Here is a 115343-nt window from a genome sequence, read left to right as displayed (position 1 = left end):
CCGTAGAACTTGGTCAGGTCCTCGGCCAGCACGGCTGTGTCGCTGGTCATGCCCTACAGCATCCGCGTTCTGCGGGCCGAGGTTCCAGGGATGTTCCCGGACGCCTTCCCACCGCCGTTCTTTCCGGAATCCGGCAATCACCGCGCCCGGCTCACACGCACAGCAGCAGGACATGCTCGCCGCGCATAGCCCGGCCGGCACCGCCCCTTTTCCGTGTCCATCCGCTGTGAGGTGGCACCGTCCGGGCGCCCCGGACGGTCGACGAGCCGCAGACCGTTGCCCTGGACCAGAAGATCACCGACGACGTCACTGGCGGCCGGGCTTCGGGCCGCCAGCCCCAGCAACCGGCCGGCGGCCTCCGAGGAGGTGATGACCGAGGTCGCGCCGCTACGCCGCAGCAGAGGCACGTTCTCCGCCGCCCGGCCCGCGACCGTGATGGTGGCGTCGCCGACGATCGCGGCGTGGCCGTCGTCGGCTGCCTCCCGCGGCGCTGTCCATGGGACATCCGCCGGCAAGGGCTGCGGCACCGGTCGAGAACCCGCCCTGCGAAACTCGATGCTCAGGTTGATTCGAAGCGGGTCGCGGGCGGCTGCTGGTAGACGTCGGGGATGTCGTCGCGGTCGGCGTCGGTGTTCTCGGCGTCGTGGATGCGCCGGTAGGTGCGGTTGCGCAGCCGGAGGATGACGGTGGCCAGCAGAGCAGCTGCCAGCGAGCCGGTCAGCACGGCGACCTTCACGTGATCGTCGCGGTCGCTGCCGATGCCGAACGCGAGCTCCCCGATCAGCAGCGAGACGGTGAACCCGATGCCCGCGAGCACCGCCAGGCCGAACACGTCGATCCAGGCGAACCCGGTGTTCATCTTCGCCCGGGTGAAACGCGTGACCAGCCATGTCGCCGCGGTGATACCGATCGGCTTGCCCACGATCAGCCCCACCAGGATGCCGATCGCGACGGGGTCCGTCAGTGCGGAGCCGAGGCCGTCCAGCCCGCCGACCGCCACTCCGGCGGACATGAAGGCGAAGACCGGCACCGCGACGCCGGCTGAGATCGGCCGGAACCGGTGCTCGAAATGCTCCGCCAGTCCCGGTCCCGCCTCCGGGCCGCCGGCCTTCTGGCTGCGCAGCACCGGCACGGCGAAGCCCAGCAGGACACCGGCGACGGTGGCGTGCACGCCGGAGGCGTGCATCAGGGTCCATGTGGCGAAAGCCAGCGGGAGCAGCAGCCACCACGACCGGACCCGCTTCTGCACCAGGACCGTGAACACCGCCAGCGGCACCAGGGTGGCCAGCAGGGGAACCACCGACAGGTCCTCGGTGTAGAAGACCGCGATGATGACGATGGCGAGCAGGTCGTCCACGACCGCCAGGGTGAGCAGGAAGGTCCGCATGGCGTGCGGCAGGCACCGGCCGATCACCGCGAGGACCGCCAGGGCGAAAGCGATGTCGGTGGCGGTCGGGATCGCCCACCCTTTGACGGCTCCGCCGGCCGAGCCGACGTTGATCGCCAGGTAGAGCAGGGCGGGCACGATCACCCCACCGACGGCGGCGGCGATCGGGACCGCGGCACGGCGCGGGTCCCGCAGATCGCCGGCGACGAACTCGCGTTTCAGTTCGAGACCGGCGACGAAGAAGAAGATCGCGAGCAGTCCGTCGGCCGCCCACGTGGCCAGCGACAGATCCAGATGAAGCGCATGCGGGCCGACCGTGAACCCGCGCAGCGTCTCATAGCTGTCGCCCCACGGCGAGTTCGCCCAGATCAGGGCGAGAACCGCACCGGCGAGCAACAGGATGCCGCCGATGGTCTCCTTACGGAGGATGTCGCCGATCCGGCGTGCTTCCGGCCACGATCCGCGGCCGAACAGGGTGGGGTTGCGCGGCGGCGTCATGGCTGCTCCAGTTTTCGGGGTCGGGTCGGACGTTGCCGACCAGACTTCCCGGCGCACCTGCGGACAACCCTACCGGCCACGGATCGCCGGCGCCCGACATGGCGCCGAACGTGACCGAGGCAACGACCGACGACACCGCCGGCCGGCGTGATCAAGTACCGCCGCAGTGCATCGATGGAGTACGGTCAGCGACAGGTGTGCCGGGAAGTCTGGTCGGCGGTCATATCCGCACGACCGCAGAAGGATCTCCCGATGAGTCGACCCGCGCTGCGCGCTACCGGCCTCACCAAACGGTACGGGCGGCTGACCGCCCTCGACGATCTGACCCTCGACGTACCCGCCGGTGAGGTCTTCGGGTTCCTCGGCCCGAACGGCGCCGGCAAGTCCACCACCATCCGGCTGCTGCTCGGCCTCGCTCGCCCCACCGCCGGGCAGGCCTGGATCTTCGGCGTGGCCGCCTCCGACGTGGTCCGCGCGCACTCCCAGCTGGCGTACGTACCCGCCGATGTCGCGTTGTGGCCACAGCTGACCGGCGCGGAGATCCTGCACCTGCAGGCACGGACCGGCCCCGGCACCGATGAGGCGTATCGCGACGAACTCGTCGAACGGTTCGCCCTCGATCCGTCGAAACCCGCTCGCACCTATTCGACCGGCAACCGGCAGAAGGTCGCGCTGATCGCCGCGTTCGCCACCCGGGCGCCGCTGCTGGTGCTCGACGAGCCGACCAGCGGACTCGACCCGCTGATGGAACGCGAGTTCCGTACCGCCGTGGGTGCGGCCCGAGACCGTGGGCAGACCGTCTTCCTCAGCTCCCACCAGCTCTCCGAGGTGGAGGCGGTCTGCGACCGGGTCGGCATCCTGCGCGCGGGCCGGCTCGCCGACGTCGCCACCATCCAGGGCCTACGGGGCCTGCACCGCTCCGAGGTGACCGTCTCCTACGCCGGAGCCGAGCCGGTGTTGTCGGCGATCCCCGGCGTCGAGGCCGTCGACGCTCCCGGCGAGGGGCGGCTACGGTTCACCCTGACCGGTCCGCCGGCTCCCGCGTTGCGGGCACTGGCCGGCGCCGACGTCACCGCGATGACCGTCCGGGAGCCGAGCCTCGAGGAGATCTTCCTCGACTACTACGGCACGGAGTCGGCCCGATGAGCGCCGGCGTCATCTCCCCCGCATCCGTTGCCCGGCCACACGCCGCGCACGCACCCGGGCGAGCTGTCACCGTGCTGGCGATCCGGCAGATTCGCCGTGGCGGGCTGATCGTCGTGGTCCTGCTCGCCGGGCTCACCGCGCTGGTCGCGGCCACCTACGGCCGGGTCATGGCCGACCCCGCCGCGGTCGGGAGCATGCAGGCGCTCGCCGGGAACCCCGCCATCCGTACCCTGTTCGGCGAGCCCGCCGGCCTCGACACCGCGGGCGGATTCACCGTGTGGCGGGTCGGCACCTTCCTGGCGGTGCTGCTGGGCACGTGGGCGATCCTGGCGACCACCCGGATCACCCGCGGCGAGGAGGACACCGGCCGGTGGGACATGCTGCTGGCCGGACGCCTCCCGCTGCGGGCGGTCCTGGCTCGGCACCTGGCCGCCGTCGCGATCGTGCCGGTCGCCGCCGGAACGGGGATCGCCGCCGTGCTCGTCGCCTCCGGAACGCCGGCTCGCGGAGCACTGGTGCACGGTGCCGGCACGGCCCTTCTCGGCCTGTTCTTCGTGGCGGTGGCCGCGTGCACCGCACAGATCCTCCCCGCCCGCGCACCCGCGACCGGCCTCGCGGTCGCGGTCCTCGGTTCCGGCCTGCTGGCCCGCATGGTCGGCGACGGGGTCACCGAGCTCGGCCGGCTGCGCTGGCTGTCGCCGTTCGGGCTGCTCGCGCTCAGCGGCCCCTACCTCCAGGACCGTGTCCTTCCCCTGCTGCTCCTGCTCGCCGCCACGCTGGTGGTCACGGCCGCGGCGCTCGCGGCGGCGGGCAGGCGAGAGGTACGCGGTGGGCTCGTCACCTTCGCCTCCGGCCGTGACGCCCGGCTGACGCTCCTCGCCGGCGTGGAGACGTTCGCCGTCCGCCGGGTGCTGCGGCCGTTGACCGGCTGGACCATCGGTGTCGGGGCCTACTACCTGCTCATCGGTTTGACAGCCGTGTCCATCACCGGCTTCCTGGCCGGCAATCCGGCATTGGCGGACGGGGCCGCCGAGGCCGGCTTCGCGGAGGTGGGCAGCGTCGCCGGGCTCACCGCGACCCTGTTCGCCATCCTCGCGATGCCTGCCGGCGGCTTCATCGCGGTACGGATGGGCGCCTTCGTCACCGCCGAGACCGACCGGCTGCTGGTGACGCTCGCGGCCGGCCCGGTCAGCCGGACCCGGTTGATCGGCGCGGAGATCACCGCCACCACCGGCGCCGCCGTCACCCTGGTCACGGCAGCCGGGCTCGCCACCTGGGCCGGGGTCACCGTGACAGGCGGCGACCTCAGCCTGGCCGGCGCGCTCAGCGGCGTGTGGAACATTCTGCCGATCGTGCTGCTCAGCCTCGGCGCCGCCGTCTTCGCCGCCGGCTGGGCGCCCCGCCTGGTATCCCTCATCGGCGGCCTCCCGGCCACCGGCGGCTTCCTCCTGCTGGTCATCGCCGACAGCGTCGCCGCACCCGGCGGGGTACGCGACCTGTCACCGTTCGCACACCTCGCCCCCGTGCCACTCAGCGAACCCGCCTGGACGGCGTCCACGGTGATGCTGGTGGCGGCCGCGGCGCTCACCGTCGTGGGTGTCGCCGGCTATCGACGGCGGGATCTCGGGTCGTGAACGACCGGAAGCCGGCGGCGGTCCTTCTCCTGCGCCGCCGGCGGATCAGTCTCGTCTGCGGCTGTCTCTGCTCCGCACTCGCCGCTTCCATCATGGCCGTTCCACTGCCCTACCACGCCATCGTCGCGGCAGCGGCCCTCGGCATCGTCTTCGCTGTGTGGATCATCCTGCTCTCGCACCGACGCTGACGGTGCCGGGCGCCCGCCACGACCTCACTCAAGAGCAGCTCGCTGAGCTGGTAGGGGTCACCCGCAAGGCCATCGACACGGTCGAGACCGGCAGGTTCGTTCCCTCGACCGTGCTCGCACCGAGACTTGCGCGCGCCCTGCACATCCGGGTCGAGGAACTCTTCTACCTGGCAGAGGAGGAGTGAACACCGCGCAGTGGCTCTTTGCCGATGCCCAGTCAGGCACGGCGTGGCACGATCCGTTCGTGACCGATGGCGCCGTGCGACCCTCGCTTCTCCGCCATGCCGGGAAACCGGCTTCGTGGCGGCGCGCCGTGCGGGCGTTGCTGGCCGCGGCGTGGGTGGTGTGGCTGGTGTCGAGTTGGTGGGCCGCGCCACGAGAGACGGATCTCGCGCGTGCGAGAGCCGATGTGGCGGCCGGGCGTGTGCAGTCGTACCAGCGGGGCGACACCTGGAGCGATGCCACCAGCTTCTCCTGGAATCGTCACGCCTCGTTGCGGTCGTGGGGCACCGATGGGCCGCTTCTGGTCTGGAGGACGACGGATGGACGTCTCCACTACACGGTTACCGACGTCGTCTCCGGCACGGAGCCCGACGAACCGGGGGTCGGTCTCACACCGATGCCACCCCTGGCGAGGGAACTGGACGCCGCCGGCGTCGAGAGAAGCGACCCGATCGGCCCGCTGACGTCGCTGACGGCCGTCAGCACCGTGCTGATCATCGTCTTCCTGGCGATTCTGCGCTTCGGGCCCGTACCGGTGGCCGGTACCCGCTGGTTCTGGTTCTGGCTGGTCGTCGGCGTACCCCTGGGCTTCGGCTTCGTGTACTGGCTCCTGCGTGAGCGCCCATGGACATCGGCCGCCGGCACGATCGCGGACGCGGCCGGCGACGTACGGCGACGCTGGTACGTCGGATTCGCCATCTCCTTCGTCGCCACGCTCGGCGGTTCACTGCTCGCCTACGGCCTGCATCGGCTGCTGGGGGAATGGATGATCCCCTCCACCCTGATCAGCTGACTCCCGGTTGACTCCTGCCCGGCCGCGCTTTCCCATCCCGATGATCAACTTGTGGCCGAACGGGCCTGCCCCGCTCAGCGAAGCTTCTCTACCCTGAAGCGATGGGTCAGGACGTGGTCTCGGTGCATCCGCCACCGCCGACGGTGCGGGTCGCGATCGCTCTTCAGTTCGCATTGGTGGCGACGTTGACATCGATGGCGGCGGTGGCCGTCGCTGAGGCGGTCCACTACGACTCGCTGATCGATCAGGCCGCGCGAGTGGTCGGCGCCAGTCCCGCCGACGTTGCGGTGGAACGTTCCGGCAATGTGTCGGCGGCCCTGTTCACCACGGTCGCGGCATTGCTGTTGGCCACGTGGCTCGGCGTCACCGCCTGGCGGATGCGCCGCCGGAGCAACATCGCCCGGATTCTGGCCCTGGTCGGGCTCGGTGCACCGCTGGCTCTCGGTGTCCTGGCGTGCTTGGCCGGCGGACTGATCGGTGTCGTTCTCGCTGGAGCACTCCTGTCGTCCCCAGCGGGAGTCGAGCCTGAGGAGGCGGATTCCACGGCATGGGGCGGTGAGGCGCTCTTCGAGGAGATCGATCGCCTGTCCGGTACCGGATGGTCTCTCGCCTTCGACGCGGCCGGCTCGATCACTTTGCTTCTGGGATTGCTGCTGACGGTAGCCACCGGCGTCTTGCTGTTGGTCCGCGGTTCAAGCCACTACTTCCGCCCGGAACCGCCGATTGCCGTTCACACTCATCCGGGGTACGCGCCAGGACCGTTCGTCCCCTACCCGTATCCGGCTACGCCGTTCGGGAACGCCTTGCCGCCGCGACCGCACGATCCGGGGAAGCCCGGCTCTTCGTCGTCGCAGTGATCGATACCGCTGGCTCACTCCCCAGGAAACGCTCGCCGTACGATCGCATGGTGAACCTCGACCGGCTGAGTCCGCGAACCCGACGAGTCACGGCACCACGCCGAGTACTCATCAGCCTCGATGGGCTCCTCCGAGATGTCGGTTCGCGTTGCCGGCCGCCGAAAGAGTTCGCTTCCATCGGTCACCTCGCCGTATGGTCCGGCACCTCGCGCCCCTACGTCACGGAGGAGTAGCAGGACACGTTCGTCGTCGACGGTGGGGTGCATGAACTGGAAGGTGGTACCGGAGGCGCCTCCCTCGTGCTCGCCGGACTCCCGCTGCGCGCGTTGCACAACCACGGTGACGAGCCGGTGGTCGTCGTCCTGTTCCGCCGGCCCTGATCCCGAACAGACCTGGCGCGGCCGGTGACGTTTTGCCGGCGCCCGACATCTCGCCGATACGATCAACCGGCAGGCGAAGATCACATGGAGGTTCGTCACCGATGCGGCTCTCCGCGAAGGAAGCCCGGCGCCGGTTCGCCGCCGCGCGGGTCGCCCGCCTGGCCACCGTTTCGGCGGACGGGACACCACACCTGGTGCCGGTCACCTTCGCCGTCGTGGGTGAGCTGATCGTGTTCGCCGTCGACCACAAGCCGAAGAGCACCACCCGGCTGCGGCGGCTCGACAACATCGCCGCACAGCCGCGGGTGTGTCTGCTGGTCGACGTCTACGACGACGACTGGTCGCGGCTCTGGTGGGTCCGCGCCGACGGCACCGCGCGCATCCTGGACACCGACGACGCGGCGGTGGACGCGCTCGTGGCGCGTTACCCGGCTTACGCGGAGCGCCGGCCACGTGGCCCGGTCGTGTCGATCGAGGTGAGTGGCTGGACGGGCTGGGCCGCAGTCGAGTCTTGAGAACGCGGAGACACCACCCCGCCCTACGACGGTCGACGGCGATCCGGGCCTCGTCCGCCTGCCACGTCACGCGTAGCTCCACCCCGCCAACCCGCCGCCCCCCGCGAGGGCGAGGGCGGTGACGAACAGCTTGCTGTCGGTGTACGAGCCCGTCGGCCGGGTACCGCTCCAGTCCAGCCTGTCCAGGCCGGCTCGTCCGCCGCGGTGCATGCCGCTGCTGAGGTAGATCAGCCGTCGCGGTCGCCGGATCAGGGCGGTGAGCAGGTATGGCGCGCCGCTGTAGACCCCGCGTTGTGGATGACCACGTCGGCGGAGCCCAGCCGGTTGACCCGGGCGGCCACGTCACGCGTCTGGCCCACGTCCGCCAGATCTCCGACGACTGCCGCAGCGCCGCGATCGACGAGATCTTTCACCGCGGCCAGCCGCTCGGTGCTGCGCCTGTGCACGATGACCTCGTGCCCTCCGCGGAGAAGAGTTTCCGCGGTGGCCCTGCCCAGCCCGTCGGCCGAACCGGTGATGAAGACGCGAGCCATGGTCCTGTTTCCGGTTCGTGTGCATAGGGGTCTATCGCTGCGATGCGGCAGGTGTGCTTTCGTTGGTGGCGGCCCAGGACGCGAGCAGTGTGAGGGCCTGCGCGGTCGGCGAGCCCGGTTCGGCGGCGTAGATCGTCATCGCGGCGCCGTCCTCGGCCCGCAGGTCCATCGTCTCGTAGGCCAGTTCGAGGTTGCCGACGACCTGGTGATGGAACGTCTTGATGCCGGTGCCGTGGGTGCGGACGTTGTGGGCGCTCCAGCGCCGGCGGAAGTCCTCGCTGCGGGTGGAGAGTTCCCCGACCAGGTCGTGCAGGCCTTTGTCGTGCGGGTCCTTGCCGGCGGCGGTGCGCAGGTTCGCCACGGTCATGTCGGCGGCGAGGTTCCAGTCGGGGAAGAAGCGGTGCGCGGCGCTGTCGAGGAAGGTGAACCGCCCGAAGTTGGGTACGCCGGTGACGTTGGTGTAGACGTCGCTGTACATGGCCCGGCCGAGCAGGTTGGCGGCGAGCAGGTCCTGCCGGTTGTTCCCCACGATCGCCGGAGCGGTGATCGTGTCGAGCGTCCACTGCAGGCTGGGTCGTACCGTCCACTGCTTGGGCCTGCGGGTGGGCCGCACCAGCGCGCTGGTGCCGCTGGCCTCCTGCGCCAGGCGCATGAGATGGGCTCGTTCCGCCTCGTCGAGTCGCAGGGCACGGGCGATCGCCTCGAGCACCCCGGCGGAGACACCGGCCAGCGATCCGCGTTCCAGCTTCGCGTAGTACTCGACGCTCATGCCGGCCAGCGCGGCCACCTCACTGCGGCGCAGCCCGGGCACCCGGCGCTGTCCGCCGGCCGGCAGACCGGCCTGCTCCGGGCTGATCTTCGCCCGGCGGGTGGTGAGGAAGTCGGCGACCTCGGCACGGTTGTTCATGCCTTCGACGGTACGACGCAGACCGCTGACCTGGAATGTACTGCTGGTACACCCCTCGGTGACGACTTCCTCGTACCGCTGGACACGTGTCAGGAACGTCTCAGCTCGCGGCTCTCCCAGAAGAGTCGTTCCACGAGGTCGAGGTCGACACCGGCAACCCCGACCGCGACGTCGCCGACACCTCGCGGTCGCCGTCGTGGTCACCGTTCCCGTCAACCGGCCGGCTCATCGCCGGCGGCCGAGGACACGCCGTCATCCCGTACATCGGCCACCGATGTTCGCGGGCCGGCGACGGTCGTGTCAGCGCACGCCTTTGGTAGCCGCCGTCTCCGGTCGCTCGCCGGAGCCGCAGCGAGCTGTGGTCATGCCGGGTCCGGATGGCGGCCCAGCGGCAGGCGGATGCAGACGGTGGTGCCGGTGGGCTGTTCGGGGCGCAGGGCGATGCTGCCGCCGTGCAACCGCACGATGGTACGGGTCCGGCTGAGCCCGAGGCCGCTGCCCGGAGTGCCGTGGTGACGGACGTTGCTGGCGCGGTAGAAGCGGTCGAAGACACGGTCACGTTCGCCGGGCGGGGTGCCGATACCGGTGTCGGTGATGCACAGTTCAGCCCAGCCGCCGCCGGCTTCCAGGCTGACATGGATGTCGGCGCCGGCGGGGCTGTATTTGAGGGCGTTGGAGAGCACATCGTCGAGGACCTGACGGAGCCGGTCGCCGTCGCCGTGGGCCGGGACCGGGCCGGGCAGGTCGGCGCGCAGTTGCACACCGCCGCCGGCGGCGCCCAGGCGCAGCGCGGCGACGGCGTCGGCGGCGATCGCCGCCAGGTCGACGGGTTCGGCTGCGAGCTGCTGGTGGCCGGATTCGAGGGCGGCGAGGTCGAGCAGGGTGTCGACGATGTGCTGAAGCGCGCCGGTGTTGCGGGCGACGGTGGCCAGCATCTGCTGTTGTTCCTCGTCGAGGGTGACGGCCTCCTCGGTGAGCATGGTGACGTTGGCCAGGATCGACGTCAGCGGGGTGCGCAGTTCGTGGCCGACGAGGTCGAGGAAGTCGTCCTGCGAGCGGGTGAGTTGCCGGGCGAGTTCCTCGGCGCGGCGCAGGGCGACGTACACGCCGATCTGCGCGGCCACGCCGTCGAGGAGGACGGTGAGCAACTCCTGATCGACTTCGGGTGCGCCGGCGTAGCAGGTGAGCACTCCGAGCAGGGTGTCGCCGTCACGGACCGGTACCGCCAGGACGGTACGGATGCCGTGGCGTACACACAGGTCGACGCGTTGCTGCTCGTTCTCGCTGGTCAGGTGGACGTACCGGGTGATGTCGGGGACCCACAGCGGCTGGCCGGACTGCCAGACCCGGCCGGTGACACCGCGGTCACGGACGGGGGTGTGCCCGAAGAAGCCCTCCGGGCCGTCGCCGGTGTCGCTGTGGTGCCCGACCGCCTGCAGCCGGTCGGTGGTCTCGTCGATGAGGAACAGTTCGGCGCTGGGCCAGCCGAGAGCGGTGGTCACGGCGCGCGTGACGGCCGGGGCCGCCTCGGTGATCGACGTGGCGGCCCGTAGGGCCTGCTCGACGTCGCGGCGGCAGGTGTTGAAGCGCTCCGCGCGGCGCAGCGCGGTGACCTCGTGCGCGACGACGACCGCGCCGAGCCGCCGGCCGTCACGGTTCTCGATCGGCTGTGCCGTCGTGGCGAAGGTTCGGCTGCGCTGGCCGGGCAGTTGCGCCACGATGTCCAGATCGGTGAGGTGTTCGCCACGCAAGGCCCGCATCAGCGGGGTCTGGTCCCACTCCAAGGGCCGCATCTGGGCGTCGTACAGGAAGGTCGGGACGACGGCCGGGAGGTCGTCGGGCACCGGACCGGTCTCGGGGCGTCCCTGGATGCGGCGCAGGGCCGGGTTCATCAGGATCACCCGGCCGGTGTCGTCGCAGGCGATCACGCCCACGGTCAGGCTGTTGAGCAGCGCCGTGAGGAAGCTGGCGTGCCGTTCCGCGGTGGCCTCGGCCGCTGCTTGCGCCGACAGGTCGGTCAGGAACACGCACACCAGTGCGCCCGCCGCCCCGTGGACCACCGACAGTGACGCGCGCGTCCTGAGCCGGTGCCCGTCGCGGTGGCGCACGCTGAGTTCACGGACCAGCGGGCGGGCCGGTTCGGCGGCGAAGAGGCGCTGCAGGGCCGGCCGGGTGGTCTCACCGTCGTAGTCGGGCAGGACGGTGTCCTCGATGTGCCGGCAGCAGATCTGCGCGGCGGTGTATCCCAGGAGCCGTTCCGCGGCCCGGTTGAAGCCGCGGATGATCCCGCCGGTGTCCACGGCGACGAAGGCCTCCTGCACGCTGTCCAGCAGCGCGGCGCCGTCGAGCATCGGCGTGGTGGCGGCTGCCCGGCCGTCCCATCCCACGGATGCGGTGAGCAGACCGGCGATGTCCAGCAGCGCGAGCTCGTGCACCTCCTGCCAGCGCCGCGGGCGGGTGTCGAAGACGGTGATCGCGCCGAGCGGGCGGCCGACGCCGTCGTGTACCGGCACGGCCATGAACGCCCGGACGCCGCGGTGAGCGATCGGGTGCTCACGCAGGTGCTCGTCGGCGTCCTGGGACAGATCGGCGGCGTGGAGCGCCTGGTCGGCGCAGACCACGTGGCCGGCGAGGGATTCGGTGAGAGATCCGTCGTCGTGGGAGATCAGAGCGGGTGACAGCCCGTACGCGCCGAGCCGCTGCACCCGGTCCTCGCCGGCCAGGCAGATCGTGGCCATCGGCGCGTCCAGCGAGTGCGCCGCCAGCCGGGCGATGTCGTCCAGGGACAGCCCCATCGCGGGCAGCAGTCGGGAAGCCCGTCGCACCGCTGCCAGCCGGCCGGGGTCTCTCAACATCGTTTCGTTCTGTGCCAGCACGTCCACCCATCCCATCTCACAAAGTGACGCGCCTTATGCCCTTTTTAGGGGTTTTTGATACATGGGAACGCCGCCATGCTCAGTCCGTCATGGCCACCGAGGGCACGATGGCCGTGTGACCGCCGGGCCGATCGAGCAACGCGTGCGCACGCGCGAGGAGTTCCTTGTTGGCGAACGGTTTGCCGAGGTAGTCGTCGGCGCCGGCCCGCCGCGCAGCCTCCTGCTCTGCCGGATACTGCCGCACGGACAGCAGCAGGATCGGCACGTGCCGCGTGTGCGCCGCGGCGCGCAACCGCCGGCAGACGACGAGACCGTCCATGCCCGGTAGAGCCGGATTCATGACCAGCAGATCGGGAGGCGTCTGCAGCGCGCAATCGAGCGCCTCCCGCCCGTCACCGGTGACCCGGACAGCGTGGCCGTCGCGCCGGAAGATCCGCTCGAGGATGTCCTTGATGTCCGGCACGTTCTCGGCGATCAGCACATCGGCCATGGAGCCTCCAGAGATTCGAAAAGCCTTGCGGAGTACGGCAGGAGCAGTGTCCTTTCAGGGCTGCGGCGGCATGCGTGGCAGCCGGATGACGAAGGTCGTTCCGGTGACCTCCGGTTCCGCCAGACCGATGGAGCCGTCGTGGCGTTCGATGATGGTGCGGGTGATGACCAGTCCGAGCCCGGTACCGGGGATACGGCGCTGCACGGCGGTGGAGGCCCGGTAGAAGCGGCGGAACAGGTGGGGCCGGTCCGCGGCCGGGATCCCGATCCCGGTGTCGGCGACGGTCCAGACGATCCCGTCGCGGTCGGTGGCCTCTGCCGTGACCGTGATGGTGCCACCGGCCGGGGTGTACTTGATCGCGTTCGACAGCAGGTTGTCGGCGACCTGTCGCAGCCGTCCCGGATCAGCGCGCATGTCCAGACGAGGCGGGACGTGCACCAGGAGGACCTGTTTCTTGTCGTCGGCGGCCGCCGTGGCCGCGTCGACGGCCTCCCGGATGATCATGCACAGGTCGGTGTCGACCGGCCGCAGGACCAGGTGCCCGGATTCCAGCCGGGCCAGGTCGAGCAGGTCCTCGGCCATCACGCTCAACCGCTGGGCGCTACGGGTGATCGTGCGCAGCTGAGCCCGCTGCTCGTCGGCACTGAACGTCGCCAGATCCTCCTCGAGGACGCTGGAAGCGCCGGTGATCACCGCCAGCGGGTTGCGCAGCTCGTGGGTGACCATGGCGAGGAACTCGTCCTTGGTCCTGGCCAGTTCGACGGTGAGCTCCTCGGCCCGGCGCCGTTCCAGGTACTGCCCGATCCGGGCGGCGATGCCGGTCAGCAGGGCCGTGAGGGTGTCCTCGGGATCCTCGGTACGGTCGCCGTAGACACACAACGCGCCGAGGATGGTCCCGCCGGTGGACACCGGCACCCCCACCGCGACGTGCAGGCCGATGCGGGCGGCGGCGCGACTGCGGAACGAGGTGGTGTCGGCCGCCAGGTCGGTGATCCAGACCGGCTGCCCCCGCTGATACACCCGTCCCGGCAGCCCGACGCCGGATTCGAGTTCATCGACGGCGAACGGCCCGAGGCTGAGCTCCGGCGCCTGGTGGCGGGCGACACAGGAGAGCAGCTGCCGGTGCTCGTCGGCTTCCCACAGTTCGACGACCGGCCAGCCCATCCGCTCCCCCACGGCCTGGACCACGCCGACCGCGGCGGCGGCGCTGCTGCCGGCTTCCAGCAGGCCACGGGACACGGCAGCCTCCACGTCGGTGAACCGGCTGACCCGCTGGGCGGTGGTGACGTCCTGCACGAACGCGTGGAACACCAGGCCGGCCCCCTCGTCGGTGACCGCGAGAGTCATCTCGATCGGGAACTCATGTCCGTCACGATGCACCGCACACAGTTGCAGGCGCTGACCGAGCAGCCGTCCCGATCCCCCGGCGGCGAGCCGGGCCAGCGCATCGCGATGCCGGCGCCGGAACCGCACCGGAATGATCAGCTTCGCCAGATCCTCGCCGCACACCTGCTCGAAGGAGAACCCGAACGTCGCCCGCGCAGCGGGATTCCACGCCCTGACCTGCCCGGCGGTGTCGATCGCCACGTAGGCCTGCGAAAGGACCGCCAGAAGCCGTCGCGGATCACCGAGCACCCGGTCCCCGCAGAAGACGGGGTCATGTGCCACCGGCATCGCCGCACCTCCTTCCTTCTACCGCCGCAGCCGCCATGGCATGACGCCGGTCGAACGAGGCCGTCGGCCCGACCTTCGCCGCTCCGCCGGCGCATGGACGGCGGACACGGCCCCGCGACAGAGGTGCGACTACACCGGAACGGGCCGTCTCGGGCTCCGGCACGGCGGGTCGCGACAGACGACTCGGCTTCAGCATGAACCTCGCCGACGTTCCGGGGATCGATTTCGCCGGTAAGTAGCGCGCACGGCGCCCACGGGCACGCCTCACGCCTCCGACACGGAACCCGGAAGGGTGACGATGAAACGAGTGCCGTCATGATCGCCGGCGGTTCGGCGGTGCTCGGACCACCGTGGACGACGGCCCGGACGGTTTTCCCGACGATCAGTCGATGGCGTCGAGGGGTGCCTGGTTGTCGGACTCCGGCAGTTCGGTGTCGGAGCGGGCCGGGGCCGGGCTGATCCACTGGGCGAGCAGCACGGTGGCGTCGTCCTGCAGGCAGTCGTCCTGACGGTCGAGGATGGCGTGGACCAGCCGGCGGGTGGTCTCCGGCAACGGCAGCTGGTCGGCGATGGCCTTGACCGTGAAGTCGACGAGCCGGTCGATGCCGAACGGCTCACCGTCGCGGTCCCGGGCCTCGATGATGCCGTCGGTGTAGAGCAGCACGTGATCGCCGGGTTCGAGGGCCTCCTCCACCACGACCGGCGACCGGTGGTGACCGAGCGAGACCGGCAGTGCCGTCGGGGTCGGCAGCACCTTGACTGCTTTGCCCTGGCGGATCACCACACCGCTGGGATGCCCGGCGGAGATCACCCGCAGCATCCCGGTGCACTGGTCGAGCTCGGCGAGCACCGCGGTGATCAGACCCCATCTGTCATGTTCCTGCACCGCGCGGTCGATGTGGTGGTACGTGCCGATCAGGTCCAGGCCGGCCCGGCGGGCGTTGCGGTAGGCCGCCAGCGCGAGCGACGCCAGCATGACCGCCCGCATCCCGCCGGACGAGCCGTGCCCGACGGCGTCGAACAGCGCCAGATGCGCGATGTCGCCGTTGACGGCGTAGTCGAAGGCGTCACCGCCGACGTCATAGCACGGCTCCAGCACCCCGCTGATCATCAGATGGCCGGTGGAGAACGTCAGCGGCGGCAACTGGGCACGCAGCATCTCCGCCGCCAACAGCATGGGCTCCCGGCGGCGCAACCGCTCGATCGTGTCGCTGTAGAAGTCGCGCGTGACGACCAACTCGGCCAGCAGCGCCGCGACCGTCGCGCAGTCCTCCACGGTCGACTCCCCGACGGGGCCGGCCAGGACGACCTCCAGGGCACCGAGGCGTTCAGCGCCGTTGATCAGCGGCACCCACACCCGGACACCGTCGGCTTCGGCGTCGCTCACGCAGGCGGTGACCGTGGAGAACGCGCGGCCCGCGAGAGTTCCGTCGATCATGAACCCGTCACGGGCCGGAGCGTCCCCGGCGAGCAGGGGCAGGAGCTCACGCTGCCGGTGATCCACCAGGTAGATGATCATGGCGGTGGCGCCGACGAGCGGGGCGGCCCGCATCGCCATCTGCGGAAGGTCATCCGGCCGGGCGTGATGCGACTGCCGCAACAGCCGGACCAGGGCCTCGATCCCACTCACACCGAACCCTCCTCACCTCGGACGCCACAGGCAGTGTGGCGCACCCGGGCCGGACACGACAGCGCACGGCGGTGTAGATCACCCCAGCCGACCGCATCGTACGCATCACGTCACCGCAGACGGCTCAGGGATCAGCTGCCGCAGCCGATGAGTGGAGGTGTGGGATCAGTTGTTTCTGCTCGGCAACCTGATCATCATGGTCGCGTATGCCGCGATCCTGGTCGCGATCACGGTTCCCCTCGTCCGGGCAGGGCAGGTGCGCAGCAACAAGCTCGCCGCCGCCACCGCACTGATCTTCTTCAGTTGCTCCGTCGGACACGGCCTGCACGCCTGGATGATCTACCAGGACCTCATGCGCGCCACCTCGGGGACGATGCCGATGCGGCACGGCAGCGTACCCTGGCCGTCGGTCGTCTGGGACCTGTTCACCGCCACGGCCGGCATCTACTACTGGACACTGCGCCGCGGCTACAAGGTGCTGCTCGGCAAAGGCGCCATCTACGTCGATCCGTGGGGACAGCGCCGGCTCGCTGAGGCCGACGCCCGCGAACGTGCGGCCCGCACCGCGGCGGAGGAACACCGGGCCACCCTCGCCGCGCTCGTCGACAGTCTCGACGAGGCGATCATCGGCGCCACTCCCGACGGCACCATCACCGCCTGGAACCACGGCGCGGAACGCCTGTTCGGCTGGACCGCCGCTGAAGTCATCGGGAGACCGGCGACGCTGCTGGCCGACCGCGAATCCGCAACGGCCGAACAGAGCGACGTCATCGACCGGATCCATGGCGGCGAGCGCAACATCACCTACGAAGCCCGCCGCCGCCACAAGGACGGCTCCCGCCTGGACATCGCCTTCATGGTGTCCGCGATCGAGGACCACACCGGCGCCGTCATCGGCATCTCCGCGGTCGGACGCGACATCACCGCCGCCAAGGAGGCCGCCGAACGGCAACGCGCGCTGCAGGAACGCACCGACCAGGCGCAGCGCATGGAGAGCCTGGGCAACCTCGCCGGCGGGGTGGCCCACGACTTCAACAACATCCTGGCCATCATCGGCAACTACACCGAGTTCGCCCGTGAGCAGAGCACCGACCCCGCCGTGCGCGCCGACCTGCGCCAGGTGCAGGCAGCCACCGAACGGGCCACCAACCTGACCAGTCAGCTGCTCACGTTCACCCGCGGCGACACCATCCAGCCTCGCGATGTCGACCTCAACACCGCGATCGCCGAGGTCTCGGCGATGCTGGAACGCACCATCGGCGAGCACATCACGCTGATCACCCGGCCCGCCGGTCAGCCGGTGACGGTGCACGCCGACCCCGGCCAGATCCAGCAGGTACTGCTCAATCTGGCCATCAACGCCCGCGACGCCATGCCCGACGGCGGCACCCTCGTCATCGAGGCCGGCGTCCACACCCTCGACAGCGAGGACACCACCACGGCCCCACCGCTGCCGGCCGGCGCCTACGCGCGCCTGCTCGTCAGTGACACCGGTTGCGGTATCCCCGCCGATGTGGCCGCGCACATCTTCGAGCCCTTCTACACCACCAAACCGCGCGGCCAGGGCACCGGACTGGGCCTGGCAACCGTCTACGGCATCATCACCGAAGCCGGCGGCAGCATCACCCTGTACTCGGAACCCGACGTCGGCACCACCTTCCGTATCCACCTGCCGCTGCGTACCTCACCCGCGGACACGAACGCGGCACGGCAGGACGCCCCCGCCCTACCGCCGGACGGCGCCGGCCGCACGGTCCTGGTCGTCGAGGACGAACCCGCCCTCGCCCGGATCGTGGCCCGGATCCTCACCGACGGCGGATACCATGCCCTGGTCGCGAACAACGGCCCCGAGGCCCTCGATCTCGCCGCCGAGCACCACTGCGACCTCGTCCTCACGGACGTGATCATGCCGCAGATGTCCGGTCGCCAGCTCGCCCAGCGACTTCACGAGCAGCGACCGGGACTGCCCGTCGTCTACATGTCCGGCTACAGCAACGGGCTGCTCGGCACCACCCACATCCTCGACGCCGACGTCGCCTTCATCGAGAAACCGTTCACCGCCCAGCAGCTACTTCACAAGATCGCAGATCAACTGGTGGGTACGCCGACGACACCGGTCCGCGACGGGTCGCAGGTATGACACCCGCGGGAATGAGACGATCGGCCCTCGGCTGAACGGCTGCAGGACCTCTCCCGCGAGGACGTTGTCGGCACCAGGCCCCTGCCGCGGCCGGGATCACCGCCGGACGGCAGGCATCGCGGCGCTGACCAGGAAAGCGGGATCTGCCGGTTTCATCCGCTCGTGTGGGTAGCCGGGCGGTTCACCGTTCACCCCGCTGAAGGGTCACGATCGCCGTACACCGGAGGGGTAGACATGAACCTCGAATTCCTGCGCCCGCCACCAAGCACTCCGGGACCGCGGGTGTCGGTCTACCTGGACGCCACCCTGCTCGCCGACGACCCGTCGTCGACCGACATGCTCTGGATCGCCCTGGACGATCCGAGCCTCGTCGCGCTCGACGACCACGTGCGGCGCGAGGCCGGCGTCACCGATCCGCGGAAGGTCCGGGCCGACGCCGCCACCGCCGCCGGCTAGCTCGAACCGGCGCACCGCCGGCCGATCCCCGATCAGGCCGGCTCCGGGCTCGGCCTATCCTGCTCCTGCCATGAGTGACGACAATGTGATCCTCAGCCTCACCGCTGCCGTCGAGGCACGACCGGACGATCCGACGCTGCGCCTGCTCCTCGGCGGGGTCCTGGTCGACGCCGGCCGTGCCGTCGAGGCGCTCGCGCAGGCCGGGCTGGTGCTGGCCCATGACCCCGGCAACGTGGCGGCGCAGGCGCTGATGCAGCGCGCCCTGAACGCGAACGCGCCGGCTGCCGCCGACACCGGCGCGGCGCCGCCCGACGAGCCCCAGCCCTCGTCGCAGGAGAAGGCCGACCCGCTGGCCGCCTACGAGGAGGAACTCTCCCCCGTCGTGCCGCCCCGCTACGCCGTGCCGGAGAAGGCGGCCGGCCCCGTGCCGGCCGGCGGGCCGCTCGAGCCGGCCTCCGGCGAGGACGATCGCCGATTCGATGTCGAGTCGTCCGGCCTGCGGCTCGCCGACGTCGGGGGCATGGCCGACGTCAAGGAGCGGCTGGAACTGGCGTTCCTGGGCCCGATGCGCAACCCCGAGCTGCGCAGACTGTACGGGAAGAGCCTGCGTGGCGGCCTGATGCTCTACGGCCCGCCGGGCTGTGGCAAGACGTTCATCGCCCGGGCGGTCGCCGGTGAACTCGGCGCCCGGTTCATGTCGCTGTCGATCGTCGACGTGCTCGACATGTGGCTGGGCAACTCCGAGCGCAACCTGCACGAGCTGTTCCAGACGGCCCGGCGCAACGCCCCGTGCGTGCTGTTCCTCGACGAGGTCGACGCGCTCGGCCAGAAGCGGTCGCACACCAACTCCAGCTCGATGCGGACGGTCGGCAACCAGCTGCTCGCCGAACTGGACGGCGTCGACAGCGACAACGAGGGTGTGTTCGTGCTCGCCGCGACCAACACGCCCTGGCAGGTCGACCCGGCGCTGCGCCGCCCGGGGCGCCTCGACCGGATGGTGCTGGTGCTCCCGCCGGACGCCGACGCCCGCGAGACGATCATCGACCGCAACCTGCGGGACCGTCCGATAGCCGGCATCGACCTGCCGAAGCTCGTCGCCGAGACCGAGGACTTCTCCGGTGCCGACCTGACCCACCTGTGCGAGTCGGCGGCCGAGTACGCGATGGCCGACTCCATCCGCAGCGGGAAGGTCCGGATGATCGAGCAGCGCGACTTCGCCCGGGCGCTCAAGCAGGTCCGGCCGTCCACCGGTCCCTGGTTCACCACCGCCCGCAACGTCGCCATGTTCGCCAACGAGGGCGGCGCCTACGACGACCTCATCGCGTACCTGAGGAAGCGGAAGTTGCTGCGGTGAGCGCGCCCGACGAGTTCGGCGCACGGATCTCCCACCTGCTCGCCGCGGGACGGCCGGACGACGCGGCGCGGCTGGCCGAGCGGCGGCTGGCCGAAGAGCCCGACGACGTGAACGCGCTCGTGCTCCTGAGCGCCTGCCGGCACGCCGCCGGCCGGCTCCCCGACGCGCTGCAAGCCGCCGAACGCGCCGTGGAACTGGCGCCGGACCATCCCATCGCGCACCGGCAGGCCGCCCTGGCGCTGATGCAGACCGGGCGCGCGAAGGAGGCGGTCCAGGAGGCGACCATCGCCCGGGACCTGCTGCCACTCGACCCGTACAGCGAGATGGCGCTGGTCTACGCCCTGCTGGAGAGCGGCGGCACCGCCAACATCGTGGCGGCCCGGAAAGCCGCCGTCCGGGCCCGGAACCTCGCACCGGACGACCCCATGACGTACGTGGCCGAGGGTGACACCCATCGCCGGATGGCCCGATTCGACGCGGCCCGGCAGTCGTACGAGCAGGCGCTGGCCCTGGCTCCCGACGATCCCGTGGCGCTGTACTCGGTGGCCGAGCTGGACGCGGACCGCGGACGGGCGTTCCGCGCGGCGCCCGCCCTGGCCGCCACCCTCGCCGCCACGCCGGCCGACCCGAACGTCGTCCGGGTCGCGGCCCGCAGCGCTCGCGGGGCCCTCTGGCTGGTCACCGACGTGGCAAGCTTGATCCTGGTGATCGCGTCGGTGACCACCACCCTGCTGCGCGCCGAGGTCGCCGGCCCGGCCGGTGTCGCGGCCGGCCTGGCGATCGCCGCCGGGGGCATCGCGTGCGCCGCAGCGTTTCTCCGGTGGCGGCTCCGGGCGCTGACCGGGCCGACGCGCATGCTGATCCGGCAGAACCTGCACCGCCCCGCCTTCGCCCTGGCGGTGCTACGGCTCGCCGTGACGGCGATCGCCGCGCTGCTGTTCGCCGTCGACCCGGCCCCCGACGTGGCGGGCGGCGTCAAGATCTTCGCCATGCCGGCGACGGCCGTGCCGTTCCTCCTGCTCCTGCTGCGGGCACGCAACTGGTTCGCCATCGAGGCCAACATGCTGCTCCGCCGCGGCTGGTTCGGCGTCGTGGGCGGCCGTGGCGCCGAGCGGGCGCCGAACCCTCCACACGGATGAACGGCTGGCTGAGCTTGTCGTTTCAACCTCCGGCTCCAGCGCGGCGTCGCTGCGGACAAGGTCGGTGCGTCATCAAGGGTGACCACAGTGCGGCAGATCAGTGAGTTGATCTCGTAAGGGTGTAGCTGCTCGGCTCGGTTGCGTGAGTGCAGCTGAAGATTTGACGGCAGCCGTTCAGCCGAAGGCAGTGGTGATTGCCGCGGGTGAGTGGCTGGGAAGGGCCTTGGAGCCGGTCGGCTTCCGATGGATACCGAGCCGGATGCGATTGGAGCGCCGCGTCGGGGCCCTTGTACAGCGGGTTCACCTGCAGGCCGGCGGGTACGGTCATCCGGCTCACCGCCGACCGTCTGCCCAGCCGCGGCGAGCCGAAGCCGCTCTGGCTGTGGTGGCCCAAGGCCGACACCACCGATGCTGATGTCGACCGATGCCGGCAGGCGTTCCTGCGCCGCTTCGACATCGAGCACACCTTCCGGCTGCTGAAACAGACGCTCGGCTGGACGGTTCCGCGGCTGCGCGAGCCGGCCGCCGCCGATCGCTGGACCTGGCCGCGCATACTCAGCTGCGTATCGCCCGGCCCCTCGCGCAGGACCTACGCCGACCCTGGGAACGCCCGATGAGGCCGGAGCGGCTCACCCCGGCCCGGGTGCGGCGGGGGTCTCGGAACCTCCGCGCGACCAGCGCCTTGCCAGCGCGTGCACCTCAACTCAGCCGACCTGGCCCCGGACGCCCGTCCGGCTCCCGCAACCGACAGCCCGCGACCCGCCACGACGTGGGACTCATCCTGGTCACCGGCCAGGCACACCAGCGGCCGACTCATCACCAGAGGTGCACGAAGCCCCGCCGGCCTGGTTGAACGACAAGCTCAGCGGCCAAGCCACACCTCGGGTCCGCGGATGCGCAGGATGCGCCCTCCGGAGCTGTTGAAATTTGCTTGGTCAGGCAGACGGTTACGTTCCAGCCGCCAGACACATAGTTTTCCCGGCACTCCGCCGCATGCGCTGGAGAACTGCTCAAGCCGACAAGGGCCGCCGTTGTCAGCACCAGGCTCATGGCCCATGCTCCGGCTCGTCGTACGCCGATCATTCGCTGTCCTTTGCTCGAAATCGATCGAGCATAATCGATTGAAAGGGCCGCCGGCTGTCCCGCAGACTACGGCCGGCCCGGTGGACCTCGATGCGAAGACCGGCGTCGACCGCGAGCCCTCCCCCGGTCTGGCACCCGCCGCGGTCAGCGGCTCACCTCACCGGCCGGCCCGCGTCACACGGTGAGTGGGCTGGTCCCGGAGGCCGGCTGGACGTCGGCAGGTTCCAGGTCACCCCGTAATCGCACGTACCGGACGGGGTGGCGCCACCGGCCGTGCTCGTAGGCCTCGTCCACCGCGATCTCGGCCACCTGGAGTGGCTCGACCGGTGTGTAGCCGACCGGCTCACGCCGGTCGACCTGCCCGGACCAGGCCGCCGGCAGCGGATTGCGCCACGGATGGCCGACCGCGGCGGACAGCACGCCCGCCAGCTCGCTGCGCTGTGCGGGTGAGAGTGGGGTGGTCCGGCCGACGTACTGCAGGCGGCCGCAGTCGGTGAATCGGCCCAGCAGGAGCACGGCCGGATCGTGCCGGCTGCCGAGCACTCCCCCGATGACGGCTTCCGTGGTGGCGTGCCGCTTCCACTTCCACCAACCCGGCCCGTGCGGACTGTATCGGCTCGCGAGATCCTTGATGATCACGCCTTCGGCCCCGGTGACGTGGAATTCGTCGAACCACGATCGTGCTTCGCCGGGATCTCGGGTGGCCGGGCAGAGGGTGAGACCGGGAGGCTGGTCGACGAGCAGCTCTTCGAGGAGCATGCGCCGCTCCAGCAGCGGCCGGCTCACGATCTCGACGCCGTCGACCTCGAGGAGGTCGAAGACGACATAGGTGGCCGGGCGGGCGCGGACTTCGGCGTCGAGGCGTCGGCCTGCGGTGATACGGCGGTGGAGTGCTGAGAACGATGTCCGGCCGGCCTCGTCGTCCCAGATGATCACCTCCCCGTCGAGGACGACATCGGGCAGCAGCGCGGCGCCGACGTTCCCGATCACGTCCGGGAAGTAGCCGGTGACGATCTTCCGTTGCCTCGACTGCAACTGGATCCGATCGCCATGGGCGAAGCAGAGCAGCCGCCAGCCGTCGAACTTGATCTCGTACTGCGGGGTGCCGCGGGTGCGCGGCGCCAGCAGGTCCCGGACTGTGGCGGCCCGCATCGGCTCGATGGGTGGTGTGAGCAGGATCCGCCCCCGTCCGGATTGATCGTCTGGACGGTATCGGTGCAGGCGGCAGCCCTGCGGCGGAATGGCGAATCCCGTCCCGATCGAGATGCCCGGTCGCTGCTCCCCCCGTGGCGAGGCAGCCCGGCACGGGCCTCGGTGACGGGGCTGTGCCGGCGACCGCTCCCGCCGGTGCGGGAGGGGGCACCGCCCGGCTCGACGCCGGTCTGCGGCTGAGCGTGCCGCCGGACACCGCGGCCGGCACCTACACCGGCACGCTGACCCCGACCGCCGGGCGACGGCCGCTCTCGCCACGGACCGGGAGCGGAAACGGCCGTGCCGGCACACGGCAGGAATCGGGCCCGTCGATTCCGGCGTCCTCGGATTCACTCGGGTCCGTGACATTCTCAACACATCAGCAATTGAGCATGTAAATGAAACATCCGACGGGTGGATCAATGCCGCGGCGGCATATTGCATCTGCGCCATGAATCGGTAAATTGATTGACGGTCATGACTCAGAGCGCTCGTCGGGCGAGCATCGCGTCGGAACGGGAGTGCGTTGTCGAACCCCACTGAAAGCGCCGCGACACGCACGCGACCGGCCCCGCACGCTGCCGATCCTCCCGTGCCGCCGGCGCCGGCCACACAGCCCGGGTCCTGGCGTTTCGGCTCGGTGGAATGGCTGGCGCTTCTGCTTCTCCTTCTCGTCGTGTTCCGCGATCCCCTCGCCGATACCGTCTCCGACCCCCGCCTGCAGACGTGGACCACGGTGTTCGTCTCCGTACTGGTGCAGGCGATGCCGTTCCTGGTCTTCGGTGTCGTGCTGTCCGCCGTGATCGCCGTCTTCGTACCCCGGTCGTTCTGGGCCAGGGCCCTGCCGCGGCATCCCGCCGCGGCCGTGCCCGCCGCCGGCCTGGCCGGAGTGATCCTGCCCGGATGCGAATGCGGCAGCGTGCCGATCGCCGGCTCGCTGATCCGCCGGGGCGTCACACCCGCCGCAGCCCTGGCCTTCCTGCTGGCGGCACCGGCGATCAACCCGATCGTCCTGACCGCGACCGCGGTCGCCTTCCCCGGCAACCCGGAGATGGTGGCCGCGCGGGCCGCCGCCAGCCTGACCGTCGCGATCGCGATGGGCTGGCTGTGGCTGCGCCTGGGCAAGAGCGAATGGATCCGCCTGCCACGCCGGTCCGATCTCGACGACAGCTCACGGGCCCGGGCGTTCTGGGCAGCCTGCCGGCACGACGTCATGCACGCCGGCGGCTTCCTGGTCATCGGAGCGGCGGCCGCCGCGACCATCAACGTGGTCGTGCCCGAGTCATGGCTGCAGGGACTCGCCGCCGATCCGGTCCTGTCCGTGCTGGTCCTGGCCACGCTGGCCGTCCTTCTGTCGATCTGCAGCGAGGCCGACGCGTTCGTCGCCGCGTCCCTGTCGCAGTTCTCGTTGACGTCCCGGCTGGTGTTCCTGGTGGTGGGCCCGATGGTCGATCTCAAGCTGATCTCGATGCAGGCCGGGGTGTTCGGCCGGCGGTTCGCCTCCCGGTTCGCGCCGGTCACCTTCGTGACGGCCGTCGTGGTCGGCACCGGCGTCGGGGTGGTGCTCTGGTGAACCGCCGAGCACAAGCGATCGTGCTGACGTTGCTCGGCGGGGCGATCCTCAAGGCCAGCCTCACCGACGTCTACCTGCGCTACGTCAAGGAGGGCCTGCGGCCGTTCCTCATCGTGGCCGGCGTCATGCTGCTGGCAGCCGCCGTCATGACCCTCTACTACGATCTGCGTACCGGTACGGCCGGCGACGGCGACCCCGGCCACGCCCATCACGAGCCACGCGTCGGATGGCTGCTGATCCTGCCGGCGCTCGGCTTGGTGCTGATCACGCCCCCGGCGCTCGGCGCGTACGCCGCCGGCCAGTCCGGCACCGCCCTCGCCGCCGTCCCCGCCGATTCGGAGTTCGCGCCCCTGCCCCCGGGCGATCCCGTGCCGCTCAGCCTGATGGACTACGCGTCCCGGGCGGTGTTCGACGACGGCCACACCCTTGCCGGTCGCCGGGTTCGGCTCATCGGCTTCGTCACCGCGGGCCCGGACGGGCAGCCGATGCTGGCCCGGATGGTGCTGGCGTGCTGCGCGGCGGACGGCCGCCCGATCAAGGTGGGGCTGACCGGCGACGTCCGGGTCGACGCGCCCGCGGACACCTGGGTCCAGGTGGTCGGGACCTACCACGACCGGGTGGTGAAGGATCCCGTCAACAAAGCCGACGTGCCGTACCTCGCGGTGACGAGTTGGCAGAAGACGACCGCGCCCCGGCAGACGTACGAATGACCGCCACGAGTCAGGCCCGCGGTCTCGCCCTCGTCAGTCTGGCCGTCGCGTTCGCCGCGACCGGCGCCCTGGTGATCGGGGGCGGCCCCGCCGAATCCGAGCCGGCCACGCCGGGCGGACGGGTGACCGCGGCGGCCGCCTGGCCGGCAGCGCGGGTCAGCACGATCGACGACCTGCCGCTGCGGCCCCTGCTCTTCCTCGACACGGCCACGGTGGTGGGCACCGCGCCCAGCGAGGACGATCGATTCCTTCGGCTCCTGCTACGAGCCGCGGCCGGCGAGCCACGGGAGTTGCGCCGAATGGCCACGGCGGGCAGTCCCCGCTTCGAGAACCTGACCGCGGCCGGTGACGATGTCGTCTGGACCGAGTTCGCCGACGGCAGGCCACCGGAGATCTGGGCCGCGAGCATCGGCGCCGGCGGACCCGCCCGGCGTCTCACCGCCGACACCGGCGCCGTGCTGTTCCACGGCAGCGAGTACGACCTGGTGCATCATGACGGCCGGGTGTACTGGACCACCGCGCCGGAGGACGGCGCCGCCTCCACGGAGATCCGGTCGGTGTCGTTGCGCGGCGGTCCCGTCCGGGTCGACCGGCTACCGGGCGAATGGACGATGGCGGCATGGCCGTGGCTCGACGACGGCGCCAGCGGCGGCGCCGGCGCCACCCTGCTCCGGAACATGAGCACCGGCCGTGAGATCACGGTGCCCACCACCGCCGGGGAGTTCGCGGCATGCAGTCCCACCTGGTGCCGCGTCATGGTGACCGGCGATGACGGCCTGTCCCGCATCGACCTGATGCGGCCCGACGGGTCGGACCGCATCGACCTGATGCGGCCCGACGGGTCGGAGCGCCGGCGGATCGCCGGCGGGACCGCTCGCACGGCTGTTCCCGACGTCGCCGTCCTCGACCGTTTCGAGATCCTCGCCGGACCCGGTCCCCGATCCGGCACCGCCGCCCTGCTCGTCCACGACATCCGCACCGGGGAGACCCTCGAACTGGACGCCGCCGCGAACGACACACAGAGCCGCGGTGGCCTGGTGTGGTGGTACTCCACCAGCACGGGGGCGGCCCGGTGGCACGTCGTCGACCTGCGTACCGCCTGAGTAGGCCGCACGCGCCTTCGCTTCGATGCGCCCCGGGACGGTGCCGGCCGCGATGACGATCCGACACGTGCTCGTGAACGTGTCGTTGCCGGCGACGTCCACCGTCGTCGGCCCGCTGTCTGCCCGGTAGGTGATCAGTTGCCGGATCGCCGTGATCTTCCGGGCTGCCCGGCGCGGGCCTGCCCGGATCTACGCGGCCGTGCCGGCGGATCGGCCGGGGCGTCGACCTGGCCGCCGGCGCTGGAGAAGACCACCGGAGCGACGGCGGGACGCGCGGGTTCCGCCGGCGGCCAGGTCGACGCCACCATCGCGGTTCCACTGACCGGCGCCGTCGGGGAGACGTGATCCAGCATCTGCTGAGCCTGGTCGGCATCGATGCCGCGGCCCGGGTCGATGCGCACACCCGCGGCATCGGCCAGATCCTCGACATCGTGGCTGGTCACGACCGCGGGCCCGACCATGCTGAGCCGACGGGCGAACTCCTGCACACTGATCATCTTTCGCTTCCTCCACCTCATGAAACAACATGGCCGACGACGCCGTGCGGCCACCGGTGATCCGCTCATGGCAGGCAGGGTGTATTCATACCCACCGGCAAGGCGGACAGCCGGCCGGCGCAGCGCGACCGCTCAAGATCACAGCGGCAGGCCGCCGGCCCATCCCGCCCCCACAGCGGAGCACTGATCTCGTCGCCACCGCCCTCGCTCACCTCGAGGGCCGCAATCCAGGCCCGGGCGTCATCGGCGGCACAGCCGACCAGGTCACTGCGAGTCTGATGCGCCTGATGGACCGCGGCCGCACAAGCCTACTCGGTGCCCCGGGAACGAGCGCATCCGGTGGCAACGACAGGCGGCCGAGTCGTCGAAGCCGATGACGAAGCGTCCGTAGTAGAAGCCGGATTCCGTGGCGCACCGGACGAGCGGTACCCGCCACGACCGGCGGTGCGGTGCTCAGATCACCAGGCCGCGGCGGTACGCGTACACCACGGCCTGTACCCGGTCGCGCAGGCCGAGTTCGGTGAGGATGCGGGACAGGTACGTCTTGACCGTCTCGTGGCTGATCACCAGCGCCACGGCGATCTCGCTGTGGCACAGGCCCTCCGCGATGAGCCGGAGCACTCACGCGGCGTCAGCGCGCCGCCGTCCGGGGCGCCCCGAGCCGGGCGGATGCGTGCCGCGTATCTGCCCACCAGCTGCCGGGTGACCTCCGGGGCCAGCAGCGCGGCGCCCGTCGCGACCGTACGGATGCCGCCCAGCAGCTCGGTCGGCTCACGGCGCTCGGTGCGGCGCACCACCCACCGGTGGACGGCCACGCCCAGCACCACCGTCACCGCGCCGATCGGAGCCGGAGCCGGAGCCGGAGCCTATCCGACCTTGAGGGCCGAGGTGAGCTGTGCACGGCGGGTGATGCCGAGTTTCGGGTAGATGCGGTACAGGTGTGAGCTGACGGTGCGATGTGACAGGAACAGGCGCTCGGCGATCTCGCGGTTGGTCAGCCCCGTCGCCGCCATGCCGGCGATCTGCATCTCCTGCGGCGACAGCCGTTCCCGTGCCGACGACACCCGTCGCCGGCTCTGCTCGCCCGCCGCGCGCAGTTCGGCGCGGGCCATGTCCGCCCACGGTCCGGCTCCGAGCGTGTCGAACGTGTCGCGTGCCCTCCGCAGCAGGTTCCGGGCGTCCTGGGTCTGACGCCGGCGCCGGAGTTGCCGGGCGAGGTGCAGCTGGAGCCGGGCCCGGTACACCGGCCAGCGGCCCAATTCCCCGCCGAGCGCCTCGATCCCGCCCATGGTCGCGTCGTCGGAGGTCACGACCGCCGCGTACTGGGCGGCCAGCACGAGGATCGGCGCACCGACCCGGTCGGCCAGATCCGGCAGTTCGGCGATCAGGGTACGGGCCTCGTCGAGGCGGCCCGCGGCGAGAGCCGCGTCGAGCAGGTCCGGCACCAGCCACCAGCGCATGTACCGGTGGTAGCTGGGGTCGGCGGGGTCGAACGTCTGCGCCAGAACGGTGTAGGCGTCGTGGGCGTCGTCGCGGAACAGGTACACCAGCCCGCGGGCCTGTGCCAGAGCGACCTGGATGTAGCGCATGCCGTCGGCGAGAGGGCTGGCCGCGACCTGGTCCAACAGCGTCGTCGCCTGGTCCAGGTCGCCGCGCATCGCGGTGATCGTGGCGATGCTGGTCTGCGCGGCGACGGAGTAGAAGGCCTCGCCGGTCTCCTGTGCGAGCGCCCGGGCCTCGGTCAGTTCCGCATGTGCGAGGTCCCACTGGCCGAGCCACAGCCGGCCCCAGTTGCTGCCGCCGAGCAGCCGGGCCAGCACTCCGAGCCGGCCCTGGGCGCGCGCGTCGGCGGCGGCGACATCGATGCAGGCGGAGCTCCGGGCGAAGTCGCCGAGAACGAGCGCCGCGCTGCCCAGGAAGCGCATCGCGTCCGGGCCGGACCCGGCCTGACCGGCTCTCGTGGCCTGCCGTAGCCGCCGCAGCACCTCCCGCCCACGCTCCTCCGGAACCGTGTAGGCCAGGATCGCCAGCGCCTGCGGGTCGTCCGGGTGCGGTGCGGCCACGTCGACGAGTGCGGCCACCTTCTTTCTGGCCTCGGCGGTCTCCGGGCCGGTCGCCTGGAAGAAGCACCGCGACGCGGCACGCCACAGCAGTTGCATGCTCACGTCGGGGTGGCCGGCCTGGTGCGCGGCGGCGGCGATGTCGGTCAGGTCGCGCACGCGTTGCAGCGGGTCGCGGTATCGCGGGTAGCGCACCACTTCCATGACGTTGGTGAGCCGGGCCTGCTCGACCGGTCCGAGCCCGATCAGGTCGCTGCTGGCGAGCAACTGCTCGACCTCGTGCCGGGCGCCCATCTCGCTGGCCAGTTCGGCCGCCCGCAGCAGCAGCGACCGGGCTGTCCCGGAGTCGTCGGTCAGCTCACCCGCCCGGCGCAGGGCCGCGACCGCCGACATCGTCGCTCCCCGGGCCCGGGCCCGCTCGGCATAGCGTTCGAGCTGCCCGGCCAAGGGCTCGTCGGTGCCGATCGTGGCGGCGGCCAGGTGCCACAACCGGCGGTCGGGGAAGCCGGTGAGCTGTCCGGCGAGCGCACGGTGGGCGCCCAGACGATCCGCCACCGATGCCCGTTGGTAGACCGCCGAGCGCATGAGCGGGTGCTTGAACCGCAGGGATGCTCCCGTGACCTCGATGAGGCCGGCGTCGATCGCCTCCTGCGCGTCATCCAGGCCGACAGGCGTGCCGGCGATGTCGGTCGCGGCAGCGAGCAGCCGGCGCAGATCACAGGTCGTGTCGGCGGCCAGCACCGACAGCAGGGCGGTCGTACGCGGGGTGAGGGCCTCGGCGCGGGCAGCAAAGGCAGCCTCCAGCCGGCGGTTCATCGGTAGAGCCTGGTCGACGGGCCCGCCCGGCGGCTGCCCTGTCACGGTCTTCGGCAGTTCGACCAGCGCGAGGGGGTTGCCGGCGGCCTCGGTGAGCAGCCGTCGCCGTACCGCGTGGGACAACTGCGGCGCCCGCGCGTCCAGGAGGGCCGCCGCGTCGGTGCCGGCGAGCCGGCCCAGTTCGATGTCGGGCAGGCCGGAGCGGCGCTGTGGGTCGTCCAGCGCCACGGTGCGGGTGGCGCCGACCACGAGGACCGGTTCGGTGGCCACCCGCCGTGCCAGGAATGCCAGCACGTCGCCGCTGGCGCGGTCGAACCAGTGCAGGTCGTCGAGGATCAGCGCCACCGGCCGGTCGGTGGCGCTCTCGGTGACCAGTTCGAGGACGGCGAGGGCGACGGCGAACACATCCGGTTCGCCGTCCTCCAGCCCGACGGCTGTCCGTAGTGCAGAGCGGTGTGCCGGTGGCAGAACGTCGATGCCGCCGAAGAGCGGGTACAGGAGCTGGTGGACGGCGGCGTAGGGCAGCTGTGACTCGCTCTCCGCCCCGACCGACCGGAGGACCCGCATGCGCTGCCGCGACGCCGATCGCTCCAGGCAGTCGAGCAGCACGGTCTTGCCGATCCCCGGCTCGCCTCGGATGACAAGCGCCCCACCACAGCCCGCGGCCGCATCGGTCAGAAGCCGGTCCAACAACGCGAGTTCCGCGTCCCGTCCGTACAGGGGCAGGTCCTCGGCAGGCACGCGGTCATTCTGCCATCACGCCTCGGTACGCCCGGCTGCCGCGGGCGCGGCGCCGTCAGACCGTCAGCTCGGCCGGTGTTCCCGGCGTCAACCAGTGCAACCGTTCGCCAAGGTCGCCGTGTTCACCGGCGAAGTGGCGTTCCACTGTCTCGCGTCCCTGCGAGAAGTGTTGCCAGCCCTCGTAGTGGACCGGTATGGCGGTCGCCGGCCGGATCCGGCGGCATACCCGCAGGGCCTGCCGGGCGGTCATGGAGTAGTACAGCGGGCCGGTGACGGGGAACCGGACGGCGCCGAGATGCAGCAGCGCGGTGCCGATGTCGAAGCGGCGGGCCACTTCGCGGACGCCGCGGAACAGGACGGTGTCACCGGAGATCCAGAGTGCGCCGCGTTCCTGTCCGGGCCATTGCAGGACGAAACCGATGACCGCTCCGGCGATCGGCCGGCTGAGAGGTGGGCCGTGCCGGGCGGGGGTCGCGGTGACCGTCACGGTGGGCCGGCCGGTGGCACGTAGTTCGGTGGTCGCCCACGGGCGCAGGCCCTCGCCGTGGCCGAGGCGCCGGACGGCGGCGACCGTGGTGATCACCGTGCCGGCGCCGGGGAGCATCGTGCGGCCGGCGACGTCCAGGTTGTCGCCGTGGTGGTCGTGGCTGAGCAGTACCGCGTCGACCGGTGGCAGGTCGGACAGCGATACGGCCGGGCCGGTGGTCTTGCGGGAGGAGGTGCCCCAGCCGAAGGCGTACCGCCGGCCGGGCGGGTCGAAGGTCGGGTCGGTCAGGATCCGCCATCCGCCGATCTCGAGCAGCGCGGTCGGTCCGCCGATGTGGGTGATGCGGATCTGGGTCATGGCATGGCTCCACGATTCTGGAGAGGAAGGGCGAATGGCGCACGACCGGGCAGCGCAGCGGTACGGCGGCGCATCGGTGCAGACCGGGTGCGCCGCCGTACCGCTGCGGTGGGTGTCACCTCGCCGGTGTCCGCGCGTGGCGCAGGGCCCAGTCGAGGACCTCGTCGGCGACGCGCTGCCAGCCCTGGTAGGCGGGCAGCAGGTGCGGGAAGCCGTCGTACACCTTGACCTCGGTCACCGTGCCGGACCTGTAGTGGTCGGCGTTGGAGCGCTGGATCGCCGGAGGCATGATGTGGTCCTCGCTGCCGGAGACGAACAGCAGGGGCGCGCGGTCGTTGTTGCGGTAGTCGACCCAGGTGTCCTGGTGGCCGGGCTGGAAGTTGGCCAGGACGCTGCCCCAGAGGATGCCGCCGTTGGCGGGGATCGCGTACCGCTTCCAGAGCGCCTCGGATTCCTCGGGCGTGAACGTGTTGGTGAACGCGTAGGTCCACTCCTCGAGGGAGAGCGGCACCGTCCTGTGCCGGTTGGCCGGGTTCTTGAGCACCGGGAAGGTGGACTTGACCTGGGAGAGCGGCACCACCCGTACGCCTTCGGTGGGTGCGGAGTTCATCGCGACGCCGACGGCGCCGTAGCCGTGGTCGAGCAGGATCTGGGTGAACGCGCCGCCGGCGGAGTGGCCGACGAGGATCGGCGGGGACGGCAGTGCGGCGATGACGGACTCGAGATGCTCGATGATCTTCGGGACGGTGACGTTCAGGATCGGGGTCGGGTCGGCGTTGAGGGCTTCCACTTCCACCTCGAAGCCGGGGTAGGCGGGGGTGAGGACCCGGTAGCCCTTGTTCTCGTAGTGTGCCTTCCATCCCTCCCAGCTGCGCGGGGTGACCCAGAAGCCGTGGATCAGGACGATGGTGTCGGGGGCGTGGGGCTCGGTGCTCATGTCTGCTCCTGGGGTGTGATCGCGGTCAGGCGTCGAGGAAGGTGAGAAGGTCGGTGGCGAGCCGGGTCTTGTGCGTGTCGGTGATGCCGTGCGGTGCGCCGGGGTAGACGATCAGCTCGGCGCCCTTGATCAGGCCGGCGGAGGCCTTGCCGCCGACCTCGAACGGCACGACCTGGTCGTCGTCGCCGTGGATGACCAGCGTCGGCACGTCGAACGCGGCGAGGTCGTCGCGGAAGTCGGTGGCGGAGAACGCGGCGATGCACTCGTAGGCGTTACGGTGCCCGGCCTGCATGCTCTGCAGCCAGAAGGCGTCCCGGATGCCCTGCGACACGTTGGCGCCGGGCCGGTTGTGGCCGAAGAACGGCCCGTCGGCGAGGTCCCTGTAGAGCTGGGAGCGGTCGGCGAGGGACCCGGCACGGATGCCGTCGAAGACCTCGATCGGTACGCCGCCCGGGTTGTCCGGCGTCCGCAGCATGAGCGGCGGCACCGCGGAGACCAGGACCGCCTGGGCGACACGGGCGGTGCTGTGGCGGCCGATGTAGCGGGCGACCTCCCCGCCTCCGGTGGAGAACCCGACGAGGGTGGCGTCGTGCAGGTCGAGTTCCTCGATGAGGGTGGCGAGGTCGTCGGCGTAGGTGTCCATCTCGTTGCCGTGCCACGTCTGGGTCGAGCGTCCGTGCCCGCGGCGGTCGTGGGCGATGACGCGGTAGCCGTGCTCGGCGAGGAACAGCGCCTGTGCCTCCCAGCTGTCGGAGTTGAGCGGCCAGCCGTGGCTCAGCACGACCGGGCGGCCGGATCCCCAGTCCTTGTAGAAGATCTGCGCGCCGTCGGCGGTGGTCACGTATCCCATGGTTCGTCTCCTTCGGAGGTGGTGGGCGTCGGATGCGGTGGCCGGCGTGCCGGCCACCGTGTCGATCAGCGGACTGACCTGGCCATCCGCTGGATCAGGTCGGCGGTCGGGCCGGGGTTGCTCATCATGGCGACGTGGGAGCTGTCGATCTCGACGGTGCGGGCGCCGGCACGCTGTGCCATGAATCGCTGAGCGGCCGGCGGGATCAGGTTGTCGGCCTTGGCGACCAGATAGCCGGACGGGATCGTCCTCCAGGCGGGCACACCGGACGGCTGTCCGAGGGTGTGCACGTCGGCCGGGCGCTGGGTGGCGGCCATGACCGCGGTCGTCTTACGGGGCAGGTCGGCGGCGAAGATGTCGCGGAAGACGGCGGCCTTGACGTAGGCGTCGTAGCTGGGTTCGCCGTCGATGCCGATGATCGGGCGGACATCCAGCGCGTCGAGGTGCAGCTTGCTGCCGGTGAACTTGTCCTGCAGGCCGCCGACGGTGTCACCCTCGGCCGGTGCGAACGCGGCGATGTAGACGAGGGCTTCGACGTTGGGGTTGCCGGTCGCGGCGTTGGTGATGACGACCCCGCCGTAGGAGTGCCCGACGAGGACGACGGGTCCGGTGATCGTCTGCAGGATGCCGGCGAGGTACGCCGAGTCCGATGCGACGCCCCGCAGCGGGTTGGCCGGCGCCAGCACCGGATAGCCGTCACGCTGCAGCCGGGCGACCACGTCGTTCCAGCCGGACGCGTCGGCGAAGGCGCCGTGCACCAGCACCACCGTCGGTTTCGGCCGGTCCCGTGCGGACGCCGTCGCGGTGGCGGCCGCGCCGAACAATCCGGCGGCGGCGGTGAGGGCCAGCACGAGGACGAGCAGCACCGAGCGGTGCGGCCGGTGGCGTGCGTGCCGGAACGTCGTCCGGGGCGTCGTGTCGGTTTCGGTGCGTACGTCGTCGTTCATGTCCCGTCCCTGGGTTGTGGGTCCGTCGCGGTGGCCGCGACCTGTGCCATGAACCTAGAAGTGACGACGGGCGGACCGCTGCCGTCAGATGACTGCACCTGACACCGCAACCACCGATGACCTACACCGGTGGTCGTCCCGGTGGAGCCACGCCGGCGAGTGGTACTGCAGTAGAGATCCACCGTCGGATGACGGATGTCGCGGCACCCTCGGCGCCGTACGGTGCGCAGACGCAGCAGCGATCAGCGTCGATCGCGGTCCGGGGCTGCTGAGGCGCCGACGGATCTGCGACGGTCGTCGCGAGGCGACATCGTTCATCCGGAATCTGTACGACGGGGAGCTACGGAGCCTTGAGACATGCGTCCGCGGGAATCAGGCGGTCCACACCGCACACCGCTTCGCCGGTGGGGCCGGGCGGCCACGATCAGCTGGTGAGGAACGCCAGCACGGCCGCGTTGCACTCCTCGGCGTGGGTGACCGGCACCGCGTGCGGAGCGTGGGGTACAGCTGTCATCCGGATCCCCGGCGCGGCGCCCGCCAGCCACCGCATCGTCCGGGCGGGATCGGTGACCGCGTCTGCCCCACCGACGATGGCGAGGACCGGCACGTCGACACGGGCCAGCGCCGCTTCGAGATCGGCAGCGCCGGCTGCGGCGATCGAGTCGGTGACCGCCTTGGCCGACGCCTCCGCGGCCAGAGCCACATGGAACCGCCTGGTCGGCTCGTCGACCGCGGCGAGCCCGTCGACGGCGAACATCCGGGTGACCACCTCGTCGAGCATGGCGACCCGATGATGGATCGACGCGGCGACCGACTCGCCGCCGCCAAACATGGCCGTGGCCTCGGCGGCCTCGGGACCGCTCGAGTCCGGCGGTGGGCTGATCAGCACCAATCGGTTGAGCCGTCGCGTGCCGTGCACCGCCACGTAGCGCAGCACGTCGGCGCATCCGGACGAGAAGCCGACCAGAGCCGCGTCATGCAGCCGCCGGCTCTCCATCAGCTGCGCCAGATCCGCGGCGAACGTGTCGACGTCGTAGCCGTCCCACGGATGCGACGAACGACCGAAGCCGCGCCGGTCGTAGGAGACCACGCGGTGCCCGGCGGCCACGAGGGGGCGTACCTGCTGATCCCAGAGGCGCTGCGACAACGGCCAGCCGTGCACGAGCACCACCGGGCGCCCGGAGCCGACGTCCTCGAAGTACAGCTCCACGGCCGCGCCGTTGTCCGTGCCGACCACGAGCCGCGACATGGTTCCTCCCTGCAGCAGTCGTCGCCGACCATGCTGCGCCCCGCCACCGGCCCGGCAATCGGTCAAATGACTGCACCCGTGCCGTTCCACCGCGACCCCGACCGGACCACGAAGGAGGAGGACCGGTGAACCTCGTCGGCCGGGAGCGTGAACTGGACACCCTGTACGCGGTGATCGATCGCCGGCCGGGTACCCCGTCGAACCTGACCCTGCACGGCGACCCCGGCATCGGCAAGACCGTCCTGCTCCAGGCGGGTATCCGCTACGCCCGGGAGCGCGGCATCCGCGTCATCGGCGGCAGCGGCTTCGAGAGTGAGGCCAAACTCGCCTTCGCCGGCCTGCATCAGCTGTTCGGCCCGGTACCGGCGTACCTCGATCGTCTCGAACCCTTTCACCGTTCGGTACTGCGCCGCGCGCTCGGACTCGACGACGGCCTGCCCCCGGACCGCCTGGCCGTGTGCGCGGCGTCGCTTGCCGCCGTCACCGCGATCGCCGCCGACGGTCCGGTGCTCATCGCGGTCGAGGACGCCCACTGGGTCGATGTCCCGACCCGCGAGGTGATGATGTTCCTGCTGCTGCGGCTGTCGGCCATCGACGTCCGTGCGATCTTCGCCCGCCGGCCGCTCATCGCCAGCGAACGAGTCACCCCCGGCGTCGGCATGCTCGAGATCCGCCCGCTGAAACCGTCGGCCGCCGCGGAACTGCTCGACCTGCTCCACCCGGGCCTTCCCGCACCGGCCCGGGAACGCATCCTGCGCGACGCCGCCGGAAACCCCCTCGCCCTCGCCGACCTGCCGCACGCCTTCGGCACCGACGCCGCCGTCGGCCTGGAGATGCTCCCGGCCGCCGCGCCGCTGCGGACCCGCCTCGAGGCGGGTTACGCCGGCCGGGTCACCACGCTACCGGCACCGATCCGTACCGCCCTACTGGTGAGCGCCCTCGACGGTGACCCTCTCGACCACACCATCGATGCCGCCCATCCCTCGATGCTGTCGCTCGACGACATCGCCGCGGTCGAGCGACTCGGCCTGATCACGCGGGACTCGACCCCCACGCGGCTGACGTTCCGCCATCCCCTGGTGCGCTCCGCCATCGTCAACACCGCCGCCCCCGACGAGATCCGTGCCGCGCACCTGCACCTCGCCCGGCACTACCGCGGCAACCCGGAGATGCGCGTCTGGCACCTCGCCGCCGCCACGGTCGAACCCGACGAGGCGATCGCCCAGGAGATCGACCGCGGCGCCGCACTGATCAGCTCGCGCGGCGGCACCGGCTTGGCCGTAGCCGCGATGCAGCGGGCCGCCGCGCTGAGCCCGTCCCCCGGCGACGCCGTACGCCGCCTCCACGACGGGGCGGAGATGGCCAGCGCCTCCGGGCAACTGGACCTGGCCCAGCGACTGCTCGACGAGGCCCGCAGATACACCGACGACCCGAACCGGTCCGCCCGCGCCCTCACGGTGCGCGCCGAAGTCCTGCTACGACGCGACGGCGACCTCGCGGCCGCCGATCAACTGCTCGACCGGGCGGTACGGCAGACCAGTGAGCCAGCCGACCGCGCGCGGGCCACGAAACTACTTCTGATCAGTGCGTTCTACAGCGCCGACGACGAACGCTGGAACCATTGCGCCGCCGTCATGGAACACTGCGACGACGACGAACTGCGTCTGCTGTTCGCCGTGCTCGGCGGCCTCCCCTCCGGCGGCGCGGACATCCGGCGCCGGCTCGCCGAGACCTTCGACGCTCTGCCGCTCGACGCCCCACCGGGCCGTGTCGTCGACCTCTGCCGGGCCGCCATGGCCGTCGACGGGCTCCGGGACCGACGTACCTGGCTGCGCGGCCTGGTCGACCGCGAGAGCGGCAGCGGCGCGATCACCCACGCGGTCGCCGGTCACCTGCTGAGCGCGCACGACCACTTCCTCGCCGGGGACTGGGAGGCCAGCGAGAAGGCCGCCGACGCCGGCATGGACCTCGCCGTCCGGCACGGCCTCGAAACAGCCGTCAACGACCTGCGCTGCCACCTCGGCTGGCTGGCCGCGGCTCGGGGTGACGTCGAAACCGTGCACGAGTACAGCCGGACGATCGAACGGTGGGCCGGACCGCGCGGCAGCCGCGCCCACCTGGCCCAGTCCACCCGTAACCTCGCCCTTGCCGCGCTGACCGACGGCGATCACGAGGCGGCGTACGAACACGCGACCACCCTCGTCCGGCCGGGACACCTGCCGGCCTTCGCTCATGCCGCGCTCTGGGCCACCCTCGACCTGATCGAGGCAGCGACCCGGATCCACTGTGTCGACGAGGCCCGCGCCCATCTCGCCGCCGCCGAGGCCGCCGGGCTGGCCGACCTGACACCACGGCTGCGGCTGCACATCCACGCCGCCCGCGCCATGCTCAGCCACGACGATCCGGTCACCCTGTACCGGCAGGCACTCGCCCTCCCCGGGGTCGAACACTGGCCGTTCGAGCACGCCCGCATCCGGCTCGCACTCGGCGAGCACTACCGACGGCACCAACAGCCCGGCGCCGCCCGACCGGAACTGCGCCGCGCCATCGACCTGTTCACCCGCCTCGGCGCCACCACCTGGACCCGGCGGGCCGAGCAGGAACTACGAGCCACCGGCATCGCCGTCACCGGCGGTTCGTCCCGCGCCGACGTGCAGCCGACCGACCTCACCGCGCAACAGCTGGAGGTCGCCCACCTCGCCGCCGCCGGCCTGAGCAACAAGGAGATCGGGCAACGGCTCTACCTGTCACCACGAACCGTCGGCGCACACCTCTACCGCATCTTCCCCAAACTCGGCATCACCTCACGCTCCGCGCTCCGCGATGCCCTGGACAGACTCACGTAGCCGCCCGTCAGGACCCGGCCCGCACCGGTCTCGCCCAGCGGCCGGGGCGTTGTTCAGCGCGATGCCGGCCCGTCTCCGGTGATGCCGGCCCACCCCGTCTCCAGAAGCCGGAAGACGGCATCGAGCGACGCGCGGGGGTCGGTGTCCAGGCTGATCAGGTCGGGGATCTCCAGGATGTAGCGGGCCAGCGCCCGAACCTCGGGGGCGCCCGGCTCACACCCGGACTCGGCCGCGATCGCCGCGGTGAGCGACTCCTCGCCGCGCAGCCAGAGTCTGCGCTGGTAACCGGAGAGTGCCGGGGTGTCGACGATCAGATCGCGCTTGCGCTGCGCGTCGGCGGGCATGTCGACGGCGAAGGTGCCGCGGCCGGCCAGGAACGTGTGCAGCGCCCGCAGGATCGACACACCTGCCGGCCGGTCGCGCACCGCCGCGACCATCGCCTCGCGCCGCTCGGTGCCGTCGTCGAAGATCAGCGCCTCTTTGCCGTCCGGGACGTGCTTGAACAGGGTCGCCAACGAGACGTCGGCCGCCTCGGCGATCTGCGCCACGGTCACCCTGTCGTAGCCGTGCGCCAGGAACAGCTCCAAGGCGGCATCGGCCAGCGCCTGACGCGTCTGCACTTTCCTGCGCTCCCGGCGCCCGATCGTGGTCACCCCGGCATGCTACCCGAATCACAGCAACTCTGAAGTCATAGTCACTTTAGTTTCAGAGCGACTATGCATATGCTGGCGTCGCCGGAAGCACTGCACCTGCAAGAAAGGCAATGCCATGACCACAGCGATCGTCGACGCGCGCATCTTCGACGGGCATCAGGTGCTCGACGCGAACACCGTCGTCATCGACGGCCCGACCATCACCGCCGTGGGCGGACGGCCGCCCGCGGGCGCGGAGATCGTCGACGCCGCCGGCGCGACCCTGCTGCCCGGCCTGTTCGACGCCCATGTGCACACCAGCACGCAGAGCCTCGCCCTCGCGCTGCGCTTCGGTGTCACCACCCACCTGGAGATGCAGGGCACCAACACGAGGGACAACCGCGCACACATCGAGAACGACGACACCCTCGCCGACGTACGCTCGTCCGGGTTCGGGATCACCCCACCCGGCGGTCACCCCGCCGAACTGTTCCCCCCGGGTTTCCGGCCCGGCCCGCCGCCCGGAGCCCGCCCGGCCGCCGGCCCGCCGCAAGCCCCGCCGGTGATGCCGTTCTCCACCACCCCGCAGGAAGCCGTCGCCTTCATTCCCCGGCTGATCGAGACCGGCTCCGACTACATCAAGTTCATGGTCGACGACGGCAGCGTCGAAGGACACCCCGGCCTGCCCATGCTGGACCAGGCCACCCTCGACGCGGGCGTCGCCGAGGCCCGCCGCCGGGGCATGCTCACCGTCGCCCACGCCCTGACCGTCGACGCGACCCGCATGGCGATCGACGCCGGCATCGGTGGCCTGGTCCACCTCTTCATGGACCGGCCGCACACCCCCGAGATCATCGAGCGGATCGCCGCGTCCGGCGCGTTCGTCGTGCCGTGCGTGGTTCTCAACGCGTCGATGACGGGCATCACCGGCGCCGAACTGGCCGACGACCCCCGCGTCGCGTCACGCCTGGACAGTGCCTGGATGGACACGTTGCGGTCCAGCTTCGACCACTACCCGCAGGGCGACATCGACGACGTGCTCGCCTCGGTCAAAGCCCTGCACGACGCGGGCGTGGACATCCTGGCCGGCACCGACACCTCCGTGCCGTTCCCGTTCCTCGGTGGACTCGCTCACGGCGCCAGCGTCCACCACGAACTGCAGTACCTCGTCCGGGCCGGCCTGACCCCGGTTCAGGCGCTGCGCGCGGCGACCAGCACACCGGCACGCCGGTTCGGTCTCACCGACCGCGGCCGGATCGCCGAAGGACTACGAGCCGACCTGCTCCTGGTCGACGGCGACCCCACCACCACCATCGGCGACACCCTCAACACCCGCGCCGTCTGGCGGCGCGGCACCCCACTCGCCGGCGCCGCGATCCCCCATCACGCTTGACCCACCGGGGTCTACAGCGCCGCGGGGCCCGTGACAGCATTCCCGGATGCGTGAGTCCGTAGTGGTCGTCCATGACCTGGTGTCCCGGCTTTCACCGGCCGACGAGCTCGGCGCCGAGCATCGCACGTCGGCGCTGGCCTGGCTGGCGAGCACGGACGACGTGTTCCGCCGGGTCAGACCGGCGTCCCCGCCACAGCACCTGGTGTCATATGTGGTGCCGGTCGCCGCGGACGGCCGGATCCTGCTGGTCGACCACGTCAACGCCGGGCTGTGGCTCCCGCCGGGCGGTCACGTCGAGGTCGATGAGGACCCGGCGCTGACCGCCCGGCGGGAGATCCAGGAAGAGCTCGGCCTCGGCGATGCGGGCCTGTCCCGGTCGCCGATCTTCCTGACCGTCACGCGTACGGTCGGGCAGGACCACGGCCACACGGACGTCAGCCTCTGGTACGTCCTGTCCTGCACCGGCGACGAGGAACTCCGCCCGGACGCGGGCGAGTTCCACGCCGTCCGCTGGTGGACCCGTGCCGAGCTGGCGGCGGCTGATCCGGGCCGCTTCGATCCGCACTTCTTCCGCTTCCTGGCCGCCCTCGACGGCGCGGCCCGGTCGGTGAACTGAACCGGCGGACCGCTTCGGCCCGGTCGAGGCCCGCCTGCCTCCGTCCCATGGTCACATCAGCGTTCGCGCCGGTCACGAACCGTCTCGTGGTAACGGAGGTGCCTGGCGGCACGGGCTCAGCGATCTCGCCGACGTGCCGATCGGTACGGTTGGCGGGACGCACCGGCCGCGGAAGCCATGAGTCACTGACATCATCACTCACCCACGGCCGGGCGCCACCGCGCCGGCTGCTTCACGAGCCCGGCCGCCGATCCCGTAAGCCAGGATCACTGACACGACCGGGTTCGCCGGCGTCATGCAGGCTCGCGCACACCGCCTTCATCCCCGTCGTCGGGCATCGGTTCGACCGGTGCCGCCGGCAGTTCATCGGGTGTGTCCGGCAGAAGCTCGCCGGCGTCGTCGGGTACCGGCTCCCGCGGATCGATAGGTGGGTACTCGTCGGGGTTCAGGTCGGGCTGGCTCATCGGCTCATCCTGCATCAAGTCGCCGGCGTCGGCGCGTTGAGACGGATCCCACGGCGAGGCGTCACCATCCGGGCGCAAGGCCATCACGACGTTGCGGGCTCAGCGCTGCGTTCGCGCGGCGGCACCCGGTTGGCTCGGTCAGGCTCTTCCCGACGAGCCGCAGGTGCTCGCCACCCGGACCGCTGACCTCGGCTCGATGCGCCTCGCGGTTCACCGGGGTAGAACGGTTCCATGCCGGGAAAGCGGAAGGAGTCGGCGCGTGACGAACCGAGGTGCGCGACGATGACCAGCGCTCTGTCCGGCTCCCCCCGCCGGACCGCTGTCGACCTGGCCGCGCTGGTCAACAGCGCGCAGCTACGCGCCGTGGACGTGGTGGCCGAGGCTCTGGAACACATCGATGCCGCCGACACCGAGGTACGAGCCTTCCGGGAACTGTGGCCACAACAGGCACTGCGGGCCGCCGCCGACGTCGACGCCGCGGTGGCTGCCGGGCAACCGCTGCCCCTGGCGGGTGTGCCCCTGGGAGTCAAGGCGTCCGAGGGCGTCGACTCGGTGCAGGCCCGCCGGCTGATCGCCGCCGGCTGCATTCCCATCGGGACGACCTCGGTGCCGCGCGGCACGCCGTGGCAGACCTGGGGGCACACCGACCGCGGGCCCACCACCAACCCCTGGCGCGCCGACCGCAGCCCGGGCGGCTCGTCGGCCGGCTCCGCCGCCGCGGTCGCCGCGGGCCTGGTTCCCCTGGCCACCGGCAACGACGGCGCCGGGTCGCTGCGCATCCCCGCCGCCTGGTGCGGCATCGTCGGTATGAAGGTCACCACCGGGCTCCTGCCGGCCCGCGACCGCGCTGGGCTGAACGCGCCGGGGCCGTTGGCGCGCACCGTCGCGGACGCCGCCGCGTACCTCGGCGCCGTTCTCGGCACCGAGGTACGAACGCAGCGTCCCACCGATGCGCACCGGCCGGTCCGGGCCCTGTGGACGGCCACCCTCGGGTACGCGAAGACGGATCCGGGCATCGTCGTCGTCGCCCGTGCGGCCGCCGATCGGCTGGCCGACGCCGGCGTCATCGAGTGGGTCGACCACGACCTCGTCCTGACCGATCCGGCCGGCGCCTGGCACGCTCTGCGCCGCGGCGACCCGGCTCCGTCGGATCTGGCGAGCCGGGCTGACAACAACCGGCGGCTGGCTGCGGCGTTCCAGGTCGCCGAGGTCCTGCTGACCCCTACCGCCCCGGTCAGCGCCCACGGCCACGACGGGCCCGGGGAGACGATCAGCGTGAGTCTCACCTGGGCGTTCAACCTCAGCGGCCACCCCGCCGCCAGCGTCCCCGTCGGCCTCGGCGCCGACGGCGTTCCCATCGGTCTGCAGATCGTCGTCCCGCACCGCGACGAGGCGACCCTGCTGCGCATGGCCGACGCTTTCCTGTCATCACCGGGAATCTCTGACCTTCGGGCGGACAGGGCGCATACGGCAGACTGATCGCCGTGCGAGCGAGGCGAGAGAAGCGGCCGCCACGAGCGTGGCCGCCTACCTGGCGGACGATGACGCAGAGGTACACGACCTCACCGCAGCCGCCGTCCAGAAGGACGCGCTGACGGCAGCTCTCCACTTGACCGCTCTGGCAGCGGAAGCGGTCGCCGGACCGGCCGCCGCGAGAGGGCTGGAGTCTCAGCAGATCCTGCTGGCGCTCACCACGGGCCGGCTCGACACGGCCCACCACGGTCTCGATCCGGGGCCTGCAGCGCAGGTCATCTATCCGCAGCCGATGGATGACTACGACTGGTACCTGACCGAGAGCAAGGGCTGGATCGAGATAACGGTCTTTCCCGGGTCCGGCAGATGACGAGGAAAGCGACCATAGAAGTCGATCATCGGCGATGCCAGGATGGGGCGGGTGCTTCACGACACGGGGGTGAGCGTGACTTCCAGCCGATACGCGATCCGTGGCGGCCGGCCGGGCCGGGAGCGGCTCCGCGTGCTCAACCGGGTGATGGCCGAGACGACGGGCGAGTTGCTGCGCCGGGCGGGTGTCGGGCCGCGGGCCCGGTGCCTGGACGTGGGTTGCGGGGGCGGGGACGTCACCGCCATGCTGGCCCGCCTGACGCCGGACGGCTTCGTCGTCGGCACGGACATGGACGAGACGGTGCTGAGTCTGGCGCGGGCGGAGGCGGCCGATGCGGGCCTGCGCAATGTGGAGTTCCGGCGGGAGGACATCACCCGGCCGGCCGACCTGGGCGCGGCTTTCGACGTGGTCTACGCCCGGTTCCTCCTGACCCACCTGGCCGATCCGGGCGGCGCGGTGGTCACGCTGTGCCGGCGGCTCGCGCCAGGCGGCGTGCTGATCGTCGAGGACATCGACTTCACCGGGCACTTCTGCCACCCGCCGTCCGATGCCTTCCAGCGCTACGTCGCGCTCTACTCCCGGGTCGTCCGGGCGCGGGGCGCCGACCCGGACATCGGGCCGCGACTGCCCGGCCTGCTGGCGGCGGCGGGTCTCGGCGACCTGGGGGTACGGGTCGTGCAGCCCGCCGGGTTCTCCGGCGACGTCGCCGCCATCGCGCCGCTGACCCTGGAGGCGATCGCCGAGTCGTTGCGGCAGCTCGGCCTGGCGGGCGCCGAGGAGATCGACGGCACCGTCCGGGAGCTCCGGGAACTCGTCCGCGACGGACGTACGCTGGTCAGCCTGCCCCGGATCGTGCAGTGCTGGGGCCGCGCCGAGGGCGTCTGAGCCCGCGCCCGGGACCGCGGCGGTCGATCTCCGCTGTCATTCAGCCCCCCGCGTCCGTCAGCGGGAATGATCGAAGCATCTCCGGCACGGCCCGCGATACGCCGGCCGCTCCCGCGCTCCGGAAGCGGTCAGCCGACGAACTCGGCCCGTGGCTGCCGCGCCACCACCAGCCGGCCGGACTCGGACCGCACCCGGAGCTCGCGGAAATCCTCGACCCGGGTGAGGCCCTCGGTGGCGGGGGCGGCGCAGGCGCCGACCACGACCGTGCGCGCACCGGAGGCCAGGGCCGCGACCACACCCGCTTCGGCGTCCTCGAAGGCGATCGTCTGCTCCGCGGCCACCCCCAGCCGGGCCGCGGCGAGCAGGTATCCCTCCGGGCTCGGTTTGCCGGCGGTGACGTCCTCCGCGCTGATCAGGACGTCCGGCACCGGCACGCCGGCCGCGGTCATCCGGGCGACGGCCAGCTCACGCCCGGCGGACGTCACCACCGCCCAGCTTCCGGCCGGCAGCGAGCCGAGCAGCGCCGTCGCGCCCGGAACCTCGATGATGCCGTCGGTGTCGGCGACTTCCTGCTCGGTCAGGCGCGCCGCCTCGGCTTCGACGTCGACGCCGGGTGGCGCGAACGCGGCGACGGTCTCGACCGTGCGCCGCCCGTGGGACACCGCGAGGATCGCGGCGAGGTCGAGGCCGTAGCGGTCGGCGAACGTCCGCCAGGTCCGCTCGACCACCACGGTGGAGTCGACGAGGGTTCCGTCCATGTCGAACAGCAGCGCCGCCGCGGGAAACGGAGTCGGCAGTGGGCTATCGGTCATCGTCCCGTCCTGGTCGCAGAAGGCTGCCACGCTCGCTGCCGGGCCCAGGCGAGGTCGGTGGCCAGCCGCTTCGGATCTCCGTCACGGTAGTCGTTCTCCAGCACGAACGCGTGCACCGGCACCCGCTGGGCCGCGAGGGCCGCGATCGTCTCCCCGAGCCCGCCGTCCCCCGCCCCGAGCAGCGGTGATACGCCGTCGCGGTCCGGGCCGTCCTTGAGGTGCACCTGGTCGGCCAGCAGATCCGCCACCGACGCGACCAGCTCCGCCACGTTCGCTCCCGCGGCGACCGGGTTGTAGGTGTCGAGCACGAGCCGGAACGCCGGCGACCCGACCGCGTCGAACAGCGCCCGGGCCCGGTCCCCGGCGAGCACGTTCTCATTGGCCAGCAGCAGTCCGCGCGCCGCCGCCTGTTCAGCCGCCCAGGCCAGCGTCCGCGCGGTGCGGTCGAACGCGTCCGGGCCGTCGATGGCGCTGCGCCGGAAACTGGGCACCAGCACCAGCGGCACGCCCAGCGCCGCCGCCGCGTCGAGGAGCCTTTCCATCAGCGGCTGTACGACGTTCGCGCCGGACAGCAGACCGACGTCGTTGAAGTGGTTGCCCGACAACGCGAGCAGTCGCATCCCCACGGCGTCCGCTGCGGCGCGCAGGGCGTCGATGCGGCCCGGCACGTCGATCACCTCGCCCCGCCCCGGACCGCCGAAGTCCAGTTGCACCCCGTCGGCGCCGACCGCGGCGGCGAGCCGGACGGCTTCGGCGCCCGCGGCGGGCAGCCGCCATTCCGCCAGCCCGACCAGACCGGTCATGCCGGCACCCGGCTCTGCGAGTCGGGCACCCTGTCGTACGCCGACCACCAGTTGCCCGCCTCGTCCACGACCAGGCTGTCCCCGTGGCGTTCGCGGCCGGTCATCGTGGCGACCTCGACCGCCACCCGGGCGAACGAGTCCGGCCGGGCGTATCCGCTGTAGTCGAAACCGGGCGGCCGGCGGCGGCGGATGCCCGGGGTGTCCACCATTCCCGACGGCAGGACCTGGACGACGTGCAGGCCCTTCTCCTCCTGTGCGATCGAGTCCAGCAGCGCCTTCGCCGCCGCTTTCGTGGCGGCGTACCCGGAGCGGCCGGGCCCCGCGTTGAACGCGACCTCGGAGGAGACGCCGAGAACGAGCCCGTGCTCGGCGGCACGCAGCGTCGGCAGCAGCGCCTGAAGGGTCAGCCACAGCCCGGTGACGTTGACGTCCAGCTGGCGCCGCCACTCCGCGACACCGATGTCACCGAAGTCGGCGCGCTTGTCGCCGTAGTAGATCGCCGAGTAGCAGACGGCGTCGACCCGTTCGGCGCCGAGCGCGGCCAGGCGCTCGGCGGCCTGCTCCGGCGCCGTGACGTCGATCGGCTCCCAGGCCGGATGTGCGGCGTCCGCGGGTCGGTTCCGGCTGGCCACCACGACGTCGGCGCCGGCCGCGGCCCAGGCGTCGGCGATGCCGCGCCCGATCCCCACCGAGCCGCCGACGACGATCATGCGCCGTCCCGTCAAGGGTCCCATCAGTCGTCCTCCGTAATCCGGACCGAGAGTTTGATCAGCCGCCGGCCGCCGACGATCCGGGCCCGCGAGCCGGCCAGCGCCCGCATCACGCTCGCCGCACCGTCGAGGTCGGTCTCGTGGGTCATCAGGTCGCGATAGCGGTCCGGGTCGGACGCCAGTTCGGCCGCCGCGTCGAGCAGGTGCCGGTTCGCCACGCCGCGATGGCCGAAGACCCGGATCCGGCCGGCCGTCGCGATGCGGGGCGGGTCCGGCCGGCCACCGCAGTTCGCCGCCCGGACCGCGGTGAGGTCGACGCCGGGCAGCAACGGTGTCGCGGCGCCGGGCGGCAGCCCACCGAGCACGTCGACCACCTCGGCGCCCGCGGTGAGCGCCGACTCCAGGGCCGCGATCGTGGCGTCGCGCGGGGTGGCCAGCAACGCCGCCACCGGCGGCGCCGGTGCGATGCCGGACAGGTCGCCGAGCAGCAGGTCGGCGGGGTACGGGCTCGCCCGGCTGAACGCCAGCCCGTCGGCGGTGTGGTGCACCAGCGCCACCCGCACGTCCGCGCCGAGCCATCGCCGGGCGGCCCGGACCGCGAGGTGCCCGATGATGCCGTCGCCGATCACCAGCAGGGTCGCCGGGTGGAACGTGCCGATCGTGCCGAGCGCGTACCGGACCACGGCCAGCGGTTCCAGCAGCGGGGCCAGGGTCACGTCGGTGGCGGCCGGGAGCGGCAGCACCATGCCGCCGGTCACCGCTGTCGCCGGCAGCAGGGTCCGTTGCTGCAGGAGGCCGTCGACGTTGTGGCCGAGCAGGAACGCCGGGTCGGTGGGGTGGGTCGGGTTGACCGTCACGAGCGTGCCGGGGGCCAGGGTGTCCGGGACGCCCGCGCCGGCGGCCACCACCCGGGCGATGCCCTCGTGTCCTATCACCGGCGCCGGGTCGTCGCGCAGGCCCCGCAGCATCTGGATGTCGGTGCCGCAGAGACCCGCGTAGAGAGTGGCGATCTGCAACTCGCCGGCTCCCGGGGCGATCGTCGGGCGGGAGCGGACGGAGATCGTGCCGTCCGCCCGTACGATCGCGCGATGCTCCTGGCTCATCGCTCTTCGCCCCGGACAGGCGCGAGTCGCTCTTCGCCCCGGAGAGCCGCGAGCCGCTCTTCGCCCCGGACAGGCGCGAGCCGCTCCTCGCCCCGGACAGGCGCGAGCCGCTCCTCGCCCCGGAGAGCCGCGAGCCCGGCGCCGATCAGGCCGTCTGCGTCGGAGATGACGACGCGGTCCGGGATCCAGCCGGGGTCGTGTGCGCTGGTGAGGTACAGGCCGTCACGTGTCAGGTGGCCGAGGAGCGCGGCCCGGTAGTGCTCGCCGAGCCCGACCGCGACGCCGCCGGTCAGGGCGATCAGATCGATCTCCGGATCGAGGCACAACGCGGTCCGGACGACGTCGGCGATCGGTTTCGCCGACAGCCCGAGGAGCTTTCCGGCGAGCGGATCACCGCCGTCCAGAGCCGCCCTCAGCGCCGGCTCGAAGTCCTCACCCGCGGCCAGCCGAGCCGTCAGGTCGGAGGCCGCCCAACTGTCGCCGTCCGCATGCCGCACCACGTCCGCGAGGCGCCGCAGGCCCGGCCCGGAGGAGAAGGCGGCCACATGGCCGGGCGCTCCACAATCACAATCCAGCTCCACCGGTACGCCGTCGAGAGTCACGCAGGCCGGCAGGTGACCGATCTCGCCCTGCAGCCCGCTGCCGTCGACGGCGATCCGGCCGGTGCGCTGGTCGATGGTCCGGCAGGCGATCCCGGTGCTCACCGTCACCAGCATGATCTTGCGCAGCCCGGCGGCCGCCTTGCTCCCGGCCAGGTGCAGCAGTGCGGCGGTGACGTCGTTGACGATGTGCCAGCGCACGTCGGGCCGCGCCTCCTGCAGCGCCGTCCGCAGGTCGAACCGCCCGACGTGGGCACCCCACAACGGCGCGGAGCCGTAGACGATGCCGGTCCGGTGGTCGAGAGCCGCACCGAAGGACACGCCCGCGACTCCGCCCGGCGGCACCGCGCCGGACATGTCCCGCACCAGCATGGCCCGCAACTCGCCGACGCTCGCCTCCCGGTGCCGCGCGATGCTCGGTGACGGTCCACGCCGGATCTCTCCGAGGCCGTTGCCGGCTGACCACGGCGCCCAGCGCAGGTGTGTGCCGCCGATGTCCAGCACCGTTATCGAGACATCGTCGCTCTCCAACGGTTCACCTCCCCTGATATCGCTCGGCAAGCGATCTCGCCGACGGAACCGTTCGACGGCAATAGCCAGAATGACACTCGTGCCGTAATTACCGGAACCAATGCGAAAGGAATGGGGATCCGCCGCCACTAAGAGTGCGAAGAATAGCGCGGACAAGCGCAGAATGGGGGCCCCGTTCCCACCGACGCGGCACACGATAGCTCCATCATGACCCTGGAGCAACAACACACGGACAGTGACCGACGGCCCGAGCCCCATCAACCGTACCCCTGGCCGTCAAGCCCGCAGTTCGATCCGCCGGAGAGCATTATACCTGCGTGTCAGCGCTCACAGGGGTCCACAGCGGACGCACAATGATCCATGTGACTGAATGTGACCGTACAAAAACCTGATCTTTTACATTGACATGCGTCGTGTGCCGACCGTAGCGTCTCGAGTGGCGAGCGCGGCCTTATGGTCGCCGCGCACCGAGACCATGCCCTTCCGGCGCAGGTCGGCATCACTCCTGAGCAGCGAGGCTACATTCCCTCTACATGCAGGGACCGGATGCACCGCGCGGGGCCCGTACCTGAGTTACTATCTTCGATCGCAGTGCTCTTATGCATCCACCGAAGGACGAAACAGCCGGACGGGAGAGATTCCCGCCGTGATCTCGATTGGCCCACTCGGCAAGACCCTCCTCGGAGTAGAACATGACTTCCGTCCCGTCCGCGGGCGACGCCCTCGCCTCGGCCGCCGTGCGTTACACCGTCCTGGCCAACGACCCGGCGGTGCCGCTGGTCTGCGCGACCTACTGGGATGACGGCGAACCGTTCTTCCGCAAGGCCGACGCGGCCGTCGAGCAGTTCACCGGCCTGGACGAGGCGGCCACCGAGGCACGCCGGGGGCTGATCCGGGATCCGTACGACGGCGCGGCCCACGACCGGCTGGCCCGGGCGGTCGCCGGCCTCCTGGAGAGCCGGCCCGAAGCGGGCCGTGAGCTGCGCCAGGTGGTCGAGGAGGCCGACCGCAACATCAAGATCGACTACACGTTCGGGCCGGCCTACGAGCGCACCCCCGAACCGATCACGGTGGCTCACCTCACCGAGCGGGCCGCCCGGGTCCGCGGGACCGGCCCGCGGTCGGCCGCACCCCTGGTGCACGTGGTCATCCCGTTCCGCGACCACGGCGAGAGCCGGGCCCGTAACCTGATGGCCTGCCTGAACGCCCTCCGCGACCAGAGCCTGCCCGCCGGCCGCTACACGGTCACGGTCGTGGAGAACGACGATCGCCCCCGGTGGGCACAGGCCATCGAACCCGCCGCCGACGACTACCGGTTCATCCGGTCGAGCGGCCCGTTCAACAAGTCCTGGACGGTGAACGTCGGCGTGCTGACCGCGGCGCCGGAGGCCGCACTGATCTGCGTCCTGGACGCGGACATCCTGCCCGACCGCGACTTCCTGCGCCGCTACGCCGACCTGCTGACCTCGAGTGACGCGGTCGGCTGCCGCTTCTTCGAGATGCACTGCATGGACACCGCCTCCTCGGCCACCGCGATCGGCCTGCGGCTCTCCGGCCCGGGCGGGGCGGTGCCGTCCGACCGTCTGCGCAGCTACGTGATCACGCACGTGCCCGGCGCCTGCCACTGGGTGACCCGCGCGACGTTCCTCGCCATGAACGGCATGGACGAGCGTTACCAGGGCTGGGGGCGCGAGGACAACGACTTCGTCGCCCGCGTCGCGGAGCAGGGCCGGCTGATCCAGAGTGACGAGCCACTGCTGCACATGGAGCACGAGAGACCCCCGATGCGTACGCCCGACGGCGGCCTGTTCAACATGGGGATCGACCACGACTGGTCGGACGGCGCCCGGCGCTTCGGCGACCCCGACGCGCCGTCGGTGCCATGACCCGGAGGGCCCGGGACGGCGGCTCCGGTGTGGTCACCCAGTGGCGTGCCAAGGCCCGGACCACCGTGCCGCCGATCAGTGTCCGGGCGGGGGTGGCGCTGAACGCCACCTTCTACGGGCAGATCAGCGTCACCCTGCCGTTGGCGATCTCGGCGAGCGGCGCGTCCAAGACGCAGGTCGCGATCTTCTTCGCGGTCAGTGCCGTCGTGGCGGCCGGTCTCAACCTCATCGGTGGCCCGGCGCTGCGCCGGCGGGGCTCACCGTGGTGGGGGGCGTCGGCCTGCGGCCTGATCGCGGCCGCCGGCACCCTCGTGGTCCTCGCCGTCGCGCCGTCGCCGGTGATGTACCTCGCCGGGGCCGCGATGATGACGATGACACTGGTCTTCCCGCACTACATCACCATCATCGACGGGTTTCGGGTGGCCGCTCCGGCCCGTCTGGTCGGCCGGATGCGGCGGATCTTCGTCATCGGCTTCATCGCCGGGCTCGCGCTGGCGTCGCTCGGCGAGCTGGTGGCGGGCGCCGTCGACGGTTTCCAGCCGTTGTGGATCGCGGCGGCGATCGCGGTGGCCACCGGGCTGATCCCGCTCTTCGAGACCTCCCTGAAAGCCGGCCCGGACACGGCTCCGAAGCCCGCGCCGGATCGTGGCGCCGGCCGGGCCCGGGCCCGCGGCGCGGTACTGCCCGTGGTCCTGGCCGTCCTGCTGCTCCGGGGCGCCGACAGCGTCCGGCTGGTCTATCTGCCGCTCTTCGTGGTCGGCCAGGGGATGTCCAGCACCTTCGTCGCGGTGCTGTTCCTGGCGTCCGTCGTCGCCGAGGTCCCCCTGCTCGGCCCGATCAGCGCCCTCGCCGACCGGATCGGCAGCCGCCGCACGATCGTGCTGGTCGCCGGGGCCGGCCTGGCGTCGTTCGCGTTGATCGTCGTCGGCAGCGGCATCGCCCTGCTGATCCTCTCTCAGCTGTTGTACGCGGTCTTCGCCGCCGGTTTCCAAAGCATCGGCATGGTCCTGCTCAGCGACGTGCTGGACGGCGGACTCGGCGCCGGCGCTGACGTCTACACCGGAATGGTGCAGGTCGGCGCCGTCTTCGGGGTGGTCGCCCCGCTCCTGGTTCCGGGCTACTCGGCCCAGATCTTCCTTCTCGGCGCCGGCTTCTGCCTGATCTCGATGCTTCTGCTGAGCATCCGGCGGGCCCGGCCGCATCACCAACGACATAGTGCCTGACAGAATTCTTCTCACGGGGAAAGGCCATCGACATGGATGGGCTACACGTCACCGGACCGCAAGCGAGCCCGCACTGGCGGATCAGCGCCAGCCGCACCGTCAGCTACGAGGTACGCCTCAGCACCGACCTGCTGGACCCGAGCGATGACACCCTCGCCGACGCCGGGGCCGATCCCGTCGCCCCCAGCCGGCGCCGGCTGCTCGTCGTGGACGCCCGGGTGAACACGCTCTTCGGCGACCGGATCCGCGACTACATGGACGCCCAGGCCATGACGTACGAGATCTGCGTGCTCGACGCCGACGAACGCGGCAAGACGATGGACGCCGTCTTCCAGGTGGTGGCCGCCATGGACGCGTTCGGTGTGTCGCGCCGCCGGGAGCCGGTCCTCGCCATCGGCGGTGGCGTGCTGAGCGACATCGTCGGCCTGGCCACCAGCCTGTACCGCCGGACCACACCGTACGTACGGGTCCCCACCACGCTGATCGGCATGGTGGACGCGGGCATCGGCGCCAAGACCGGGGTCAACTTCCATCAGCACAAGAACCGGCTCGGCACCTACCACCCGTCCGCGGTCACCCTGATCGACGCCACGTTCCTGCGCACCCTGCCGGTCCGGCACCTGCGCAACGGTCTCGCCGAAGTGCTCAAGATCGCCCTGGTCAAGGACGCCCCGCTCTTCGACGTGCTGGAGCGGCACGGCACCCGCCTGATCGCCGAACGCATGCAGACTCACGACAGCGCCGACCGTGGCGCGGCGACGCTGGCCGTCATGCGCCACGCCATCCACGACATGCTCGGCGAGTTGCAGCCGAACCTGTGGGAGCACCGGCTCGACCGGATCGCCGACTTCGGGCACACCTTCTCCCCGGCGATCGAGATGCACGCCCTGCCGGACCTGCTGCACGGCGAGGCGGTCGCCGTCGACATGGCGCTGAGCACCGAACTGGCCCACCACCGGGGCCTGCTGTCGGCCGCCGACCGGGACCGGATCCATCGCGTGATCACCGACCTGGGCCTGCCCACCTGGCACCCGGTCTGCTCCCCCGGCCTGCTCGCCGAAGGGCTCGCCGACACCATCCGGCACCGTGACGGCCGGCAGCGGGTCCCGCTCACGGTCGGCATCGGCCGGGCCCGGTTCGTCGACGACCTGACGTTGGCGGAGATCGACGAGGCGCTGGCCACGTGCCAGCCGCCCGGCGGGGCCCCGGCCGGCCGGCTCGCCCGCATGGTGGGCGCATGACGGACCGGGTCGGCACACCACCACCGGTACGGCGGCTCGACGGGCGCACCGTCTACCGGAACCCGTGGATGACCGTGCGCGAGGACCGGATCGAACGCGCGGACGGCAGCCACGGCATCTACGGTGTCGTCGACAAACCCGACTTCGCGCTGGTCATCCCCGCCGAGAACGACGGCTTCCACCTGGTCGAGCAGTACCGGTACCCGGTCGGGGACCGCTGCTGGGAGTTCCCGCAGGGCTCCTGGTCGGTGCCGGCCGGCGGCGACCGGTCGCCGCACGCGCTGGCCGCCGCCGAACTGCGCGAGGAGACCGGCCTGGTCGCCACCCGCATCGAACATCTCGGCCGGATCCATGTCGCGTACGGCTACGCCAGTCAGGGCTGTCACGTCTTCCTGGCCACCGGCCTGGAGTCCGGCCCCACCCGGCGGGAGGCGAGCGAAGCCGACATGGTGCACCGCTTCGTGCCCGCCGCCGAACTCACCGAGATGGTCCACGACGGCCGGTTCCGCGACGCCGCGTCCCTGGCCGCGCTGACCCTGCTGACACTTGCGAAAGGGGCAACCCGATGACCACCGACATCCCCACCCTGGACCTGCACGAGTGGCGGTCCGCCGACACCGCCGCCCGGGCCCGGATCTGCGCGGCGCTCGACACGGCCCTCCGGCAGACCGGCATGTTCCTGCTCGCCGGCCACGACGTGCCGATCGAACTGACCCGGCGGATGCGGTCCACCGGGCTGGCGTTCATGAGGCTCCCCAGCGAGCAGAAGCGGCGGTACGCGGTCCGCGGCCCGTACGACAACGGGTGGCGTGAGCTGGGCACCATGCAGGCCAGCGCCCTCGACGGCGTGGACGGCGGGGGCGCCATGAGCATGTCCGACGCCCCGGACCTGCACGAGGCGTACCACATGGGCCCGAGCCACCGGACCGGCGACGACCGCTTCGACCGGCTCTACTACCCGGCGAACAGGTGGCCCGGCGAGGTACCGGACCTCCGCGAGACCGCCGTGGCGTACAGCGGGGAGATGACCCGGATCGCGCTGACCGTGCTCGAGGTGCTCGCCGAGACGCTGGGCCTGGACGCCGACTACTTCACCCGCCGCTCCCAGCGCGCCACCTGGACCCAGAACATCAACTGGTACCCCTCCCTGTCCAGCCTCGGCGGGGTGGAGGAGGGCCAGATGCGGGTCGGCCCGCACACCGACTTCGGCACCATCACCCTGCTCGACCGGCAGCAGGGAGTCGGCGGGCTGGAGGCCTGGAACGAAGAGGACGGCTGGTTCCGGCCCCCGTTCGAACCCGGCACCCTGGTGGTCAACCTCGGCGACATGATGAACCAGTGGACCGACGGCCGGTGGCGGGCGCTGCGCCACCGCGTCCAGGCCCCGCCCGGAAGCGACCCCGACGAGGAGCTGGTCTCGCTCGTCTACTTCTTCGAATCCGACCCCGACACCCTGGTCGAGCCGCTGCCGGCGCCGATCGGCGGCGGTGCGGGAATGCAGCCGGGCATCGCCGGCGAGACCATCCTGGAGAAGTGCGGGGTCACCCTCACCCTGACGGACTGACGGCCGGGGCCGATCCTTCACTCAGGTGAGTCTGTCCAGGACGTACCCGGCGGCCTGGGCGACGAGAGCGTCGGAGGGCTCGGTGTCGCGGCCCGCGCGGCTCGACATGATGGAGACGATGACCGGATCGGCCGGCTTCGAGGGCCAGACGACGGCGATGTCGTTCGCGATGCCGTAGAAGCCGCCGGTGCCGGTCCGGTTGGCCACGGTCCAGCCGGGCGGCACGACGGAGCGGATCCGGTTCTTGCTGGAAGCCGCCCAGTCGGCGCGTTCCATCAAGTCACGCAGGTAGGCGCGGGCGTCGTCGGTGAGCGCGCCGCCGACGACGATCTTCTGATAGTCCGTGCCGATGGCCCGCGCGGAGGTCGTGTCGCGCTGGTCGCCGGGTCCCCGGTCCTTCCACAGCGCCGGCTCGGTCCGCGCGGACAGCGTCACCGTGTCGCCGAGTGTCCGCAGGTAGGCCGCCAGCCCGGCCGGCCCGCCGATCTGGCGCAGGAGGAGGTTGCCGGCGGTGCCGTCGCTGTAGCGCAGCGCGGCGTCGCACAACTCGCCGAGGGTCATCCCGGTGGCCACCCGCTCGCGGGTCCGGACCGAGTTCTGCCAGTTCGGCTTCACGTCGGCCCGGGTGAACCGGATGCGCCGGCCCAGCTCGGACAGGGGGTGGTGTGCAGGACCGCGGCGGCTGCCAGGCCCTTGAACGCCGAGCAGAAAGGGAAGCGGTCGTCCGCCCGGTGGGCGACGGTGACACCGCTGCCGGTCGCCGTCGCGAACACTCCCAGCCGGGCTCCGAACGTGCGCTCCAGTTCGAGGAGCCGGCCGTGACGTTCCGCCGGGGCGGAGGGCGCGAGGGAGGGGCCGCGGCTCGGTGTCGGCGACGGCGCGGCCGCCTTCTCGGCCGGCCGGTCGCAACCCGCCAGCAGCAGTGCCGCAGCCCCGATCGCGGCCCGCCGGGTGATCATCGTCCACGGCCTTCCGCGGGGGTGGCCGCCGGCACGTGACCGGACGGCCCTTCGGCGACCGGCCGGAAGCTGCTCGAGCGGCATCGCCGCAACACATCGATGATCATGCCAGGCAATCTACAAGAAGTGGACGAGCAACCGTCCTCGTTCCTGTGAAGGGCCGGCGAGGATTCCTATCGAGGCGTCACTCTCGGCATGATCCGCTGTTCCCCGGTGGTGGCCATCGAGTGCAACATGCCGCCGGCGAGCGGGATCAGCCGGGCCAGCCCGGCTTGCCCGTTGCGCCGGGCCAGCTCGGGGCCGAGACGGGTCATCAGCAGGGTGAGCGCCGGCAACGGCCGGACGTAGAGGGTGATCTCGGTGATCAGGCCGTCGTCGCCCAGGCGCAGCCGCTGAGCTTCGTAGAGCCGGGTCGCGCCGATCCTCGCCTCGTAGAAGAGCGCCGCGGTACGGCCCTCGGCGACCTGGTCGGTGTAGGTGAGGTCGTCGATGGCGGCCAGGGCCACCTCGAGCAGGGTGCGCACCTGGCGATGGCCCCGGAAGGTGAACTGCTCGGTGATCGGCGAGACCAGCGTGACGTCGGGGCTGAGAGCGGCGACCGCACCGGCGGCGTCACCGGCCTCGCCGGCGGTCCGCCATGCGGTGACGGCGTCGAAGGGCTGAACCTCGGAGACTCCCATGCCTGTCGTGATGGTGCGGGGCCGGCTCCGGTGTCACCCGAGCGCTGCCACGATGATGACCACGTCGGTCAATACCCTCATTCCCCACCACACCTTCCTTCGGGTACGCCCACCGGGCGGCCGCGGTCAGCCGTGGAGGCCGGCGCGATGGGCGTACCCGAGAGGTCTCCGAATGTCAGGGCAGCGCCGTACCGGGCTCGGGGGTCGCGGCGGTGCGCGGCAGGGCGAGCATCGCGACGGCGGCCAGAGCACCGACGCGGCCAGTCCGGCGGTGAACGGGCGTACCGCCAGCAGCGCCGGGTCCAGGATCGGCTGTCCGCCGCGTGCCGCGACGTGCCGCTCGTACGCCACGAATCCGGCGAGCAGTCCCAGGCCGGACGCCAGCAGAACCCAGCCCCACCAGGGCCGGCCCCAGTCCCGGCCCTGCACCAGGGGCAGCAGCACCAGTACGACGGCGACCGCGGACAGTACCGCGCCGGTGACGTCCGGGCGGGTGCGCACGGCTGCGCTGGACCCGGGCAGCACCCGGATGCCCAGAACCAGGGCGACGACGGCGACCGGGATGTTGATCCAGAAGACGGTGCGCCGGCCCAGGCCCCACAGGTCCGCCTCGACCAGCGCGCCGCCGAGCAGCGGGCCCGCGACCGCGGCCAGCCCCTGCACCGCCCCGTACGCTCCGAACGCCTTCGCCGTGGCGGCCGGCGGGAACGAGGACCGGATGATCCCGAACACCTGCGGAACCATGAAGCCGCCCGCCAGGCCCTGCACCGCCCGCAGGGCGATCAGCGCATCGGCGGTGGGGCTGAGCGCGCAGGCCGCGGACGCGACGGCGAAACCGGCCAGGGAGATCAGGAAGACCCGCCGGCGACCGTACGCGTCACCGATGCGCCCGCCGGGGATCAGGCCGGATCCGAGGGCGAGGGTGTACGCGGCCACCGTCCACTGCAGTTGCGCCTGGCTTGCATTCAGGTCGGCGGCGCGATGCCGGGGGCGGCGACCGTGACGATGGTGACGTCGAGCAGGTCCATGAACGACGCGAACAGGACGACCAGCAGGGCGGTCGACGCCCGCCGGCCGGTGAGGGCCGGCGGGCGGTGCGGGGAGATCCCGGCGGAGGGATGGTGAGTGCTCATGCCGGCAGCGTGGCAACCATGGCGGTCACCCGCTGACCGCCATGTCTGCCATCGTGGTTTCCGTGGCCGACACCTCCGCACGAATCCTGCGCCTGCTGTCCCTGCTCGAAGCGCGCGTCGAGTGGCGCGGCGCCGAGCTCGCCGACCGGCTCGGCGTGTCGGCCCGGACGTTGCGGCGGGACGTCGACACCCTCCGCGAGCTCGGCTATCCCGTCAACGCCGTGATGGGGGCCGGTGGTGGTTACCGGCTCGGCGCCGGGGGCCGGCTGCCGGCTCTCGTCCTCGACGACGACCAGGCGATCGCGATCGCCCTGGCGCTGCAGACCGCCCCGGCCACGGTGACCGGGATCGACGACGCCGTCACCCGCGCGCTCACCACCCTGCGGCAGGTCATGCCGGCCCGGCTGCGCGCGGCGACCGAGGCGTTCGAGGTCACCTCGCTGCGCAACTACTGGGACTTCGCGGCGGCCCCCGTCGACGTGGCCACGCTGCGGACGGTGGGCGCCGCGATCCGTACCACCCGGGTGTTGTCCTTCGACTACCACGACCGGGACGGCGCCGTTCCCGATCCCGGCCACCCCGGTTTCCGCCCGCCCCGCCAGGTCGAGCCGCATCACCTGGTCGTCTGGGCCGGCCGCTGGTACCTGATCGCCCGCGACCACCGGAACCGGACCTGGCACACCTACCGGGTGGACCGGATCCGGCCCCGTACCTCCGGCGGCGTGGTCTTCACCCCGCAGCCCCTCACCCGCGACGACCTGACCCGGCTGGTGGTGCAGAACCCGGACCGCGGCGACACACCCGGGCAGTGGCAGTACGTCGGCTCGGCGGTCCTGCACCTGCCCGCCGCCGTCGTCGCCCGCTGGGCCCCGGGCGGTTCCGTCGTCGAACCCGTCGGCGCCGACCGCAGCAGGCTCACCCTCGCCGGCTGGTCGTGGGCCGGGATCGCGGGTCTGCTCATCACCTTCGACAGCGACCTGAGCGACGTCGAGCCCCCGGAGCTCCGCGCCACGATGAACCGGATCGCTCAGCGCCTCGGCCAGCCCGCCCTCGCCGACTCCGGCGCTCGTTCGGCTTAGATGGTTCTGCTCGCCCTACCAGCGGATACGCGATCGCCGAAGCCCGCCACCCCGCCGGCGGACGGTGTCGACGATGACGGCCAGGCCGGGCAGGGCGCCCAGCAGCACGATCAGCGGTGCCGGCCAGGTACGGATGCGGGGTGACACACCGCGGGCGAGGGGCTGGGTGCCGTACTCGGTGATGTCGCAGGTGACGCGATAGGAGCCCGCGGAGGGTACGGCGAACACCGCCACCCACACCTCGGACGTGCCGTCGTGACTGCCGTCGACCGGGACCGTGAGCGGTACCGCCGGTTCGCCGGTGCGGCCGGGGCCGGTGATCCGGCAGTCGGGGGTCTCCTTGACGGAGTCGCGGCGGATGATGCCGTACCGGCCGGCTGACGGCGCCCGCACGACGGCGTCGCCCGGGACGTAGCCGCCGTGGTTCGGGCGACCGTGCAGCACCGCGACGTCGGTGGCGGGAAGGATCACCAATCCACCGCAGGCGGCCAGCACGGCTCCGGCGACGTACGGCAGGCCGCCCAGCGGCCGATCCCGCACGTACAGTCCCGCCCCGTAGCCGGCGGCCCCGCCCACCACCGCGGCGGGCAGCACGAGGAACTCGTCCACGCCGGCCGGATCGGGCAACGGGACGGCCCACCGGTAGGTGAGCAGCGACAGTGCCAGGTACAGCGCGCCGGTCAGGGTGGCCGCCAGCACGGCCGAGGCGAAGCCGGCGAGGGTGCGCCGCCGGCCGGTCCTCGCCGTCCACCGGGCCGCCGCGACGGCACCGGCCAACGGCATCGTCATCCGCGTCCACCCGAACGTGTCGTCGCCCCGCGGCGGCACTTCGATGATCATGGCGTTGGCGAGGATCGCCACCGGAACCGCCAGCAGGAACAGCACGGCCCAGACCGGCAGGCCCGGCAACGCCTTCCGCACCACCTGTCCTACGGCCACGGGCGCCACCGATCTCTCCCACCGAACGCGACGAGGCTCCGGCACGCCGAGGAGCCGCCCGGTTCCGGCGTCACGGTCCTCGAGGTCTCGGGAAACGCTGATCCGTGCGTGTTCGATGTTAGGCGGCGACCGGGGTGATTTCGGCGATTCGCGTCGGTCGCCGTTCGTGCGGTGACACAGCGACCGACATCAGCCGGGTGCTGCGCCGTCACGGCTCGGCACCCGGCTGCTGTCGGTCCGTTTCTCAGGCGATGGACCAGCGCTGCGCGTTGTTGCCGGTGCAGGTCCACTGCCGTACCTCGGCGCCGTTGGTGGTGCCGAAGTTGAAGTTGTCCAGGCACAGGCCGCTGTGCCGGTTCTGCAGAGTGGAGTACCCGCCGCCGACCGGGGTGACCTTCCACTGCTGGACGGCCAGGCCGTTGCAGGTCCACTGCTGGACCACGGAGCCGGCGGCGGTGGCCCAGTCCTTGTCGTCCAGGCACAGGCCGCTGTGCTGGTTGCTGATGGTGACGTAGCCGTCGGCGGCCGGGATCAGGGTCCAGTCCTGCACGGCGGCGGTGTTGCAGGCCCACTGCCGGACCTCGGCGCCGGGTGCGGTCACGAAGTTGTAGTCGTCGAGGCAGAGGTTGCTGTGCTGGTTGCGGATCCCGACCGGTGCCGAGTTCTCGCCGGCCGGTGCGGGCAGGACGGTGGAGGTGGCGACGGGCACGCCCAGGTTCGGGGTGCCGTCGGCGTTCCAGGAGATCTTCTGCACCCGGGTGGTACGGGTGGTGCCGCAGCCGTGCGACGCCGAGGCGTTGGCGTGGTAGGCGATCCAGGTCTCGGTGCCGTCGGGTGAGGTGAAGAACGAGTGGTGACCCGGCCCGAACACCCCTGCGGCGTCGTTGCGCTGGAAGAGCGGGTCGGCGAACTTGGTCCAGGACGCCTGCGCGAGGGGATCGCCGCCGCGGTACTCCAGCATGCCGATCTTGTAGTTGGGGCCGTTGCAGTGGCTGGCCGAGTAGGTGAGGAAGGTGCGCCCGTTGCGCTGGATCGCGAAGGAGCCCTCGTTGACGGCGCCGTTCTGGGTCTCCCAGGCCAGCGTCGGCGCGGAGATGCGACTGCCGAAGCCGGCGGCGGTGTACGGGTTCGCCATCGGGGCGATGTACAGCGACTGCAGTCCGTCGCCGTGGAACGCCGAGAAGGTCATGTACAGGGCGTTGCCGAGCCGGATCGGCGCGGCGTCGATGGCCCAGCCGTTGTTCGGCATCAGGTTCAGGATGCCGCGGATCGTGTACGGGCCCATCGGGTCGGCGCCGGCGCTCTCCGCGACGTGGGTGCGGCGGGGCGCGCCGGCCTGTTCGACCGAGTAGTACAGGTACCACCGGTTGCCGATCATCTCGAGGTGCGGCGCCCACATGGTGGCGCCGCCGGTGCGTACGACCACCTGCTCGGGGGCGTTGCGCAGGCCGGCGATGGTGGCCGAGCGCCGCATGACGACATCGGCGGACCACGTCGTGGCGACGTAGTGGTAGAAGCCGTTGTGGTACGTCAGGGTCGGGTCGGCGCTGTTGGGCACGTCGACGACCGGGTTGGTGAAGGTCGGGCCGGGAGCGGCCTGCGCCGGCGCGGGACCGGCCACGGCGGCCAGGCAGAGACCGAGTAGTGCCGCGGCGGCGAGGGACAGCGCCCTGCGCATGAACTCCAGCATGGATCCTCCTTGGCGGAAGAAGGTTCTTCAGCGGCCTGGGTTAGCGTTAACAATCTCGCGCGCACGCCGATGGGCGGCCTGAAGCGTTGAAGGCTTGCATGTCTCCCGACCGTCGAGGCCCAGAGATGGCCCAGGACGAGCGGTTCCGGTCAACGAGAGCCGACCATCATGTTTCGAGAATGTTATCGCTCTCAACACTGAGGTCAAGGGGTCTCATCGATTCCGCCGGCTGGGAGCGCTTCCCCTTCGCGGAAGGGCCGAGGGGACGCCTGACACGGAGCCGCGTTCGCCCGGGCGCACAGGGTCCGGCAGGGCGCCCGGTGGTCCAGCGGTGCCGGCGTCGCGTCTCACCACACCGGCGTGAGCAGCCCGAACTGGCCGTCGAAACGTCGGTACAGCACCCGGCCCCGTCGACTGCGCGGATCGGTGAAGAACAGGAACCGCCGGTCGGGGGCCGCGTTGAGCAGTTGCATCGCCCGGACCGCCGGCATCGGCACCGCGGGCCATCGCTGGACGGTCAACGGCACGGTGCAGCCGGCGGGCACCGGCGCGGGCACGGACCGGTGCAGGCTGTAGCCGGTCGGGCCGTCCCGGTAGACGATGGCGTCCGTGCCGGTGCCGGCGTCCACGAACAGGTGGAACGGGTAGTCCCGCAGGTCCATGGCGAACGCCGCCGAATCCGGGGTCTGCACGGCGAGGTGGAATTCCTTCATCCGCACGATGCGCCCGGCGGCGGTCCGCGGGCCGGCCAGGCCGACCGGGTTCTGCGGGTACGGCGAACACCATTCGCCGGGGACGAACCCGACGTCGCCGCACCGTTCGGCGGCCAGGTGCTGGTCGAGGCGTCGCAGTCGCTGCAGGAGGCCGGCGCCGGTCTGATCGGCCGCCTCCCGCACGCTTGGCGCGGCCGTCTGCACCCGGACCATGCGCTCGCGGACGGCCACGTTGATCTGCATCACCACCACCGGCGGGAGGTCGTCGTGCCCGCCGTACGGGCTCAGACGTGCCCTGGGGTGCTCCACCGTGTGGTCGACAGTGCTCAGCACTCCCCCGACGGCATGTCGGGCATATGCCGACTCCTCGGCGGTGACCGCACCGACCACGGTGACGGTGGGTCGTTCTCGTGTCATGTTGCGGAGAGCCGACATGCGCCGTCCTCTTGACGAGAGAAATCCTGGTAACAGGTCTGCCGACGGCTCGGGCCGGCGTCTCCCGCCGGAACGGCGGCGTGTGGGAACCAGGCCGCTGTCCCGGCCCGTCACCGGAGCGAGCCACCCGAACACTACCCACCATCGGCCCTGCCGGGACAGAGCCGATCGGCCCTACCCCGGCCGGTGAGGCGACATCCGGGCCCGATGCCCACGGTGCGCCCGCCGGCCGGCGGGCGCACCTGCGGCTCTGACGGTCCCGGGCCGCGGTGGCGTCGGATTGAGGAGACGCCGAACTCGTCCTTCATCACCCGGGCGACCGGCGAATCCGGCCGCTGCCGCCGCACGCCGTCGGCGTGACCGTCGACGGCGTGCGGCGGCAGCTCCGGCAGCGGTCCGGGTAGGGCGAGGCCAGGTTCTCGCCCACCGCGAACAAGAGGTACGTGGCGCGGCCCCTGGTACGGGGCAGGCCGTCACCAGGTCGCCGGGCTCTCGGCGGGTACGAGTTGCCGGGTCCGGGCCGAGGACGGATCAACGACGCGGTATTTCAGTACGAAACATTTACGACTTTCGCCGTTGACAGCAGTTAACAATCCGAACAATGCTGTGAGAGCGCTCTCACTCCGAGCCGGGCGAGGGCGTCGGCGAACACGTCACGCCCCCGTGACCGCTCCCCCGTCGCCGCCATCCGCCACGCGGCCGCTTCCCCGAGGTCCACCGCGTGTGCCTGGACGAATGTGAGGTGTCGGCTTGCGTACCCGAATGAGATGGCTGACCGCCGTCGCCGCGCTCGCGGTCGCGGCGCCGATCGCAGCCGTGACGACGCCCGCCGCGGCGGCCTCGCCCGCCGTGCTCCCGATGACCGTCACCAACAACACCGGCCGCGGCGACGCCGTGTTCCTCTACGTGATCGGCACCATGAACGGACGGTGGGGTCACGTGAACAGCGGTGGGGCCTTCACGCCCTGGCCGGCCGGTGGCAACCCGCCCGTGCCCGCCCCGGACGTGGCGATGGCCGGGCCCGGCAACGGCGGCACCACGACGATCCGCATCCCGAAGGGCCTGTCCGGCCGGGTCTACATGGCCATGGGCGACAAGATCAAATTCTTCGTCACCCCGGACGGTTTCGTCCAGCCCGCACCGTGGGCGCCCGGCGACCCGAACTACAACGTCCTCTTCGACACCAGCGAGTTCACGTTCAACGACGCGGGCCTGTGGCTGAACAGCTCGCAGGTCGACTTCTTCGGCATCCCGCACGCGGTCACGGTGACCAACGGCGCCGGGCAGACCAAGCGCACCGGCGACGTCGTCGCCGACGGCCGCAACAAGGTCATCGACGCCGTCAAGGCCCAGCCGGGCTGGCAGGACTCGGTCATCACCCGCGCCGACGGTACGGTCCTGCGGGTGCTCGCGCCGGGCAAGGCGACCGACGCCGGCAAGTTCCCCGCGAACTACCTGGACGCCTACATCAACTCGGCGTGGAACGCGTACACCAGCAAGACCTTGACCGTCGTTCCTCGCCAGAACGAGCCGAACCGCCGGTTCTTCGGCCGGACCGTGGGCACCACGATGCGCTTCACCGACAGCACCGGCGCCGAGGTCGCCACCGTCGACAAACCCACCACCGCGAACGTCTGGGGCTGCGACGGCGTCTTCAACGCCCCGAACGTGGCGCCGTTCATCCAGAGCGAAGTGCGCCGGACCATCTGCACCGCCCTGGTACGTGGCACGCTCGGCCAGTCCACGGTGGAGCCGGTCTACGACGCGAACCAGTTCTACAAGAACAGCGCGCCGAACCACTACTCCCGGATCATCCACGCCAACATGGTCGACGGCAAGGCGTACGGCTTCGCCTACGACGACGTCGGCGGTTTCGAGTCGCTGGTCCACGACGGCGACCCGCAGCAGGCCGGAATCGTCATGAGCCCGTTCGGCGCCGGCGGGAACCCGCCGGTCACCGGCAACCGGATCCTCAGCAACTGGAACAACAAGTGCGTCGACGTCGCCAACGCCAACTTCGCCGACGGGGTGCCGTTGCAGGTGTGGACCTGCAACAACACCGCCGCGCAGGCGTGGACGTTCAGCAACGGCGCCATCGGTACGCGAAACGACAAGTGCATGGACGTCGCCTGGGGTTCCCGGGACAACGGCGCGGTCATCCAGCTCGCCACGTGCAGCGGCAACGCCGCACAGCAGTTCGTGCTCAGCGCGGCCGGCGACCTGGTCAACCCGCAGTCCGGCAAGTGCGTCGACATCGCGGCGTGGAATCCGGACGACGGCGCCCGGCTGCACCTCTGGGACTGCGTCGGCGGCGCGAACCAGAAATGGCGCCGAGGCTGAACCCCTCGGGCGGTGGCGGGCGCGAGCCCGCCACCGCGGCGCTCCCCGGCGCCCCGCTGATCCGTCCGGGTGACGGCGTCAGATCGGAAAGCGGATCCGTCCGGGTGGAGGCGTCAGATCCGGAAGCCGGCCACCAGCGACTGGAGATCACTGGACATGCGGGCCAGCTCCACGGTGGCCCGCTGTGACTCGGTGACGCCTTCCGTGGTGCGCCGCGCCGCCGCGGCCAGGGAGTCGATGCTGCCGGCGATGTCACCGACACCACTGGCGGCCTCACCGACACCGCGGTTCATCTCACTGGTCGTCGCGGTCTGCTCCTCGACCGCGGAGGCGATCGTGGTCTGGTAGTCGCTGATCCGGGTGATCACTTCGGTGATGCCGGCGATCGCGGTGATGGCGGTCGCGGTGTCGGCCTGGATCGCGGCGACCCGGGCCTCGATGTCACTGGTGGCCCGCGCCGTCTCCTGGGCGAGGTCCTTGACCTCGCTGGCCACGACGGCGAAGCCCTTGCCGGCGTCACCGGCCCGGGCCGCCTCGATCGTGGCGTTCAGCGCCAGCAGGTTCGTCTGCTCGGCGATCGACGTGATCATCTTGATGACGTTGCCGATCTCCGCGGACGACTCGCTCAGTTTGGTGACGGTGTGGTTCGTGGCCTCTGCCGCGGCGACCGCCTCCCCGGCGACCTCGGCGGCCCGGTTGGCGTTCTCGGCGATCTCGCGGATCGACGCGCCCATCTCCTCCGACCCGGCCGAGACGGTGTGCACGTTGCGGGTCACGTCCGAGGCGGCGTCCGACACCGTCACGGCCTGGGTGCTGGTCTCCGCGGCGCTCGCGGAGATCTGGGTGCTCGTCCGCGCCAGCCCGTCGGCCGCCGCGGCGACCTCCTGAGCGGTCTGCCGGACGCCGGAGAGCATGGCGCCCAGGGACTTCTGCGCCCGCCCCAGCGACTGCGCCATCAGGCCGATCTCGTCCATGCTGGGCACGGCCGCGGTGACACCGAGGTCGCCGTCGGCCATCGCGTCGAGGGATGCCTTCACCTGCCGCATGGCACGGCGGATCGCCCGGGCCACGATGAAGGCCAGCGTCAGCGCGACGAGCAGGCCCACCCCGAGGGCGACGACGAGGGTACGGGTGCCGGCCGACGCCTCCCGGGCGGCCTCGTCGGCGAGCCCCGTCGCGTGCTGGTTCAGCTCCACCTCGAGGGCGTCCAGGTCCTTCACGAAGACGGCGATCAGGGGGACGCTGACCTCGTTCAGGACGGTCTCGAAACCGGTGCCGCCGCCGTTGGCGAGCGCGGCCGGGACGATCTGCTCGTCCCGGGCCTTCTCCCACGCCGCGTAGTGGGTGAGGAAAGGCTGCCAGTTCTGCATCCGAGCGCCTTCGGTGGCGGCGAACTGGTCGATCACCTTCTGGATTCCGGCGTCGTTGTCGGCCAGCTTCTTGACCCACTCGTCCTTGGCCTTCGGCGACCGCACGCCGGACATGTTGCCGACGATCTGCCGGATGACCACCTGCTTGATGTGGATCTGCCCGCGCAGGTAGACCGGCCCCCGCTGCCACTCGGCGAGGCGGGTGTTCTGCGCGGCGAGGTCGCGCATCGACGACACCGCCAGCATGCCGGACCCGGCCGCCACGACGGCGAGCAGAGCGACGATCGCCAGGATCTTGGTCTGTACGCCGAGGTTGGCGGCGCGGCTGAACATGGAGTGTCTGGCGGGCGGGGCGATGGGTTCGGCCGGCACGGGAATTCTTTCCTCCGTCACTCTCGCAGACACGGTCCTTGCTCCTCGGCGGGCGGTCCGGGCCCGGCCGCACCGAGGTGGCTAAGGTCCGATCGGCAGCTAGGGCCGGAAACTGAGGCCGGGTCGTACCGCCGAGGTCCGGATCGCCCGGACCGGGCCGATCCGCGCGGCGCGGGCGAGGCCGTCATCGCCGCCCTGCCCGCGGGCGTCGAGTCCCGGGGACGTGGTAGAAAGGCACGCCCAAGATCGGGGGATTGATGTCCGAGGCACTGATCGTCTGCGAGAGCCTGGTCCGCATCTTTCAGACCGGTTCGATCGAGGTGCAGGCGTTGCAAGGGCTGGACCTGGTCGGGACGCGTCCGGGCCGTCCCCGCGCGTGAGCGTGGACAGTGCCGCCTACCGGAGGCTGCTCGCGGACACCCCTGCCCCGGCTGCCCGCGCTCGCCACCTCGGGGGCCGACATTCCGGCGCCGGCCCGGTCACCGGCGGGGCATGTCCGGACCGGGGACTCGCTGAAGCCCTCCCGGGACGGGGCTCCGGCTCCCACCCTCCCGGGCGGTCGGGATCGCGCCGCCGGCGGCCGGGGCGCCGGAGCGGTGGCAGACGTTGAGCCGGCTGCGGACCCTCGGTCTGCGGACTGGTGAGGCCCGGCGCGTGGCCGCCGGCGAGTTGTCGCCGCCGGCGCTGGTGGCCGCGGTCGGTGGCCCGTTGCCGGGGGTGCGGCCGGCCCGGTTCACGCTGGGCCCGTCGGGTCTGCACCTGCTCACCGGCCAGGCCGACGGCCCGGTCCCGGTCGTGCCGTGGGCGTCGATCGCCCTGGTGGGTGTGCTGTTCCCGGCCATGGTGCCGGTGGTGGTCGCGGCGGAGGCCGCCGCCCGGCGCCGCAAGCGGCTGGCCGAGGTCCTGCGGGTCGGTGGCGCGTGACATCCTTGGCACACGCGTGCCGCGACTCCGTGACGAGGTGGGGCGTTGGGCAGATCGGATGGCGACGGATCAATGCATGATCAACCTGGTGGCTTCGCCCCGGTCCCCCGTGGGTAGCGTGAACGCGTGACGGACGATCTCTTCGCCGGTGGCGGCGCCATGGGGCGCCTGATGAGCCGGCTCGACTGGGCGGCCACCGATGTCGGTCCGGTGGAGACCTGGTCGCAGAGCATGCGGGCGGCTGTCCGGATTGTACTTTCCTCCCGCTATCCGATGCTTCTGCTGTGGGGACCGGATTACACCCAGCTCTACAACGACGCCTACTCCGCGCTGATCGGTGACAAGCATCCGGACGCGCTGGGCGGCGATGTCCGGGTGACGCTCGCCGAGGGCTGGGCCGTCCTGGAGCCGCTGATCGCCGACGCCAAGGCGACCGGCGTGGCCAGCTGGGTGCCGGCGCTGCAGCTGGCACTGGATCGCTCCGGCTACCGCGAGGAGGCGTACTTCAGCGTCTCCCACGCGCCCGCCCGCGACGACGACGGCACCACCGCGGGCATCCTCACCGTGTGCAGCGAGGTCACCGAGCAGGTGGTCGGCGAACGCCGGCTGCGCCTGCTGCGCGACCTCGCGGTGCCGGCCGGCGGCCGGACAGCCGACGTCGAGCAGGTCTGCGCCCATCTCTGCGCGGTGATCGGCGAGCACCGGATCGACGTCCCGTTCGCCGCCATCTACCTGCGCGACGGCGCCCTGCTCCGCCGCGCCGCGGCCGTCGGGGCGGACGATGCCGCAACGGTGCTGCCGCCCTTCGTCGACGCGGCCGCGGACGGGTGGCGCCTGCATGTCGCCGCCGGCGGCGAGAGCGTCGACGTGACGGACGTCGCCGAGCGGCTGGCCGTGACCGGAGGTGCCTGGGACGACGCGGTACGCACCGCGGTCGCCGTTCCGTTGCCGTCGGCCGAACGGTCGCAGCCGCTGGGGGTGCTGCTGGCCGGCGTCAGCCCGAGCCGGGGCCTGGACGAGACGTACCGGTCGTTCTTCGAGCTGCTCGCCCAGCAGGTGGCGGTCGCGGTGCGTAACGCTCAGGCGTACCAGGAGGAGCGTGACCGGGCCGCGGCGCTGGCGGAGCTGGACCGCGTCAAGACCGACTTCTTCACCAACGTGAGCCATGAGTTCCGTACCCCGCTGACGTTGATGATGGGCCCCTTGGCCGACGCCCTCGCCGATGCCGGCGAACCGCTCGGGCCGGCCCAGCGGGACCGGACGGAGATCGCCCTGCGCAACGCCGACCGGCTGCTCTCGCTGGTGAACAGTCTGCTGACGTTCTCCAGCGTGGAGGCCGGCCGGGCGCAGCACCAGCCACGGCCGATCGACCTCGCCCGCTACACCGCCGAGCTCGCCGGCGTCTTCCGGGCCGCGGTCGAACGTGCCGACCTGCGGCTGGTGGTGGACTGCCCGCCGCTGCCGCACACGGTGGCCGTCGACCCGCTGAACTGGGAGAAGATCGTCACCAACCTGCTGTCGAACGCGCTCAAGTTCACCTTCGTCGGTGAGATCCGGGTGCGGCTGGAAGCCGGCGCCGGCACGGTACGGCTGACCGTCGCGGACACCGGCATCGGGATCGCCGCGAAGGATCTGCCGCATCTGTTCGACCGCTTCCACCGCGTCCGGGGTGTGCAGTCCCGCAGCCACGAGGGCAGCGGCATCGGTCTGGCGCTGGTCCGCGAACTGACCCGGCTGCACGGCGGCGAGGTGACCGTCGAGAGCACTCCCGGCGTCGGCACCACCTTCACGGTGACCGCGCCGCTGGTCGAGGCCACGACCGCGGAACCGCTGCCGGACATGTCGGCGGCGCAGGCCGCGGCCCGGGAGGCGGCCGGCTGGCTCGACGTCCCCCATGCCGTCGTCCCGCCGGGCGCCGTCGAGCCGATGCCGGCGGCGGCGGACCCGGCGCGGATCCTCGTCGCGGACGACAACAGCGACATGCGCTCCTACCTGAGGCGGCTGCTCAGCGGGCAGGGCTGGCAGGTGGAGCTCGTCCCCGACGGGCGCGCGGCACTGGAGGCGATCCAGCGGTTCCCGCCGGATCTGCTGCTCACCGACGTGATGATGCCGCGTCTGGACGGCTTCGCCCTGGTCCGGGCGGTACGCGCCGACGAGGCGACGCGGGCGCTCCCGGTGGTCATGCTGTCCGCCCGGGCCGGCGACGAAGCAGGCGTCGAGGGTCTGGAGGCCGGCGCCGACGACTACGTGGTCAAGCCGTTCACGGCGGCGGAGCTGGTGGCACGGGTCCGCAACACCCTGCGGCTGGCCCGGGTCCGCGCCGTGCACACCCGGCAGCTGTCCGTGCTCGCCGACACCGCCGCGGTGATAGCGTCCGGCCGGGCCCTCGAGGAGGCGTTCCAGGCCGTCACCGAGCAGGCGCAGGGCCTGCTGGAGGGCATCGGCGCCGAGGTCGTGGTCGACGGCGGCGCCGGCCGTGCCGCGCTGCGGTTCACCTCCGGCGCGGCTCGCCCGCCCACCGACGGGGCCGGCACGGTACGCGCGACGATCCGCGGCCGCGACGGCGAGCGGATCGGCACGCTCACCGTGCTGATCGGCCCGGCGCGCCGGGCCGGTGCTCAGGACCGGGACCTGCTCGAGCCGATGGCGACCATGCTCGCCTCGCTGGCGCAGACCGGCTGGCAACCCGACCACGACCGCCGGCTGGTGCTGACTCTGCAGCAGAGCGCCCTGCCGGAGGATCTGCCCACCCTGGACGGTTTCGACCTGCAGGCGGCCTACCGGCCGGCGGCCGGGCGGGCCGGCGGCGACTGGTACGACGTCGTGGTGCTGCCGGGCGGCGGCGCCGTGCTCAGCGTCGGTGACGTGGCCGGCCACGGGCTGGGCGCCGCGGTGACGACCGGTCAGATCCGCAACGCGGTCCGGGCGTACGCGGTGGAGGACGCGGCGCCGGCGGCCATCGTCACCCGGGTGGCGGCACTGCTCGCCCGCCTCGGCACGCCCCGGACGGCCACCCTGTTCGTGCTTCATCTGCGCCCGGACACCGGGGACCTCACCTGGTGCAGTGCCGGGCATCCCACCCCGGTGTACTCCGGCCCGCGACAGGACACTCGCCTGATGGACGGGATCGTCGGGCCACCGCTCGGTCTGCGCGGGGCGTCGTACCGGCAGAACGACGGCCGGCTGCCGCCCGGTGCTCAGCTGCTGCTCTTCACCGACGGCCTGGTCGAGAGCCTCCCGTCCGCCATCGACGACGGACTCGACCGGCTGCAACGGCAGAGCGGGCAGCTGTACGCCGCCGGCGTGTCCCCCGGTGCTCTGCTGGACGCCGTGCTCGCCGACGTGCCCGACCCGCAGCGCGACGACATCGCGGCGCTCGTCCTGCGCCGGCGGCCGGCGCCGGACACGGCCCCCGCGGCCGACGTGCCGGACCTGCACGTCACCTGGTCGTACCCGCTGGACCCGTCGGCGTCGGGCATGCTGCGCCGGGACCTGCGCGCCGCCCTGGGCGACCACACCATCGACTCCGAGCTGCTGTACGACCTGCAGGTGGCCGCGACCGAGGCGGTCAACAACGCGGTGGAGCACGCCCAGCAGCCCAGCCGGCCCGAGGTCGAGGTCGAGTTGCGGGTCGTCGACGGCACGGTCCTCATCGTGGTGCGCGACTTCGGCGGGTGGCGCGCCCGGCCGGCGATCCGCGATCGCGGCCGCGGCGCCCTGCTGATGAGCGCCTACGGCGACGTCCGAGTCGTCCCGACGGCCACCGGGACCACCGTCACGATCGAACGCCGCTGGCAGGCCCCGAGCCGTTGACCCACCCCGGAGCAGCGTCAGACCGCCGGTAGCCGGTCCCAGAAGGCGGCCAGCGTGGCGGCGCCGGCGAGCAGCACGTCGATGGACACCCGCTCGTTGCTGTCGTGCCAGTGGTCCTCCGGCAGGCCGGTGCCGAAGTACACCACCGGTGCGCCGACGCCCTCCGACAGCCAGACCGCCGGGCCGCCGCCGGCATTGCCCATCCGGCCCGCCGGGCGCCCGAAGCCCTCCCCCACGGCCTCCGCCAGAACGGCGACCGCGGGAAGATCATCCGGGGTCCGGTACGGGTCCTGCGCGCTCTCCGGGGACACCGTGAGCCGGTGGCCGAACCGGTCACCGACGGTGTCGGCGACCCACCGCCGCAGCTGCTCGGCGATCTCGGCGCCGGTCTGGTCGCTGACGTACCGGATGCTCAGATCGGCGGTGGCGACCGACGGCACCGCCGCCCGCGACGGCCCGATCGGATCGCCGGCGATCACGCTGGTCACCTCGATGGCCGGCCGTGTCCACAGGCGTTCCAGCACCGTGTACCCGGCCTCGCCGCCCACACTGCGGGTCAGGGACCGCTCCAGCCAGTCGGCGTCGCTGTACGGCAGCGCGGCCAACTCGTCGCGGAACCGCTGCGACGGCTCCACCACACTGTCGTAGAAACCGGGCACGGTGATCCGCCCCTTGTCGTCGTGCAGCGCGGCGAGCAGCCGGCTCATCTCCAGGACCGGGTTGGGCGCCGGCCCGGACACCGCTCCGCTGTGCACGTCCTGCAACGGCCCCATGATCTCCAGCTGCGCCAGCATGGTGCCGCGCATGCTCACGCACACCGCCGGATGGTCGGCACGCCACAGCAGCGTGTCGGAGAAGACGATCAGATCGGCGCCGACCCGGTCGCGGTTGTCCTGCAGCAGCTGCCGCAGGTGCGCCGACCCGGTCTCCTCCTCGCCCTCCACCAGCAGCTTCAGATTCACCGCGGGATGCTGGCGGCCGGTGGCGGCCAGGTGGGCACGGACCGCCCACACATGGGCGAGGGCCTGGCCCTTGGCGTCCGACGCGCCACGCCCGTAGAGGTAGCCGTCGCGGACCGTCGGCTCGAACGGCGCGGTCTCGTCCCACTCCTCGTCCTTCGCGGCGCGTACGTCGTGGTGGCTGTAGATCAGGACCGTGGGGGCCTCCGGGTCCGCGCACCATTCGGCGTACACCGCCGGCCCGTCCTCGGTGTCCCACACCTCCACCGACGGGAAGCCGGTCTCGCGCAACGCCGCGGCGAGCCAGTTCGCCGACCGCCGCAGATCGACCAGATGCTCCGGGACTCCGGCGATCGACGGTATCCGGACCCACTCCGCCAGCTCGGCGACCATCGCGTCCCGATGCTCCGCCAGGTAGTCCCGCACCTTCGTCGTCACTGCTGATCCCCTCCGCCCCGCCGGGGCCACCGTGCTCGGCGGCCGATGATCGGCCCGCCGTCCGGTCCCCCGGCTACCCCGGAACGGAGTCGCTATGCCGACCATCGCTGACATCGGCGGCGCGGGGATGGTCGCGCGTCACACCCCGGGCAGGCCCGCGAGCCCGGCGATCAGGCCGAGCCCGGCGCAGACACCGAGCACCCGCAACACCGACCACTTCCGCCAGAAGATCAGAACCGCTGCGACGACGGCGATGACCAGGGGTACGAGGCGCACGGCACCGAAGTCCGGCACCGTCATGTGCACCGGGCCGGCCTCGACCTCGTGCACCCGGCTGAACAGGGTGTGGACGGCGAAGTAGAGACCCAGGTTGGCGATGACACCGACGACCGCGGCGGTGATGCCGGTCAGCGCCGCCGACAGCGACCGGTTGCCGCGCAGCCGTTCCACGTACGGTGCGCCGAGCAGGATGAACAGGAAGCACGGCACGAACGTCACCCAGGTCGTCAGCAGCGACGCGACGACACCGGCCACCCACGGGTCCAGGCTGCCCGGGTTGCTGTAGGCGCCGAGGAACGCGACGAACTGCACCACCATGATCAGCGGGCCGGGGGTGGACTCGGCGAGGGCCAGGCCGCGGACCATGTCCCCGGCCGACAGCCAGGCGTAGTGTTCGACCGCGCGCTGGGCGACGAAGGCGAGGACGGCGTAGGCGCCGCCGAAGGTGACCACGGCCGTGCCGGAGAAGAACAGCCCCTGCTGGGTGTAGACACTGTCCGTCCCGGTGAACACGGCGAACAGCGCCACCGGGATGAACCAGGCGGCCAGCCCGATCGCCAGGATCGTCGCGGTCCGGCGGCCGGAGGGCCGGTCGTGGTGCAGCGTGTCGTCGGAGATCAGCGGCTCGGGACCGTCCTTGGCGGCGCCGTGGCCGCCGGCGGATTCGACGAGTTCCGGTCGCCGGCGGTGCAGGGCCCACCCGGCGAGCGCGGCCACGGCGACCACGACCGGGAACGGCACCGCGAACACCGCGAGCGACAGGAACGCGAGCACCGCGAAGGCGACCAGGGTGCGGTGGGTCAGGGCCCGGCCCGCGACCCGCCACACCGCCTGGACGACGATGGCCACCACCGCCGGTGCGAGCCCGGCGAACAGGGCGGCCACGACCGTCGTGTCGCCGAAGCCGACGTAGACCGCCGACAGGGCGAGCAGCGCCACGACGCCGGGCAGGACGAACAGGGTGCCGGCGACGAGGCCGCCGCGCAGGCCGTTGAGCAGCCAGCCGACGTAGATCGCCAGCTGCTGGGCTTCCGGCCCGGGCAGCAGCATGCAGTAGTTCAAGGCGTGCAGGAAACGCTTCTGGCCGATCCAGCGGCGCTCGTCGACGAGGTGCCGTTGCATGACGGCGATCTGCCCGGCCGGGCCGCCGAAGGTCTGCAGCGAGATGGCGAACCAGGCTCGCACCGCTTGGCCGAAGGGGACGACGTCACCGGCCGGCACGACGCGTGCGGGTGCGGAGTCGTCGGGTTGGATGGTCGTCACGGTGGTGTTCTCCTGTGCTCTCAGCCCGGGGTTCGGTTCAGCAGTACGGCGCGGCGCTGGTATTCGTAGAGGCCGTCGAAGATCGAGCCGCCGATCGCGAGAACCTGCTCGTCGTCGCAGGTCATCGACAGTCCGCGGAGGATCACGTCCAGCCCCGGGCCCTCCGGCGCGTCGTACCGCTCGTCGGCCAGATCGGCCTCGTGCACGATCTCGGCGATCTTCCACAGCACCGGATCGTGCAGTTCGTAGCGGCGCAGGATCGTCTCGAACGAGCAGTCACCCTGGTGGTGGCCGAGTTCGGCGCCGCGCATGTCGAACGGCGTCGCGTCGGCGGGCACCGCCGTGCGGTCGTCGACGAACACGAACTCCGCCTCGGGATCGATGTGGGTGCGGATCAGCCACGCGCACGCGGCACGGTCGATGTGCACTCCGGCACGGGTGGCCCACTTCATGCCCGCTCCCTCACGGTGACGTCCTTTTCGGCGAGTTCCTGCACCGCGATCCGGGCGGCTTCGCGCTCGGCCGGTGCGAAGTGGTCGCGGTCGGTGATGCGGCGCAGCTCGGCGCGCAGTCTGCGGATCAGGCGGGTCCGTTCCGCCTCGTCGGCGGGAACCGTCGCGGCCTGTTCCATCACGGCCCGGTATTCGGCGGCACGGGCCGCGCGCATGCCGTCGATGACAGCCCGCTCCTGGGCGATGTCACCCGGGGACGCGATCCAGATCATCGCGGCGCCGCCGTTGTCGACGACCTCCTCCGCGATCCAGTCGAGTTGTTCCCGGGACCGGTCGCCGGCGGGCAGGGCGATCAGGCCGTCACCGAGGCGGGCCACGCCGAGGCGCTCCAGCTTGCGCCACACCGCGATGCGGGGCTGCGACGGCTCCCGGGGCATCCGGTACGACAGCAGCACCCACCGTCCGGCGTTCCGCACCCGCTCCACCGGAGCACTGTAACCATGGTTACCGTCGTCATGGAAGGCGGGTCGTCACGCGAGAAAGCAGTGAACTGTCACACCATCGGAGGGACCGTCTCGCGGCGACTGCTGGTTGACTGGACGGTATGACCGCGTACCCGGCCCGGATGCGCCGGCCCGGGCGCTCGGCCCCCGGCGGCCGGGCCGCCATGGTCATGCTCCTGCTGCTTCTCACCGCCGTCGCGTTGTTCCCCGTCGACCGCGACCATCACCACACCGTCGCCTCGCACGACCACCCGCTGACCGCTGCCGCGTGCGTGACGCAGCATCACCACACCGGTGAGCCGGTGCCCGACCACGGGCACCGCCACACGTCCGACGTCGTGTCGAACCTGGCGCCACGTTCCCGCACCGACGCCCCCGACGGCGCCGTCCTCATCGTGACGATCGCCTGCGGCAGTGCGGCGGACTCCCCCGCTCCCCCGTCGAGCGCGGCGCCTCCGGTGCCGGCTGACGTCGATCTCCATCTGCTGGGTGTGCTGCGGGTGTAGGAGGCCTGCGCCCGCACACCCGTCTTCAGGCATCTTCCGATCCCGCCGCACTGTCCGCGTCGCGGTGGCGCCTGCTTCGCATCCGCAGACCAGAGAGACGATCCCGTGTACCCACGACCCGGACGCCGGACCACCCACGCCCACGGAACCCCTGACAACCTTCTCGTGTACGACCGGTGGGGCCGTTACGGCCGGCCCGTCGTGCTGCTGCACGGCCTGCTGTACGACCGCACCATGTGGTGGCCGGTCGCCGCCGACCTCGGCGACTGCTGCGCCGCCGTCGCCGTCGACCTGCCCGGCCACGGCGAGTCCGCGCCCCGCGAGCAGTACCACCTCGATCGGCTCACCCACGATCTGGCGATGCTGATCAGCCGGCTCGACCTGCGGCGGGCGCCGATCCTCGTCGGGCACGCCGAGGCCACGCTGATCGCCGAGTCGTTCGCCGACCGGTACGCCACCCACGCCGTGGTCAGCGTGGGGACGGCGGCAGCCGGCGGCGACGCCCTGGCGGGGGTCCCCGAGTCGTACCGGCAGTTCGCGGTGCCCCGGGACGATCGGGCGCTGCTGGCGGCGTACCGCGAATGCCTGACCGGGCCCGCCGCCCGCGCCCGATCCGCGACGCGGTCCCGGATCAGCGTCGGTGAGGCGCCCCGGGCGCCCCGGCGAGACGGTCTCTTCCCGCACCTGTGCGATCCGGCGGCGTCCGCCGCAACGCTCCGGAAACTGTGCTGATCCTCAGAGCTCGATGTGGCCCTCGAGGTAGAACACGCAGGAGCCGTGCAGGTGCACCCGGTCGCCGGCGAGCCGGCAGACCAGCTCACCGCCACGCCGCGACGCCTGGTACGCGAAGAAGGTGTCCTTGCCGGTCCGCGCCGCCCAGAACGGCACGAGCGCACAATGGGCTCCGCCGGTCACCGGGTCCTCGGGGATGCCCTTCGCCGGTGCGAAGTACCGGCTGACGAAGTCGTACGTGCCGTCACCGGCGGCGGTCACCACGACCCCGGTCCGGTCCAGGCGGGCGATCGCGGCGAGATCCGGCTGGAGGGACCGGACGTCGTCGGCCCCCGAGAGCACGGCGAGGTAGTTGCTCCCGTCGGTCATCGTCTCGACCGGTGTGACGCCGAGCGCCGCCGGCAACGCGGGCGGCGACGGCACGGCCCGCACCGTGCGGGCCGGCAGATCCATCCGATAGGCGGCGCCCACGCGGTCGACCGTCAGCGGCCCGCTCGCGGTATCGAACACGACGCTGTCGCGGCCGGGCTCCAGCCGCTCGACCACGACGGCGGCCGCCGCGAGCGTCGCGTGCCCGCACAACGGCACCTCCACCATCGGCGTGAACCAGCGCAGCCGGTACCGGCCCTCGGACGGCACGACGAACGCCGTCTCGGCGAGGTTGTTCTCGGCGGCGACGGCCTGCATCAGGGCGTCGTCGAGGAACCGGTCCAGCACCACCACGGCGGCCGGGTTGCCGGCGAAGCGCCGAGTGGCGAAGGCGTCGAGTTGGAAGATCGGGACCCGCACCGCCTCCTACCGGCCTTCGGAGGAGGAGGGCGCGGCACCCACCTCCTCGATCGTGACCACCGAACGAGACGGAGCCAAGCCGTGCTCCGGCGATCCGTGATGGACGTCGAGATCGGGCCTCATCGAGTCATCGGTCACCCCGGAATCGTACGGTGGTCGCCCGCTTCGGGGTGGGACACCGCCCGGGGCGGCCTGACGAGCGAGGGTGCCGGAGACCCGGACCCGATCTCAGCGGTCCCGGGTGTCGGCCGACCGCCAGCGGTCCAGGATGACCGGCCATTCGTGGGCCGTCCCGGTGATCCGGCGTTGCCGGGCCTTGGAGTTCTCGTACTCCGCGACGACGCGCGGCCCCTGGGGGACATCGGCCAGGATCCGGTCGATCGTCTCCTCGATCAGGGCCGGTTCCGCGGACGCCGACCGGCGGCGGATGCTCAGGTCGATCGCCTGCGAGAAGATCGTCGGGTCCAGCGGGGCGAGCCCGCGCAACGTGCGCTTCCACTCGCCGAAGTCGGCCGCCTCGACGACCGCCGCGATGCCGGGACGGAGACGGTGCCCCCGCCGCGACTTCCACGAATCGGTGGTGCCCTGCCGGCTGAGGGAGGCCACCACGGTGCTCGTCTCCACGAGCAGCCGGGCGGCGGCGACCGGATCGACCGCCGCCAACCTGATGAGGAGGGTCCGCAACGGCGCCAGGGTCTCCGGGTCGTCGGTCCGCAGCAGGAGATCTCGTACGGTGGCGATCGTCCGGGGCCGCGCCTCCGGATCCAGCGGGCCCGCGACGCAGCACAGTTCGCGCAGGCAGGCGGCGACGCGGGCGGCCACCAGCCCGGTCGGCGGGGTGAGGGAGGTCAGCGCCGTCCAGATCGGCTCGAACGACGCCGACCACGTCCACTCCCGGGTGGGCTCGCCGATGTCCAGCACCGTCTCCAGGAGAGCCAGGACGGCGTTGAGCGCCTCCTCCCGGTTCTCGTCCCGCAGGCCGGTGACGACCGCGCCGGCCTCGACCTCCTCGCCCGCGCGGGCGGCCCAGCGGAGCAGGACGTAGCCGTCTCGTCTGGTGTGCTCCACGGGGCTGGCCCGGAGCAGGTACGCCAGTTCGGCGACCGAGGCGGCGTTCTCCGCCGGAGCCGCGCCGTGACCGGTCGCCGAGTCGTTGATCAGCCTCGCCAGGTGGGAGCCGTCGTTCTCGACCCGCCCGTCGGCGATCAGTTGGCCGAGGACCGCGGGATGACGAGGGAACAGACCCCGGAGCCGGGTCACGATGATCGTCCTCGATTTCTGTTCCTGTTCGCCGCGGGCCGGCCGGCTACGCCGGGCCCACGCGTTCAGGGCCACGGCGGCGCCGTCGTGCCCGCCGACGGCCGCCGGGGCGAGGAAGGCGGCGAAGGCGTCGGGCCGCAGCCAGGACCGGTTCGCGTCGGCGGGTTCCACGATCTGCTTCATCACCGAGGCGATCTCGTCCGGGGGCAGGCCGGCGTGCTCGAGCGCGTCCCGCCAGAGGATCCCCGGCCGGCGTAGTCCCCCGACCCGTTCGCCGCCGGTGAGGGGAAGGGACCGCATGCCGGCGACGCAGCGCTCCCGGGCGATCTTCGACGCCGGCGTGGTGGCCGGTTGCGGGGCGCCGGCAAGGGCCAGCCGATACGGTCCCTGAAGCAGTCTGACCAGCAGGTAGTCGCAGACCTCGGCCTGCAGGCGCCGGTCCTGCACCGCCAGTGCCCTGGTCAGCACGTCTTCCACGACGTCCGGCGGACAGGCGTGCGTGATCTCGGCCAAGGCCCACAGCCGGGCCCGCCGGGACAGTTGCGACTCGTCGGCGGCGATGATGTCGTCGAGCAGTTCGCCCGCGGACCGGCCCGCCGACAGCCACAACGAACGATGGATGGCGGCGAGCGCCGGGTTCAGGGCGTCGATCCCGCTGGTCTTCGTCGGGATGTCGATGAACTCCGCGGCGAGGAAGTCCCGGAGATCCCCGTGGCCGTCCGCGATCGTGGCGGCGGTGGTCAGGACCGCCGCCAGGGCATCGTGGGTGCTGGTCCCCTCGCAGACCTTGCGGGCCAGGTCGAGCAGTTTCCCGCGAGCCCAGGCCCGATCCGCCGCGGCGAGCCGTTCCACGAGCAGGAGCGGGCCGCCCCGCAGCACCCGGGCCTGCTCCCCGGTGAGTCCCTCGAACCAGCCGAAGCAGTCGATCCGTTCACTCTCGACGAAGGACGACACCCGTTCGGGGTACGACGCGGCCAGCGCGGCGAGGGCCGCGACGACGACCTTCTTGACGCTGGCCGGCTCCCAGCGCCAGATGCACGCGAGATCCTCCAGGGCGGAGACCGTGTCCTCGTGGCGTACCCGGGGCAGGAACTCCATGTACCGCTTCACCAGCCCGGCTTCCCGCTGCAGGGCCGGATCCTCCGGCGGCTCGAGGAGACGGCGGGCCACGGCGACCGTCTGCGGCCCCCGGAAGCGTGCCTGTGCGTAGGCGGCGATCGCGGTACGGCGGATGCCGTCGTGCCGCGCGGACAACAGCTTCGCGAAGATCGGGTCCAATCGCGCCGCCTCGAGCGTGGAGCGGCAGGCGTAGATGAGGACCTGCTGCGTGATCGCGGCCAGGAACGGGTCGTTGAGCTGGATCGTCCGGTCGACGAGTTCCTCGATCGCGGCGGGCGGCATCCGGATCAGCGCCCGCGCGCAGGCGTACTCGAAGAAGATCTGGTGGAAGTATTCGAGGGTCTCCGCGGCACCGTGCAGGACGTGTCGTCTGCGGAGCGCCGCGACAGCGTCCAGGATGCCGGCCTGGCCCCGGCCGGCGCGCTGCCACTCGATGCCGATCTCGGTCTCGGAGAGCCGCAACCGGCCGCTCGCCACCATCAGGACCGCCAGGAACTCGGCGGCCGGGGAGGCGTCCGGCTCCTCGGCGCCACCCGCGTTCCGCCGGCGGTCGGTGACCACCCGGAGCAGCCAGTGACGGTCGAAGAGGTCGGTCATGTCGATCTCGACACGGATGGCGTCCTGGTCGCCGTGCACGGCGTCGCCCGGTTCCAGCAGGGCGAGCTCGAACAGCATGCGGAGGGTGAGCGGGCGCCGGCAGATCTCGGCGATCGGCAGGCCCCGGGTGACGGCGTTCTCCACCGTGGCGGCGAGCGCGTCCGGATCGCGGACCGCCCCCGCCAGGAAGTGCTGGGCGTGCCCGCGGATGGCCGTCCTGAGTTCCCGGCCGTCGTACGGGCCGAGGGTGTCGACGGTGAGGCCGAGATCGTCACCCCTCCTGCGGAGCAGGAACGACTCCTGCTCCCTGCAGGTCATCACGGTGACGGCGCCGGTGTCCTTCGCAAGCCGTAGCAGCGCGGTCAGGACGTCCGGGACGACCTCCCCGCGCAGCAGCAGATCGACCGTGTCGATCAGCAGCACGGTCACCCGCGGTGACGCCGCGGCCAGCGTGTGGGCGATCTGCTCGACCGTCACCGCAGCGGACGAGAGCTCCTCCGCGCTGAGGGCCACGACCGGCTGACGCTCTCGGAGGCGGGTGGCCAGCCGCCACAGGAGGCTGGTCTTGCCGGCGCCCGGCTCGCCGACGATCAGGGTCGTGCTCGGTGCGGCGCACCTGGCCAGCAGATCGTCCTCGGTGACCGCGCCGAGGACGCGGGGCACGTACAGATCCGCCAGCCGTAGCTCGTGCCGGGCCCGGCTGCCCGTGACGAGCAGGTTGTTCGCCTCATCGAGATTGCGCTGGGTCACGGTCGCGACCGCGGTCGCGGCGGCTCCCGGCGGGGAGTCGCCGGCGGTCGCCGGGGCGAGGCGGCCGATCTCCTCCAGCTCAGCGGTCTCCAGCCCCGCCGACGCGTAGAGGTGCCCGTAGGCCGCCAGGTACCGCTCGCGGAGCTCGGCGACACCGGGATGATCGGCGCCCAGAGCGCCGGCCAGCTCGAGGAACCGCGCGGGCGGCAGCGCGCATCTCGCGGCCCAGACCTCCCGGACCTTCCGCTCGCCGATGGTGACCAGGCTCTTCAGCGCGTTCCCGGAGAGCACGCGCCCGTCGTGCTCGACCGTCTCCATGGCCCGGAGGAACGCGGCCGCCGCCGGTCGATCCTGATCCGCCAGCGGCAGATAGCGGCTGCGCCCGGGTCGCCGTGCCGCAGTCATCGGACCTTCATACCAGTTCCACCGCGGAACGGGTGCACCCCGAGGTGCGATGTCCGCACCCGGCCGCACCCCTCGATCCGCGGTCCGCCACCGGGCGGCCACAGGCGTTCTCCTGCTCCGCGAACGTTCGCCGGGGCCCAGGGGTGGCCCGTGAGGAAGTGGAGTGCGGCATGGTGTCCGGATTGAAGATCGCGCTGGTGGTCATCGTGGTGCTGTGCGGGGTCGTCGTCGGCCTGCTGGCGGAGCGGACGGCCAGGAACTGTGGCTGCTCCGAGCCGGTGGCCCTGAGCTGGGGCGGTGGTTCCTTCATCGCCGTGTCGGGACTCGGGATGGCGATCCTGAACATGCTCGCCCCGTAGTCCCCGCCCGCACGACGAAGCCGACGTCGCCCGTCTTCCGATCCGGAGGCGGGCGACGCGTCGTCCGTCCCGGTCCTAGCCGTTCGGGCGGGTCTCGATCGCCTGGAGCGACCAGCTGTTGCCGTCCGGGTCCGTGAAGTGGACGAAACTGCCCCACGCCTGCACGTCGACGTCGCTCGCCTCCACGCCGGACTCCACCAGTTGTTTGCGGGCGGCGTGCGCGTCCGGCACCACCACCTGGATCTCCTGCGTGCCCGGCTGCCGCTGGGTGAGGCCGTCGCCGATCGCGATCGAGCAGGCCGAGCCGGGCGGGGTGAGCTGCACGAACCGCAGGCCGGGGTGCACCCGGTGGTCATGGTCGACGACGAAGCCGATCCGCTCGTAGAACGCCTTGGCCCGGTCGACGTCGCTGACCGGCACCGGGATGAGTTCGATCTTCCACGTGGCTGTCATACCTCCATCCTGCCGCCGATTGCGGTCACTATCTGACCGCTGGGAGGCCCGGACTGATGTCGCGCTTCTGACGGCGTACCGAAGATGGGTGAATTTTTGTCGGTAATGGTGGGAGTAAGGGCAAAATGTCTCAACGATGAAGTCTTCGATGCTCTCCCCCGCGGTCGCCCTCATGGCATGCCTGCCCTTCGCCGTCGTCCCACCCGCCGCCCATGCGGCGCCGCCCCCGCCGGGTGGCCGCATCTCGCTGGCCACGCTGCGGGAGGCCACACTGGACGTGCCACCCTGGCCGACCGACGGCCTCCGATGCCCCTCCGGCCGGCTGCGGTTCCGCGGCGGCGAGGCGCCGGTGACGCCGAAACCCGTTCCCGACGGCCGGCCGCCGTACGGGGAGTTCCTGACCGTCCTGTCCGCCGCGCACGGCGACATCGACCACGACGGCGCCGACGAGACCGTCGCGGTGCTGGGCTGCCTCATCGAGGGCGGCAGCAAACAGATCGTCGCCTACGACCGGGACGCCTCCGGCGCCATCGTCTCCCGGGGGCGGGTGGCCGCGACGACCGGAGAGGTCCGCGACATCCGCGACACGAGCGTCCGCGTCGACGGATCCGGCCGGGTGACCGCGCGGGTCGCCGACTACCAGCGGTGCTGCGCCGACCGGACCCCACAGACCTGGCAGACCCGGGGGTACGCCCTCCGGGGCGGCCGGTTCACCCAGGTGAGCGGCCCGGCCCGGATGCCGCTGAACCGGCGGGTGACCGCCATCGGCCTCACCACCGGCGACCTGGTCCTCGGCCCGGCGACGGGCGGATACCGGTACGGCACCCTCGCCGTGACCGCCACCCACCGCCGCGGAGCCCACCCCGGGCAGATCGTCCTCACCTTCACCGCGCCGGACGGTCTGCGGCGCGCCGGTGCCGCCTGGCCCCGGGTGACCACCGGGCCCGGCACGTTCAGCGTGCGGGTCACCGCGCCCGCGGCGGGGCGCAGCGCCACCTACCGGTTCGCTTTCCGGCAGGCGGCCGCCGCGCCCGCCGGCGAACTCGCCCTGGAACTGGCCACGGTCCCGGCGATGAGCCAGGCGATCCCGTGGGACGGCTACGCCACCGCCCGGATCAGACCCGCTCCCGCTTCACGGTGACGAACCCGCCGTTGCTCCGAGGTCCAGCAGCGTGCGGCACGCCCGCGGGTTCTCGACGTGGGCGTTGTGGCCCAGGCCGGGCAGCGTGACGGTCCGTACGCCGAGGCCCTTCAACTGCTCGTCGGTGTTCATCGGGTCGAGTTCGCCACGGGCCAGGAGGACGGCCGCCGGCGAGCCGTGCACCAGGGCGGCCATGTCCGGCGCGCCGACCCCGAAAGCCCGCGGGTCGAGCGCGAGCCGCCACCTGCCGTCCACCTCACGGATCCCGGCACGGACCGCCGGATCGTCCGGGGTGAGCAGCCCCGCCAGCCCGGACACCCGCAGATGCCGGGCGGCCGCCTCGTCCGGGGAGTCGAACCAGGCGACCGGCCGCTCGGCCAGCGCCCCGGCACGCTGCAGGTCCTCGTCGCTCCAGGACACCTTGACGCCGAGCCCGATCACCGCCGCCACCGGGTGACGGGCGGCAAGCGCGAGACCCACCACCCCGCCGAGCGAATGCCCGAGCACGACGGTCCGGGTGCTGCCGGCCACGAGCGGGAGCACCGCCTCGGCGAGGGAGCCGAACGTGTACTCCCCCGGCGGCGCCGACCCGCCGTGCCCCGGCAGATCCGGCGCCACCCATCGGCCCGGCCAGTGCTCCGTCAGCTCCGGCCACCACCCGGACCACACGTCACCGGTGGCGCCCAGTCCGTGCAGCAGAAGCAAAAGCGGCTCACCGTCACCGCCGGCACGTATCCGCAGATCCGACTCCATCCCCGGAGTCTGCGAGGCCCCGGGTGTCGGTGGGCTGGCTGCCGCCGGGCCCGCGAGGCGCCCACCATGAAACCGAGATTTCGGTCTCCTCCACGTCGGCCCGCAGGGTCTGTCGGCCTATTCGCCGCCCTTCGCCGGCTCAGTGGGGTCGTCGCGGTCGGCCGTCTCGTCAACCCCGCGCCGGAGGGCACCGGCATACTCACCGCCCGCATCATCGTGCGGAGCCGGCCCGGCACCCCCGCGGAGACGGTGGCCGAAGCAGCCGGCAAGGCATGGACTGAACTGCGGCGCCGGCTCCTCCTCGACGATCTCTGGGTAGAGCGTTCATCGTCCTGACCCGTCATGTCCGAGCCGACCGTCCTATGACCACGACGACCCTGCCGGCCCGCACGCGCTCGACCAGTCGGATCACCGACCGCCATCGAAGCTCGTCGTCCCCGACCGCGGCCTCCTCCCGGCGGGATGAGAACAGACCCGGTCGAGACAGCGTTCCTACGGGCGGGTGTGAACGCCGGCGAGGTGGCGCCACCAGCGGCGTTTCCGGGACGGGGTCGCCGTGGGGGTGTCGGCGGGGACCAGGCCCAGGGTCAGGACCACCCGGGCCCCGCCCCACTCGTTCCGGGTGATGGTGAGGGTGCCGCCGGTGTCGGTGGCCAGGCGCTGGGCGATGTCGAGGCCCAGGCCGGTGGAGTCGGCGTCGGAGGCGCCGCGGGCCAGCGCCGCCTCCGGGTCGGCGAAACCGGGTCCGGCGTCGTCGACGGTCACGGCGGCGAACTCGGCCGGTTGGGAGGCGGGCCCGGCGGCGAACTCGGCCGGTTGGGAGGCGGTCACGGCGGTGAACTCGGCCGGTTGGGAGGCGGTCACGGCGGTGAACTCGGCCGGCTCGGCGGCGGGCCCGGCGGGATCGGTGACGGCGGCCGGCCCGGTCAGCCGGGTGACGGTGACCCGGCAGGCGGCGTCCTCGCCGGTGTGGTGGAAGACGTTGCCGAGCAGCACGTCCAGGGCTTCGGTCACCCGGGACCAGGCCGCCGGGACGACGATGCCCTCCGGCGGCGGGCCGGCGTGCCACGGGCGGCCCTGATCCTCGGCCAGCGCGCCCCAGAACTCCGTCCGGTCGGCGACCACGGCGCCCAGGTCGCAGTGCAGGCGGGGGCGGGCGGCCAGCGGCCGGCCGGCCTCGCTGATCACGGCGCTGATCTCGTGTTCCAGGCGGTCGACCACGCGGAGCTGACGGTCCCGGTCGTCGCCGGCGGGCAGGGCCTCGGCGTTCAGGCGCAACGCGGTCAGCGGGACGCGGAGGCGGTGGGAGAGGTTCGCGGCGAGGGCGCGCTCCTTGGCGAGGAGCTCCAGGAAACGGTCGCCGAGCAGGTTCAGCGCGGCGCCGACCTCTTCGATCTCGCGGGGCCCGCTGGGGCGTACCCGGGCATGCAGTCGCCCGGCTCCGAGGCTCGTCGCGGTGCGGGCCAGGTCGCGGGTGGCGCGGACGATCCGGGCGGCGAGCCGGTCGGCGAGGAACATGCACATCCCGACCAGCACGATCGCCTCGCCGAGCAGGACCAGGACGGCGGTGCCGACGCCGGCGCGCAGCGACGTGCCGGGGACGTAGACCTCGATGACCGCGATCAGGTTCTGTGGCAGGGCGACGGGGCGCAGGTAGACGCGGCCGTCGTCGACGGCGATGGTTCCGGCGGTCTGCCGCTGCCGGACCCGGGCGACCGCTGCGTCGCCGGCGCGGGTGACGCCGACGGTGCCGAGGGTGGGCAGGTGGGCGGCGAGTTCGCCGTTCTGCCCGGCGCGGGTGCTCATGATCGAGGTGAGGACGAGGTCGCGGTCGGTGGCGACGACCACGACGGCGGACAGGCCGAGGGCCTGGCGTTCGGCCTCGCGCATGGCCCGGTCCTGTACCGCGCTGTGCACGAGCAGGGCCAGTGGGATCACGAACGCCAGCGCCACCAGCGTGGTGACGGCGAGGGCGACCAGTACGTAGCTTCGTCTCATCGGACCGCCGACCATAGCCGTGCCGGGCGCGCCCCACCAGCGGGGGCGCGCCCGGGATGCGCTGGTCAGAACGTCAGGGCCCAGGAGTCCAGGGTTCCGGTGCCGCCGGAGTACAGGTCACGGACCCGCAGTCGCCAGGTGCCGGAGGCCGGCTCCGCGGAGGCGTCGACGGTCGTGCTGAGCCGTACGTCGTCGGCGCTGTCGAAGCGGCCGGCCTTCTTGACGGAGTAGGCGGTGCCGTCCGGGGCGATGAGGTGGATCTGCAGGTCGCCGCGGTAGCCGTGGCGGACGTCGACCTCGACCTTCAGGGTGGCCGGGGCCTGGCCGGCGCGCTGGACGGTGATCGGCGACTCGATCGCGGAGCGGTCCTTGATCGCGAAGTCGAAGGTGTTCTCCACCCGGGTCGGCGTCGCCCCGGAGGGGGCTTTCACCCCGGTCAGGGACCAGGCGGCGTACGCGGCGACGTCGGCGTGCGTGTCCAGGGCGTCGTGGTCGATGTTGGCGGCCCCGTCGCATCGTGCGTGGTAGCAGGGGTCGTACGGCTGCCCCGCCTGCCCGTCCCACTTGGCGGCCTGCGCCGCGCTCATCGTGGGGGCGAGACTGAGGGTGGCGGTGCCGCCGGTCGGGATGCCGGCCGCCTTGAAGGAGGCGTGGTCGGAGCGGCCGTCGATGTCGGTGCTCTCCGAGGCGATGCCTTCGGCGGTGAATCCGGCCTTCAGCGCGGCGGCGATGGCGGCGCCCCGGGTGTCGTCCCCGTAGACGAAGTAGCCGGGGTTCGGCGAGCCGATCATGTCGAAGTTCAGGTACCCGGTGATCTTGGCGCGTTCCGCGGCGCTCAGCGAGGACACGTACGCCTTCGATCCGACCAGGCCCAGTTCCTCGGCGCCCCACCAGCCGAACCTGATGCCCTTGTCACCGCTGGCGCCGGAGGCGGCGTAGGCGAGGGCGACCTCGAGGATGCCCGCCGAGCCGGAGGCGTTGTCGTTGATGCCGGCGCCCTGGGTGACGCTGTCGAGGTGCGCCCCGAGCATGACGACCCGGTTCGGGTCGCCACGCCCGGGCAGATCGGCGATCAGGTTGTGACCCGTCTTGCCGCCGTGGGTGAACTGCTGGACGCGGGTGGTGTAGCCGGCCGCGTCCAGGCGCTGCTTGAGGTGGTCGAGCGCGGCCTTGTAGCCGGTGCTGCCGTGGGCGCGGTTGCCGTTGTTGGCCTGCGCGATCCGGGCGAACTCGGCGATGTCGGCGCGCAGGGCGGCGCTGTCGATGTCGACGGGAACCGCGCCGGCGGCCGGGCCGGACGAGGACGCGGACGGGACCGGGGCCGACGACGACGGGGAGACCGGCGGCGTGGGTGTGGGCGTGGTCGCGGTGGGGGCCGGCTGCGGCGCGGTCACCGTGCAGGCCGGGTCGCCCTGGGACGGCACGCTGACGGCGTCCCACGCGGCCTTGACCGCGGCGAACTCGGTGCAGCGGCCCGGGTGCAGCGCGAGGGTGGCGTCCAGGGTGGCCTTGCGGACCTTGCCGTAGGTCCAGCCGGACGTCTTGCGCAGCAGCGCGTGGTAGAAGATCTCACCGGCCGGCCACAACCCGATGCCGGTCACCGTGCTGCCGTCGCAGGTGCTGCCGGCCGGCGCGGAGCCTTCGGCGAGCAGGTGGAACCAGTGGTTGAGCGGGCCGGCCGCGGAGTGCACCTCGGTCGTCGGGATCTTCGCCGACCAGCAGTCCGGGTCGCCGGCGGCCGACGGGTCGGCCATGTTGCGGATCGGGCCGCGGCCGACCAGGTTCACCTCCTCGCCGACGAGGAAGTCGGCCGGGTCGTTCGGGTTCGCGGCGAAGTGCTCGGCCAGGGTGCCGAAGATGTCGCCGGTCGCCTCGTTCAGGCCGCCGGTCTCGTTGGTGGTGCCGCGGCTGCCGCCGGGAGTGTGGCAGAAGACGCCGTGGCCGAGCTCGTGCGCGACCACGTCGATCGAGTTGACCTGGCGGGCGCCGTCGCTGGTGCGGCCGTACTTGGTCTGGTCGCGGCTCGCGTCGCCCGTACCCGCGCAGCTGTAGTAGGCGTTGACGTCGGCGAGACCGACGTACATCGCCGCCGTGCCGCCCTTGCCGTCGATGCCGTTGCGGTTGAACTTCGTCTTGAGCATGTCCCAGAGGACGCCGCCGGCGTACTGGGTGTCGACGCCGCCGCTCGGGATGTCCCGGCCGGCGCCGTTGCCCCACCTGTCGTCGGCGTCGGTGAGCACCTTGCCGGTGGTGTCGTCGAGGGTGCGCATGTTGCCGCGGGACGGGTCGCGCAGCTCGAAGCCGCCGGCGCCGGCGGTGGTGCCGACCGTGACCTGGCCGCTGTAGTGGCCGTGCCCGGCGCCGGCGCTGATCTCGTCCCAGGATCCGGCGTACCGGCCGGTCCGCGCGTCGACGTAGGCGTGGGCGCGGCTGGTGTCGCCGTCCACGACGACCTCCCACACCAGGCGGTCCCGGCCCTCACCGGCGACGATGCCGAGCTTCGGTTCGCCGGAGACCTTGCCGGGGTGCTCGGCCAGCGCGACCTCGCGCGCCGTGGCCGGGGTCACCTTCGGGGTCGTGGAGACCGAGACCTCGCCGGTCGCGGCACCGCCCTTGACGGTGCCCTTGGCGTCGGTCACGACGACGACGTCGCCGCCGACGAAGACCGGAAGATCCTTGTAGGTACGGGTGTAGCTCACGTAGTTCAGCCCGCGTGCCGTGGTGGTCACCGACTGGCGGGTGTACGTGTCGTCCGGGTCCTTGGCGAAACCGGTGGACGTGCCGGTCACGTACTGGTCGGCCGCGGCCGCCGCGCTGGTGGCGCCGCCGTCGGAGAAGTCCGGCTCCGGAATCTCGCCGATGCCGGAGTAGCCGGCGCTGTACGCCGCCCCCAGGCCGAGCACGACCAGGGTGGCGCTGCTCAACGCGGTGACGCGCAGCGCCCTTCTGCTGCGGGAACGCCTCACTGACGATCCTTCCCAAGGCTGTCGTCGATCTCTTACGCCGCGGAAGTCTCGCCGGGTGTTCCTTAAGGGCACCGGAAGGACAGCTATCGGACCGGTAACGGTCGATCCGTCAGGACCCGTACTCCTCGATGACCTGTGCCGCCGGGCCGCCGCTCCAGTAGGCGGTGATCACCGAGGTGTGGCCGGGCCCGGACAGCCGCGCCACGACGACGGTGTCGCCGCGCCGGGCGCCGGAGGCGGTGTAGCCGGGCTGCGGGTCGGCGTCGACGATGTCGACCCGGGTCGCCGAGTACGCGACGACGATCGACCCGCCGTCGGCGGTGACCCGGTAGCGGGGCCGCCGGTCCACGGCCGACGGCGACGGGCTCGGCGTGACGCTCGCCGGGACGGTGGCGGCCGGGCTGGTGACGGCCGGACGGCTGGGCGTGGCGGTGGTGCGGGACGGTGTGGCCTTCGACGATCCGGCCGACGGTCCGGCCGACGGTCTCGCCGACGGGGAGACCGTCGGCGGCGAGGGCGGGGGTACGGTCTCGTCGACGCCGAAACGGATCTCGGTGTAGCGGCGGTCGGCGTCGATGGCGACCGGTGGTTCGTCGGTGAGCGCCGGGGCCACACCGAGCCGGACGCCGAACCAGGACACCCCGACCGCGGTGACCGTCACAGCGAGCCATCCCGCGAGATATCTCCAGCTCCGGATCATCGGCACATTCTGCATGACCGATACGCTGGCGCAATGCCTCAGGTGCTGGTGATCGAAGACGACGCTGACGTCCGTCAGGCAATCGGTCGGTTACTCACCGCGACCGGCCATGTGGTCCGGTTGTGTGCGACGGCGCTGGACGGCCTGCGGGAGGTGGCCGCCCGGCCGCCGGACGTCGTGGTCCTCGACCTCGGGTTGCCCGACCTCGACGGGGCGGCCGTGCTGAGCCGGATCCGGGCCACCTCGCAGGTGCCGATCGTGGTGGCGACCGCCCGGGAGGCCGAGAGCGAGATGATCCGGCTGCTGCGGGCCGGGGCCGACGACTACGTGGTCAAGCCGTACTCGGCCGAGCAGATCGAGGCGCGGATCGCGGCGATGCTGCGCCGTGGCCGGGGCGGCCCGGCGGCCGGCCTGACGGTCGGCGGGCTGACCCTCGACCGGCAGGCGCGGACCGCCGCGCTCGACGGCACGCCGCTGCAGCTGTCCCGGCTCGAGTTCGACCTGCTCGCCTATCTGATGGAACGGACCGGGACGGTGGTCACCCGGCGTCAGCTGCTCGACGACGTGTGGCCGGAGAGCCGGTCGCTGGAGACCGTTGACGTGCACGTGACGTGGCTGCGGCGCAAACTCGGCGAACGGGCCGCGCAGCCGCGCTACCTGCACACCGTCCGCGGGGTGGGGATCCGCCTGTCCGCGCCGCAGCCCTGACGGGCATACGCGGCGAGCCGCCACCCCGGATGGGATGGCGGCTCGCCGAACGCGGTGGGTCAGCCGAGCTTCACGTTGAAGATCGGGTTGGCGGCCAGCTTGCGGAAGGCGGCCAGGCCGGCCTTGGTGCTGTCGATGCTGATGTCGCGGTTGCCCTGGTCGTCGTTCTTGGTGTCGAAGTGCACGATGGCCTTGATCGCGGGACGCTTGACCAGCTGCGACAGGACGCTGTTGTAGACCGCGGACTTGTCGGTGGTCTTGCCGATGCGGTGGTAACCGCCCCACTCGGCGATCATGATCGGCTTGCCGGCGTGCTTGGTGGTGGCCCAGGCGTAGAAGCCGAGGCCGCCGCCCTTGGGCTTACGGTCCAGCAGGTCCGCGAACGTGCCGTAGTGGTAGTAGCCCTTCTCGACCGAGACGTAGGAGTCCAGGCCGATCCAGTCCACCACGTCGTCGCCCGGGTAGAGGTCCTTCCACCAGGACTGCGCCATCCACTTCTCGTTGCCCATGTAGGCCATCACGTTGACCACGTTGCCGGCGCCCTGGGCGCGCAGCCGCTGGATGGTGTGGCGGTACATGGCGGCGAAGTCCTTCGCCTCCCAGCCGGAGCCGCGCTTGGCGACGACGTCGTTCTCGGGCTCGTGGTTGAGGACCAGGAAGACCTTCTTGCCGTACGCCTTGATCCGCTTGGCGAACGCGTCGATGCGCTTGTCCTGCTGACCCTGGGCGACCTTGGCCCAGTTCGAGCCGTACGCGATCTTCCAGTTCAGCAGCAGCACCCGCGGCTTGGCCGGGTCCTGGGTCATGGCGATCTCGGACTTGGTCGGGAACGGCTCGTCGCCCTTGTGGTACGTGTGGAAGATCGTCGCGGTCCGGCCGCTCAGCTTCTCCCAGTTACGGTGCTCCAGGTCGCGCGGCTTGCTGGTGAAACCACCGGCCGCACCGCCCCAGAGGACGTTGCAGGACGGGACGAGCTTGGCATCGGTGGTGCAGGTCTTACCGGCCGCGGCGGCGGCGTTCGGCGCCACGACGGTGGTGACAGTGGCGATCACGGCGGTCAGAGCTGTCAGGAACATCGGCAGCTTGGCACGTCGCAAAAAATCTCTCCCCCGGTCTGTCCGGCGCATGTCCGCCGGGCATGTGAAAGAGATTCCAGGGCGGGGGTTGCCGGTCGAGTACCCGTACCGGTGCCGCCCGGTTGCCGGTTTTCGACAGTGCCGGGGAGGGGCGGTTCGGCACGATCACCGTTACGGTCGAGGACATGTCCGCCAGTGCTTTGATCATGTACGCGACCAGCAACGATGGCGTCACCCTGCGTGCCGCGTTATCCGGGGAACTGGATCTGCGGGATGCCGACGAGGTGCGTGACAACCTCACGGCCGCCGCGCAGGCCTCCTCCTACCGGCTGCTGGAGATCGACGTCTCGAACGTGACCCTGATCGACTCGTACGCGCTGGGGGCCCTGGTCAGCGTCCGCAACGCCGCCGCCGGCGCCGGCATCACCGTGACGCTGATCAACCCGTCGCCGCCGGTGCTGAAGGCGATCCAGGTGACCGGATTGTCGGAGGTGTTCGGGCTGCCCCCGCTGTCCTGAGCGGGTACGGTCGCCCGATGCGTACCAGTGAGGAGATCTATCACCGGGTGCGCTGGGATCCCCGCCTCGACCCGGCCCGGTTCATGGTCGGCGTCGAGGTGCGGGCGGCCGAGCCGAAACGGGTGCCGCTTCCCGCGTTCGTGCCCGGCGGCGACATCCCCTGGCACCGGGTGCTGTTCATCGAGGCCGACGGCGAGCGGGTGTGGGACCGGGCGACCGGGGTCGACCGGGTCGGCTCGTCGCCGGCCGGGCAGGTCCGTGCCCGGCGCCTGCTCAGCGCCCCGTACTTCACCGCCCGCACCCCGCACGCCTGGCACGAGATCGACGGCTGGGTCCCCGCGGAGCCGCGCCCGGGCCGGCCGGCCACCACGCTGCGGGTGGTCACCTGGAACACGCTGTGGGACCGGTACGACGCCGACCGGATCGGCACCGCCCGCCGCCGCCCGCTGCTGATCGCCGAACTGGAGCACGCCGACGCCGACGTGATCGCGCTCCAGGAGGTGGAACGCGACCTCCTGGACCGGTTGCTCGCCACCGGCTGGGTGCGCGATCGGTACACGCTGTTCACCGACCCGGTCGGCCGGGACGTCGACGACAGCGGGGTGCTGCTGCTCAGCCGGGTTCCGGTGCGGGAGGCGGCCCGGCACCGGCTCGGCCGGTACAAGCAGGTCACCGCCATCACCGTGGACGGCCCGGTGGTGGTGGCCGCCGTGCATCTGACCAGCGATCACGCCGCCGACGGCCCGCAACGGCGAGACGCCGAACTGGCGAGCCTCGCCGCCGGGCTGACCGGCCTGGACGTGCCGGTCGTGGTGGCCGGGGACGTCAACGACGACGGCGACACCGCGGCCCGCCGGCTCGGGCTGCGCGACGCGTGGATCGAGGCGCACGGTCCCGGCGACCGGACCGCCACGTTCGACCCGGCCCGCAACCCGCTCGCCGCGATCGGATCGCCGGCCAGGCAGCCGGCCCGGCTGGATCGGGTGCTGCTGCGCGGCGAGGAACTCTCCGTGCGGGCGGCGGGGCTGCTCGGCCACGTACCCCGGCACGGTCTTCTCGCCTCCGATCATTTCGGTGTGGTCGTGGACGTGACGATCGGTGCGACGCCGGAGGCGACCGCCGGTGCGCGCCCGGCCACCCGGACGGCGCCGGCGGAACCGATGCCCGACCCGGAAGCGCCCGCACCCGCCGCGGCCGACACCGCCGGGATCATCGGCGTGCTGCGCGACGCGCTCGCCGACGGAGTCGTGCACCTGGTCGGGTCCCGGCGGCTCGGCTGCGACCTGCGCGGCGCCGACCTCGACCTGGTGGCCGTGCTCCCCGACGTGACAGGTGTGCCGGAACGGGTCGCCGCCGCGGCCGGAGATCACTGGTCGGTCCGTCCGGTGACCGGCGCCCGCGTGCCCGGCCTGCGGCTGCGGGGCGACGGCCTCGCCGTCGACCTGGTCACCGTCGGTACCGGCGAGATCCCGGTGGCCGAGGCCGTGACCAGGCGCGCGGAACTCGGCGAACCGTCGGCCGTCGCGCTGAGCGCCGTGTCCGACGCCGAGGCCGTGCTGGCCGCGACGTCCGGGGCGCCCGGCTTCCGCGGCCTGGCCCGGGCGGTGAAAGCCTGGGCACGGCTGCAGGGACTCGACTCGGCGCCGTTCGGCGGGCTGCCCGGCCTGGCGTGGACGGTGCTGGCGGCCCGGACCGCCCTGGACGCCGGTGACCTGCCACCGGCCGACCTGCTGCGGCACTTCTGCGGCGCCTGGGCGGCCTGGAACTGGGCGGAACCGGTCACGCTCACCGGCGTCGCCACGGTGCCCGCGACGGCGTACCCCCTCACTGTCCTGACGCCCTCCGCCCCGGTCCGCAGCTGCACCACGCAGGTCACCGCCGGAATCCGGGACCTGCTGACCGAGGAGCTGTACCAGTCGTGGGAGGGCCGGCCGGCGACACCGCCGCACCGGCGGCACCGGGCGTGGACGGTGCTGACCGTGCGGCCGGTGCCCGGCGAGCCGTTCGCGGAGACCGTAGGCCGGTTCCGAGGCCGGGTGCGGGCCCTGCTGACCGCCCTCGACGAGGCCGGCGTCACCGACGCGCAGGCCTGGCCGCGGCCGTTCGCCACCGGCCCGGACCTGCACGAGTACGCCGTCGGGCTGGGCCGGCGCCCACCCACCGCCACCGCGCTGAACGCGATCCTTTCCGGCGGGCTCACCGCCCTCCCCGGCGTCCATCTCACCCACACCTCCACGGCGCCGGCCCTGCGCTGACCCGCGGATGAGTCATCACGAGGGCGTCATCACGTCGGGTTCCACCCGGTTCGGGCACCGGCACGTATTCCGGCGACGCTCCTCGCGGCGCGCCGATCCGGTGGGAGGAGCGGCATGCGGACGATCACCGCACTGATCATCGACGGCAGCGACTTCCGGACGGCGACCAGGGCGCCGGCCGGAAAACACTTCGCGCGGTGGCGAGGCCGGCCGATAGCCTCGGGACGTGGATCGGCAGCAGCGATTTCGGAGCCCCCGGCCGGGAGACGGCCGTGGGGGCACCGGCGTGCGCTGACCGCACCGGATCTCCGCGGGCGCGGTCGGGGGAAGACGAACGTCCCCCGCCCGCCCGCCATCGTCTGGAGATCTCCTCATGTCACACCCCGACCATCTGACTTCCGAACAGCTCACCCGTGCGCTCAGCCTGCGCGATCTGACCGATCCGGCGCAGGGCCCGCACGCGATCCAGCTCCTTCTCGACACGGTCGTCGCCGCGCTGCGCGGCCGTTGGGGCGGCACCGTCCGATACGTGCGGGACTCGCCGGTGGTGCGGGTCCGCGACAACTACGACCGGCTCGGGTACGACGCCGGGGACGTCACCCGGGCCCGCCGCTACACCCGCTATGTCAGCCCGTCGACGATGCTGCGCAGCCACACCAGCGCCGCGCTGCCTCCGGCGCTCGAGGACTACGCGGGGCGCGCCGGCGTCGACGAACTGATCGTCGCGGCGGGGCTGGCCTACCGGCGTGACGTGGTCGACCGGCACCACGTCGGCGAACCCCATCAGGTGGATCTCTGGCGGATCCGGAGCACACCCGAACCCGGGGACCTGCTGGACATGATCGGCCTGGTGGTGGACGCGGTTTTGCCCGGCGCGGAGTGGCGGGTCACCGACGTCACCCACCCGTACACCGTCGGCGGGCGGCAGATCGACGTGCGCCACGGCGGACAGTGGCTGGAACTCGCCGAATGCGGGCACATCCATCCCGGCGTGCTCCGCGGCTCCGGGCTCGATCCGGAACGCTGGTCCGGGCCGGCGCTCGGCATGGGCCTCGAACGGGCGCTGATGCTGCGTAAATCCATCCCCGACATCCGGTACCTGCGGGCCGCCGACCCGCGGATCGCCGGTCAGATGCTCGACCTGGAACCGTGGCGGCACGTGTCGCCGCTGCCGCCGGCCCGGCGTGACATCTCGGTGGTCGTCGCGGACGACGAGGACGAGGAGACCCTCGGCGACCGGATCCGGACCGCGCTCGGCGACGACGCGGACGTCGTCGAATCGGTGGGGCTGCTCAGCCGTACCCCGCACGGATCGCTGCCGGAGGCGGCCCGGTCCCGGCTGGGAACCCGTCCCGGCCAGGTCAACATCCTCCTGCGGATCCTCCTCCGGCCGATCGACCGCACCCTCACCTCGGCCGAGGCCAACACGATCCGCAACACCGTCTACCGCGCCGTGCACGAGGGACCCGTACCGGAACTGATCTGAGAGCCGCATCCGCGAACCCGATTCGCATCACTGCCGCACGTCGGCCACTTTCCCGGACGCGCGCTGATCCCCTCGGTCGATCGGCGTCGTGGCGGGCGGCGCCGGCTGGTGCGGGTGGCCGCGCTGCGGGCAGGCGGTCGCGGCGGCGGAGATCCCTCGGGCATTTCAGTCGTCAGCCGGCACGGACTGGCGGCGGCCTCCGGTGGTGAAGGGGTTGACGACACCACCGGAGGCCGTGCCGGTCAGGGGATGGCGGTGGTGTCGAAGGCGAACCGGGCCACCGAGTCGGCGATGGCGTCGGCGTTGACGTCGAAGGCGGTCAGGTCGACGTTGCCGATGGTGTCGCAGGCCTGGTGGTAGCAGCCGTCGTAGGAGGCGCCCGCGGTCCCGCCGAACAGGGCCTGCTCCTCCGGGGTCTTGATGCCTTCAGCGCCGGTGAAGACGCCGCCGGCCGGGATTCCCACGGCGATGAACGGGCCGTAGTCGGAGCGGCCGTCGAAGTCGGCGCCGACGTGGCCGAGGCCGCGCGCGTCGAAGAAGGCGGCCAGCTGCTTCTCGATCTGGGCGGAGCCGGGCGGGCCGGCCGGTGAGCCGGTCGCGTCGGAGTCGTCGCCGTCGTACAGCTTGTAGGCGTAGTTGGGTGAGGCGACCATGTCGAAGTTCAGGTACAGCTTGATCCGGTCCCGCTGGGCCGTGGTCAGTTCCTCGACGTACTGGTCGGAGCCGAGCAGCCCGATCTCCTCGGCCGCCCAGAAGGCGAAGCGGACCTTGTTGCGGACCGGGAAGTGCCGCATCTGCAGGGCGGTCTCGAGGACCGCGGCGGTGCCGGAGCCGTTGTCGTTGATGCCGGGGCCCTCGGGGACGCTGTCGAGGTGGGCGCCGGCCATCACGACGTTGTTCGGGTTGCCGAACCGGGTCTCGGCGATCACGTTGTGGTTGGTGCCGAGCGTCAGGGTGGCGTCGACCTTGAGCCGGACGGTGGCGCCGGGTGTGGCGGCGAGCTCGTTGCCGACGGCGAAGTCGGCGAAGACCATCGGGATCGCGGCCCGCCATTCGCCGATGTCGAGCGGGTAGGCGTCGGTCCGGCCGGGCTGCCCCTCGTTGAAGACGATGATCCCGGAGGCCCCGGCGAACCCGGCGTTGCGCACCTTGGTCGCGAACCCGCACGTGCCGCGCTGGATGAGCGCGATCCGCCCGGCGACGAAGCCGTCGAAGTCGCTGGTCTCGCAACCGCTCGTGGAGGTCGGCGCCGGGGTGGGCGGCAGCGTGAGGTCGACCGCCTGCACCTGTGCCGTCACGTCGCCGGGCGGTGACGGCTGGAAGGTGAGGAAGTCCTGGTTCGGCACGTACACCTTGCCGCCGGGGGCGGTCAGGTTCAGCGTGGGCGGGTTGTTCTCCGTCCAGTCCCGGACGAAGTCGATCGGGTCGAGCGTGACCTGGTAACCGGCTCGGCGCAGCTTGTCGGCGACGTAGTCGCGGGAGGCGTCGTAGCCGGGTGTCCCGGCCGCGCGGTTGCCGCCGTGGGCGGTGGCGATCGCCTGCAGCGCGTCCAGGTGCTTCTTGGCGTGCGCGCCGGTGACCTGCTTCACCAGGATCTTGGCGAACACGGCGTCGGGCGCGACGGTGTGCGCGGCGGCCGGCGACGGCTGGGCGGCGACGAGAGCGAGTGCCGTGGCGACCGCGGCGGCCCCGGCGGCTCTCCGGTGACGATTGATGCGCATGGTTCCCCCCCGGGCGTGATGATGCGTCGACTCCCGTGAAACGCGGTGCCGGACGAATGTAACCGCGCGGCGAGCTCCGGGGATGACCCGATCGGGCCCGATGAGCACACTTCGGCAGGCGGATGGAGAGAAGTCCGACAAACCGCGGCGGACACGGGGCGCCCGTGTCCGCCGCGGTTGCTGGGGGGTCAGATCAGCAGAGGCCGACCTTGGTGTACGTGCTGGAGCAGCGGTCGTCGCAGCTGGCGAGCCGCTGGCAGCTGCGGCAGCGCAGGACGCCGTCGGCGTTGCAGTAGCAGAAGCCCCAGAACTGCCCCGGGGTGCAGGCCGCGGCGGCCTCGACCTCGGGTACGAAGCGGGCGAGCAGGCGGTCGGCGAGGGTGCTGATTCGGCGCATGGTTCTCCTCGTGTCGAGTTGCGATCACGCACCGCAGTCGTCTGCGGCCAGCCGAACCTAGGCCGGACCGCTACAGGCGGCGTACGTGCTCGATACATCGCGGCGGCTGTAGGCCGGCTGTATCCCGCGGACCTACGGTCGGACTCCTCGAAGGGAGCTCGTCGTGGACTGGTCGGTGGCCTGCCAGGCATTACTGGTGGTGACGTTCGTCGTGGCTGCGGGCGGAAAACTGCGGCCGGCCGGATTCCGGGAGTTCCGGCTGTCGCTGTCGCGCGGCCTGCCGGTCCCGGAAACGCTGGCCGGGCCACTCGCCGTGACGGTGGTGGGCGCGGAGGTGACGGTGGCGGCGGCGGTCGCGGTGCCGGTCACCGCCCGGTGGGGGTTCGGTCTGGCGGCGCTGCTGCTGGCGGCGTTCACCGGGGCGATCGTGGTGATGCGGCGCCGCGGCTCGACCGAGCCGTGCCGCTGTTTCGGCGCGACGTCGGCCCCGCCGGGCCGGGCCGCCGTGGTCCGCAACGTGCTGCTGCTCGCGACCGCGCTGCTCGGTCTCGCCGGGGCGCCGGCGGACCAGCCCGGCCCGGTGGTCGTGCTGGCCGTCGCGGCGGGCGCGGTAGCCGCCCTGCTGCTCATCAATCTCGACGAGATCGCCCACCTGATCACGGCCTGAACAAGGAGAATCATGTCCTATCTGGCAGCCGCCGTCACCCTCGCCGGGTTGCTCGGCATCGTCAACCTTCTGCTGTCCTTCGGCGTGATCCGGCGGCTGCGCAAGCACTCCGAGCTGCTGGCCCGGCAGGCCGCGGACGCGCACGGCCCGGACGGCCCGCTGATGCTCGCCGCCGGGCAGGTGGCGGCCCCGTTCGAGGCGACCGCGAACGACGGCGGGGCGGTCTCCCTGGCCTCGTTCACCGGGCAGACGCTGGTCGGGTTCTTCTCCCCCGGTTGCTCGGCGTGCGAGGAGCGGATGCCGTCGTTCCTGGCGTACGCGAACGACCTCGCCGACCCGTCCCGGGTCCTGGCCGTGGTGGTCGGGAAACCGGATCGGGCGGAGCCGCTGGTGGCCGAGCTGTCGCCGGTCGCGCGGGTGGTGCAGGAGGCGTCCGACGGTGCGGTGGCGGACGCGTTCGCGATCCGCGGGTTCCCGTCGTTCCTGCTGGTCGACCCGGACGGCACGGTGGCGGCGAGCAGCCTGGTGATGACCGAGCTGCCGGTTCCCGCCGCGGCATGAGGCTGACGCTGCAGGCCCTGCGCTACGTCTGGCGGGTCTCGCCGGTCCGGCTGCTGGCCCGGATCGTGCTGGTGGTGGCGGCCGGTCTGATCCCGGTGGCGCTGGCCTGGCTGACCCGGACGGTGCTGGACCGGATCGGGGACCCGGCGGCGCCGCTGCTGGGCCCCGCGCTCACGCTCGCGTTCGCCGGGGTGGCGGCGGCGATGTTGCCGCAGGTCAACGGGTACGTCGACGCCCAGATCGGCCGGTCCGTCACGCTGTCGGCGAAGGATCGGCTGTTCGGGGCGATCGGCCGGCTGGCGGGGCTGGCCCGGTTCGAGGACGCGGCCTTCCACGACCGGCTGCGGATGGCGGCCCACGGCACCAGCGGTCCGGCCGACCTGGTGAGCAGTGTTCTCGGCGCCGGGCAGGGCGTGCTGACGATCGCCGGTTTTCTGGGCACCCTGGCGATGCTCAATCCGTGGATGGCGCTGGTGGTGGTCGCCGGGTCCGCGCCGACCCTGTGGGCGGAGCTGAACATGAGCCGCGACCGGGCCCGGGTGAGCTGGGACCTCAGCGCGGCGGGCCGCCGGGAGATCTTCTATGCGGGCCTTCTGACGAGCGTACGGGCGATCAAGGAGGTTCGGCTCTTCGGTCTGGGCAGCCTGTTCCGGGGGCGGATGCTGACCGAGTTGCGGGCGATCGACGCCGGGCAGCGCGGCGCGGACCGGCGGGAGTTGCGGGCGCAGGCGCTGCTGGCGGTGACCGGCGCGGTGATCGCCGGGGGCGGCCTGGTGTGGGCGGTGGTGGCCGCGCGGCAGGGCCGGCTCAGTGTCGGGGACGTGGCGGTGTTCGTCGCGGCGGTCGCCGGGGTGCAGGGCGCGCTGGCGGCGGTGTTCAGCTCGGCCGGGATGGGCCATCACGCGCTGCTGATGTTCGGTCATTACTGCGCGGTCGTGGACACCGGCCCGGATCTGCAGCCGTCGCCGACCGGCCGGACCGTGGCGGTGCCGGAGCTGCGGCACGGCATCGAGTTCCGGGATGTCTGGTTCCGTTACCGCGAGGATCTGCCGTGGGTGCTGGCCGGTGTCGACCTGACCATCGCGGCGGGCCGGTCGACCGCACTGGTCGGCCTGAACGGGGCCGGGAAGAGCACCCTGGTGAAGTTGCTGTGCCGGTTCTACGACCCGTCCCGCGGCACGATCACCTGGGACGGCGTGGATCTGCGCGAGTTCGACGTGGACGAGTTGCGCCGCCGGCTGGCGGTCGTCTTCCAGGACTTCATGGAGTACGAGTTGAGCGCGGCCGAGAACATCGGGGTCGGTGACCTCGCGGCCCTGGAGGACGCCGAGCGGATCACGGCGGCGGCGCGGCGGGCCGGCTGCGACCCGTTCCTGCGGGATCTGCCGCACGGCTACGACACCCTGCTGACCCGGATCTTCCTGGACGCCGCCGACCGTGACGATCCCCGGACCGGGGTGGTGCTGTCCGGCGGGCAGTGGCAGCGGGTGGCGCTGGCCCGGGCGCTGCTGCGCGACCACGGTGACCTGCTGATCCTGGACGAGCCGAGCGCCGGCCTGGACGCCGAGGCCGAGTTCCAGGTGCACGAGCGGCTGCGTGAGCACCGGCGGGGCCGGACCAGCCTGCTGATCTCGCACCGGATGAGCACGATCCGCCAGGCGGAGACGATCGTCGTGCTCGGTGACGGCACGATCGTCGAACACGGGGGCCATGACGCGCTGGTCGCGGCCGGCGGCGAGTACGCGCGGCTGTTCGCGCTGCAGGCGGCCGGCTACCGGGAGGAGGTGGAGGTGGGGTGACGTTCTGGTGGCTCACGGTTCCGGCCACGGTGGCCGTGGCCGTGCTGGTGTGGACGCGGCGGCGGCACGCGGTGGTCCGGGTGACCGGTTCGTCGATGGCGCCGGCGTTCCGGTCCGGTGACCGGGTGCTGGTGCGGCGGGCGACGACGTCGATTCGGACGGGGGACGTCGTCGCCGTCGAGGCCCCGGAGCAGGGCGCGTGGACGACCACCCCGCTGGCCGCGGGCATCTCCGGCCGCCGCTGGCTGATCAAACGGGTCGCCGCGGTCGCCGGGGAGCCGGTGCCGGAGGGCCGGGTGCCCGCGCTCGCCGGGGAGCGGATCGTGCCGGACGGTGCGCTGGTGCTGCTCGGCGACGCCGGCGAGATCAGTTACGACTCGAAACAGGTGGGCTACTTCCCGGCCGACCGGGTGCTGGGCATCGCGGTCCGGCTGATGGAGGACCCGTCGGCCGACTCCCGGGCCAGGGCGCGCACCAGGCCGTGGACGCGGTAGCGCTGCGGACCGGTCTCGGTCAGGAAGCCGGCGTCCACCAGGGCGTCCAGCCGGTCGGTGACACCGGCGGCCACGTCCGGGCCGGGCTGCAGGCTGAGCAGCCGTAACAGTCGCCGGTCGGGCGCCTGCAGCGACCGGTAGGCGCCGGTGAGCCGGGCCCGGACGTCCAGGTCACCGGCCCGCAGCGTGTCCAGGCGGGTGGTCTCGTCGGCCAGGAGGGCGGCCAGGAGGGCCAGCGGCCGCCCGGGCCGGCCGGCGGCCCGTACCGCGGCGATCCGGACGGCCAGCGGCAGCCGGTCGCAGGACCGGACGATCGCCCGGACCGCGGCCTCCTCCGCGCCGGCCGGGCGGCCGAGGACCTCGGTGAACAGGGCGACCGCGGCCGGTTCTGGCAGGCCGGCGAGGGCGATGAACCGGGCGCCGTCCAGGGCGCACAGCCGGGACCGTCCGGTCACCAGCACCCCGCAGTCGGCGGCGCCCGGCAGCAACGGACGGACCTGGGCGGCGTCGGCCGCGTTGTCGAGCACGATCAGGATCCGCCGGCCGGCGAGGGCGCTGCGCAGCATTCCGGTGCGGTCGGACAGGCCGTCCGGGAACCGGGCGGCCGGTACGCCCAGCGCCGTCAGGAACTGCCCGATCACCTCGCCGGGCGTCGCCGGATCGGGACTGTCGCCGTGCAGGTCGGCATACAGCTGGCCGTCGGGGTAGGCGGCGCGGACGCGGTGCGCGACGGTCACCGCGAGGGCGGTCTTGCCGGACCCGGCGAGCCCGGACACCGCCACGATCGGAAGGGCGTCGCGGGGCGTGGCGGTCAGCGCTCGTACGGCGTACCCCGTCTCGGTGTCCCGGCCGGTGAAACCGGCGACCGCGGGCGGCGTGAGGAACGGTGTGACGAGCGTTTCCGTGGCCGTGATCCGGCTCGTCTCCCGCGGTTCGGCGTCCAGCACCGGGCTGCGGTCCAGGATCGCCAGGTGCAGGCCGCTCAGGGCCCGGCCGGGCTCGATCCCGAGGTGGGTGCTCAGCTGCTCGCGGGCCGCCCCGAAGGCCGCCAGGGCGCCGGACACGTCACCGGAGTGGTACAACGCGGTCATCAGCTGGGCGTACGCGTGCTCGCGCAGCGGATTCTCCTCGAGATGCCGGCGCAGCATCGGCACCGCCTCAGCGAACCGCCGGGCGCGCAGCCGGGCGTCGACGGCCTCCTCGACCGCCTGGACGCGTTCCTCCTCCAGCACGGCGGCGAACGTGCTCAGCACCGGCCCGTCCCGCAGCCCTTCGAGGGCCGACCCGCGCCAGATCCCCAGCGCCCGGTCGAGATGCCCGATCGCGGTGTGCGGCTGCCCGCCCGCGGCGTCGGCACGGCCCCGCCCGACGAGCGCCCGGAACTCGTCGAGGTCGAGCCGGCAGTCGTCGGCGAGCTGCAGCCGGTAGCCGTTGGGGTGGACCACGATCGCGGCCAGCGTGGATCCCAGCGAACGCCGCAGCCCGGCGATGTAGGTGCGGATGTTGGCGACCGCCGACGGTGGCGGCGAGCCCGCCCACAGCTCGGTGGTCAGGTCGTCGACGGTGACGGTCCGGCCCGCGTGTGTGATCAGGTACGCCAGCACGATCCGTGGTTTGCCCGCCGACATCCGGATCGCCGCGGTCCCCCGCCGTACGTCCAGTGGTCCCAGCAAGCCGATCGACACCATCACCGTCGTAGCCCCCGCCCCGTCGCCGTGCCCAGCGATCGACATGGTCGGGGCGGCCGCTTACCGCACGCTTACCCGCCGAGCCGTTCCCGCAGGCTGGGACGGTCCTGAATGGATGTTGACATTGAGACGTATGTAAACTGATCAACTATGGCTGTCGAGTTCCGCCTGCTCGGCCCGGTGCAGGTCACCGTCGGCGGCGTCGCGGTCCCGATCGGCGGCCGTCAGCGCACGGCTCTGCTCGCGACCCTGCTGCTGCACGCCAACCGGGTGGTCGGCACGGACCGGCTGGCCGCGGTGCTGTGGGCGTCCCGGCAGCCGCGCAACGCCCGCTCCACCCTGCAGGTCCGCATCTCCCAGCTGCGGCGGGTGCTGGCCGAGGCGGGCGCCGGCGACGACCGGCTGGCGTACCGGTCGCCGGGTTATCTCCTGCGGGTCGGCGCCGGCGAACTCGACCTGCTGCGGTTCACCGGCCTCGCCGACCGGGGACGCGACCTGCTCGCCACCGGCGACCACCGCCAGGCCGCGGCCCTGCTGCACGAGGCGGTCGCGCTGTTCTCCGGCCGGCCGTTCGAGGACGTGCCGGCCGCGGCCCTGGACGCCGACCGGGAGCGGCTGCGGCGGCGGCGGATCGCCGTGCTGGCCGACCGCATCGACGCCGACATCCGGATCGGCCGGCACACCGCGGTCCTGGACGAGCTGGCCGCCCTGATCGAGGCGCACCCGTTCGACGAGCGGCTGCGCGGCCTGTACATGCTGGCCCTGCACCGGGCCGGCCGGCGTTCCGACGCGCTCGCCCACTTCCGGCAGGCCCGGCGGCTGTTCGCCGAGCAGGACGGGCTGGAACCGTCCGAGGAGCTGCGCCGCCTGGAGAAGGCGATCCTCACCGACGACCCCGCGCTGCACGGCCCCGCCCCCGCCGCGGCGCCGGCGGCACGGCCCGCGCCGGTGCCGGCCCAACTGCCGGCGCCGCTGCCCCACCTGGCCGGGCGCGACGACGACCTGCGCCGCCTCGACGATCTCGCACCGGCGGTGGACGCGGTCGCCGTACCCGTGGTGGTCACCGCCGTCGGCGGCATCGCCGGGGTCGGCAAGACCGCCCTGGCCGTGCACTGGGCGCATCGGGCCCGGACCCGGTTCCCGGACGGGCAGCTCTACGTCAACCTGAAGGGCTTCGACCCGGTCGCCGCACCGGTGACGCCGTCCGAGGCGCTGCGGACCCTGCTCGACGGTCTCGGTGTGCCCGCGCAGCGGGTGCCGTACACCGTCGACGCCCAGGCCGGCCTCTACCGCAGCATCCTCGCCTCGCGGCGGGTGCTGGTGCTGCTCGACAACGCCCGCGACGCCGCCCAGGTGCGCCCGCTGCTGCCCGGCTCGGCCGGCAGCATGGCCCTGGTGACCAGCCGTGACCGACTCACCGGCCTGGCCGCCACCGACGGCGCCCGGCTGCTGGCGCTCGCCCCGTTCGGGCCGGCCGGTTCCCGGGAGCTGCTGGCCGCGCGGATCGGCCACGCCCGGCTCGACGCGGAACCGGCGGCGATCGACCGGATCGTGGGGCGGTGCGCCGGGTTGCCGCTGGCCCTGTCGATCGTCGCGGCGCGGGCCGCCGCCGACCCGGACCTGACCCTGGGCGCGCTGGCCACCGGCCTGGCGGCCGGTGAGCTGGACTCGCTGACCGTCGGGGACCTCGCCAGCGACGTCCGGGCGGTGTTCTCGGCGTCCTACCGGGTGCTGTCCGACGACACGAAACGACTGGTCCGGCTGCTCGGCCTGCATCCGGGACCGGACATCACCGTCGCCGCCGCCGCGAGCCTCGCCGCGATCGAGCCCGCCGACGCCCACGCGGGCCTGGCCGAGCTGGTCCGCGCCGGATTCGCCGACGAGCACCTGCCGGGCCGGTTCAGCATGCACGACCTGCTGCGCACCTACGCCGCGGAGACTGCCCGGCAGCAGGAGCCGGAGCCGCAGCGCCGGGCCGCCGTCGCCCGCGCCACCGACCACTACCTGCACACCGCGTGCGCCGCCGCCGAGGCGCTGATCCCGCACGGCGATCCGATGAATCCCGATCGACACCTGGCGGGGGTACGCCCGGAGCGGATCGACGACCGCGCCACGGCGGTCGCGTGGTTCTCCGCCGAACAGGCCGTGCTGCTGGAGATCTTCCACACCGCCGCGGCCGCCGGCCTGGACCGCCGCGTCGCCGACCTGGCGTGGGCGCTCGCCCGGTTCCTCGACCTGCGCCGCCGATACCACGACATGGCCACCACCCAGCGACAGGCCCTGGCGGCGGCGACCCGGCTCGGGGACCACGCCGCCCAGGCCCGCGCGCACCGCCTGATCGGGCTGGCCGCCGCCCGTGAGGCCCGCCCGGCCGAGGCCCTCGAACACCTGACCGCGGCGCTGGACCTCAACCGGCGGATCGGCGACCACATCGCCCTCGGCCACACCGGCATGACGCTCGCCCAGCTCACCGCGCAGACCGGCGACCACGAGCGGGCCCTGGGGCACGCGCGGACCGCCTACGCCGCCTTCCAGGCCGGAGATCACCGGTACGGGCAGGCGAACGCGCTCAACTCGATCGGCTGGTACCACGCCGAACTCGGCGCGTACCACCGCACCCTGGAGTTCTGCACCCGGGCCGCCGACCTGGCCGCGGAACTCGGCGATGCCCGCGCGATGGCGTCGGCGGCCGACAGTCTCGGATGGGCCCACCACCATCTCGGCGACCACGAGCAGGCCGTGCGCTGTTACCGGCGGGCGGTGGAGATCTACGCCGGCGCGGACGACCGGTACTTCGAGGCCGATACCCTGCTGCATCTCACCGACACCCTGGAGGCGATGGGCCGGATCGCGGACGCGGTCGAGGCGGCCGCCCGCGCCCAGCGGCTCCTCGACGCGCTCGAGCATCCGGACGCCGCCCGCGCCCGGGAGCGACTCCTGCTCCTCACCGCCAAGGAGTGACGGCCGCCGCTTTGGCAGTGCAGTTGTATTGCAATCAGCCTCCCGGAACCGATACGGTGCAGTCGTATTGCCAACGTCCGGAGGAGTGACCACCATGTCAGTGCCCCTCGCCGTCGTCCGCGCGGCCTTCGAGAGTCTGCAGCGCGGCGACCTCGACGCCTGCGCCGGGCATCTCACCGACGACTTCATCGTCAACCTGCCCGGACTGCCCGACCCCCTGCACGGCCGGGACGTGTGGCGGGCCGGCGTCCAGGCGATGCGCGACGGCTTCCCCGACCTGCGCCACACCATCGAGGACATCTTCGCCGCCGGCGACCGGGTCGCGGTGCGCCTGCGTTTCACCGGCACCCACACCGGCACCTTCCAGGACGTGCCACCCACGAACCGCCGGGTCACCTTCACCAGCATCGACATCTATCGCGTCACCGGCGACCGGATCGCCGAGGAGTGGGTCTCCCCCGACATGACGACCCTGATGCGCCAGATCGCCTGACCGTCCGGCTCCGCGTTATCGTCTCGTTCATGCCGGCCCCGGTGTCACCCCGCATTCTCGCCGTCGTGAACGCTCTGCCCCTCCGGCCGTCCTCCCGGGTGCTGGAGATCGGATGCGGGCCCGGCGCGGCGGCCCGCGCCGTGGCGGCCCGCCTCACCACCGGTCACATCCTGGCCATCGACCGATCCGCGGCCGCGATCACCCGAGCCGCGGCCGTCCCGGTCGGCCGCATGAGCGTCCGCCGGGTCGCGGCGGAGGACTTCACCCTGGAGCCCGGCGAGAAGCCGTACGACCTGGTGTTCGCCATCCGGGTCGGCGGCCTCGACGGACGCCACCCCGAACTCGGCCGGCGGATCCTCCAGCGCCTCGCCGACGCCACCACCCCCGACGCCCGCCTGTTCATCGACGGCGGCGACCCCCTGCGGGAAATCGCCATCCCCCGCTCATGAGCTTGCCGTTCAACCTTCGGCTCCACCCGGCGTTGCCGCGGACGAGGGCGCCGCGCCATCCAGGAGGACCACGATGCGTGCCGGCCGGCGCCCCGGTTGCGGGCAGCGACGGGACCCAGCGCACGTTCTCTGCGGCAGAGAGGGTGTTCGGCGCGCGTGAAGCTACTCTTCGGCCATGAGTACACATCGGTGCGGGCCGTGACAGAGATGGCTGTTCCGTGTTGACCGATCCTTGGATCGGTACCGATCCTGTGCACGACGATCTTCGCGCCGCGAAAGCGCTGGTGTACGACGTCGGTGGCTTCGTCTGCTCTCGCCCTTCGCCCGAGCCGGAGAGCGCTGACTACGGTGCGCATTCGTTTTTCGTGAACGGCTTGTCCGTCAGATTCCGTACGGCCAAAACAACACCGACGAAAGTCGGGCAGTTCGTCACACTGTGGGTGAGGTCAGCGAGTGGTCCGATTCGGCCTCTCGACGCTGCCGATGCTGTCGATCTGGTAGTGATCAGCACCCGGGACACCCGGCGATTCGGCCAATTCGTACTTCCACTGGAGACGCTCTGCGAACGCGGCATCGTTTCGAAGAACCAGTCGGGCGGAAAGCGTGGATTTCGCGTGTATCCACCCTGGGCCGCCACGACGAGCCGCCAGGCCATCAACACGCAAGCATGGCAGCTTGACCACTTCTTGTCCCTGGACGAGGGCATGCCGCTTGACGTAAGCCGGGCGCGAAAGCTGTACCACACGAAGGATCGGTGACGGTGGTGGCAAGTTCGCCGGACGTACTGAACCGCGGCATGATCGCATGTCCTCATCTCGGCACGAGCGTGCTCCGGTCGGTGCCTGGCCGCGTCTCCCCCTCGGCTATTCATAGATTGCCGGCCGTCAGTAGACGCGACCAGGGTGGCCGAATATGAGTGATGGCTACGGCAGCAGTGTCGACCGGTTGCCGAGATCGATGGTCAAGGTCGTTCGGGCACCGGCCGATGACTCGCGGTTGCTGATGTGGGTGGGACGCTCAGGGGTGCGCCTCTTGGACTTTGACGAACATCAGCAGTCCGATCGGGCAAGTCTTCAGCGATTTCCGCAGAACGGTGACAGCTCGATCACGTGGGCCTCGGTTCCGTCCGCGTTCGTGATCCGCGCCGGGCGGGACGACGAGCGGGCGATCGGGGACTACCTACGCGAGGGAGGCGACGTGGTGATCATGTGGTCGTCCCTTGCGCTTCCGAGTGTGTTGCTGAGTGCGGCAGAGGCGTCTGCTCGGATATCGGAAATCATGGCGACAATGCCGTTGTTGTGGCTATATCGGCCGGACCGGGGTCTTGTCCTCGAGCGAAATTACTTCGAGGACACGGTAACTGTGGCTCGGATTCCGCTGGGCTAGGGTCATCAGCCTTTCAACGGTCATGATTCGGCGGTCATGGCTGGCCCGCTGGTCGGATTGTCGCTGGCACCGGAGCCCCACGTCAGGAGCCCGAAGCGAGGAGACCTACGTGGGCCGGGAGGCTCAGGTCGCGGCGAAGCATTCCGATCGCACGCCCTCCGCCATGGGGATGGTCAGCAGGATCTCGGCGGTGGGGATGCGGAGGCTGTCCTCGGACGCTACGTCGTAGAACACCGTGGTGCCCGCGGCCTGGCCGAGGTACAGAAGGCAGCGACGGCTTGCCAGGTCCGGTTCTCCCGGTGGTCGCGGCTTGGTCCAGGTCACGTCGGCCGGTACTGCTTGAACCGCGAGGACCGGCAATCGGCCGGCGATCTTGAGGTAGATGTTGCGGACCGCGTAGCCGCGCTTGGCCTCGGTACCGAAGGTCCAGGCGAGCATCGGTAGACAGGCCAGGACCACCGCAAGCGACGCCGATGCGCACCTGCCGGTCAGGCGCAGCAACGCCTTGCGCCCTGGCAGTGACACCATGGCCCGCCAGCGGCCGGCGATCGCGTGACGCAGAGCGCCGATGCTGAGGCAGGCCACGACCATCACCACGGTGAGCAGCAACGTGAGCTCGGCGGTGCCGGGCAGCTGACCGCCGAGGATTTCGAGGTAGCCGTAGCCGACTTCCTGCGGAGTGGCGTGGAGTTGAAGATAGAAGAAGACGTACGCGAGGCGTAACGCGCCGAACAGAAGAGCTCCGAACACGCCGAGCAGTGGTGCCGTGTACTTCACGGTCCAATCCAGGGCCGCCATGCCGCCGTGCGGTACCGGCGGTGCGGCCCCGGACCGGCGCGCTATCTTCAGTTTCGGCTCTTGACTTCGAATACGGTGCACGACAGGTCGCACTCGTGCCCCCCTGAGACGAACGGCTCCACCAACATCACGTATGTACCGGATTTGAGATCCTTGGTGGCTACCCAGCGGATGACGCCTTCGCCGTTGCTGTCGGCCTTCACCGGCTCCAGATCCTTCAGGAGTCGCAGCTTCGGGTGAGGCTTGCCGTCGCGCTCGTCACCGTAGAGACTAGCGAGCACCAGGGAGCCGGGCTTGCGCCCGACCGCCGTGCCGGTCACGGCCTCACCTGGGCGGATCGGATCATCGAACGAGAAGTAGACGCCGGATTCCGTGGCCGGCTTCACCACGATCGAACCGGACGTGCCGACGGTGTGCGCGGCGGTCACCGTGAAACGGTAGACGCCGGGACGCCTGAAGACCTCTCCTGCGTCCTCGCTGTACCAGAACCACTGCAAGCCGCCGTCGACCGCCATGGTCGCCTTCATGGGGCGCTGAACCCGCTCGCCGCCGGGTCCGAAGACCTGCAACCGCGGCTTGTCGGTTGATGTGAATCCTTTGAAGCAGAGCGAGATCTCCTCATATCGCCGGACGGTCATCGGCGGAGCCACCTCCCCGGCGCGCAACCATGATGAGCAATCGCCCTGAACGTACCCGAACCCGAACAGGTTCCATATCCAGCTTGGCCGGTGGCGCTTCGGTTTATCCGATTTGATCGCCGGCGACGGTACGGAGGCGGCTTTCACAGGCCGACCGGCGACGACGTTCAGCGAGGTTTCAGCGGACATGCGGGATTCAGCATCAGCGAAATTCGGGGCGGCGAATATCGGCACGGCGGCAAAGGCAATCGCCTTGCGACCGTTCAGACGGAACAGCATGCGTCTTCGACCTCCATGCGGTCGCCCTACGTCAATGAATTGCACGGTAATCTTGAGGGATCCGACCGCGCGCCGGGCCGAAAGGCGTCGTCGGGCCCCGATCAGGTGACGTGCCCTTACCGCGACCGGGCGAAGCCCCAGAGTCGGCCGACCATGGATGCCGGCCGATCCCGGCAGATGTGCGTATCAACGGAAGTGTGCGCAGGCATGGCGAAAACCCCGGTACATGCGCCGCGTACGCCGAGTAGTCGATCTTTGCTGAGCGCCCCGTGAAGGATGGCCGACCGACGGCGATCAGGTACGCAAGAGGACTGGCACACGTCGACCGACGATCTCATGGGATGTGTATCGCAGACGTAAAGACAACGCATACGCCACCGCAACGGTGGTTCGTCTTCCATGGACGTACAGGCATTGGCGTATCCCCGTCAGCGCCGGCTTCCTCGACGGGAAAGGCATCGTGATCATGGTGGATTCGGCACGTGGCATCGGCCGACGGAGACTGTTCAGATGGGGCGGGCTGGCCACCGCCGGCACAGTGGCGGCCGGGGTGCCCCTGATGAACGCCGGGATCGGCAACGCCGACTCGGCCGTACCCCACCGGATCCCGCCGGACACCCGGCCCGGCGGGGCCTATGACCGGTACGTGGCGCAACTGGCCGCCACGGGCAGGTTCTCCGGCGTGGTGATGCTGTCACACCGAGGCCGCACGGTGCTGTCCCGCAGTTACGGCATGGCCGACAGAGACCGCGGGATCCGCAACCACGAGGGCATCGCGTTCACGCTCAGCTCGGCGGGTAAGCCGTTCAACGCGATCGCCATCCTGCAGCTGGCCCAGCAGGGCAGGCTCAAGCTGACAGACACCGTGAGCCAGCACTTGGAGGGGTTCGACGATGACATCGCCGAGCAGGTGACGATCCACCAGATGCTCTCCGGCACCTCGGGGATGAACACGCCGGAGGAGGACATCCACCGGATCTTTCGGAGTAAGGAGGAGGTCCACGAGTACCAGGAGCGGTGGGCGCGGCGATCGAAGTTGGTGGGCACCCCTGGCCTTCCCAACACGTCTCACGCCGGGGCTGAGGCTGCGATCCCAGCGCTGATCGTGGAGGCCGTGAGCGGCAAGACGTACTGGGACTACGTCGAGGAGAACATCTTCCGGCGAGCAGGCATGACCGGCTCGGCGTTCTACACCAGGCCTCAATGGCTCACCGACACGCACATCGCACACCCGTACATGACCCTGGCCGACGGAAGCCAGGTCGACGCCGTGCGCAACCTCGACAAGGGCAGCCCGGCCGACTACATCCTGGGCCGGAATCCGGGTCGCGCCTTCATCGATGCCATCGGGGACGGTGGCTTCGCCACCGCACCGGATCTGGTCCGCTTCGCGCGCGCGCTGGGCGACGGCACACTGCTGGACCGGCCCTGGGCCGATGTACTCACCGCTGCCAAGGTTCCGTTGGGCCCGGCGTCGTTCGGCACGTACGGACCTTCGGCCGACATCGTCGGAGGCCAGTGGGCGATCCAGCGCGCCGGTGGCAACCCCGGTGTCTGCGCGAACTGGAGTATCTACCCGAACAGCGACTGGATCGGCGTTATCCTCGCCAATGGCGATGGTGTGCCGTTGTCGGAGATGATCGGACGGGAGACGCAGGCCGTCACCGGGTCCTCACCCGGCGACGGGGGTGGTGGCTGAGCCGGTCCCGCGGCTGACACGATGAGCAGAAGTCCGGCCCGGGTGCGGCGGGGGTTTCGGAGCCTGCGCGCGACCAGCGGCTCACCAGAGCGCGCACCGAACCCCAGCCCCGTCAGCCCCGGAACCGGCAGACTGCTGTCCGTCACGACGACGTGGGACTCATGCTGGTCACCGGCCAGGCCCCTCAACGGCCGAGCCACCACGATAAGGGCACCAAGCCCCGCCGAACCGGTGGAACGACAAGAAGCCGTCGTGCTCACGAGCCGTTGCCCACTCGCAAGCGGTCGAGCCACTCGGCGGCGAGCCGGCGGCCGTCCGGGAGCCGGTCGTGGCGGTCCCAGCGCCACGCGGTGGCGATCGCCAGGGTGAGCGCCCGGCAGTCGCGCAGCAGGTCCCGGTCGACACCCGGATAGTGGTCGCCGACCTCCTCGGGGGCATGCGCGACATCGAACGCGACCGGCCCCCGGCAGCACGTCTCCAGGTCGATGAAGAGCGGCCCGTCGCTGGTCGCCAGCACGTTGCCCGGATGCGGCTCGCCGTGCAGAACCTGCTCGGGCGCCCTGCCGCCGGCGACCGCCCGGCGCAGACGCCGCAACAGGTCGCCGAGGAAGTCCCGGTCCCCGTCGGCGAGATCCGGCGCACGGCGACGGTCGGCCACGAGCCGCTGGGCCTGGTCCACCCGCCACGTGACGTGCGGCACCGGAACGTCGAGGGTTCGCATGCCCGCATGCAGCCGCCGGAGCGCCGCGGCGTAGTCGGCCGGGGCATCACCCGGCCCAGCGGCTCGTGGTAGGCCCAGAGCGTGACCGCATGGCCGTCATGTTCGTGGACACCCGCCGGCACGCGCGGCTCGGGAGCCGCCACCGGACTCCCCGCCGCGGCCAGCCGCCCCGCGACCTCGAGCTCGAACCGGGCAGCCGCCGGCGCCACCCGGCCCACCCTGGCCAGCACGTCGCACGGCGACAGCCGCACCGTGACCCGGTTCGACTCCTGGAGAACCGTCACGTCCTCGACCACCAGCCCGAGCGCCGCCGCGACCGCCTCGGCCGCCCCGACGGCACGACGGGTCTCCGGCTCGTCCACCCGCCGACCCTAGGCGCCCACCCCGGCGCCCGTCCAGCAGAGCCGCGCGCGCAGCGCGCCGCCCGGCAGCGGGACGCCGCCCCGTGCCGGGTCGGCGTGTCCCGGTTCGTGCTGACCGTGCTGCACACCATGCACCTGGCCGGCGTCTTCGCCATCTCGTGGCGCCCCGGCGCAGCGAGCACGTGGCGTCCGGCGCCGGCCCCGGACCGGCCGCCACCCTGGCTCAGATGGACCGGCCCGCGGACCCGGTCACCGAGCGTCAGGTACAGCACGCGGGCTGAGCGCCCACGTGATCGCCTGCGGCACGGTGGCGAACGTGCTGAACACCGCGCCGAGACGGGCCGCCCGCAGCACCGCCAGGAAGAACGGTGGCGCCGCCGCCAACAGCACGTCACCGCCCTGCCGGCGGGCCGCGTGCCGGGCGGCGATCAGCACGCCCAGCCCGACCGAGTCGACGGCCCCGACCTGCCGCAGGTCGACGATGGCCCACGGCGACGCGGTGAGCGCGGTGTCGAGGGTGGTGCGCAGCGCGGCGGCCACCTCCAGGTCGATGTCGCCGACCAGGCGGATCACCGACGCCCCCGCCATGGCGTGCGCCATGATCCGGGCGTGGCTCCCCAGATGGTCCTCGTGTTCGTCAATGACCGGTACGACCCGCATGATCACACCTCACCGTGTTTGGCCGACCATTCCCGATCACGCTTACATAACCGGATTTCGGGTTTCTGACACGTCCATGCCGAACACGTGACGGCCTATCGTGAGGCCCACCAGGTCGAGGGCGTCGTGGCGGTGAAGCCGAGCGACTCGTACAGGGGCCGGCCCAGCTGGGACGCGGTGAGCGTGACGGGCAGGTGCGCCAGCGGGCCGAGGGAGCCGAGCATGACGGCCCGGCCCACACCCCGGGACCGGAAGGCGGACGGCGTGGCCACCCAGTAGTGGCTGCCGTAGCCGTCGTGGACGACGCTGACGCACGCGCCGGCGACCACCCCGTCGATGCGCGCCACGAACACGTCCACGCCCGGCTCGTCGAGCAGCGCCAGCGGGAACAGCTCACCGGGCCGGTGCGGCTCGAAGCGGGTGAGCCCGAACGCCGTGATCACCGCGCGTTCGGCCGCCCACAGGTCACCGGAGTCGCGGACCCGGGCCACGTCGGCCGCCGGCTCACCGACCGCGCCGGGCAGGCGGAGCATCACCGGCATCCGCCACGAGCGCAGCCCGAGATGGTCCAGGTCGGTGGCGCTGAACGGGTCCTCGGCGTCGACCGGTCCGGCGGCCTCGCGGACCAGCCCGGTGATCTCGGCGACCTCCTCGGGACCGAGGCCGGGCTCCTGGATCAGGATGCGCAGCCCGGCACGCTCATCGCCGGCGACGGCGAGATAGCTCCGGCGCCGGATCACCCGGTGGCCACGGGCGCGGCCCGTGGCGGCCCAGAACGCGGCGGAGTTGCGGGCCTGCCACCGGGGCGCCTCCTGCGGGGCGGGAGTCGAATCGGATCGGATGGTCTCGATGGTCACGGTACTGATGATCCATTCTTCACGGCGGGTCGGCGGACAGCGGTCCGGACCGGACGAGGGTGCGCACCTGACGGAGGAGAGTGGTGATACGGGCCAGGTCGGTCTCGTGGTGGTCGTCGTCCACCGCGTAGTCGCGGACCCGCGCCACGGTCTCGCCGTGGGCGCCCTCCCAGCGTCTCAGCCGCTCCGGGACGGGGGTCCTGCGAGCCTCCTCCGACAGCGGCGCGATCACCCCGTCGGTCAACGCCATCAGCGCGTCCTGGAAACCGTTGGCCACCGAGGTCCGCGCCCGGTCACGGGACGGATCCGGGACGGGCGTATCCAGGATCCGGGTAACGAGCGACCCCACGCCCAGGCGATCCGCCAAACCGAAATAGGCCCGGGCCACCTCGGTGGCCGGCAGCTCGACCGCACGGGCGAGACCGGCGATCTCGAGCATGCTGCCGGTCTCCGGAAGCATCGCGATCCGCCGCGCGAATCCCGGCTTCAGCCCCAGGTCCTGAAGTCTCTCCGCCGCCTGCCGGCGCCGCTCGTTACGGTCGGCCGAACTCAGCGAGCCCAGTTCCGCCGTCAGCTCTCTGATCGTCTCCCGGTGGGGCGTGGCCAGGGTGTCGAAACCGCGCAGGTTGTTCTCCAGCAGCCACCGGACGGTCCGGGAGAAGAGACGGCTGATGGCGGCGGCGACGACGGCGGCGCCGACCTGCGACGACGGATCGACGGCCGCCTCGGCGGCATCCCACAGTTCCGGTACGGCGTACGCCTGTTTGACGGAGACATAGGCGCCGAGCACGTCGATCGCGGATCGTCCGGTGTCCGCGGCCATCGTGTGAACGAATGCCGAGCCGAGCTTGTTGACGACCTCATTCGCCAGCATCAGGCCGATGATGGAGTCACGGAAGGGGTGCTTCGCCACCGGTACGACTTCCCGCAGTCGCCGCGGGAAGTAACGCTCCAGAAGCTCCGGCGCCCACGGCGCAGCGGGGATCGTGGAGTCCGTGATGTGGCTCTGGAGATCCCGGATGACGTGGTTGCGCAGCACAGCGAGCTCGGGAACGGTCAAGCCGGCGCCCTCACCGGCACGTTCGGCGAGTTCACCGTCGGAAGGCAGGGCGCTGAGGGCCCGGTCGATCGTGCCGGCGCCTTCCAGATCGGTCAGCAGGCGGCGGTGTTTGGGCACCTGCCCATGCGCATGGTGAGCGGCGATGCCGAGCGCGGCGGCCTGCTCCCGGC

At 71.8% G+C, this 115343-nt stretch carries 98 protein-coding genes and 5 pseudogenes (1 of these 103 running past the window's edge); 49 read left to right on the top strand and 54 right to left on the bottom strand.

The window, feature by feature from the left end; all coding sequences use genetic code 11:
• From Aut01nite_RS32505 to nhaA, 3 genes are all read right to left on the bottom strand, one after another.
• A protein-coding gene (locus Aut01nite_RS32505) for an ABC transporter ATP-binding protein (RefSeq protein WP_043524472.1) crosses the window boundary here: on the bottom strand, positions 1–50 show its beginning. 877 nt of this gene lie to the left of the window's left edge; 50 of the gene's 927 nt are visible here — the first part of the coding sequence; it begins with the start codon at positions 48–50; its stop codon lies beyond the left edge, outside the window.
• Positions 51–137: 87 nt separating this feature from the next.
• Entirely contained in the window at positions 138–527 is a 390-nt protein-coding gene (locus Aut01nite_RS32500) for a hypothetical protein (protein WP_043524474.1), read from the bottom strand.
• A gap of 32 nt (positions 528–559) precedes the next feature.
• The gene (gene nhaA, locus Aut01nite_RS32495; protein WP_043524475.1) at positions 560–1885 is read right to left on the bottom strand and encodes a Na+/H+ antiporter NhaA; all 1326 of its coding nucleotides are present in this window, start codon (positions 1883–1885) and stop codon (positions 560–562) included.
• A gap of 252 nt (positions 1886–2137) precedes the next feature.
• Between nhaA and Aut01nite_RS32490 the strand changes: the two genes are divergently transcribed.
• The 7 genes from Aut01nite_RS32490 (at position 2138) to Aut01nite_RS32465 (ending at position 7620) form a co-directional block, all read left to right on the top strand.
• A complete protein-coding gene (locus Aut01nite_RS32490; RefSeq protein WP_173476660.1) occupies positions 2138–3031 on the top strand; it encodes an ABC transporter ATP-binding protein in 894 nt (297 codons plus the stop codon).
• On the top strand, positions 3028–4665 hold the full coding sequence (locus tag Aut01nite_RS32485; protein WP_043524476.1) for an ABC transporter permease: 1638 nt from the start codon (positions 3028–3030) through the stop codon (positions 4663–4665). The genes Aut01nite_RS32490 and Aut01nite_RS32485 overlap by 4 nt, the downstream gene beginning before the upstream one ends.
• Entirely contained in the window at positions 4662–4853 is a 192-nt protein-coding gene (locus tag Aut01nite_RS44950; RefSeq protein ID WP_043524477.1) for a hypothetical protein, read from the top strand. The genes Aut01nite_RS32485 and Aut01nite_RS44950 overlap by 4 nt, the downstream gene beginning before the upstream one ends.
• The gene (locus tag Aut01nite_RS44945) at positions 4823–5038 is read left to right on the top strand and encodes a helix-turn-helix transcriptional regulator (RefSeq protein WP_043524478.1); all 216 of its coding nucleotides are present in this window, start codon (positions 4823–4825) and stop codon (positions 5036–5038) included. Before Aut01nite_RS44950 ends, Aut01nite_RS44945 begins: the two co-directional genes overlap by 31 nt.
• 59 nt (positions 5039–5097) lie before the next feature.
• On the top strand, positions 5098–5868 hold the full coding sequence (locus tag Aut01nite_RS32475; RefSeq protein ID WP_152628649.1) for a hypothetical protein: 771 nt from the start codon (positions 5098–5100) through the stop codon (positions 5866–5868).
• Between the two features lie 101 nt (positions 5869–5969).
• On the top strand, positions 5970–6725 hold the full coding sequence (locus tag Aut01nite_RS32470; protein ID WP_043524479.1) for a hypothetical protein: 756 nt from the start codon (positions 5970–5972) through the stop codon (positions 6723–6725).
• A 481-nt stretch (positions 6726–7206) separates the two neighbouring features.
• A complete protein-coding gene (locus Aut01nite_RS32465) occupies positions 7207–7620 on the top strand; it encodes a TIGR03668 family PPOX class F420-dependent oxidoreductase (RefSeq protein WP_043524480.1) in 414 nt (137 codons plus the stop codon).
• A gap of 248 nt (positions 7621–7868) precedes the next feature.
• Here Aut01nite_RS32465 and Aut01nite_RS32460 read toward each other — a convergent pair whose 3' ends face one another.
• The 6 genes from Aut01nite_RS32460 to Aut01nite_RS32435 all read right to left on the bottom strand — a co-directional run bounded on the left by Aut01nite_RS32460 (position 7869) and on the right by Aut01nite_RS32435 (position 15730).
• Positions 7869–8153: an SDR family NAD(P)-dependent oxidoreductase gene (locus Aut01nite_RS32460; RefSeq protein ID WP_052163583.1), complete on the bottom strand. Its 285-nt coding sequence runs from the start codon at positions 8151–8153 to the stop codon at positions 7869–7871.
• Between the two features lie 31 nt (positions 8154–8184).
• On the bottom strand, positions 8185–9060 hold the full coding sequence (locus Aut01nite_RS32455) for a helix-turn-helix transcriptional regulator (protein WP_043524481.1): 876 nt from the start codon (positions 9058–9060) through the stop codon (positions 8185–8187).
• Between the two features lie 362 nt (positions 9061–9422).
• Complete coding sequence (locus Aut01nite_RS32450) at positions 9423–11915, bottom strand: sensor histidine kinase (RefSeq protein WP_161790619.1); 2493 nt, start codon at positions 11913–11915, stop codon at positions 9423–9425.
• A gap of 100 nt (positions 11916–12015) precedes the next feature.
• Positions 12016–12426: a response regulator transcription factor gene (locus tag Aut01nite_RS32445; protein WP_052163584.1), complete on the bottom strand. Its 411-nt coding sequence runs from the start codon at positions 12424–12426 to the stop codon at positions 12016–12018.
• A gap of 54 nt (positions 12427–12480) precedes the next feature.
• Positions 12481–14100: an ATP-binding protein gene (locus Aut01nite_RS32440; protein ID WP_052163585.1), complete on the bottom strand. Its 1620-nt coding sequence runs from the start codon at positions 14098–14100 to the stop codon at positions 12481–12483.
• Positions 14101–14482: 382 nt separating this feature from the next.
• A complete protein-coding gene (locus tag Aut01nite_RS32435) occupies positions 14483–15730 on the bottom strand; it encodes a PP2C family protein-serine/threonine phosphatase (protein ID WP_043524482.1) in 1248 nt (415 codons plus the stop codon).
• A 157-nt stretch (positions 15731–15887) separates the two neighbouring features.
• Here Aut01nite_RS32435 and Aut01nite_RS32430 point away from each other — a divergent pair, with 157 nt between their 5' ends.
• From Aut01nite_RS32430 to Aut01nite_RS44640, 5 genes and pseudogenes are all read left to right on the top strand, one after another.
• Positions 15888–17870, top strand: a complete 1983-nt coding sequence (locus Aut01nite_RS32430; protein WP_043524572.1) for a hybrid sensor histidine kinase/response regulator — start codon at positions 15888–15890, stop codon at positions 17868–17870.
• A 234-nt stretch (positions 17871–18104) separates the two neighbouring features.
• Positions 18105–18326, top strand: a complete 222-nt coding sequence (locus Aut01nite_RS32425) for a hypothetical protein (protein ID WP_043524483.1) — start codon at positions 18105–18107, stop codon at positions 18324–18326.
• 70 nt (positions 18327–18396) lie between these two features.
• On the top strand, positions 18397–19680 hold the full coding sequence (locus Aut01nite_RS32420; protein ID WP_043524484.1) for an ATP-binding protein: 1284 nt from the start codon (positions 18397–18399) through the stop codon (positions 19678–19680).
• Positions 19677–20819 (top strand): tetratricopeptide repeat protein, encoded by a 1143-nt coding sequence (locus Aut01nite_RS32415; RefSeq protein ID WP_043524485.1) that lies wholly within the window; start codon positions 19677–19679, stop codon positions 20817–20819. Before Aut01nite_RS32420 ends, Aut01nite_RS32415 begins: the two co-directional genes overlap by 4 nt.
• 317 nt (positions 20820–21136) lie before the next feature.
• Positions 21137–21672: pseudogene (locus Aut01nite_RS44640) on the top strand (NF041680 family putative transposase); the annotation flags it as partial.
• A 404-nt stretch (positions 21673–22076) separates the two neighbouring features.
• Here the strand turns inward: Aut01nite_RS44640 and Aut01nite_RS32405 are convergent.
• Positions 22077–23054: an ATP-dependent DNA ligase gene (locus tag Aut01nite_RS32405; RefSeq protein WP_052163588.1), complete on the bottom strand. Its 978-nt coding sequence runs from the start codon at positions 23052–23054 to the stop codon at positions 22077–22079.
• 631 nt (positions 23055–23685) lie between these two features.
• On the opposite strand from Aut01nite_RS32405, the gene Aut01nite_RS32400 reads away from it, so the two are divergent.
• The 3 genes from Aut01nite_RS32400 to Aut01nite_RS32390 are packed head-to-tail and all read left to right on the top strand — an operon-like array spanning position 23686 to position 26479.
• A complete protein-coding gene (locus Aut01nite_RS32400) occupies positions 23686–24666 on the top strand; it encodes a permease (RefSeq protein ID WP_043524488.1) in 981 nt (326 codons plus the stop codon).
• Positions 24663–25376 (top strand): TIGR03943 family putative permease subunit, encoded by a 714-nt coding sequence (locus Aut01nite_RS32395; RefSeq protein ID WP_043524489.1) that lies wholly within the window; start codon positions 24663–24665, stop codon positions 25374–25376. Before Aut01nite_RS32400 ends, Aut01nite_RS32395 begins: the two co-directional genes overlap by 4 nt.
• Positions 25373–26479, top strand: coding sequence for a hypothetical protein (locus Aut01nite_RS32390; protein ID WP_043524490.1), 1107 nt, complete (start codon positions 25373–25375; stop codon positions 26477–26479). The genes Aut01nite_RS32395 and Aut01nite_RS32390 overlap by 4 nt, the downstream gene beginning before the upstream one ends.
• A 134-nt stretch (positions 26480–26613) precedes the next feature.
• On the opposite strand, the gene Aut01nite_RS32385 is transcribed toward Aut01nite_RS32390, so the two are convergent.
• The 8 genes and pseudogenes from Aut01nite_RS32385 to Aut01nite_RS32350 form a co-directional block, all read right to left on the bottom strand.
• On the bottom strand, positions 26614–26976 hold the full coding sequence (locus tag Aut01nite_RS32385) for a hypothetical protein (RefSeq protein ID WP_043524491.1): 363 nt from the start codon (positions 26974–26976) through the stop codon (positions 26614–26616).
• 453 nt (positions 26977–27429) lie between these two features.
• A pseudogene (locus tag Aut01nite_RS32380) lies at positions 27430–27746 on the bottom strand (response regulator transcription factor); the annotation flags it as partial.
• Between the two features lie 96 nt (positions 27747–27842).
• Entirely contained in the window at positions 27843–30593 is a 2751-nt protein-coding gene (locus Aut01nite_RS32375; protein WP_052163590.1) for an ATP-binding protein, read from the bottom strand.
• A 55-nt stretch (positions 30594–30648) separates the two neighbouring features.
• Positions 30649–31437: an MBL fold metallo-hydrolase gene (locus tag Aut01nite_RS32370; RefSeq protein WP_043524492.1), complete on the bottom strand. Its 789-nt coding sequence runs from the start codon at positions 31435–31437 to the stop codon at positions 30649–30651.
• 115 nt (positions 31438–31552) lie between these two features.
• Positions 31553–32374 (bottom strand): alpha/beta hydrolase, encoded by an 822-nt coding sequence (locus Aut01nite_RS32365; RefSeq protein WP_043524493.1) that lies wholly within the window; start codon positions 32372–32374, stop codon positions 31553–31555.
• Positions 32375–32399: 25 nt separating this feature from the next.
• Positions 32400–33239, bottom strand: a pseudogene (locus Aut01nite_RS32360) (alpha/beta fold hydrolase); the annotation flags it as partial.
• Positions 33240–33289: 50 nt separating this feature from the next.
• Positions 33290–34171 (bottom strand): alpha/beta fold hydrolase, encoded by an 882-nt coding sequence (locus tag Aut01nite_RS32355; RefSeq protein WP_083998828.1) that lies wholly within the window; start codon positions 34169–34171, stop codon positions 33290–33292.
• Positions 34172–34595: 424 nt separating this feature from the next.
• On the bottom strand, positions 34596–35420 hold the full coding sequence (locus Aut01nite_RS32350) for an alpha/beta fold hydrolase (protein WP_043524495.1): 825 nt from the start codon (positions 35418–35420) through the stop codon (positions 34596–34598).
• A gap of 125 nt (positions 35421–35545) precedes the next feature.
• On the opposite strand from Aut01nite_RS32350, the gene Aut01nite_RS32345 reads away from it, so the two are divergent.
• The gene (locus tag Aut01nite_RS32345; protein ID WP_043524496.1) at positions 35546–38266 is read left to right on the top strand and encodes an AAA family ATPase; all 2721 of its coding nucleotides are present in this window, start codon (positions 35546–35548) and stop codon (positions 38264–38266) included.
• Between the two features lie 53 nt (positions 38267–38319).
• Here the strand turns inward: Aut01nite_RS32345 and Aut01nite_RS32340 are convergent, their stop codons facing one another.
• The gene (locus Aut01nite_RS32340; RefSeq protein WP_043524497.1) at positions 38320–38919 is read right to left on the bottom strand and encodes a TetR/AcrR family transcriptional regulator; all 600 of its coding nucleotides are present in this window, start codon (positions 38917–38919) and stop codon (positions 38320–38322) included.
• Between the two features lie 115 nt (positions 38920–39034).
• On the opposite strand from Aut01nite_RS32340, the gene Aut01nite_RS32335 reads away from it, so the two are divergent.
• Positions 39035–40291, top strand: a complete 1257-nt coding sequence (locus Aut01nite_RS32335) for an amidohydrolase family protein (protein ID WP_043524498.1) — start codon at positions 39035–39037, stop codon at positions 40289–40291.
• A gap of 46 nt (positions 40292–40337) precedes the next feature.
• Positions 40338–40907 (top strand): NUDIX domain-containing protein, encoded by a 570-nt coding sequence (locus tag Aut01nite_RS32330; RefSeq protein WP_043524499.1) that lies wholly within the window; start codon positions 40338–40340, stop codon positions 40905–40907.
• 293 nt (positions 40908–41200) lie between these two features.
• On the opposite strand, the gene Aut01nite_RS32325 is transcribed toward Aut01nite_RS32330, so the two are convergent.
• Positions 41201–41371, bottom strand: a complete 171-nt coding sequence (locus Aut01nite_RS32325) for a hypothetical protein (RefSeq protein WP_173476661.1) — start codon at positions 41369–41371, stop codon at positions 41201–41203.
• 282 nt (positions 41372–41653) lie between these two features.
• On the opposite strand from Aut01nite_RS32325, the gene Aut01nite_RS32320 reads away from it, so the two are divergent.
• From Aut01nite_RS32320 to Aut01nite_RS32310, 3 genes are all read left to right on the top strand, one after another.
• The gene (locus Aut01nite_RS32320; protein WP_052163592.1) at positions 41654–42850 is read left to right on the top strand and encodes an amidase family protein; all 1197 of its coding nucleotides are present in this window, start codon (positions 41654–41656) and stop codon (positions 42848–42850) included.
• 40 nt (positions 42851–42890) lie between these two features.
• Positions 42891–43214, top strand: coding sequence for a hypothetical protein (locus tag Aut01nite_RS32315; RefSeq protein WP_052163595.1), 324 nt, complete (start codon positions 42891–42893; stop codon positions 43212–43214).
• A 75-nt stretch (positions 43215–43289) separates the two neighbouring features.
• On the top strand, positions 43290–44099 hold the full coding sequence (locus Aut01nite_RS32310) for a methyltransferase domain-containing protein (protein WP_161790620.1): 810 nt from the start codon (positions 43290–43292) through the stop codon (positions 44097–44099).
• 128 nt (positions 44100–44227) lie between these two features.
• On the opposite strand, the gene Aut01nite_RS32305 is transcribed toward Aut01nite_RS32310, so the two are convergent.
• From Aut01nite_RS32305 to Aut01nite_RS32285, 5 genes are read right to left on the bottom strand one after another with little or no spacing between them, the layout of a single operon-like run.
• Positions 44228–44911 carry an HAD-IA family hydrolase gene (locus tag Aut01nite_RS32305; RefSeq protein WP_043524501.1) on the bottom strand — a complete coding sequence of 228 codons (684 nt, stop codon included), beginning with the start codon at positions 44909–44911 and terminating at the stop codon, positions 44228–44230.
• Positions 44908–45714, bottom strand: a complete 807-nt coding sequence (locus Aut01nite_RS32300; protein WP_052163600.1) for a sugar phosphate isomerase/epimerase family protein — start codon at positions 45712–45714, stop codon at positions 44908–44910. The genes Aut01nite_RS32305 and Aut01nite_RS32300 overlap by 4 nt, the downstream gene beginning before the upstream one ends.
• Positions 45711–46448, bottom strand: coding sequence for an SDR family NAD(P)-dependent oxidoreductase (locus Aut01nite_RS32295; protein ID WP_236642658.1), 738 nt, complete (start codon positions 46446–46448; stop codon positions 45711–45713). Before Aut01nite_RS32295 ends, Aut01nite_RS32300 begins: the two co-directional genes overlap by 4 nt.
• On the bottom strand, positions 46448–47527 hold the full coding sequence (locus Aut01nite_RS32290; protein WP_043524503.1) for an alcohol dehydrogenase catalytic domain-containing protein: 1080 nt from the start codon (positions 47525–47527) through the stop codon (positions 46448–46450). Before Aut01nite_RS32290 ends, Aut01nite_RS32295 begins: the two co-directional genes overlap by 1 nt.
• Positions 47524–48657: an ROK family protein gene (locus Aut01nite_RS32285; RefSeq protein WP_161790621.1), complete on the bottom strand. Its 1134-nt coding sequence runs from the start codon at positions 48655–48657 to the stop codon at positions 47524–47526. Before Aut01nite_RS32285 ends, Aut01nite_RS32290 begins: the two co-directional genes overlap by 4 nt.
• Before the next feature lie 692 nt (positions 48658–49349).
• On the opposite strand from Aut01nite_RS32285, the gene Aut01nite_RS32280 reads away from it, so the two are divergent.
• Genes Aut01nite_RS32280 through Aut01nite_RS32260 form a run of 5 tightly spaced genes read left to right on the top strand, consistent with a single transcriptional unit; the run spans position 49350 to position 54571 of the window.
• Positions 49350–50543, top strand: a complete 1194-nt coding sequence (locus Aut01nite_RS32280) for a glycosyltransferase family 2 protein (RefSeq protein WP_052163605.1) — start codon at positions 49350–49352, stop codon at positions 50541–50543.
• On the top strand, positions 50540–51766 hold the full coding sequence (locus Aut01nite_RS32275; RefSeq protein ID WP_043524504.1) for an MFS transporter: 1227 nt from the start codon (positions 50540–50542) through the stop codon (positions 51764–51766). The genes Aut01nite_RS32280 and Aut01nite_RS32275 overlap by 4 nt, the downstream gene beginning before the upstream one ends.
• A gap of 32 nt (positions 51767–51798) precedes the next feature.
• Positions 51799–53007 carry a sedoheptulose 7-phosphate cyclase gene (locus tag Aut01nite_RS32270; protein ID WP_052163606.1) on the top strand — a complete coding sequence of 403 codons (1209 nt, stop codon included), beginning with the start codon at positions 51799–51801 and terminating at the stop codon, positions 53005–53007.
• Complete coding sequence (locus Aut01nite_RS32265; RefSeq protein ID WP_043524506.1) at positions 53004–53576, top strand: NUDIX domain-containing protein; 573 nt, start codon at positions 53004–53006, stop codon at positions 53574–53576. Before Aut01nite_RS32270 ends, Aut01nite_RS32265 begins: the two co-directional genes overlap by 4 nt.
• Positions 53573–54571, top strand: a complete 999-nt coding sequence (locus Aut01nite_RS32260; RefSeq protein ID WP_043524508.1) for an isopenicillin N synthase family dioxygenase — start codon at positions 53573–53575, stop codon at positions 54569–54571. The genes Aut01nite_RS32265 and Aut01nite_RS32260 overlap by 4 nt, the downstream gene beginning before the upstream one ends.
• Positions 54572–54592: 21 nt before the next feature.
• On the opposite strand, the pseudogene bla reads toward Aut01nite_RS32260, so the two are convergent.
• The 4 genes and pseudogenes from bla to Aut01nite_RS43865 form a co-directional block, all read right to left on the bottom strand.
• Positions 54593–55530, bottom strand: a pseudogene (bla, locus tag Aut01nite_RS44940) (class A beta-lactamase).
• Positions 55531–55703: 173 nt separating this feature from the next.
• Positions 55704–56210, bottom strand: coding sequence for a nuclear transport factor 2 family protein (locus tag Aut01nite_RS32245; protein WP_052163608.1), 507 nt, complete (start codon positions 56208–56210; stop codon positions 55704–55706).
• Positions 56211–56336: 126 nt separating this feature from the next.
• The gene (locus Aut01nite_RS32240; protein ID WP_236642659.1) at positions 56337–57146 is read right to left on the bottom strand and encodes an MFS transporter; all 810 of its coding nucleotides are present in this window, start codon (positions 57144–57146) and stop codon (positions 56337–56339) included.
• A gap of 29 nt (positions 57147–57175) precedes the next feature.
• Positions 57176–57343 carry a hypothetical protein gene (locus Aut01nite_RS43865; RefSeq protein ID WP_236642660.1) on the bottom strand — a complete coding sequence of 56 codons (168 nt, stop codon included), beginning with the start codon at positions 57341–57343 and terminating at the stop codon, positions 57176–57178.
• A 62-nt stretch (positions 57344–57405) separates the two neighbouring features.
• Here Aut01nite_RS43865 and Aut01nite_RS32235 point away from each other — a divergent pair, with 62 nt between their 5' ends.
• A complete protein-coding gene (locus tag Aut01nite_RS32235) occupies positions 57406–58422 on the top strand; it encodes a helix-turn-helix transcriptional regulator (protein ID WP_043524509.1) in 1017 nt (338 codons plus the stop codon).
• A 15-nt stretch (positions 58423–58437) separates the two neighbouring features.
• Here the strand turns inward: Aut01nite_RS32235 and Aut01nite_RS32230 are convergent, their stop codons facing one another.
• The 3 genes from Aut01nite_RS32230 to Aut01nite_RS32220 form a co-directional block, all read right to left on the bottom strand.
• Positions 58438–59361 (bottom strand): hypothetical protein, encoded by a 924-nt coding sequence (locus Aut01nite_RS32230; protein ID WP_152628650.1) that lies wholly within the window; start codon positions 59359–59361, stop codon positions 58438–58440.
• Positions 59362–59605: 244 nt separating this feature from the next.
• Positions 59606–61051: a glycoside hydrolase family 43 protein gene (locus Aut01nite_RS32225; RefSeq protein WP_043524512.1), complete on the bottom strand. Its 1446-nt coding sequence runs from the start codon at positions 61049–61051 to the stop codon at positions 59606–59608.
• Positions 61052–61398: 347 nt separating this feature from the next.
• Positions 61399–62181: a sigma 54 modulation/S30EA ribosomal C-terminal domain-containing protein gene (locus Aut01nite_RS32220; protein ID WP_161790622.1), complete on the bottom strand. Its 783-nt coding sequence runs from the start codon at positions 62179–62181 to the stop codon at positions 61399–61401.
• A 780-nt stretch (positions 62182–62961) separates the two neighbouring features.
• On the opposite strand from Aut01nite_RS32220, the gene Aut01nite_RS32215 reads away from it, so the two are divergent.
• The gene (locus tag Aut01nite_RS32215) at positions 62962–64539 is read left to right on the top strand and encodes a beta-1,3-glucanase family protein (protein ID WP_236642661.1); all 1578 of its coding nucleotides are present in this window, start codon (positions 62962–62964) and stop codon (positions 64537–64539) included.
• A gap of 113 nt (positions 64540–64652) precedes the next feature.
• Here the strand turns inward: Aut01nite_RS32215 and Aut01nite_RS32210 are convergent, their stop codons facing one another.
• Entirely contained in the window at positions 64653–66281 is a 1629-nt protein-coding gene (locus tag Aut01nite_RS32210; RefSeq protein WP_152628651.1) for a methyl-accepting chemotaxis protein, read from the bottom strand.
• A gap of 257 nt (positions 66282–66538) precedes the next feature.
• On the opposite strand from Aut01nite_RS32210, the gene Aut01nite_RS44460 reads away from it, so the two are divergent.
• The 3 genes from Aut01nite_RS44460 to Aut01nite_RS32200 all read left to right on the top strand — a co-directional run bounded on the left by Aut01nite_RS44460 (position 66539) and on the right by Aut01nite_RS32200 (position 71018).
• Positions 66539–66661, top strand: coding sequence for a hypothetical protein (locus tag Aut01nite_RS44460; RefSeq protein ID WP_268871700.1), 123 nt, complete (start codon positions 66539–66541; stop codon positions 66659–66661).
• 226 nt (positions 66662–66887) lie between these two features.
• On the top strand, positions 66888–67205 hold the full coding sequence (locus Aut01nite_RS32205) for a hypothetical protein (RefSeq protein WP_152628652.1): 318 nt from the start codon (positions 66888–66890) through the stop codon (positions 67203–67205).
• A 126-nt stretch (positions 67206–67331) separates the two neighbouring features.
• The gene (locus Aut01nite_RS32200) at positions 67332–71018 is read left to right on the top strand and encodes a SpoIIE family protein phosphatase (protein WP_043524519.1); all 3687 of its coding nucleotides are present in this window, start codon (positions 67332–67334) and stop codon (positions 71016–71018) included.
• Between the two features lie 17 nt (positions 71019–71035).
• On the opposite strand, the gene Aut01nite_RS32195 is transcribed toward Aut01nite_RS32200, so the two are convergent.
• From Aut01nite_RS32195 to Aut01nite_RS32180, 4 genes are all read right to left on the bottom strand, one after another.
• Positions 71036–72415: a M20/M25/M40 family metallo-hydrolase gene (locus Aut01nite_RS32195; protein ID WP_043524521.1), complete on the bottom strand. Its 1380-nt coding sequence runs from the start codon at positions 72413–72415 to the stop codon at positions 71036–71038.
• A gap of 138 nt (positions 72416–72553) precedes the next feature.
• The gene (gene chrA / locus Aut01nite_RS32190; RefSeq protein WP_052163616.1) at positions 72554–73957 is read right to left on the bottom strand and encodes a chromate efflux transporter; all 1404 of its coding nucleotides are present in this window, start codon (positions 73955–73957) and stop codon (positions 72554–72556) included.
• Between the two features lie 20 nt (positions 73958–73977).
• On the bottom strand, positions 73978–74409 hold the full coding sequence (locus Aut01nite_RS32185; RefSeq protein ID WP_043524523.1) for a chromate resistance protein ChrB domain-containing protein: 432 nt from the start codon (positions 74407–74409) through the stop codon (positions 73978–73980).
• The gene (locus tag Aut01nite_RS32180) at positions 74406–74894 is read right to left on the bottom strand and encodes a Chromate resistance protein ChrB (RefSeq protein ID WP_236642662.1); all 489 of its coding nucleotides are present in this window, start codon (positions 74892–74894) and stop codon (positions 74406–74408) included. Before Aut01nite_RS32180 ends, Aut01nite_RS32185 begins: the two co-directional genes overlap by 4 nt.
• 119 nt (positions 74895–75013) lie before the next feature.
• On the opposite strand from Aut01nite_RS32180, the gene Aut01nite_RS32175 reads away from it, so the two are divergent.
• Together Aut01nite_RS32175 and Aut01nite_RS32170 are read left to right on the top strand one after the other, a co-directional pair.
• The gene (locus tag Aut01nite_RS32175) at positions 75014–75418 is read left to right on the top strand and encodes a hypothetical protein (protein ID WP_043524524.1); all 405 of its coding nucleotides are present in this window, start codon (positions 75014–75016) and stop codon (positions 75416–75418) included.
• Between the two features lie 165 nt (positions 75419–75583).
• Positions 75584–76150 carry an alpha/beta fold hydrolase gene (locus Aut01nite_RS32170; RefSeq protein WP_052163618.1) on the top strand — a complete coding sequence of 189 codons (567 nt, stop codon included), beginning with the start codon at positions 75584–75586 and terminating at the stop codon, positions 76148–76150.
• Between the two features lie 3 nt (positions 76151–76153).
• Here the strand turns inward: Aut01nite_RS32170 and Aut01nite_RS32165 are convergent, their stop codons facing one another.
• Together Aut01nite_RS32165 and Aut01nite_RS32160 are read right to left on the bottom strand one after the other, a co-directional pair.
• Positions 76154–76939 carry a PhzF family phenazine biosynthesis protein gene (locus Aut01nite_RS32165; protein ID WP_043524525.1) on the bottom strand — a complete coding sequence of 262 codons (786 nt, stop codon included), beginning with the start codon at positions 76937–76939 and terminating at the stop codon, positions 76154–76156.
• Positions 76940–77167: 228 nt separating this feature from the next.
• Entirely contained in the window at positions 77168–81070 is a 3903-nt protein-coding gene (locus tag Aut01nite_RS32160; protein WP_043524526.1) for an AAA family ATPase, read from the bottom strand.
• Between the two features lie 170 nt (positions 81071–81240).
• Between Aut01nite_RS32160 and Aut01nite_RS32155 the strand changes: the two genes are divergently transcribed.
• On the top strand, positions 81241–81429 hold the full coding sequence (locus tag Aut01nite_RS32155) for a hypothetical protein (RefSeq protein ID WP_043524527.1): 189 nt from the start codon (positions 81241–81243) through the stop codon (positions 81427–81429).
• Between the two features lie 75 nt (positions 81430–81504).
• Here Aut01nite_RS32155 and Aut01nite_RS32150 read toward each other — a convergent pair whose 3' ends face one another.
• Positions 81505–81882: a VOC family protein gene (locus tag Aut01nite_RS32150; protein WP_043524528.1), complete on the bottom strand. Its 378-nt coding sequence runs from the start codon at positions 81880–81882 to the stop codon at positions 81505–81507.
• A gap of 136 nt (positions 81883–82018) precedes the next feature.
• Here Aut01nite_RS32150 and Aut01nite_RS32145 point away from each other — a divergent pair, with 136 nt between their 5' ends.
• On the top strand, positions 82019–83023 hold the full coding sequence (locus Aut01nite_RS32145; RefSeq protein WP_152628653.1) for a hypothetical protein: 1005 nt from the start codon (positions 82019–82021) through the stop codon (positions 83021–83023).
• Here Aut01nite_RS32145 and Aut01nite_RS32140 read toward each other — a convergent pair.
• From Aut01nite_RS32140 to Aut01nite_RS32125, 4 genes are all read right to left on the bottom strand, one after another.
• Entirely contained in the window at positions 83015–83776 is a 762-nt protein-coding gene (locus tag Aut01nite_RS32140) for an alpha/beta fold hydrolase (protein ID WP_043524530.1), read from the bottom strand. The two genes, Aut01nite_RS32145 and Aut01nite_RS32140, sit on opposite strands and share 9 nt — an antisense overlap.
• Before the next feature lie 492 nt (positions 83777–84268).
• The gene (locus Aut01nite_RS32135; protein ID WP_161790623.1) at positions 84269–85774 is read right to left on the bottom strand and encodes a sensor histidine kinase; all 1506 of its coding nucleotides are present in this window, start codon (positions 85772–85774) and stop codon (positions 84269–84271) included.
• 65 nt (positions 85775–85839) lie between these two features.
• On the bottom strand, positions 85840–88683 hold the full coding sequence (locus Aut01nite_RS32130) for a M28 family peptidase (protein WP_043524590.1): 2844 nt from the start codon (positions 88681–88683) through the stop codon (positions 85840–85842).
• A gap of 166 nt (positions 88684–88849) precedes the next feature.
• Entirely contained in the window at positions 88850–89455 is a 606-nt protein-coding gene (locus Aut01nite_RS32125; RefSeq protein WP_152628654.1) for a hypothetical protein, read from the bottom strand.
• Positions 89456–89482: 27 nt separating this feature from the next.
• Here Aut01nite_RS32125 and Aut01nite_RS32120 point away from each other — a divergent pair, with 27 nt between their 5' ends.
• Positions 89483–90148, top strand: coding sequence for a response regulator transcription factor (locus tag Aut01nite_RS32120; protein ID WP_043524591.1), 666 nt, complete (start codon positions 89483–89485; stop codon positions 90146–90148).
• Between the two features lie 59 nt (positions 90149–90207).
• Here the strand turns inward: Aut01nite_RS32120 and Aut01nite_RS32115 are convergent, their stop codons facing one another.
• Positions 90208–91245 (bottom strand): glycoside hydrolase family 26 protein, encoded by a 1038-nt coding sequence (locus Aut01nite_RS32115; protein ID WP_236642663.1) that lies wholly within the window; start codon positions 91243–91245, stop codon positions 90208–90210.
• A gap of 164 nt (positions 91246–91409) precedes the next feature.
• Here Aut01nite_RS32115 and Aut01nite_RS32110 point away from each other — a divergent pair, with 164 nt between their 5' ends.
• The 3 genes from Aut01nite_RS32110 (at position 91410) to srmL (ending at position 95483) form a co-directional block, all read left to right on the top strand.
• On the top strand, positions 91410–91742 hold the full coding sequence (locus tag Aut01nite_RS32110) for an STAS domain-containing protein (RefSeq protein ID WP_043524592.1): 333 nt from the start codon (positions 91410–91412) through the stop codon (positions 91740–91742).
• Positions 91743–91759: 17 nt separating this feature from the next.
• A complete protein-coding gene (locus Aut01nite_RS32105) occupies positions 91760–93997 on the top strand; it encodes a poly(A) polymerase (protein ID WP_043524533.1) in 2238 nt (745 codons plus the stop codon).
• A gap of 373 nt (positions 93998–94370) precedes the next feature.
• Complete coding sequence (gene srmL, locus Aut01nite_RS32100) at positions 94371–95483, top strand: PheS-related mystery ligase SrmL (protein ID WP_043524534.1); 1113 nt, start codon at positions 94371–94373, stop codon at positions 95481–95483.
• 242 nt (positions 95484–95725) lie between these two features.
• On the opposite strand, the gene Aut01nite_RS44455 is transcribed toward srmL, so the two are convergent.
• Together Aut01nite_RS44455 and Aut01nite_RS43855 are read right to left on the bottom strand one after the other, a co-directional pair.
• Positions 95726–97204, bottom strand: a complete 1479-nt coding sequence (locus tag Aut01nite_RS44455) for a M28 family metallopeptidase (RefSeq protein ID WP_043524593.1) — start codon at positions 97202–97204, stop codon at positions 95726–95728.
• 193 nt (positions 97205–97397) lie between these two features.
• On the bottom strand, positions 97398–97601 hold the full coding sequence (locus Aut01nite_RS43855; protein WP_043524535.1) for a hypothetical protein: 204 nt from the start codon (positions 97599–97601) through the stop codon (positions 97398–97400).
• 163 nt (positions 97602–97764) lie between these two features.
• On the opposite strand from Aut01nite_RS43855, the gene Aut01nite_RS32085 reads away from it, so the two are divergent.
• Genes Aut01nite_RS32085 through Aut01nite_RS32070 form a run of 4 tightly spaced genes read left to right on the top strand, consistent with a single transcriptional unit; the run spans position 97765 to position 101122 of the window.
• On the top strand, positions 97765–98268 hold the full coding sequence (locus Aut01nite_RS32085; RefSeq protein WP_043524536.1) for a MauE/DoxX family redox-associated membrane protein: 504 nt from the start codon (positions 97765–97767) through the stop codon (positions 98266–98268).
• Between the two features lie 12 nt (positions 98269–98280).
• Positions 98281–98829 (top strand): TlpA family protein disulfide reductase, encoded by a 549-nt coding sequence (locus tag Aut01nite_RS32080; RefSeq protein WP_052163624.1) that lies wholly within the window; start codon positions 98281–98283, stop codon positions 98827–98829.
• Positions 98826–100628 (top strand): ABC transporter ATP-binding protein, encoded by a 1803-nt coding sequence (locus Aut01nite_RS32075; protein ID WP_043524537.1) that lies wholly within the window; start codon positions 98826–98828, stop codon positions 100626–100628. The genes Aut01nite_RS32080 and Aut01nite_RS32075 overlap by 4 nt, the downstream gene beginning before the upstream one ends.
• Entirely contained in the window at positions 100625–101122 is a 498-nt protein-coding gene (locus Aut01nite_RS32070; RefSeq protein WP_043524538.1) for a S26 family signal peptidase, read from the top strand. Before Aut01nite_RS32075 ends, Aut01nite_RS32070 begins: the two co-directional genes overlap by 4 nt.
• Here Aut01nite_RS32070 and Aut01nite_RS32065 read toward each other — a convergent pair.
• A complete protein-coding gene (locus Aut01nite_RS32065) occupies positions 101020–102795 on the bottom strand; it encodes an AfsR/SARP family transcriptional regulator (protein ID WP_161790624.1) in 1776 nt (591 codons plus the stop codon). The genes Aut01nite_RS32070 and Aut01nite_RS32065 overlap by 103 nt on opposite strands.
• Before the next feature lie 165 nt (positions 102796–102960).
• Between Aut01nite_RS32065 and Aut01nite_RS32060 the strand changes: the two genes are divergently transcribed.
• The 5 genes from Aut01nite_RS32060 (at position 102961) to Aut01nite_RS32040 (ending at position 108099) form a co-directional block, all read left to right on the top strand.
• Positions 102961–105771, top strand: a complete 2811-nt coding sequence (locus Aut01nite_RS32060) for an AfsR/SARP family transcriptional regulator (protein WP_043524539.1) — start codon at positions 102961–102963, stop codon at positions 105769–105771.
• A 94-nt stretch (positions 105772–105865) separates the two neighbouring features.
• Positions 105866–106264, top strand: coding sequence for an ester cyclase (locus tag Aut01nite_RS32055; RefSeq protein WP_043524597.1), 399 nt, complete (start codon positions 105866–105868; stop codon positions 106262–106264).
• A 29-nt stretch (positions 106265–106293) separates the two neighbouring features.
• Entirely contained in the window at positions 106294–106713 is a 420-nt protein-coding gene (locus Aut01nite_RS32050; protein WP_043524540.1) for a methyltransferase, read from the top strand.
• A gap of 218 nt (positions 106714–106931) precedes the next feature.
• Positions 106932–107471 carry a MepB family protein gene (locus Aut01nite_RS32045; protein ID WP_043524541.1) on the top strand — a complete coding sequence of 180 codons (540 nt, stop codon included), beginning with the start codon at positions 106932–106934 and terminating at the stop codon, positions 107469–107471.
• 154 nt (positions 107472–107625) lie between these two features.
• Positions 107626–108099, top strand: coding sequence for a hypothetical protein (locus Aut01nite_RS32040; RefSeq protein ID WP_043524542.1), 474 nt, complete (start codon positions 107626–107628; stop codon positions 108097–108099).
• 123 nt (positions 108100–108222) lie between these two features.
• On the opposite strand, the gene Aut01nite_RS32035 is transcribed toward Aut01nite_RS32040, so the two are convergent.
• Both Aut01nite_RS32035 and Aut01nite_RS32030 read right to left on the bottom strand, forming a co-directional pair.
• On the bottom strand, positions 108223–108990 hold the full coding sequence (locus Aut01nite_RS32035) for a hypothetical protein (protein ID WP_152628656.1): 768 nt from the start codon (positions 108988–108990) through the stop codon (positions 108223–108225).
• Positions 108945–109814, bottom strand: a complete 870-nt coding sequence (locus Aut01nite_RS32030) for a hypothetical protein (RefSeq protein WP_152628657.1) — start codon at positions 109812–109814, stop codon at positions 108945–108947. The genes Aut01nite_RS32035 and Aut01nite_RS32030 overlap by 46 nt, the downstream gene beginning before the upstream one ends.
• 538 nt (positions 109815–110352) lie before the next feature.
• Between Aut01nite_RS32030 and Aut01nite_RS32025 the strand changes: the two genes are divergently transcribed.
• A complete protein-coding gene (locus tag Aut01nite_RS32025; protein WP_236642664.1) occupies positions 110353–111513 on the top strand; it encodes a serine hydrolase domain-containing protein in 1161 nt (386 codons plus the stop codon).
• A 256-nt stretch (positions 111514–111769) separates the two neighbouring features.
• Here the strand turns inward: Aut01nite_RS32025 and Aut01nite_RS32020 are convergent, their stop codons facing one another.
• The 4 genes and pseudogenes from Aut01nite_RS32020 to Aut01nite_RS32005 all read right to left on the bottom strand — a co-directional run.
• Positions 111770–112234, bottom strand: coding sequence for a phosphotransferase family protein (locus Aut01nite_RS32020; protein ID WP_201775502.1), 465 nt, complete (start codon positions 112232–112234; stop codon positions 111770–111772).
• Positions 112235–112845: 611 nt separating this feature from the next.
• Positions 112846–113256 carry an STAS domain-containing protein gene (locus Aut01nite_RS32015; RefSeq protein ID WP_152628658.1) on the bottom strand — a complete coding sequence of 137 codons (411 nt, stop codon included), beginning with the start codon at positions 113254–113256 and terminating at the stop codon, positions 112846–112848.
• 95 nt (positions 113257–113351) lie between these two features.
• Positions 113352–114113, bottom strand: coding sequence for a GNAT family N-acetyltransferase (locus tag Aut01nite_RS32010; protein WP_052163630.1), 762 nt, complete (start codon positions 114111–114113; stop codon positions 113352–113354).
• 19 nt (positions 114114–114132) lie between these two features.
• A pseudogene (locus Aut01nite_RS32005) lies at positions 114133–115343 on the bottom strand (NAD-glutamate dehydrogenase domain-containing protein); the annotation flags it as partial.

Origin of the sequence: Actinoplanes utahensis (genome assembly GCF_016862455.1) — a bacterium.
GTDB lineage: Bacteria > Actinomycetota > Actinomycetes > Mycobacteriales > Micromonosporaceae > Actinoplanes > Actinoplanes utahensis.
The sequence above is the reverse complement of the archived record's forward strand: the minus strand, read 5'-3'. Positions and strand labels throughout refer to the sequence as shown.

Coding starts and splice junctions, on each gene's coding strand:
- nhaA (WP_043524475.1), bottom strand. CDS start 1,885: ATGACGCCGCCGCGCAACCCCACCCTGTTCGGCCGCGGATCGTGGCCG.
- Aut01nite_RS32490 (WP_173476660.1), top strand. CDS start 2,138: ATGAGTCGACCCGCGCTGCGCGCTACCGGCCTCACCAAACGGTACGGG.
- Aut01nite_RS32485 (WP_043524476.1), top strand. CDS start 3,028: ATGAGCGCCGGCGTCATCTCCCCCGCATCCGTTGCCCGGCCACACGCC.
- Aut01nite_RS32470 (WP_043524479.1), top strand. CDS start 5,970: ATGGGTCAGGACGTGGTCTCGGTGCATCCGCCACCGCCGACGGTGCGG.
- Aut01nite_RS32465 (WP_043524480.1), top strand. CDS start 7,207: ATGCGGCTCTCCGCGAAGGAAGCCCGGCGCCGGTTCGCCGCCGCGCGG.
- Aut01nite_RS32460 (WP_052163583.1), bottom strand. CDS start 8,153: ATGGCTCGCGTCTTCATCACCGGTTCGGCCGACGGGCTGGGCAGGGCC.
- Aut01nite_RS32455 (WP_043524481.1), bottom strand. CDS start 9,060: ATGAACAACCGTGCCGAGGTCGCCGACTTCCTCACCACCCGCCGGGCG.
- Aut01nite_RS32450 (WP_161790619.1), bottom strand. CDS start 11,915: ATGTTGAGAGACCCCGGCCGGCTGGCAGCGGTGCGACGGGCTTCCCGA.
- Aut01nite_RS32445 (WP_052163584.1), bottom strand. CDS start 12,426: ATGGCCGATGTGCTGATCGCCGAGAACGTGCCGGACATCAAGGACATC.
- Aut01nite_RS32440 (WP_052163585.1), bottom strand. CDS start 14,100: ATGCCGGTGGCACATGACCCCGTCTTCTGCGGGGACCGGGTGCTCGGT.
- Aut01nite_RS32425 (WP_043524483.1), top strand. CDS start 18,105: ATGAACCTCGAATTCCTGCGCCCGCCACCAAGCACTCCGGGACCGCGG.
- Aut01nite_RS32420 (WP_043524484.1), top strand. CDS start 18,397: ATGAGTGACGACAATGTGATCCTCAGCCTCACCGCTGCCGTCGAGGCA.
- Aut01nite_RS32405 (WP_052163588.1), bottom strand. CDS start 23,054: ATGCGGGCCGCCACAGTCCGGGACCTGCTGGCGCCGCGCACCCGCGGC.
- Aut01nite_RS32390 (WP_043524490.1), top strand. CDS start 25,373: ATGACCGCCACGAGTCAGGCCCGCGGTCTCGCCCTCGTCAGTCTGGCC.
- Aut01nite_RS32385 (WP_043524491.1), bottom strand. CDS start 26,976: ATGATCAGTGTGCAGGAGTTCGCCCGTCGGCTCAGCATGGTCGGGCCC.
- Aut01nite_RS32370 (WP_043524492.1), bottom strand. CDS start 31,437: ATGACCCAGATCCGCATCACCCACATCGGCGGACCGACCGCGCTGCTC.
- Aut01nite_RS32365 (WP_043524493.1), bottom strand. CDS start 32,374: ATGAGCACCGAGCCCCACGCCCCCGACACCATCGTCCTGATCCACGGC.
- Aut01nite_RS32355 (WP_083998828.1), bottom strand. CDS start 34,171: ATGAACGACGACGTACGCACCGAAACCGACACGACGCCCCGGACGACG.
- Aut01nite_RS32350 (WP_043524495.1), bottom strand. CDS start 35,420: ATGTCGCGGCTCGTGGTCGGCACGGACAACGGCGCGGCCGTGGAGCTG.
- Aut01nite_RS32335 (WP_043524498.1), top strand. CDS start 39,035: ATGACCACAGCGATCGTCGACGCGCGCATCTTCGACGGGCATCAGGTG.
- Aut01nite_RS32330 (WP_043524499.1), top strand. CDS start 40,338: ATGCGTGAGTCCGTAGTGGTCGTCCATGACCTGGTGTCCCGGCTTTCA.
- Aut01nite_RS32325 (WP_173476661.1), bottom strand. CDS start 41,371: ATGAGCCAGCCCGACCTGAACCCCGACGAGTACCCACCTATCGATCCG.
- Aut01nite_RS32320 (WP_052163592.1), top strand. CDS start 41,654: ATGACCAGCGCTCTGTCCGGCTCCCCCCGCCGGACCGCTGTCGACCTG.
- Aut01nite_RS32305 (WP_043524501.1), bottom strand. CDS start 44,911: ATGACCGATAGCCCACTGCCGACTCCGTTTCCCGCGGCGGCGCTGCTG.
- Aut01nite_RS32300 (WP_052163600.1), bottom strand. CDS start 45,714: ATGACCGGTCTGGTCGGGCTGGCGGAATGGCGGCTGCCCGCCGCGGGC.
- Aut01nite_RS32295 (WP_236642658.1), bottom strand. CDS start 46,448: ATGGGACCCTTGACGGGACGGCGCATGATCGTCGTCGGCGGCTCGGTG.
- Aut01nite_RS32290 (WP_043524503.1), bottom strand. CDS start 47,527: ATGAGCCAGGAGCATCGCGCGATCGTACGGGCGGACGGCACGATCTCC.
- Aut01nite_RS32280 (WP_052163605.1), top strand. CDS start 49,350: ATGACTTCCGTCCCGTCCGCGGGCGACGCCCTCGCCTCGGCCGCCGTG.
- Aut01nite_RS32275 (WP_043524504.1), top strand. CDS start 50,540: ATGACCCGGAGGGCCCGGGACGGCGGCTCCGGTGTGGTCACCCAGTGG.
- Aut01nite_RS32270 (WP_052163606.1), top strand. CDS start 51,799: ATGGATGGGCTACACGTCACCGGACCGCAAGCGAGCCCGCACTGGCGG.
- Aut01nite_RS32265 (WP_043524506.1), top strand. CDS start 53,004: ATGACGGACCGGGTCGGCACACCACCACCGGTACGGCGGCTCGACGGG.
- Aut01nite_RS32260 (WP_043524508.1), top strand. CDS start 53,573: ATGACCACCGACATCCCCACCCTGGACCTGCACGAGTGGCGGTCCGCC.
- Aut01nite_RS32245 (WP_052163608.1), bottom strand. CDS start 56,210: ATGGGAGTCTCCGAGGTTCAGCCCTTCGACGCCGTCACCGCATGGCGG.
- Aut01nite_RS43865 (WP_236642660.1), bottom strand. CDS start 57,343: ATGAGCACTCACCATCCCTCCGCCGGGATCTCCCCGCACCGCCCGCCG.
- Aut01nite_RS32225 (WP_043524512.1), bottom strand. CDS start 61,051: ATGCTGGAGTTCATGCGCAGGGCGCTGTCCCTCGCCGCCGCGGCACTA.
- Aut01nite_RS32220 (WP_161790622.1), bottom strand. CDS start 62,181: ATGACACGAGAACGACCCACCGTCACCGTGGTCGGTGCGGTCACCGCC.
- Aut01nite_RS32215 (WP_236642661.1), top strand. CDS start 62,962: ATGAGATGGCTGACCGCCGTCGCCGCGCTCGCGGTCGCGGCGCCGATC.
- Aut01nite_RS44460 (WP_268871700.1), top strand. CDS start 66,539: ATGTCCGAGGCACTGATCGTCTGCGAGAGCCTGGTCCGCATCTTTCAG.
- Aut01nite_RS32185 (WP_043524523.1), bottom strand. CDS start 74,409: ATGAAGTGGGCCACCCGTGCCGGAGTGCACATCGACCGTGCCGCGTGC.
- Aut01nite_RS32175 (WP_043524524.1), top strand. CDS start 75,014: ATGACCGCGTACCCGGCCCGGATGCGCCGGCCCGGGCGCTCGGCCCCC.
- Aut01nite_RS32160 (WP_043524526.1), bottom strand. CDS start 81,070: ATGACTGCGGCACGGCGACCCGGGCGCAGCCGCTATCTGCCGCTGGCG.
- Aut01nite_RS32155 (WP_043524527.1), top strand. CDS start 81,241: ATGGTGTCCGGATTGAAGATCGCGCTGGTGGTCATCGTGGTGCTGTGC.
- Aut01nite_RS32150 (WP_043524528.1), bottom strand. CDS start 81,882: ATGACAGCCACGTGGAAGATCGAACTCATCCCGGTGCCGGTCAGCGAC.
- Aut01nite_RS32145 (WP_152628653.1), top strand. CDS start 82,019: ATGAAGTCTTCGATGCTCTCCCCCGCGGTCGCCCTCATGGCATGCCTG.
- Aut01nite_RS32140 (WP_043524530.1), bottom strand. CDS start 83,776: ATGGAGTCGGATCTGCGGATACGTGCCGGCGGTGACGGTGAGCCGCTT.
- Aut01nite_RS32135 (WP_161790623.1), bottom strand. CDS start 85,774: ATGAGACGAAGCTACGTACTGGTCGCCCTCGCCGTCACCACGCTGGTG.
- Aut01nite_RS32125 (WP_152628654.1), bottom strand. CDS start 89,455: ATGCAGAATGTGCCGATGATCCGGAGCTGGAGATATCTCGCGGGATGG.
- Aut01nite_RS32110 (WP_043524592.1), top strand. CDS start 91,410: ATGTCCGCCAGTGCTTTGATCATGTACGCGACCAGCAACGATGGCGTC.
- Aut01nite_RS32105 (WP_043524533.1), top strand. CDS start 91,760: ATGCGTACCAGTGAGGAGATCTATCACCGGGTGCGCTGGGATCCCCGC.
- srmL (WP_043524534.1), top strand. CDS start 94,371: ATGTCACACCCCGACCATCTGACTTCCGAACAGCTCACCCGTGCGCTC.
- Aut01nite_RS44455 (WP_043524593.1), bottom strand. CDS start 97,204: ATGCGCATCAATCGTCACCGGAGAGCCGCCGGGGCCGCCGCGGTCGCC.
- Aut01nite_RS43855 (WP_043524535.1), bottom strand. CDS start 97,601: ATGCGCCGAATCAGCACCCTCGCCGACCGCCTGCTCGCCCGCTTCGTA.
- Aut01nite_RS32080 (WP_052163624.1), top strand. CDS start 98,281: ATGTCCTATCTGGCAGCCGCCGTCACCCTCGCCGGGTTGCTCGGCATC.
- Aut01nite_RS32075 (WP_043524537.1), top strand. CDS start 98,826: ATGAGGCTGACGCTGCAGGCCCTGCGCTACGTCTGGCGGGTCTCGCCG.
- Aut01nite_RS32060 (WP_043524539.1), top strand. CDS start 102,961: ATGGCTGTCGAGTTCCGCCTGCTCGGCCCGGTGCAGGTCACCGTCGGC.
- Aut01nite_RS32055 (WP_043524597.1), top strand. CDS start 105,866: ATGTCAGTGCCCCTCGCCGTCGTCCGCGCGGCCTTCGAGAGTCTGCAG.
- Aut01nite_RS32050 (WP_043524540.1), top strand. CDS start 106,294: ATGCCGGCCCCGGTGTCACCCCGCATTCTCGCCGTCGTGAACGCTCTG.
- Aut01nite_RS32040 (WP_043524542.1), top strand. CDS start 107,626: ATGAGTGATGGCTACGGCAGCAGTGTCGACCGGTTGCCGAGATCGATG.
- Aut01nite_RS32030 (WP_152628657.1), bottom strand. CDS start 109,814: ATGCTGTTCCGTCTGAACGGTCGCAAGGCGATTGCCTTTGCCGCCGTG.
- Aut01nite_RS32020 (WP_201775502.1), bottom strand. CDS start 112,234: ATGCGAACCCTCGACGTTCCGGTGCCGCACGTCACGTGGCGGGTGGAC.
- Aut01nite_RS32015 (WP_152628658.1), bottom strand. CDS start 113,256: ATGCGGGTCGTACCGGTCATTGACGAACACGAGGACCATCTGGGGAGC.